The 96,061-nt window shown below is 72.0% G+C and carries 84 protein-coding genes and 1 pseudogene; 63 read left to right on the forward strand and 22 right to left on the reverse strand.

The genetic code is table 11. The features are described 5' to 3' along the window. The first annotated feature begins 253 nt into the window (after positions 1-253). Both VT50_RS28155 and VT50_RS28160 read left to right on the forward strand, forming a co-directional pair. Positions 254-1,036: a methyltransferase gene (locus tag VT50_RS28155; protein ID WP_046086135.1), complete on the forward strand. Its 783-nt coding sequence runs from the start codon at positions 254-256 to the stop codon at positions 1,034-1,036. A gap of 283 nt (positions 1,037-1,319) precedes the next feature. Then, positions 1,320-1,712: a DUF3040 domain-containing protein gene (locus VT50_RS28160; RefSeq protein WP_046086136.1), complete on the forward strand. Its 393-nt coding sequence runs from the start codon at positions 1,320-1,322 to the stop codon at positions 1,710-1,712. 233 nt (positions 1,713-1,945) lie between these two features. On the opposite strand, the gene VT50_RS28165 is transcribed toward VT50_RS28160, so the two are convergent. The 4 genes from VT50_RS28165 to VT50_RS28180 all read right to left on the reverse strand — a co-directional run bounded on the left by VT50_RS28165 (position 1,946) and on the right by VT50_RS28180 (position 7,590). Further along, positions 1,946-4,378, reverse strand: a complete 2,433-nt coding sequence (locus VT50_RS28165; protein WP_046086137.1) for a transglutaminase TgpA family protein — start codon at positions 4,376-4,378, stop codon at positions 1,946-1,948. Further along, on the reverse strand, positions 4,375-5,763 hold the full coding sequence (locus tag VT50_RS28170) for a DUF58 domain-containing protein (protein ID WP_046086138.1): 1,389 nt from the start codon (positions 5,761-5,763) through the stop codon (positions 4,375-4,377). The genes VT50_RS28165 and VT50_RS28170 overlap by 4 nt, the downstream gene beginning before the upstream one ends. Continuing rightward, positions 5,763-6,815 carry an AAA family ATPase gene (locus tag VT50_RS28175; protein ID WP_046086139.1) on the reverse strand — a complete coding sequence of 351 codons (1,053 nt, stop codon included), beginning with the start codon at positions 6,813-6,815 and terminating at the stop codon, positions 5,763-5,765. The genes VT50_RS28170 and VT50_RS28175 overlap by 1 nt, the downstream gene beginning before the upstream one ends. A gap of 220 nt (positions 6,816-7,035) precedes the next feature. Beyond that, positions 7,036-7,590 carry a beta-class carbonic anhydrase gene (locus VT50_RS28180; RefSeq protein ID WP_046086140.1) on the reverse strand — a complete coding sequence of 185 codons (555 nt, stop codon included), beginning with the start codon at positions 7,588-7,590 and terminating at the stop codon, positions 7,036-7,038. Positions 7,591-7,999: 409 nt separating this feature from the next. Here VT50_RS28180 and rsmH point away from each other — a divergent pair, with 409 nt between their 5' ends. The 17 genes from rsmH (at position 8,000) to VT50_RS28260 (ending at position 26,334) form a co-directional block, all read left to right on the forward strand. Next, complete coding sequence (rsmH, locus tag VT50_RS28185; RefSeq protein ID WP_046086141.1) at positions 8,000-8,962, forward strand: 16S rRNA (cytosine(1402)-N(4))-methyltransferase RsmH; 963 nt, start codon at positions 8,000-8,002, stop codon at positions 8,960-8,962. 68 nt (positions 8,963-9,030) lie between these two features. Continuing rightward, entirely contained in the window at positions 9,031-9,573 is a 543-nt protein-coding gene (gene ftsL / locus VT50_RS38695; protein WP_338058344.1) for a cell division protein FtsL, read from the forward strand. 8 nt (positions 9,574-9,581) lie between these two features. After that, the gene (locus VT50_RS39380) at positions 9,582-9,752 is read left to right on the forward strand and encodes a hypothetical protein (protein WP_158083231.1); all 171 of its coding nucleotides are present in this window, start codon (positions 9,582-9,584) and stop codon (positions 9,750-9,752) included. Next, on the forward strand, positions 9,749-11,737 hold the full coding sequence (locus VT50_RS28195) for a peptidoglycan D,D-transpeptidase FtsI family protein (RefSeq protein ID WP_046090585.1): 1,989 nt from the start codon (positions 9,749-9,751) through the stop codon (positions 11,735-11,737). The genes VT50_RS39380 and VT50_RS28195 overlap by 4 nt, the downstream gene beginning before the upstream one ends. 12 nt (positions 11,738-11,749) lie before the next feature. After that, positions 11,750-13,510 (forward strand): UDP-N-acetylmuramoyl-L-alanyl-D-glutamate--2,6-diaminopimelate ligase, encoded by a 1,761-nt coding sequence (locus VT50_RS28200; RefSeq protein ID WP_079343904.1) that lies wholly within the window; start codon positions 11,750-11,752, stop codon positions 13,508-13,510. 62 nt (positions 13,511-13,572) lie between these two features. Further along, on the forward strand, positions 13,573-15,012 hold the full coding sequence (locus tag VT50_RS28205) for a UDP-N-acetylmuramoyl-tripeptide--D-alanyl-D-alanine ligase (protein WP_079343905.1): 1,440 nt from the start codon (positions 13,573-13,575) through the stop codon (positions 15,010-15,012). Continuing rightward, complete coding sequence (mraY, locus tag VT50_RS28210; RefSeq protein ID WP_046088775.1) at positions 15,009-16,076, forward strand: phospho-N-acetylmuramoyl-pentapeptide-transferase; 1,068 nt, start codon at positions 15,009-15,011, stop codon at positions 16,074-16,076. Before VT50_RS28205 ends, mraY begins: the two co-directional genes overlap by 4 nt. Then, entirely contained in the window at positions 16,073-17,524 is a 1,452-nt protein-coding gene (gene murD, locus VT50_RS28215) for a UDP-N-acetylmuramoyl-L-alanine--D-glutamate ligase (protein ID WP_046088776.1), read from the forward strand. The genes mraY and murD overlap by 4 nt, the downstream gene beginning before the upstream one ends. Before the next feature lie 55 nt (positions 17,525-17,579). Further along, positions 17,580-19,031: a putative lipid II flippase FtsW gene (ftsW, locus tag VT50_RS28220; RefSeq protein ID WP_107424910.1), complete on the forward strand. Its 1,452-nt coding sequence runs from the start codon at positions 17,580-17,582 to the stop codon at positions 19,029-19,031. A 6-nt stretch (positions 19,032-19,037) separates the two neighbouring features. Beyond that, positions 19,038-20,126: an undecaprenyldiphospho-muramoylpentapeptide beta-N-acetylglucosaminyltransferase gene (gene murG / locus VT50_RS28225; RefSeq protein ID WP_046088769.1), complete on the forward strand. Its 1,089-nt coding sequence runs from the start codon at positions 19,038-19,040 to the stop codon at positions 20,124-20,126. Positions 20,127-20,145: 19 nt separating this feature from the next. Further along, complete coding sequence (locus VT50_RS28230) at positions 20,146-20,943, forward strand: cell division protein FtsQ/DivIB (protein WP_046088770.1); 798 nt, start codon at positions 20,146-20,148, stop codon at positions 20,941-20,943. Positions 20,944-21,220: 277 nt separating this feature from the next. After that, positions 21,221-22,462, forward strand: coding sequence for a cell division protein FtsZ (gene ftsZ, locus VT50_RS28235; protein ID WP_046088771.1), 1,242 nt, complete (start codon positions 21,221-21,223; stop codon positions 22,460-22,462). A 42-nt stretch (positions 22,463-22,504) separates the two neighbouring features. Continuing rightward, positions 22,505-23,245, forward strand: a complete 741-nt coding sequence (gene pgeF, locus VT50_RS28240; RefSeq protein WP_046088772.1) for a peptidoglycan editing factor PgeF — start codon at positions 22,505-22,507, stop codon at positions 23,243-23,245. Positions 23,246-23,248: 3 nt separating this feature from the next. Continuing rightward, the gene (locus tag VT50_RS28245) at positions 23,249-23,968 is read left to right on the forward strand and encodes a YggS family pyridoxal phosphate-dependent enzyme (protein WP_046088773.1); all 720 of its coding nucleotides are present in this window, start codon (positions 23,249-23,251) and stop codon (positions 23,966-23,968) included. A gap of 123 nt (positions 23,969-24,091) precedes the next feature. Continuing rightward, on the forward strand, positions 24,092-24,712 hold the full coding sequence (locus VT50_RS28250; protein WP_030831675.1) for a cell division protein SepF: 621 nt from the start codon (positions 24,092-24,094) through the stop codon (positions 24,710-24,712). Between the two features lie 82 nt (positions 24,713-24,794). Beyond that, positions 24,795-25,091: a YggT family protein gene (locus VT50_RS28255; protein ID WP_014060001.1), complete on the forward strand. Its 297-nt coding sequence runs from the start codon at positions 24,795-24,797 to the stop codon at positions 25,089-25,091. A 49-nt stretch (positions 25,092-25,140) separates the two neighbouring features. Then, positions 25,141-26,334, forward strand: a complete 1,194-nt coding sequence (locus tag VT50_RS28260; RefSeq protein WP_046088774.1) for a DivIVA domain-containing protein — start codon at positions 25,141-25,143, stop codon at positions 26,332-26,334. Positions 26,335-26,694: 360 nt separating this feature from the next. Here the strand turns inward: VT50_RS28260 and ileS are convergent, their stop codons facing one another. Then, complete coding sequence (ileS, locus tag VT50_RS28265) at positions 26,695-29,832, reverse strand: isoleucine--tRNA ligase (protein ID WP_046089293.1); 3,138 nt, start codon at positions 29,830-29,832, stop codon at positions 26,695-26,697. A 618-nt stretch (positions 29,833-30,450) separates the two neighbouring features. Between ileS and VT50_RS28270 the strand changes: the two genes are divergently transcribed. From VT50_RS28270 to VT50_RS28285, 4 genes are all read left to right on the forward strand, one after another. Further along, the gene (locus VT50_RS28270; protein WP_046089294.1) at positions 30,451-31,203 is read left to right on the forward strand and encodes a TraR/DksA C4-type zinc finger protein; all 753 of its coding nucleotides are present in this window, start codon (positions 30,451-30,453) and stop codon (positions 31,201-31,203) included. 70 nt (positions 31,204-31,273) lie between these two features. Continuing rightward, positions 31,274-31,861, forward strand: a complete 588-nt coding sequence (gene lspA / locus VT50_RS28275) for a signal peptidase II (protein WP_046089295.1) — start codon at positions 31,274-31,276, stop codon at positions 31,859-31,861. Between the two features lie 87 nt (positions 31,862-31,948). Continuing rightward, the gene (locus tag VT50_RS28280; RefSeq protein WP_046089296.1) at positions 31,949-32,890 is read left to right on the forward strand and encodes an RluA family pseudouridine synthase; all 942 of its coding nucleotides are present in this window, start codon (positions 31,949-31,951) and stop codon (positions 32,888-32,890) included. Continuing rightward, positions 32,887-33,351, forward strand: a complete 465-nt coding sequence (locus VT50_RS28285) for a GNAT family N-acetyltransferase (RefSeq protein WP_046089297.1) — start codon at positions 32,887-32,889, stop codon at positions 33,349-33,351. The genes VT50_RS28280 and VT50_RS28285 overlap by 4 nt, the downstream gene beginning before the upstream one ends. A 118-nt stretch (positions 33,352-33,469) precedes the next feature. Here the strand turns inward: VT50_RS28285 and VT50_RS28290 are convergent, their stop codons facing one another. Then, a complete protein-coding gene (locus tag VT50_RS28290; protein WP_046089298.1) occupies positions 33,470-34,609 on the reverse strand; it encodes a mechanosensitive ion channel family protein in 1,140 nt (379 codons plus the stop codon). A 146-nt stretch (positions 34,610-34,755) separates the two neighbouring features. On the opposite strand from VT50_RS28290, the gene VT50_RS28295 reads away from it, so the two are divergent. Next, positions 34,756-35,346, forward strand: coding sequence for a dienelactone hydrolase family protein (locus VT50_RS28295; RefSeq protein WP_046089299.1), 591 nt, complete (start codon positions 34,756-34,758; stop codon positions 35,344-35,346). Positions 35,347-35,350: 4 nt separating this feature from the next. Here the strand turns inward: VT50_RS28295 and VT50_RS28300 are convergent, their stop codons facing one another. The 5 genes from VT50_RS28300 to VT50_RS28320 all read right to left on the reverse strand — a co-directional run bounded on the left by VT50_RS28300 (position 35,351) and on the right by VT50_RS28320 (position 41,213). Continuing rightward, entirely contained in the window at positions 35,351-36,979 is a 1,629-nt protein-coding gene (locus tag VT50_RS28300; RefSeq protein ID WP_046089300.1) for an alkaline phosphatase D family protein, read from the reverse strand. Positions 36,980-37,161: 182 nt separating this feature from the next. Beyond that, positions 37,162-37,992 carry a thioredoxin domain-containing protein gene (locus VT50_RS28305; RefSeq protein WP_046090945.1) on the reverse strand — a complete coding sequence of 277 codons (831 nt, stop codon included), beginning with the start codon at positions 37,990-37,992 and terminating at the stop codon, positions 37,162-37,164. Positions 37,993-38,055: 63 nt separating this feature from the next. Next, positions 38,056-38,754: a hypothetical protein gene (locus VT50_RS28310; RefSeq protein ID WP_078841033.1), complete on the reverse strand. Its 699-nt coding sequence runs from the start codon at positions 38,752-38,754 to the stop codon at positions 38,056-38,058. A gap of 64 nt (positions 38,755-38,818) precedes the next feature. After that, entirely contained in the window at positions 38,819-39,796 is a 978-nt protein-coding gene (locus tag VT50_RS28315; RefSeq protein ID WP_079343906.1) for a thioredoxin domain-containing protein, read from the reverse strand. A 91-nt stretch (positions 39,797-39,887) separates the two neighbouring features. Beyond that, entirely contained in the window at positions 39,888-41,213 is a 1,326-nt protein-coding gene (locus VT50_RS28320; protein WP_046088890.1) for a DUF2252 domain-containing protein, read from the reverse strand. Between the two features lie 214 nt (positions 41,214-41,427). On the opposite strand from VT50_RS28320, the gene dnaE reads away from it, so the two are divergent. Then, positions 41,428-44,973: a DNA polymerase III subunit alpha gene (gene dnaE / locus VT50_RS28325; RefSeq protein WP_046088889.1), complete on the forward strand. Its 3,546-nt coding sequence runs from the start codon at positions 41,428-41,430 to the stop codon at positions 44,971-44,973. Positions 44,974-45,108: 135 nt separating this feature from the next. Here the strand turns inward: dnaE and VT50_RS28330 are convergent, their stop codons facing one another. Continuing rightward, the gene (locus VT50_RS28330) at positions 45,109-45,288 is read right to left on the reverse strand and encodes a hypothetical protein (RefSeq protein WP_046088888.1); all 180 of its coding nucleotides are present in this window, start codon (positions 45,286-45,288) and stop codon (positions 45,109-45,111) included. Between the two features lie 331 nt (positions 45,289-45,619). Between VT50_RS28330 and VT50_RS28335 the strand changes: the two genes are divergently transcribed. The 4 genes from VT50_RS28335 (at position 45,620) to VT50_RS28350 (ending at position 50,058) form a co-directional block, all read left to right on the forward strand. Continuing rightward, positions 45,620-46,957, forward strand: coding sequence for an NYN domain-containing protein (locus VT50_RS28335; RefSeq protein ID WP_079343907.1), 1,338 nt, complete (start codon positions 45,620-45,622; stop codon positions 46,955-46,957). A gap of 243 nt (positions 46,958-47,200) precedes the next feature. Beyond that, positions 47,201-48,241 carry an ABC transporter ATP-binding protein gene (locus VT50_RS28340; RefSeq protein ID WP_079343908.1) on the forward strand — a complete coding sequence of 347 codons (1,041 nt, stop codon included), beginning with the start codon at positions 47,201-47,203 and terminating at the stop codon, positions 48,239-48,241. Between the two features lie 276 nt (positions 48,242-48,517). Beyond that, entirely contained in the window at positions 48,518-49,276 is a 759-nt protein-coding gene (locus VT50_RS28345; protein WP_079343918.1) for an ABC transporter permease, read from the forward strand. Positions 49,277-49,335: 59 nt separating this feature from the next. Beyond that, a complete protein-coding gene (locus VT50_RS28350) occupies positions 49,336-50,058 on the forward strand; it encodes a magnesium transporter (RefSeq protein ID WP_075200580.1) in 723 nt (240 codons plus the stop codon). A gap of 864 nt (positions 50,059-50,922) precedes the next feature. Here VT50_RS28350 and ybaK read toward each other — a convergent pair. The 3 genes from ybaK to VT50_RS28365 form a co-directional block, all read right to left on the reverse strand. Then, positions 50,923-51,426 (reverse strand): Cys-tRNA(Pro) deacylase, encoded by a 504-nt coding sequence (ybaK, locus tag VT50_RS28355; protein WP_079343909.1) that lies wholly within the window; start codon positions 51,424-51,426, stop codon positions 50,923-50,925. An 11-nt stretch (positions 51,427-51,437) separates the two neighbouring features. Further along, the gene (locus tag VT50_RS28360; protein WP_079343910.1) at positions 51,438-52,178 is read right to left on the reverse strand and encodes an LON peptidase substrate-binding domain-containing protein; all 741 of its coding nucleotides are present in this window, start codon (positions 52,176-52,178) and stop codon (positions 51,438-51,440) included. 211 nt (positions 52,179-52,389) lie between these two features. Further along, positions 52,390-53,985, reverse strand: coding sequence for an oxidoreductase (locus VT50_RS28365; RefSeq protein WP_079343911.1), 1,596 nt, complete (start codon positions 53,983-53,985; stop codon positions 52,390-52,392). 156 nt (positions 53,986-54,141) lie between these two features. Here VT50_RS28365 and hisD point away from each other — a divergent pair, with 156 nt between their 5' ends. The 8 genes from hisD (at position 54,142) to hisF (ending at position 60,196) form a co-directional block, all read left to right on the forward strand. After that, positions 54,142-55,467 carry a histidinol dehydrogenase gene (gene hisD, locus VT50_RS28370; RefSeq protein WP_079343912.1) on the forward strand — a complete coding sequence of 442 codons (1,326 nt, stop codon included), beginning with the start codon at positions 54,142-54,144 and terminating at the stop codon, positions 55,465-55,467. Continuing rightward, on the forward strand, positions 55,464-56,582 hold the full coding sequence (locus VT50_RS28375) for a histidinol-phosphate transaminase (RefSeq protein ID WP_079343913.1): 1,119 nt from the start codon (positions 55,464-55,466) through the stop codon (positions 56,580-56,582). The genes hisD and VT50_RS28375 overlap by 4 nt, the downstream gene beginning before the upstream one ends. Continuing rightward, complete coding sequence (gene hisB, locus VT50_RS28380) at positions 56,579-57,172, forward strand: imidazoleglycerol-phosphate dehydratase HisB (RefSeq protein WP_014059975.1); 594 nt, start codon at positions 56,579-56,581, stop codon at positions 57,170-57,172. The genes VT50_RS28375 and hisB overlap by 4 nt, the downstream gene beginning before the upstream one ends. A 265-nt stretch (positions 57,173-57,437) precedes the next feature. After that, the gene (locus tag VT50_RS39755) at positions 57,438-57,602 is read left to right on the forward strand and encodes a hypothetical protein (RefSeq protein WP_046090985.1); all 165 of its coding nucleotides are present in this window, start codon (positions 57,438-57,440) and stop codon (positions 57,600-57,602) included. Beyond that, on the forward strand, positions 57,593-58,237 hold the full coding sequence (gene hisH, locus VT50_RS28385) for an imidazole glycerol phosphate synthase subunit HisH (RefSeq protein WP_079343914.1): 645 nt from the start codon (positions 57,593-57,595) through the stop codon (positions 58,235-58,237). Before VT50_RS39755 ends, hisH begins: the two co-directional genes overlap by 10 nt. Positions 58,238-58,290: 53 nt before the next feature. Further along, on the forward strand, positions 58,291-59,022 hold the full coding sequence (gene priA / locus VT50_RS28390) for a bifunctional 1-(5-phosphoribosyl)-5-((5-phosphoribosylamino)methylideneamino)imidazole-4-carboxamide isomerase/phosphoribosylanthranilate isomerase PriA (protein ID WP_079343915.1): 732 nt from the start codon (positions 58,291-58,293) through the stop codon (positions 59,020-59,022). After that, positions 59,019-59,429: a Rid family hydrolase gene (locus VT50_RS28395; RefSeq protein WP_046091102.1), complete on the forward strand. Its 411-nt coding sequence runs from the start codon at positions 59,019-59,021 to the stop codon at positions 59,427-59,429. Before priA ends, VT50_RS28395 begins: the two co-directional genes overlap by 4 nt. Further along, positions 59,426-60,196: an imidazole glycerol phosphate synthase subunit HisF gene (gene hisF, locus VT50_RS28400; protein WP_079343916.1), complete on the forward strand. Its 771-nt coding sequence runs from the start codon at positions 59,426-59,428 to the stop codon at positions 60,194-60,196. The genes VT50_RS28395 and hisF overlap by 4 nt, the downstream gene beginning before the upstream one ends. Before the next feature lie 279 nt (positions 60,197-60,475). Here hisF and VT50_RS28405 read toward each other — a convergent pair whose 3' ends face one another. Then, positions 60,476-60,841 (reverse strand): MerR family transcriptional regulator, encoded by a 366-nt coding sequence (locus VT50_RS28405; protein WP_046089893.1) that lies wholly within the window; start codon positions 60,839-60,841, stop codon positions 60,476-60,478. 107 nt (positions 60,842-60,948) lie between these two features. On the opposite strand from VT50_RS28405, the gene VT50_RS28410 reads away from it, so the two are divergent. Beyond that, entirely contained in the window at positions 60,949-62,076 is a 1,128-nt protein-coding gene (locus VT50_RS28410) for an alkene reductase (RefSeq protein ID WP_046089898.1), read from the forward strand. A gap of 20 nt (positions 62,077-62,096) precedes the next feature. Here VT50_RS28410 and VT50_RS28415 read toward each other — a convergent pair whose 3' ends face one another. Next, on the reverse strand, positions 62,097-62,567 hold the full coding sequence (locus VT50_RS28415; protein ID WP_046089894.1) for an OsmC family protein: 471 nt from the start codon (positions 62,565-62,567) through the stop codon (positions 62,097-62,099). A gap of 107 nt (positions 62,568-62,674) precedes the next feature. On the opposite strand from VT50_RS28415, the gene VT50_RS28420 reads away from it, so the two are divergent. The 6 genes from VT50_RS28420 (at position 62,675) to VT50_RS28445 (ending at position 69,626) form a co-directional block, all read left to right on the forward strand. After that, positions 62,675-63,562: an ABC transporter ATP-binding protein gene (locus VT50_RS28420; protein ID WP_046089895.1), complete on the forward strand. Its 888-nt coding sequence runs from the start codon at positions 62,675-62,677 to the stop codon at positions 63,560-63,562. After that, on the forward strand, positions 63,559-64,542 hold the full coding sequence (locus tag VT50_RS28425; RefSeq protein WP_046089896.1) for an ABC transporter substrate-binding protein: 984 nt from the start codon (positions 63,559-63,561) through the stop codon (positions 64,540-64,542). The genes VT50_RS28420 and VT50_RS28425 overlap by 4 nt, the downstream gene beginning before the upstream one ends. Positions 64,543-64,596: 54 nt before the next feature. Further along, on the forward strand, positions 64,597-66,663 hold the full coding sequence (locus tag VT50_RS28430) for an iron ABC transporter permease (RefSeq protein WP_079343917.1): 2,067 nt from the start codon (positions 64,597-64,599) through the stop codon (positions 66,661-66,663). A 117-nt stretch (positions 66,664-66,780) separates the two neighbouring features. Next, positions 66,781-67,551, forward strand: a complete 771-nt coding sequence (locus VT50_RS28435; protein WP_046089712.1) for an SDR family oxidoreductase — start codon at positions 66,781-66,783, stop codon at positions 67,549-67,551. Between the two features lie 115 nt (positions 67,552-67,666). Beyond that, positions 67,667-68,512, forward strand: coding sequence for a polysaccharide deacetylase family protein (locus tag VT50_RS28440; RefSeq protein WP_240529343.1), 846 nt, complete (start codon positions 67,667-67,669; stop codon positions 68,510-68,512). 283 nt (positions 68,513-68,795) lie between these two features. Next, the gene (locus VT50_RS28445) at positions 68,796-69,626 is read left to right on the forward strand and encodes an endo alpha-1,4 polygalactosaminidase (protein WP_078840950.1); all 831 of its coding nucleotides are present in this window, start codon (positions 68,796-68,798) and stop codon (positions 69,624-69,626) included. A gap of 91 nt (positions 69,627-69,717) precedes the next feature. Here VT50_RS28445 and VT50_RS28450 read toward each other — a convergent pair whose 3' ends face one another. Then, complete coding sequence (locus tag VT50_RS28450) at positions 69,718-70,350, reverse strand: TIGR03085 family metal-binding protein (protein ID WP_046089714.1); 633 nt, start codon at positions 70,348-70,350, stop codon at positions 69,718-69,720. A 543-nt stretch (positions 70,351-70,893) separates the two neighbouring features. Further along, entirely contained in the window at positions 70,894-71,904 is a 1,011-nt protein-coding gene (locus VT50_RS28455) for a hypothetical protein (RefSeq protein ID WP_240529344.1), read from the reverse strand. Between the two features lie 153 nt (positions 71,905-72,057). Here VT50_RS28455 and hisI point away from each other — a divergent pair, with 153 nt between their 5' ends. From hisI to VT50_RS28540, 18 genes and pseudogenes are all read left to right on the forward strand, one after another. Further along, entirely contained in the window at positions 72,058-72,471 is a 414-nt protein-coding gene (gene hisI, locus VT50_RS28460; RefSeq protein WP_046087890.1) for a phosphoribosyl-AMP cyclohydrolase, read from the forward strand. A gap of 63 nt (positions 72,472-72,534) precedes the next feature. Beyond that, positions 72,535-74,037 (forward strand): annotated as a pseudogene (locus VT50_RS28465) (anthranilate synthase component I); the annotation flags it as partial. Between the two features lie 201 nt (positions 74,038-74,238). Further along, complete coding sequence (locus VT50_RS28470; RefSeq protein WP_046087892.1) at positions 74,239-74,934, forward strand: TIGR02234 family membrane protein; 696 nt, start codon at positions 74,239-74,241, stop codon at positions 74,932-74,934. Positions 74,935-75,109: 175 nt separating this feature from the next. Next, positions 75,110-75,379, forward strand: coding sequence for an HGxxPAAW family protein (locus VT50_RS28475; protein ID WP_046087893.1), 270 nt, complete (start codon positions 75,110-75,112; stop codon positions 75,377-75,379). 122 nt (positions 75,380-75,501) lie between these two features. Further along, positions 75,502-75,924 carry a DUF2752 domain-containing protein gene (locus VT50_RS28480; RefSeq protein WP_046087894.1) on the forward strand — a complete coding sequence of 141 codons (423 nt, stop codon included), beginning with the start codon at positions 75,502-75,504 and terminating at the stop codon, positions 75,922-75,924. A 175-nt stretch (positions 75,925-76,099) separates the two neighbouring features. Further along, positions 76,100-76,909 carry an indole-3-glycerol phosphate synthase TrpC gene (gene trpC / locus VT50_RS28485; protein ID WP_046087895.1) on the forward strand — a complete coding sequence of 270 codons (810 nt, stop codon included), beginning with the start codon at positions 76,100-76,102 and terminating at the stop codon, positions 76,907-76,909. 23 nt (positions 76,910-76,932) lie between these two features. After that, positions 76,933-77,085, forward strand: coding sequence for a tryptophan biosynthesis modulator TrpM (trpM, locus tag VT50_RS41450; protein WP_369075658.1), 153 nt, complete (start codon positions 76,933-76,935; stop codon positions 77,083-77,085). Between the two features lie 115 nt (positions 77,086-77,200). Then, positions 77,201-78,448 carry a tryptophan synthase subunit beta gene (gene trpB / locus VT50_RS28490; protein ID WP_046087896.1) on the forward strand — a complete coding sequence of 416 codons (1,248 nt, stop codon included), beginning with the start codon at positions 77,201-77,203 and terminating at the stop codon, positions 78,446-78,448. Further along, the gene (gene trpA, locus VT50_RS28495) at positions 78,448-79,266 is read left to right on the forward strand and encodes a tryptophan synthase subunit alpha (RefSeq protein ID WP_046087897.1); all 819 of its coding nucleotides are present in this window, start codon (positions 78,448-78,450) and stop codon (positions 79,264-79,266) included. Before trpB ends, trpA begins: the two co-directional genes overlap by 1 nt. Before the next feature lie 147 nt (positions 79,267-79,413). Next, entirely contained in the window at positions 79,414-80,247 is an 834-nt protein-coding gene (locus VT50_RS28500) for a DsbA family protein (protein ID WP_046087898.1), read from the forward strand. An 82-nt stretch (positions 80,248-80,329) separates the two neighbouring features. Further along, positions 80,330-81,316 (forward strand): prolipoprotein diacylglyceryl transferase, encoded by a 987-nt coding sequence (lgt, locus tag VT50_RS28505; protein WP_046087899.1) that lies wholly within the window; start codon positions 80,330-80,332, stop codon positions 81,314-81,316. A gap of 187 nt (positions 81,317-81,503) precedes the next feature. Beyond that, the gene (locus VT50_RS28510) at positions 81,504-82,235 is read left to right on the forward strand and encodes a VIT1/CCC1 transporter family protein (protein ID WP_046087900.1); all 732 of its coding nucleotides are present in this window, start codon (positions 81,504-81,506) and stop codon (positions 82,233-82,235) included. Positions 82,236-82,565: 330 nt separating this feature from the next. Continuing rightward, positions 82,566-87,140, forward strand: coding sequence for a glutamate synthase large subunit (gene gltB / locus VT50_RS28515; RefSeq protein WP_046087901.1), 4,575 nt, complete (start codon positions 82,566-82,568; stop codon positions 87,138-87,140). Beyond that, a complete protein-coding gene (locus tag VT50_RS28520; RefSeq protein WP_046087902.1) occupies positions 87,133-88,593 on the forward strand; it encodes a glutamate synthase subunit beta in 1,461 nt (486 codons plus the stop codon). The genes gltB and VT50_RS28520 overlap by 8 nt, the downstream gene beginning before the upstream one ends. A gap of 262 nt (positions 88,594-88,855) precedes the next feature. Next, a complete protein-coding gene (locus tag VT50_RS28525; RefSeq protein WP_046087903.1) occupies positions 88,856-89,278 on the forward strand; it encodes a GntR family transcriptional regulator in 423 nt (140 codons plus the stop codon). Beyond that, positions 89,275-90,207, forward strand: a complete 933-nt coding sequence (locus tag VT50_RS28530) for an ATP-binding cassette domain-containing protein (RefSeq protein WP_046087904.1) — start codon at positions 89,275-89,277, stop codon at positions 90,205-90,207. Before VT50_RS28525 ends, VT50_RS28530 begins: the two co-directional genes overlap by 4 nt. Beyond that, positions 90,204-91,277, forward strand: coding sequence for a translation initiation factor IF-2 (locus tag VT50_RS28535; RefSeq protein WP_046087905.1), 1,074 nt, complete (start codon positions 90,204-90,206; stop codon positions 91,275-91,277). Before VT50_RS28530 ends, VT50_RS28535 begins: the two co-directional genes overlap by 4 nt. Positions 91,278-91,378: 101 nt before the next feature. Beyond that, positions 91,379-92,878 carry a glycosyltransferase family 39 protein gene (locus tag VT50_RS28540; protein WP_107424912.1) on the forward strand — a complete coding sequence of 500 codons (1,500 nt, stop codon included), beginning with the start codon at positions 91,379-91,381 and terminating at the stop codon, positions 92,876-92,878. Positions 92,879-92,914: 36 nt separating this feature from the next. Here VT50_RS28540 and VT50_RS28545 read toward each other — a convergent pair whose 3' ends face one another. Together VT50_RS28545 and VT50_RS28550 are read right to left on the reverse strand one after the other, a co-directional pair. Then, a complete protein-coding gene (locus VT50_RS28545; protein ID WP_046087906.1) occupies positions 92,915-93,388 on the reverse strand; it encodes a PPOX class F420-dependent oxidoreductase in 474 nt (157 codons plus the stop codon). 91 nt (positions 93,389-93,479) lie between these two features. After that, on the reverse strand, positions 93,480-94,412 hold the full coding sequence (locus VT50_RS28550) for a hypothetical protein (protein ID WP_046087907.1): 933 nt from the start codon (positions 94,410-94,412) through the stop codon (positions 93,480-93,482). A gap of 240 nt (positions 94,413-94,652) precedes the next feature. On the opposite strand from VT50_RS28550, the gene VT50_RS28555 reads away from it, so the two are divergent. Then, positions 94,653-95,450: a S1 family peptidase gene (locus tag VT50_RS28555; RefSeq protein ID WP_046087908.1), complete on the forward strand. Its 798-nt coding sequence runs from the start codon at positions 94,653-94,655 to the stop codon at positions 95,448-95,450. Between the two features lie 77 nt (positions 95,451-95,527). Here the strand turns inward: VT50_RS28555 and VT50_RS28560 are convergent, their stop codons facing one another. Next, a complete protein-coding gene (locus tag VT50_RS28560) occupies positions 95,528-95,914 on the reverse strand; it encodes a VOC family protein (RefSeq protein ID WP_046087909.1) in 387 nt (128 codons plus the stop codon). Between the last annotated feature and the right edge of the window lie 147 nt (positions 95,915-96,061).

The following is a 96,061-nucleotide window of genomic DNA, read 5'->3' on the forward strand; positions in this document are numbered from 1 at the left end:
TCGGTGGGGGCGGCCAGGCATCCGCGCGGGGGCGGCCCGGCACCCGTGCGGGGGCGGGGGGCCCGGTATCCGCAGGGGGCGGCCGGGCATCCGCGTGGCGCCGGTCCTCCGGCCGTGGCCGCCTCGGCGCGGCCCGCCCCACGGAGGTAAGCGGCCCGCCCCGCGGAGGCAATAGGCTGGGAGCGCCGACGTTCAGCAACCCGTCGTCCTCGCCTCCGGGCGGTGACGGCACCGCGCCGAGGAGCCACCCGCCGTGTCAGACCCACAGCGCCCCCGTGCGTCCCTCCGTACCGCCGTGGTCTGGGAGGTCCTGAAGGACGCCCTGGACCGGCGGGCCAAGGTCACGGGCCGGGAGCCCGCCGGGGGCGAGGCCGTGCACGGTGCGCTGGACGTCCTGGACACCGGCGGCGGCAGCGGCAATTTCGCCGTTCCCGTGGCCCGCCTCGGCCACCGCGTCACCGTGGTCGACCCGAGTCCGAACGCGCTGTTCGCGCTGGAGCGGCGGGCCGCCGAGGCCGGGGTCGCCGACCGGGTGCGCGGGGTTCAGGGCGATGCCCACGGGCTGTTCGACGTGGTCGAGCGCGGCGGTTACGACGTGGTGCTCTGCCACGGCGTCCTGGAGTACGTGGACGACCCCGCCGAGGGCCTGCGGAACGCGGCGGCGGCCCTGCGCCCCGCCGGAACCCTCAGCGTGCTCGCCGCGGGCCTGGGCGGCGCCGTGCTGGCCCGCGCCCTGGCCGGTCACTTCACCGAGGCCCGGCAAGCGCTTACCGGCCCGGAGGGCCGCTGGGGCTCCGGGGATCCGATGCCGCGCCGCTTCACCGAGGACCAGCTGTCCGGGCTGGTGCGCGCGGCCGGTCTGGAGATCGCCGCGGTGCACGGGGTGCGGGTTTTCGCCGATCTTGTCCCCGGGGTGCTCGTGGACACCGAGCCCGGGGCGCTGGACGCCCTGTTGCAGCTGGAGGAGGCCGCCGCCGAGCTGCCCGCCTTCCGCTCGGTCGCCACTCAGCTGCACGTTCTCGCCGAGCGGGACTAGAGACCGGACCAGAGCGCTCCACGCGCCCCATCCGACGGCGGGCGGCGCAGGTGGAGTCGGCCACAGGAGACCCGATCGGACGCCCGGCGCCGTATGATCGGGGTACACCGTCCGGCATGGCAAATCGGCGGGAGGGGAATGGACGTCTCAGCGTCAACTTTCGCCGCGCCCGAAGGGGTGGGCGAATTGGCGTTGAGGGGCGGGTTTCACGGGGGCGATTCCCTGCCTATCCTGAAAGGGTCGCACCCGGTCGCCCCCCGCGACCGACGAGTAGGAGGACTCCGTGCCGCTCTCGGAGCACGAGCAGCGCATGCTCGAGCAAATGGAGCGAGCGCTGTACGCCGAAGATCCCAAGTTCGCGACAGCGCTTGAGGGAAGCGGCCTGCGAACGTACACCCGGCGACGGGTCTACCAGGCGGTCGCGGGTTTTCTGGTGGGCATCGCACTCCTCATGGTCGGGGTGATCGTTCCCCAGATCTGGATCAGCGTGGTGGGCTTCCTGATCATGCTGGGATGCGCGGTGCTCGCGGTGACCGGTTGGCGCAAGGCTCCCAAACCCGGTGAGGCGCAGAGTGGCGGCGGGGCGGCTCCCCGTCGTCAGGGCCGTCAGCGCCGTTCGATGATGACACGCATCGAGGAGCGCTGGCAGCGGCGCCGTGATGAGCAGGGCCACTGAGAATTCAGGGATGAGCGGTTGAGGGGCGGTCGCCGACTGGCGACCGCCCCTTCTCATCACCAGGGCTTCCTCGCTGCCAGGGCTTCGCCCCTGGGCCCCGCTCTGAGGGGCGGAGCCCCGCCGGGCGGCGGAGCCGCGTATCGCTGGCCCCGCACCTCCCCGGCCCCATGGGGCCGCAGGCGCCCAGAGTCGCGGGCGCCCGGGGCCGCCGGGGATCAGTTCCGGCCCGGGGATCAGTTCCCCTGCTGGCCGCGCGGGGTCCGCAGCCGGGAGGCCCAGCGGGCCCAGCGGGGCGCTCCCCACCGCTCGACCAGCGCGGACCAGCGCTGTCCCGCCGCCCACACCAGCTGGGCCACGGACCGCGGGGCCAGCAGCGCCCGCGCCCGCTCCCGCCGTCCCGCCGTGGCCCGGAATCCGGCCAGCACCAGCCGGACGTCGTCGGCCACGCCCGTGACCGGGCGCGGATCCGGTGCGTACAGCACCTGCTCGACCGCCTCGGCCACCCGCTGTGCCGCCCGGGCCGAATCGTGGTCGAGCCCGGCGGTCCGCACCATGCGGCTCACCGCTCTGCGCGAGGTCAGCGAGTCGTCCGGCAGCACGCCGAAGTCCCAGGCCGAGTCGGTGAGTTCACGCCATGCGGCGAGCACCCGGTCGACCGCGTCCTGCTGGGTGCGCCCGCCCGAGCCGTTCAGTCTGCGGGTCCGTATCCGCCGCCGCCACAGCATGGGCAGCAGGGGCACCACGGCCAGCAGCACCGCCAGCGAGGTCCAGCTGGTGACCTTGGTGGCCGACCAGCCCCCGCCCGAGGCGCCGTTGTCCGGCTGCTGGGCCGCGGCGCCGTCACAGGTGCCCAGCTTCTTCATGTCCGGGGGGCAGCTGTCGGACGCGGTCGGCGTGGCCGTCGGCTCGGCGGTCTCGGTGGGCTCGGCCGTGGGCTCGTCGGTCGGGGCACCCGATGGCGTCTGCTCCATCGTGTAGTCGGGCTGGGTGCCACGGCTCGGGGTGGGCTCGAAACGGGTCCAGCCCACGCCCTCGAAGTACAGCTCGGGCCAGGCGTGCGCGTCCTTCAGCCCCACCGACACCGAGCCGTCCGCCTGGGCGGTGCCGGGGGTGAACCCGACCGCGACCCGCGCCGGAATGCCCAGCGTCCTGGCCATCGCGGCCATCGAGAAGGAGAAGTGGACGCAGAAGCCCTCCTTCTGCTTCAGGAACCGGACGATGGCGGCCGAGCCGCTGCCCGACTGCACCTCGGTGTCGTAGCGGAATCCTCCGCTCACCGCGAACCAGTCCTGGAGCTTGACCGCCTTCTCGTACGCGTTGCCCGCGCCGGCGGTCACCTCCCGCGCCGTACGGGCCACCACGGACGGCAGCGAGTCCGGCACCTCCGTGTACTCGTTCCGCAGCCGGGAGGGCGGGGCCGGGGCGTCCGCCAGCTGGTCGGCCGTCGGCTCCACCAGCAGGCTGGTGACCCGGTAGCGCGCGCCCCGGGTGGTCTGGCCGCGGTCGCCGACCAGCGTGCGGCCCTCCGGCTCATAGCGCCAGCGCCCGTCGATATCGACCCTTGACGCGGGGTAGGGGAGGGGCAGCCAGTTCTGCGCGTACCAGTCGGCGGCCGAGATCGAGGTGTCGACGGAGGAGACCCGGACCGAGGGGCCGAGCCCGGCGGGCGAGGGAAGCTGACTGGGCACATCGGTGACATGCCGCTCGGACGACTTCCACGAGGTGCCGTCGAACCGGTCCAGCGCCACGATCCGCAGATAGAGGTCCTGGGTGGTCTGCGAGGAGGTGCGATAGCGCAGCACCTCCTTGTTCTCCGGCTGGTTCAGGCTGTCCTGCAGTGACACCAGCGGATTGACCGCCGAGATCGTGCCGCCACCGCTGCCCGCCCCGCCGTTGCCCCCCTGCCGGTCCAGCAGCCCGCCGTCCAGCGACGGCAGCACCGCGGGCACCGCCAGCGCGATGCCGAGCGCCAGCACGCCGATCCTGCGGCCGGTGCGCACCGGGGCGAGCGCCGGGCTGCCCCCGGCCCCGGCCAGGCCCGAGGGCGGCATACCCGCCGGGTGCCGGGCGCCGCCGCTGAACACCCGGCCCCACTGGGACAGCCGGTCCCGGCCCTCGGCCAGGAGCAGCAGCAGATAGCCGGCCGCAGCCAGCAGGAACCACAGCCAGTCGCTCCCGTCGTCGGACAGACCGGCCGCCACCGAATAGAGCGCGAGCAGCGGAAGCCCGGAGGGTGCCGCGCTGCGGTACGTCACCGCGAGCGCGTCGACCACCAGGCCGATCACCAGCACCCCGCCCACCAGCATCAGCCGGATGCCATCGGTGAGCGGCGCGGGGATCGCGTACTGCCCCACGTCGTCGGCGCCGTCGCGCAGCAGCAGAGTGAATTCGTGGAGCGCCTGCGGGCTCGGCAGCAGCCCGCCCAGCGCCTGCTCGTGGGCGAAGACCAGGGTGAGCAGCAGCAGCGTCACCACGGCCTGCGCGACCACCGTCAGCGGGCGGGCCAGCGGCACCCGGCGGGCCGCCACGCCCGTGACGCTCTGGACCGCCAGCAACAGGACGGCCTGCAACAGCCAGCTCGCCGGATCCACCAGCGGCAGCAGCGCACAGGACGCCGCCACCGTGGCCACCGCCGCACATATCGCGAGCCGAACGCTTCCACTCATGTCCAGCTCCCCGTCATGCCGCCGACCGCGCGGCTCCCGGCGTCCGCCCGGGTGGCGCCCTGGGCGTCGGCCTGCCGCCACAGCTGTGCCAGGGAGACTCCCGGGCCGACCGGCAGCGCCGTCCACCCCGCCTCGCGCAGCCGCCGCAGCCGGTCCTCCAGGTCCGGTCCACTCCCGAACTCCGCCCCGCGCGACCAGGCGGCGCCGTCCAGTACGAAGGCCACCGCGGCCGTGGTGCGGTGCCGCATCCGGGCGGCCATCGCCGCCTGTTCCTCGTCCAGATCGCCCAGGAAGGCCACCAGCAGTCCCTCTCCGCCGCCGCGCAGCACCTCATAGGCGGGCGAGAGCCCTCCGCCGTCGGAGTGGTCCACCACGGCGAGGGTGTCCAGCATCAGCCCGGCCGTCTCCGCCGAGTCATGGGTGGAACCGGTGAAGCCGCCTCCGCCGTCCCGGCCCGGCACCGAGCTTCCGGTGTCGGTCAGCAGCCGGACCGCATACCCCCGCTCCAGCAGGTGCACCGCGGCCGACGCCGCCCCGGAGACCGCCCATTCGAAGGCCGAGTCCGGCCCGGAGCCGAAGTGGGCGGTGCGCCGGGTGTCCAGCAGCACCGTGCAGTGGGCCCGCTGCGGCTGCTCCTCCCGGCGGACCATGAGCTCCCCGTAGCGCGCCGTGGAGCGCCAGTGCACCCGGCGCAGATCGTCGCCCACGCGATAGCCGCGCGGGATGACGTCGTCCTCACCGGCCAGGGCCAGTGAGCGGTGCCTTCCGTCCCCGTACCCCGCGGCCTCGCCGGTCAGGCGCACCGGGGGCAGCGGCTCGACCTGGGGCACCACCGTGAGCGTGTCGTAGGTGCTGAAGGCGCGGGTGAGCTCGCACATCCCGAACGGATCGCTCAGCCGCAGCTGCAGCGGGCCCAGCGGATAGCGGCCGCGCAGATCCGAGCGCACCCGGTAGGACACCTCGCGGCGGCCGCCCGGCTCCACCCGGTCCAGTACGAACCTCGGGCGCGGCCCCAGGACGTAGGGCACCCGGTCCTGGAGCATCAGCAGCCCGGTGGGCAGCCGCGAGACATTGTCCATCCGCAGGTGCACCCGGGCCTCGGAGCCCGCGGGGACCCGCGCGGGCGCGAGCCGCCGGCTGCCAGCGACCCGGTACCGGGTGCGGTAGACCACGGCCACACAGACCAGCGGCAGCGCGGCCAGCAGCAGCCCGACCCGCAGCAGATCCGCCTGGCCCAGGACATAGCTGCACACCGCGGCGGCCACCCCGGCGGCCAGGAAGGAACGGCCGCGGGTGGTCAGACCGGCGAGGGCGGTCCGCAGCCCGCCCGACCGCTCACCGGCGCCGGGCCCCTCGGGATCCATGTCCGTCCCCCCTGCGGCCATCACGGCCTCCGCGCGCCCGGCTGCTGCCGCCCGAAGTCGGCCGGGGGCATGGGCGGCATGGGGGGCATCCCGCCCGCGCCGCGCTGGGCGGAGGTGGGCACCGGGGTGTGCTGCAGGATGTCCGCGACGACCTGCTCGGAGGTGCGGCGGTTCAGCTGGGCCTGCGCGGTGGGCAGCAGCCGGTGGGCCAGCACCGCGACGGCCAGGGACTGCACATCGTCCGGCAGCGCGAACTCCCGCCCGGCCAGCGCGGCCGCCGCCTTGGCGGCCCGCAGCAGATGCAGCGTGGCGCGCGGCGAGGCGCCCAGCCGCAGATCGGGGTGGCTGCGGGTGGCGGCCACCAGGTCCACCGCGTAACGCCGGACGGCCTCGGCGACATGCACCGAGCGCACCGCCTCGATCAGCTTGACGATCTCATGGGCGTGCGCCACCGGCTGCAGGTCGTCCAGCGGGGAGACCCCGCCGTGGACGTCCAGCATCTCGAGCTCGGCCTGCGGGCTGGGGTACCCGATGGAGACACGGACCATGAAGCGGTCCCGCTGCGCCTCGGGCAGCGGATAGGTGCCCTCCATCTCGACCGGGTTCTGCGTGGCCACCACCATGAAGGGGTTGGGCAGCTCATGGCCCTCCCCGTCGATGGTGACCTGGCGCTCCTCCATCGACTCCAGCAGCGCGGACTGGGTCTTGGGCGAGGCGCGGTTGATCTCGTCGCCGATCACGATCTGGGCGAAGATGGCGCCCGGCTTGAACTCGAACTCCTTGCGCTGCTGGTCGAAGATGCTCACGCCGGTGATGTCGGACGGCAGCAGGTCCGGGGTGAACTGGATCCGCCGCACGGAGCAGTCGATGGACCGGGCGAGCGCCTTGGCCAGCATCGTCTTGCCCACGCCCGGGACGTCCTCGATCAGCAGATGTCCCTCGGCGAGCAGCACGGTCAGCGAAAGCCGTACGACCTCGGGCTTGCCCTCGATCACACCCTCCACCGACCTGCGGATCCGATCCGCTGTGGTGGTCAGATCGCTGAGGCTCGCTCGTTCGTCATAGGTCGTCACCCGGCCCTCCTCGGCCCGTTCTCAGGGCCGCTGCCCTCGGAACGGACCGGCCCACCGCAAACGCTGGCATCGGTCCCCCGCGTGGTCGCGGGGGACGATGTCACCTATGCATTCTTGCGGTCTCCGCGGCCTCGCGTCACTCGGCTGTGGATAACCCGGGGTTATTTGTCACGCTTGTACGAGTTCGAGTGCTGAATCCCTTCCGCATCTTCAGCCTCTCTCACGTCCGCGGCGTGACCTCCCGCAGCAGACCCGTCGTCACATCGAAGACAAAGCCGCGGATGTCGTCGGTGTGCAGCAGGAACGGCGAGGTGCGCACCCGCTCCATCGACTGGCGGACGTCGGCGTCGAGGTCCCTGAACGCCTCGACCGCCCACGACGGCCGCTGTCCCACCTCCTCCTCCAGCTCGTGCCGGAAGTCCTCGGTGAGGTTCAGCAGACCGCAGCCGGTGTGGTGGATGAGCACGACGCTCTGGGTCCCGAGGGCCCGCTGGCTGATGGTCAGGGACCGGATGATGTCGTCGGTGACCACACCGCCCGCGTTGCGGATGGTGTGGCAGTCGCCCAGCTCCAGGCCGAGTGCCTCGTGCAGGTCCAGACGGGCGTCCATGCACGCGACGATGGCGACGCGCCGCACCGGCCGCGCGTCCATCCCCGGATCGGTGAACTTCTCGGCATATGCGCGGTTGGCCTCCACGAGGCTGTCGGTGACCGTCTCTCCCGTACGGGCGTCGCGGTCGGTGGACGGATTCGGCTGCGGCGCTGATATCGACATGACGAGGACGCTACCTCTCACCAGGGATTTTTGTCTTCTCTTTAGGTAGGGCAAACGAGGGCAACGGGGTGGGCCGAAAGGGTGGTGTGAGGCAATCCACAGCCCCTCCCGCCCCGCGTTCCGGTGCCCAAGGAAGGGGATACCCCTCCTGCGGCGGGACGCGCAGGCCGGTTGGTTGACCGAAGGGACGAGTGGACTAAAGTGGCGCGAAGTGGGAGGCGTGACGCTCCCCTCGGATCCCGGAATTTCGCGTGAGCGCGGTGCGTACGTACCCCTCGGCCTCCTCCCGCTCCGGCTGCCTGACGTCACTTCCCCGGCGCCAGTAGGCCACTTCCCCTTCAGAGCGGGTGGGGACCCGGCGGTGCGTACCATCCTCGCCCGATCCTCAGAAGGGCGCACGAGCAGCGCAATGAGCAGCAACGCTCTCCATGTTCCCGTCATGCTCCAGCGCTGCCTGGACATGCTGGCCCCCGCCCTCACCCAGCCCGGCGCGGTCGTGGTCGACTGCACCCTGGGCCTCGGAGGCCACAGCGAGGCGCTGTTGCGCGACTTCCCCGAGGCCCGGCTCATCGCCCTCGACCGCGACCCGTCCGCACTGCGGCTCGCCGGGGAGCGGCTTGCCCCTTACGGCGATCGGGCGACGCTGGTCCACGCGGTCTACGACGAGCTGCCCGAGGTCCTCGACCGGCTCGGCGTCCCGCGCGTCCAGGGGATCCTCTTCGACCTCGGCGTGTCGTCCATGCAGCTGGACGAGGCCGGGCGCGGCTTCGCCTACGCCCAGGACGCCCCGCTGGACATGCGGATGGACCAGACCACCGGTGTCAGCGCGGCCGAGGTGCTCAACACCTATCCGCCGGGCGATCTGGTGCGCATCCTGCGGACGTACGGCGAGGAGAAGTTCGCCAGGAAGATCGTGGACGCCGTGGTGCGTGAGCGCGCCAAGGAGCCGTTCACCAACAGCGCCCGGCTCGTCGAGCTGATCCGCGACGCGCTGCCGCAGGCCGCCAAGCGCACCGGCGGCAATCCGGCCAAGCGCACCTTCCAAGCGCTGCGGATCGAGGTCAACGGGGAGCTCGCGGTCCTGGAGCGGGCCATCCCGGCAGCCGTAAGGGCGCTCGCGGTCGGCGGCCGGATCGCCGTGCTGTCGTATCACTCGCTGGAGGACCGCCTGGTCAAGCAGGTGCTCGCGGCCGGTGCCAGCCATACGGCGCCCCCGGGGCTGCCGGTCATCCCCGAGCAGTACCAGCCCCGGCTGAAGCTGCTCACCCGTGGCGCGGAGCTGCCCACCGAGGACGAGATCGCCGAGAACCGCCGGGCCACCCCGGCGCGGTTCCGGGGGGCGGAGCGCATCCGGGAAGAGGTCGCCCCATGAGCGCGCGGGGGACGGGCCCGAAAGGACGGCCGGCGCCGGGCGCCACCACGGCCAGGCGCACGCCCTTCGTGCTGCTCGTCGTGGTCCTGCTCGGCTCCGGCCTGATCGCACTGCTGCTGCTGAACTCCTCCCTCAACCAGGGTTCTTTCGAGCTCACCAGACTGGAGAAGCAGACCAAGGAGCTCACCGACGAGCGCCAGGCCCTCCAGCAGGACGTGGACAAGCTCTCCGCGCCCGGCGAGCTGGAGCGGCGCGCCCGGGAGCTGGGGATGGTGCCCGGCGGCACCCCCGTCTTCCTCAACCCGGACGGCTCGGTCAGTGGGGTGCCCGCCCCCGCCACGGGGCAGCCCTCGGCCCTCGGCGGCCCCGGCCAGGTGCTGCCGCCCTCGCTCGGAACCACGCCGTCCGAGGCGTCGCCCGTCGCGTCCGAGGCGTCGCCCACTCCGTCCGCCCTCGTGCCGCCGGCGCTGCCGACGTCGCCGACCGCCACGGCTTCGGTGAGCCCGTGGGTGCTGCCCACAGGGTCCCCCGCGTCCACCCCCGCCTCCACCCCTCCTTCGGCATCCGCCTCCGCCTCCGCCTCCGCGAACTCCACCCCGGCCCCTCAGTAGGTGACACGGTGACGCGACCCCCAGCCTGCGCCCAGCCCACCCCGCCCGCGTGGACGACCCCCCGGGCACGGCGGACGGCCACCGACCCAAGGGCGGCCACCGCCCCGTGGGCAGTCGCCGAGCCGCAGATCGCCACCCACCCGAAGGCGGTCACCGTCCCGAGGGCGGCCGTCGCGTGAGCGCGCCCCAGGACCCCCGGCGCCGCGGGGTGCCCGGCCCGGGCGGCCCCCGCGGCGACCGCCGCCCGCGCCAGGACCCGGCGCGGCGCCCCGATGAGCGCCGCCGCCAGGGCGCACCGCCCGGCCGTCCGGGCCCGCGCCCCCGCCCCGGCGCCCCCCAGCAGCTGCGGCTGGGCAGCCCGCGCCCCCGGCTGCGGCTGATCAGCCTCGGCCTCACCCTCGTCATGCTGGCCTTCGTCGTACGGCTGCTGCAGGTACAGGCCGTCGACGCCAGCGCCTACGCGGCCAAGGCCAACGTCAACCGCTACATCCCGGTGAAGCTGTCCGCCGAGCGCGGCTCCATCACCGACCGCAACGGTGTCGACCTGGCGACCACGGTGGACGCCTACGACATCACCGCCGCCCCCGACCTCCTCACCCCCAAGACGGCCAAGACCCGTGACGCGCCGCACCAGGCCGCGGCCCTGCTCGCGCCGATCCTCGGCAAGGACCAGGCGGACCTGGAGAAGAAGCTCACCGACAACCCCAGGTCGCAGTACGTCGTGCTGGCCCGGCAGCAGTCCCCGCAGGTCTGGAACCAGATCAAGGACCTGAAGAGCGCCCTCGACGACGCGGCGACCAAGGGCAAGGGCACCAATGTCCTGGCCGGGGTCAACCGTGAGGCGCACAGCAAGCGGGTCTATCCGAACGGGGACCTCGCCGCCGGGATACTGGGTTTCGTGGGCGCCGACGGACGCGGCTCCGCCGGGCTGGAGCAGCAGCTCAACAAGAAGCTCGCGGGCAAGGACGGCAAGCGCGTCTACGCCCAGTCCGGCGGCCACCAGGTGCCCACCGGCGACGTCAGGGAGCAGCCCGCGGTCTCCGGCAGCGACTACGAGCTGACCATCGACCGGGACATCCAGTGGGCCGCCCAGAGCGCCATCGCCGACCAGGTGCGCAAGTCCGGGGCCGACCGCGGCTATGTCATCGTCCAGGACACCCGCACCGGACAGCTCCTGGCCATGGCCAACGCCCCCAGCTTCGACCCCAACGACATCACCACCACGGACGCCGACGACCTGGGCAACGCCGCGGTCTCCGACGCCTACGAGCCCGGCAGCGTCAGCAAGCTGATGTCCATGGCCGCCGTCCTCCAGGAGGGCGTGGCGCGCTGGGACACCCATGTGGTGGTCCCCAACCGGCTGCCCCGCGCGGACCGTGCCTTCGCCGACGACATCGACCACGCGACCTGGTACCTCACGCTCAACGGCGTGCTCGCCAAGTCCAGCAACATCGGCACGATCCTCGCCACCGAGCAACTGGCCAAGACCAAGCGGCAGAAGAACCGGATCCTCTACTCCTATCTGCGCAAGTTCGGGATCGGCCAGCCCACCGGGCTCGGCTTCCCCGGCGAAACCCCGGGCATCCTGGCCAAGCCGGAGGACTGGAGCGCCTCGCAGCAGTACACCATCCCCTTCGGCCAGGGGCTGTCGCTCAACGCCGTCCAGGCGGCCTCGGTGTACTCGACCATCGCCAACGGGGGCGAGCGCATCGCGCCCACGCTCGTCCGCGGCGCCAGGGGGCCCGGCGGCGACTTCACCGCGGCGCCCGCCCCCGAGAAGACCCGTGTCGTCAGTAAGGAGACCGCGAAGACGCTCGCCGAGATGCTGGAGTCGGTCGTCGACGATCAGCAGGGCACCGGCGCCAAGGCGAAGATCGCGGGCTATCGTGTCGCGGGCAAGACCGGCACCTCCAACCGGGTGGACCCCAAGACCGGCCGCTACCGCGGCTACACCGCGTCCTTCGCCGGCTTCGCCCCGGCCGACAAACCCCGGCTCACCGTCTACTGCGCCGTTCAGAACCCGACCAAGGGCAGCTACTTCGGCGGCCAGGTCTGCGGACCGGTCTACAAGAAGGTCATGGAATTCGGCCTCAAGGCCCTGCAGGTCCCGCCGTCCGGGAAGCAGCCCAAACGGCTCCCGGTGAGCTACGGCCCGGGCCAGTGAGCGGGTCCCGCAGTGACGACGATCACGCCGGACCCCGGGAACCACGGTCCGGTACGGCCCCGTACCGCCGCCTCATTTCGCGGGGGAGCGGGTCTCCCGGGTACGCTCACCGCCGTGCCCCAAGCTGATCAGTCCCAAACCCCTCAGAAGGACGTTTCTGTGGAATACCCGGGAGCGCCCCGTCCTCTCCAGGTCCGCCCGATCCCGCTGGTGGACCTGGCGGATCAGCTGGGCGTCGAAGCCCCCGAAGCCCCGGAAGGGGCCGCGGTCACCGGGATCACCCATGACTCGCGGGCCGTACGCCCCGGGGATGTGTACGCCGCGCTGGCCGGTGCCCGTCTCCACGGCGCGGACTTCGCCGCCCAGGCCGCCGACCTCGGCGCGGTCGCGGTGCTGACCGACCCGGCGGGTGCCGAGCGTGCCGCCGCCACCGGCCTGCCGGTCCTCGCGGTGGACAACCCGCGCGGCCGGATGGGCGCGCTGGCCGCCACGATCTACGGTGAGCCGGGGAGCGACCTGCTCCAGCTCGGCATCACCGGCACCTCGGGCAAGACCACGACCGCGTATCTCATCGAGGGCGGCCTCAAGGCCGCCGCGAAGCACGATGGCGGCCTTACGGGTCTCATCGGCACCGTCGAGACGCGGATCGGCGACGAGCGCATCAAGTCCGAGCGCACCACCCCCGAGGCCACCGATCTGCAGGCGCTGTTCGCGGTGATGCGGGAGCGCGACGTCCACTCGGTCGTCATGGAGGTCTCCAGCCACGCCCTGGTCCTCGGCCGCGTCGACGGCTGCGTCTTCGACGTGGCGGTCTTCAACAACCTCAGCCCGGAGCACATGGAGTTCCACTCCGGCATGGAGGACTACTTCCAGGCCAAGGCCCAGCTGTTCACCAAGGCCCGCAGCCGCCTCGGAGTGATCAACTACGACGATGAGTACGGCCGCCGTCTGATCGAGCAGTCCGAGGTGCCCGTCACCACCTTCTCCGCCGAGGGCCACCCCGACGCCCACTGGCGCGCCGCGGACGTCGAGGTCGGCCCGCTCGGCTCGACCTTCACCGCCGTCGGCCCGAACGGCGAGTCCGTACGGGCCGCCGCGCCCCTCCCCGGCCCCTTCAACGTGGCCAACGCGCTCGCCGCCGTCGTCGCCCTCGCCGTCGCCGGGATCGACCCGCAGACGGCCGCCGACGGCGTCGCCGCCGTCCCCGGCGTCCCCGGCCGGCTGGAGCGGGTCGACGTGGGCCAGCCCTACCTCGCGGTCGTCGACTACGCCCATAAGACCGACGCCGTGGAGTCGGTGCTGCGTGCCCTCCGCAAGGTGACCGACGGCAGGCTGCACGCCGTCCTCGGCTGCGGCGGTGACCGCGATCGGCTCAAGCGCGGCCCCATGGGTGCCGCGGTGGCCCGGTACTCCGACACGGCCGTCCTCACCTCCGACAACCCCCGCTCCGAGGACCCGCTCGCGATCCTCGCCGCCATGCTCGCGGGCGCCGCCGAGGTGCCCGCTCACGAGCGCGGTGATGTGCTGGTCGAGGAGGACCGGGCCAACGCCATCGCGGCCGCCGTCGCCCGCGCCGAGGCGGGTGACACCGTCATCGTGGCGGGCAAGGGCCACGAGCAGGGACAGGACATCGCGGGCGTGATCCGGGCCTTCGACGACCGCCAGGTACTCCGTGAAGCCATCGAGCTCAGTGAGCGAGCCCGCGGACGCGATGCCACGCGCCCCGAAGCGAGCCCACAGCACCGGGACAAACACCTAGACGACCAGGGATGACAGACCGCCATGCGCGCACCAGCCCTCTCCAGGCAGCTCTCCCGCACGGCCGGAGGTGATCAGTGATCGCACTGTCCCTCACCGAGATCGCCGGCCTAGTCGGTGGACAGCCGCACGACATACCGGACCCGGACCTGAAGGTCACGGGCCCCGTCGTGATCGACTCCCGTGAGGTGCGGCCGGGCAGCCTCTTCGCCGCGCTCCCCGGGGAGCGCGTGGACGGCCACGACTTCGCCGGGGGCGCGGTCGCGGCGGGTGCCGTGGCGGTCCTGGCCGCCCGCCCCGTCGGCACCCCGGACGCCCCCGTACCGGCGATCGTCGTCCCCGACGTCATCGCCGCCATGGGAGCGCTCGCGCGCGCCGTCGTGGAGCGCGTGGGCGCCACCGTGGTCGCCCTCACCGGCTCCGCGGGCAAGACGAGCACCAAGGACCTCATCGCCCAGCTGCTCCAGCGCCGCGGCCCCACCGTATGGACGCCGGGCTCCCTCAACAACGAGATCGGCCTGCCGCTCACCGCGATGAGCGCCGACGAGGCCACCCAGCACCTGGTGCTGGAGATGGGCGCCCGCGGTAAGGGCCACATCCGGTATCTGACGGAACTCACCCCGCCCCGTATCGGACTCGTGCTCAACGTCGGCACCGCCCACATCGGGGAGTTCGGCGGCCGGGAGCAGATCGCCGAGGCCAAGGGCGAGCTCGTGGAGTCCCTGCCGCCCGCCGCGGAGGGCGGGGTGGCGGTGCTCAACGCCGACGACCCCTTCGTACGCGCCATGGCGTCGCGCACCAAGGCCCGTGTCGTCCTGTTCGGCGAGGCCGAGGGCGCCGGTGTGCGTGCCGGGAATGTCCGGCTCGCCGACGGCGGCCGCCCCGCCTTCACGCTTCACACCCCTACCGGGTGCAGCGAAGTGACCATGCGCCTGTACGGTGAGCACCACGTGTCGAACGCGCTCGCCGCGGCCGCCGTCGCCCATGAGTTGGGCATGTCCGTCGACGAGATCGCCGTGGCGCTCTCCGAGGCGGGGCAGCTCTCCCGCTGGCGGATGGAGGTCACCGAGCGCTCGGACGGTGTGACGGTCGTCAACGACGCCTACAACGCGAACCCCGAGTCCATGCGAGCAGCGCTGCGTGCGCTGGTCGCGATGGGCGCTGCCACACCGGGGCGTCGCACATGGGCGGTGCTCGGCCCGATGGCCGAGCTGGGCGAGGAGTCACTGGCCGAGCACGACGCGGTCGGACGGCTGGCCGTCCGGCTCAACGTCAGCAAGCTCGTGGCGGTCGGCGGCCAGGAGGCCGCCTGGCTGGACATGGGCGCCAAGAACGAGGGTTCGTGGGGTGAGGAGTCGGTGCACGTGTCCGACGTGCGGGCAGCGGTCGATCTGCTGCGTAGCGAGCTGCGACCGGGGGACGTCGTGTTGGTGAAGGCATCCAGGTCGGTCGGCCTTGAGCGGCTTGCTCAGGCGTTGCTCGACGGTGAGGGTGAGGTCGCCGGCCGATGGGCATGAGGCAGGTTCTCTTCTCGGGGGCCATCGGGCTCTTTCTGACCCTGATCGGCACCCCGGTGCTGATCAAGCTGCTGGCCCGCAAGGGCTATGGCCAGTTCATCCGGGACGACGGTCCGCGGACGCACGGCAGCAAGAAGGGCACGCCCACGATGGGCGGTATCTCCTTCATCCTGGCCACACTGATCGCCTACGCCCTGACGAAGGTGATCACGGGCAGTCAGCCGACCTTCTCGGGCGTGCTGGTGCTCTTCCTGTTCGCGGGCATGGGCCTGGTCGGCTTCCTCGACGACTACATCAAGATCGTCAAGCAGCGCAGCCTGGGTCTGCGGGCCAAGGCCAAGATGGCGGGGCAGCTGATCGTCGGCATCGCCTTCGCGATCCTCGCACTGAACTTCGCCGACTCGCGCCAGCAGACCCCCGCCTCCGACCGGCTCTCCTTCGTCCAGGACTTCGGCTGGTCCTTCGGCCCGGTGATCTTCGCGATCTGGGCGCTGTTCATGATCCTCGCGATGTCGAACGGCGTGAACCTCACCGACGGTCTCGACGGCCTGGCCACCGGCGCCTCCGTGATGGTCTTCGGCGCCTACACCTTCATCGGCGTCTGGCAGTACCAGGAGTCCTGCGCCAACGCGCAGACCCTCACCAACCCGTCGTCCTGTTTCGAGGTCAGGGACCCGCTCGATCTGGCCGTCGTCGCCTCCGCCCTGATGGGCGCGTGCTTCGGCTTCCTGTGGTGGAACACCTCACCCGCCAAGATCTTCATGGGTGACACCGGCTCGCTCGCGCTCGGCGGCGCGCTCGCCGGCCTCGCCATCTGCTCCCGTACGGAGCTGCTGCTGGCCCTGCTCGGCGGTCTGTTCGTCCTGATCACCATGTCCGTGGTCATCCAGGTCGGCTCCTTCCGTACCACCGGGCGACGGGTCTTCCGGATGGCACCGCTCCAGCACCACTTCGAACTCAAGGGGTGGAGCGAAGTCCTTGTGGTGGTCCGGTTCTGGATCATCCAGGGCATGTGCGTGATCGTCGGCCTCGGCCTCTTCTACGCGGGGTGGCGGGCCTCATGACGTCGGGCGCCGCCTCCCCCGACGTGACCGACCTCGCCGGACGGCAGGTCACCGTCGCCGGACTCGGCGTCTCCGGGGTCCCCGCAGCGCGTGCGCTGCGGGGCCTCGGCGCCTCGGTGACCGTGGTCAACGGCAGCGACGGCGAACCGCAGCGCGCCCAGGCGGCCGAGCTGGAGCCGCTGGGCATCACCGTCCGCCTCGGCGACGGGGAGACGTTGCCCGAGGGCGCCGAGCTGATCGTGACCACCCCCGGCTGGAAGCCCACCAGCCCGCTCTTCCTGGCCGCCGCCGAGGCGAACGTGCCCATCTGGGGCGATGTGGAGCTGGCGTGGCGGCTGCGCCGCGAGGACGCCCCGCCCTGGCTCGCGGTCACCGGCACCAACGGCAAGACGACCACCGTAAGGATGCTGGCGGCCATCCTGGAGGCGGCCGGGCTGCGCACCGCCGCCGTCGGCAACATCGGCGTCTCGCTCCTGGACATCGTGCTGGGCGACCAGCCGTACGATGTGCTGGCCGTCGAGCTCTCCAGTTACCAGCTGCACTGGGCGCCCTCGTTGCGCGCCCACTCCGGGGCGGTGCTCAACCTCGCCCCCGACCACCTCGACTGGCACGGCTCCATGGCTGCCTACGCGGCCGACAAGGGCCGGATCTACGAGGGCAACCAGGTGGCCTGCGTCTACAACGCGGCCGACCCCGCCACCGAGGACCTGGTGCGCGCGGCCGACGTCGAGGAGGGCTGCCGGGCCATCGGCTTCACCCTCGGCACCCCAGGGCCCTCCCAGCTCGGCGTCGTGGAGGACATCCTCGTCGACCGGGCCTTCGTGGCGGACCGCCAGAAGCGGGCGCAGGAGCTCGCCGAGGTCTCCGACGTGAACCCGCCGGCCCCGCACAACATCGCCAACGCCCTGGCGGCGGCCGCCCTGGCCCGCGCCTACGGCGTCCCGCCGACGGCCGTAAGGGACGGCCTGCGCGCCTTCCGGCCCGATCCGCACCGGGTGGAGCATGTGGCGGACGTCGGGGGCGTGGCCTACGTCGACGACTCCAAGGCGACCAACACCCATGCCGCGGAGGCGTCGTTGGGCGCCTATGAGCACATCGTGTGGATCGCGGGCGGCCTCGCCAAGGGGGCCACCTTCGACGAGCTCGTCCTTACGGCGGCCAAGCGGCTGCGCGGCGTGGTGCTGATCGGCGCCGACCGCGCCCTGATCCGGGAAGCGCTCGCGCGACACGCAGCCGATGTCCCGGTCGTGGACCTCGACCGGACCGACACTGGGGCGATGGCCGCGGCCGTGCGCGAAGCGGCGCGGCTCGCCCGGCCGGGCGATACCGTCCTGATGGCCCCGGCCTGTGCCTCGATGGACATGTTCATCAACTACAACAGGCGGGGCGAGGCCTTCGCCGCGGCGGTTCACGACCTGGCCTCCGGCCCGGTCCCGGACGACCAGTAGCCCGCCGGTCCCCCGCGGAGGACCGCCCGCGCGGGGAAACCGGAGGGGATACGACATGACGCCTGACCAGCCCGCCGCCCCGCGCTCCCGGACCTCCCGCCCCGGCACCGGCCGCCCGGCGCCGCGCTCGGGCGGCGCAGGGCGGGTGCGGGAGGCCGTACGCGGCAAGGGCCGGACGGCGTCACCGGCCCGCCCGCGCGGCACGGCGGGCGCCTCCCGGCCTCCGCGCCGCCCGCCGAGGGTGAATGTCGTGGACGCCCTGCGCGGGCTCCAGCAGCGCCTACGGCGGGCCTGGGACCGGCCGCTGACCGCGTACTACCTGCTGCTCGGCGGCTCGCTGCTGATCCTGGTGCTCGGGCTGGTCATGGTCTACTCCGCCTCCCAGATCAAGGCGCTCCAGTCCGGGCTCGCACCGTCGTACTTCTTCCGCAAACAGCTCTTCGCCGCGGCGCTCGGCGGCGCCCTGATGCTGCTCGCCGTGCGGATGCCCATCAAACTGCACCGCGCCTTCGCCTATCCGCTGCTCGCGGTCTCGGTCTTCCTGATGTGTCTGGTGCAGGTCCCGGGCATGGGCATCGCGGTCAACGGCAACCAGAACTGGATCTCCTTCGGCGGTCCCTTCCTGCTCCAGCCCAGTGAGTTCGGCAAGCTGGCGCTCGTCCTGTGGGGCGCCGATCTTCTCGCCCGCAAACAGGACAAGCGGTTGCTGGCCCAGTGGAAGCACCTGCTGGTCCCGCTGGTGCCCGCGACCGGCATGCTGCTCGGCCTGATCATGCTCGGCGGGGACATGGGCACCGCGATCATCCTCACGGCGATCCTTTTCGGCCTGCTGTGGCTGGCCGGCGCCCCCACCCGGCTGTTCGTGGGCGTCCTCGCCTTCGCCGGGGCCATCGGCATGCTGCTCATCAAGACCAGTGCCAACCGGATGTCCCGGCTCGCCTGCATCGGCGCCACCGAGCCCGGTGCGCACGACCAGTGCTGGCAGGCGGTGCACGGGATCTACGCGCTCGCCAACGGCGGATGGTTCGGCTCCGGGCTCGGGGCGAGCATGGAGAAATGGGGTGAACTGCCCGAACCACATACCGACTTCATCTTCGCCATTACCGGGGAGGAACTCGGCCTGGCGGGGACGCTGTCGGTTCTCGTCCTCTTCGCGGCTCTAGGCTATGCGGGTATCCGCGTGGCCGGACGCACGGAGGACCCCTTCGTGAGGTACGCCGCGGGAGGTGTGACCACCTGGATCACGGCTCAGGCCGTGGTCAACATCGGCGCGGTGCTCGGTCTGCTGCCGATCGCGGGTGTGCCGCTCCCGCTGTTCTCCTACGGAGGGTCCGCCCTGCTGCCGACCATGTTCGCCGTGGGCCTGCTGATCGCCTTCGCGCGGGCTGAGCCCGCTGCGCGGGCGGCGCTGGCCATGCGGCAGCCTGCTTTGCGGAAGAAGCTGGCTCGGGTGAGACGGAAGACGATGAGACGGCCCGTCAAGAGGCGGCCGTCCGGAGAGCGGTGAATTTCGGTGCATGTCGTACTCGCCGGTGGGGGGACCGCCGGCCACATCGAGCCCGCGCTCGCCCTCGCGGACGCCCTGCGCAGGCAGGACCCGACCGTGGGGATCACGGCGCTCGGCACGGAGCGCGGGCTCGAGACCCGGCTCGTACCGGAGCGCGGCTATGAGCTCGGGCTCATCCCGGCCGTACCGCTGCCGCGCAAGCCCACCCCCGAACTGATCACCGTCCCCGGGCGGCTGCGCGGCACCATCAAGGCCGCCGAGCAGATCCTGGAGCGCACCAAGGCCGACTGCGTCGTCGGCTTCGGCGGCTATGTGGCCCTGCCCGGCTATCTGGCCGCCAAGCGGCTCGGCGTGCCGATCGTCGTCCACGAGGCCAACGCCCGCCCCGGCCTCGCCAACAAGATCGGCTCCCGCTACGCCCACTGCGTGGCGGTCTCCACCCCGGACAGCAAGCTCCGCAACTCCCGCTACGTGGGCATCCCGCTGCGCCGCTCCATCGCCACCCTCGACCGGGCCGCGGTGCGCCCCGAGGCCCGCGCGGCCTTCGGGCTCGACCAGAACCTGCCGACGCTGCTGGTCTCCGGCGGCTCGCAGGGCGCGCGGCGGCTGAACGAGGTGGTCCAGACGGTGGCGCCGTTCCTCCAGCGCGCCGGGATCCAGGTGCTCCACGCGGTCGGCCCGAAGAACGAACTGCCGCATGTGGACAACATGCCAGGAATGCCGCCCTACATCCCGGTACCGTATGTGGACCGGATGGACCTCGCGTACGCCGCGGCCGACATGATGCTCTGCCGCGCGGGCGCGATGACCGTCGCCGAACTGTCCGCCGTCGGGCTCCCCGCCGCCTATGTCCCGCTGCCGATCGGCAACGGCGAACAGCGGCTCAACGCCCAGCCGGTGGTCAAGGCGGGCGGCGGCCTGCTGGTCGACGACGCCGAGCTGAGCCCCGAGTGGGTGCAGGGCAATGTGCTGCCGGTGCTCGGTGACCCGCACCGGCTGTACGAGATGTCCCGGCGCGCCACCGAATTCGGCCGCAGGGACGCCGACGAGCTGCTGGTCGGCATGGTGTACGAGGCGATCAGCGCACGCCGCTAGGCGTGAGGAGGCAGGGAGCGTGGCCGGACCGTCGACCGCCGAGCGCGGTGCACGAGGGACGACTCCGTCCGGCCCGCCCCCGCGCCTGCTGCGGGTCCGCCGTAGGCTCCGGCCGCCCCGCCGCCGCACCCTGCTGGTGACGGCGGTGGCGGTCACCCTGTTCGGTGCCGGGGCCGTCTGGCTGCTCTACGGCTCGAGCTGGCTGCGGGCCGAGCGGGTGCGGGTGGCCGGCACCACCGTCCTCACCGACCGGGAGGTGCGCGACGCCGCCGACGTGTCCCTGAACACCCCGCTGGTGGCGGTGGACACCGGGGCGATCGAACACCGGGTGCGCGAGCGGCTGAAGCGGATTGCGAAAGTGGACGTATCCCGGTCATGGCCGCACACCGTCAGTCTGGTGGTGACGGAACGCAGGCCCGAAGCCATTGTCGAAGAGGACGGGAAGTTCCACGAAGTGGACGCCACGGGAGTCCGGTTCTCCACCCTGAGCAAGCGTCCGAAGGGCGTTCCGCTGCTGGAAATGGAGCCGGATCGGTCGCCGAGTTCGCGCCATTTCGGCCGGGCCGGACTGCGCCGCGAGGCGGTCCGGGTGGTCACCCAACTCCCGGAGAAGGTCCGTCAGGACACCCGTTCCCTCCGGGTCCGCTCGTACGATTCGATCACCCTGGAGCTGACCGGGGGCCGTACCATCGCCTGGGGGAGCGGAGAGCGCGGCGAGGCGAAGGCGAAGGCGCTCACCGCACTGATGAAAGCGCGGCCGGACGCCGACCACTTCGACGTCCAAGCGCCGAGTGCCCCGGCGGTGTCTCGCAGTTGACGTTGATAGCGGCAGGCCAGCACCCTGGTTGGCTAGCCCACGGGGTGATCACATAGGGTGAAAAGAAAAGCGGGAGGTTCGGCGTGTTCATTGAACGCTCGCCACTTGTCGACTTAGTGTCCTGTTCCGAAGAGTCCGGGAAACAGAGGCACTGGTAACCCTAAACTTCAGCGTTAGGGTTGGGGTCGGCAATCGGAACCGTCCCATTCGGCATCAGTCGGCGCACCGCGGCAACGGCGGGGTGGCGACACGTAACTCGAGGCGAGAGGCCTTCGACGTGGCAGCACCGCAGAACTACCTCGCAGTCATCAAGGTCGTCGGCATCGGCGGCGGTGGCGTGAATGCCATCAACCGGATGATCGAGGTCGGGCTCAAGGGCGTCGAGTTCATCGCGATCAACACCGATGCGCAGGCCCTGCTGATGAGTGACGCGGACGTCAAGCTGGACGTCGGCCGCGAGCTCACCCGTGGCCTGGGAGCCGGCGCCAATCCCGATGTCGGCCGCAAGGCCGCCGAGGACCACCGCGAGGAGATCGAGGAGGTCCTCAAGGGGGCCGACATGGTCTTCGTGACGGCTGGTGAGGGCGGCGGCACGGGCACCGGCGGTGCCCCGGTGGTCGCGAACATCGCCCGCTCGCTGGGCGCACTGACGATCGGTGTGGTCACCCGTCCGTTCACCTTCGAGGGCCGCCGCCGCGCCAATCAGGCCGAGGACGGCATCGCGGGTCTGCGGGACGAGGTCGACACCCTCATCGTGATCCCGAACGACCGGCTGCTGTCCATTTCGGACCGTCAGGTGAGCGTGCTCGACGCGTTCAAGTCGGCCGACCAGGTGCTGCTGTCGGGTGTTCAGGGCATCACCGACCTGATCACCACCCCGGGTCTGATCAACCTCGACTTCGCGGATGTCAAGTCCGTGATGTCCGAGGCCGGATCGGCGCTCATGGGCATCGGCTCGGCCCGCGGGGACGACCGCGCGGTGGCCGCGGCCGAGATGGCGATCTCCTCGCCACTGCTCGAGGCGTCCATCGACGGCGCCCGGGGCGTGCTGCTCTCCATCTCCGGCGGCTCGGACCTCGGCCTGTTCGAGATCAACGAGGCCGCCCAGCTGGTGAGCGAGGCCGCCCACCCCGAGGCCAACATCATCTTCGGCGCGGTGATCGACGACGCGCTCGGCGACGAGGTCAGGGTCACCGTGATCGCGGCCGGTTTCGACGGCGGTCAGCCGCCCTCGAAGAACCGCGACAAGGTGCTCGGCTCCTACGGCGGCGGCAACCGCGAAGAGGGATCCAGCGGCTCCTCGAACCGCCCGGCCGGCCAGGAGAGCGGCAGCCGCCCGTCCTTCGGCGGGCTCGGCAGCGTCACTCCGCGCGAGGATGAGCCCGCCCCGGCGGACCCGGCCCCGGTCGCCGAGGTGTCGCCGCCCCCGGTGCCCACCCCGCACCCTCAGGTCCCGCCGGCCCGCCCCTACCCGGAGAGCCAGGCCGAGGAGCTGGACGTCCCGGACTTCCTGAAGTGAGCCGTCCGGCATGGCTCGACGGCGACCCGAAGTGAACCAGACGTGATAGCGCAACAGCACGACGCGAGCGGCGCGCACTTCGCCTTCACCGACCGGTGGGGCGGGGTGAGCGCCGCTCCGTATGAGGAGCTCAACCTGGGCGGGGCGGTCGGCGACGACCCCCAGGCCGTACGGACCAACCGCGAGCTGGCCGCCAAGGCGATGGGCCTGGACCCGGCGGCGGTCGTCTGGATGAACCAGGTGCACGGCCGGGACGTCGCGGTGGTCGACGGGCCGTGGCCGGACGATGAGATCCCGGCGGTGGACGCGGTGGTGACGCGGCGTCGGGGCCTCGCCCTGGCCGTCCTCACCGCCGACTGCACCCCGGTGCTGCTGGCCGATCCGGTGGCCGGGGTCGTCGGCGCCGCCCACGCCGGGCGGCCGGGACTGGTCGCCGGAGTGGTCCCGGCGGTGGTGAGGGCGATGACGGAGCAGGGCGCCGAGCCCGCCCGGATCGTCGCCCGCACCGGGCCCGCGGTCTGCGGACGCTGCTACGAGGTCCCCGCGGACATGCGCGCCGATGTCGCCGGGACGGTGCCGGAGGCGTGGGCCGAGACCAGCTGGGGTACCCCCGCGGTGGATGTGGCGGCCGGTGTGCTGGCCCAACTGGCGCGCGGGGGTGTGCGGATGGACGGGACGGATGGACAATCTCACATCTGCACCCTGGAGTCGGCGGACCACTTCTCGTACCGGCGCGAGCACACCACGGGGCGGCTCGCGAGCTATGTCTGGTTGGGCGGCTGAGCTGTGACGGATCGCAAGGCGGAACTGTCCGCGAATCTGGCCCGGGTGGAGGAACGTATCTCTGCCGCCTGCGCCGGGGCCGGCCGCAAGCGCGAAGAGGTGACCCTGATCGTGGTCACCAAGACCTATCCGGCGAGCGATGTCCGTCTGCTCGCGGAGCTCGGCGTACGGCATGTCGCGGAGAACCGCGACCAGGAGGCCGCCCCCAAAGCCGCGGAATGCGCGGATCTGCCATTGATCTGGCACTTTGTCGGGCAATTGCAGACCAATAAGGTGCGTTCCGTATCGAGTTACGCCGATGTGGTGCAATCCGTCGATCGCAGGCGATTGGTCGACGCGCTCTCCCGTGCGGCTGTGGGGGCCGGACGGGAGCTGGGCGTCCTGATTCAGGTCGCGCTCGACGTGGACTCCAGTGACCGGGGAGAGCGCGGAGGGGTGGGACCGGGCGGAGTGGAACGGCTCGCCGGGTCCGTGGCCGAGGCCGAAGGGCTACGGCTCGACGGTCTGATGACCGTCGCCCCGCTGACGGGTCCCTACGAGGGGCGGCCGCGGGCGGCGTTCGACCGGCTGATGGAAATCTCATCCCGCCTGCGCGTGGCCCATCCTGCTGCGAACATGGTCTCGGCGGGGATGAGCTCGGATCTCGAGGAAGCGGTGGCGGCGGGGGCGACACATGTGCGCGTCGGCACTGCGGTACTCGGAGTCCGACCCAGGCTCCGGTAACGTCGCGAAGAAGTCGGACCACAGCAGAAAATATGGTCATTCCCGTCAAAAGGCGGGCGGGCCACGTGGATCCATGGCATCCGGTGGCGGAGCCGATCCACCACAGAGCGGAGGACGCAGAAAATGGCCGGCGCGATGCGCAAGATGGCGGTCTACCTCGGCCTCGTGGAGGACGATGGGTACGACGGCCGGGGATTCGACCCCGACGACGAGTTCGAGCCCGAGCCGGAGCCCGAGCGGGAGCGGGACCGCCGGCGGCATCAGGTAGTGGAGACCGAACCGCGGCCGGAAAGGGGCGAATCCGTGCGAGTCGTCCACCCTCCCGCACAACGTGAACCGGCTCCGCTTGCGGTGGAAACCGGGCGACCCGCGCGAATTGCCCCCGTGGCGTCCATCACACCTGAACGTCAGAACTTGGAGAAGAACGCGCCAGTGATCATGCCCAAGGTCGTGTCCGAGCGGGAGCCGTACCGCATCACCACACTGCACCCCCGGACCTACAACGAGGCCCGTACTATCGGGGAACACTTCCGTGAGGGCACTCCCGTGATCATGAATCTGACGGAGATGGACGACACCGACGCGAAGCGACTTGTCGACTTTGCGGCCGGTCTGGTGTTCGGCCTCCATGGGAGCATTGAGCGGGTGACGCAGAAGGTGTTCCTGTTGTCTCCTGCTAACGTCGATGTCACGGCGGAGGACAAGGCCCGTATCGCAGAGGGCGGGTTCTTCAACCAGAGCTGAGACGCAAAAACGGCAAACCGGCAACACCGAGTCATCCGAGGCCGAAAGGCCGAGTACGAACCAGGGGAGAGGGACGCGCGGGATGGGCATCGCACTACAGGTGATCTACATCGCGCTCTACTGCTACCTGATCGTGCTGATCTTCAGGCTCGTGATGGACTACGTATTCCAGTTCGCGCGCTCGTGGCAACCCGGCAGGGCGATGGTGGTCATCCTCGAGGCCACCTACACTGTGACCGATCCGCCACTCAAGCTGCTCCGGCGGTTCATTCCGCCGTTGCGTCTCGGGGGTGTGGCGCTCGACCTGTCCTTCTTCGTGCTGATGATCATCGTCTGGATCCTGATCACCGTCGTGAGCAATTTTGCGAGCAGGGTGTGAACGATACGGTCTTGCCGATTGCCGACGACTACGTTGAGGTGAAGTAGAGATGCCGTTGACCCCCGAGGACGTGCGGAACAAGCAGTTCACGACCGTCCGCCTCCGAGAAGGCTATGACGAGGACGAGGTCGATGCCTTCCTCGACGAGGTCGAAGCCGAACTGACCCGGCTGTTGCGGGAGAACGAGGACCTGCGTGCCAAGCTGGCCGCCGCGACCCGTGCCGCGGCCCAGAGCCAGCAACAAGGCATGCGCAAGCCACCCGAACAGCAGGAGCGACCGGGCGCACCCGTGCCCGCCGCCATATCTGGACCGCCGCAGCCGGTGCCGCCCGGCCAGCAGCAGATGGGCGGCCCGCCCCAACTCCCGGGCGGAGCCCCGCAGCTGCCGGCCGGCCCGATGGGCCAGAACGGCCCCGGAGGACCGATGCAGCAGGGCGGCCCCGGCGGCCCCATGCAGCAGGGTGGCCCCGGACCGATGCAGCAGGGCGGACCCGGCCCGATGGGCCAGAACGGTCCCATGGGTCCCGGCGGCCCCATGGGCGGCCCGATGGGCGGTCCCGGTGGCCCCGGCGGTCCCGGTGGTCCCGGTGGCCCGCAGCTGCCGCAGCCGGGGCAGGGCCCGGGCGGCGACAGCGCCGCGCGCGTGCTCTCGCTCGCGCAGCAGACCGCCGACCAGGCGATCGCGGAGGCCCGTTCCGAGGCCAACAAGATCGTCGGCGAGGCCCGTAGCCGCGCCGAGGGCCTGGAGCGGGACGCCCGCGCCAAGGCCGACGCGCTGGAGCGGGACGCGCAGGAGAAGCACCGTGTCGCGATGGGCTCCCTGGAGTCCGCTCGCGCCACGCTTGAGCGCAAGGTCGAGGATCTGCGCGGCTTCGAGCGCGAGTACCGCACGCGGCTGAAGTCGTACCTGGAGAGCCAGCTGCGCCAGCTGGAGAACCAGGCCGACGACTCGCTCGCGCCGCCGCGCACCCCGGCGACCGCCTCGCTGCCGCCGTCCCCCTCGATGAGCGGTTCCATGGCCTCGGCCGGGGCGGGCACGATGGGTGGCCACACGATGGGTGGCAACCCCCAGTCGATGGGCGGCCACAACCAGAACGGCGGCGCGCCGTCGTACGGTGGTCAGCAGCAGATGTCTCCCGCGATGACGCAGCCGATGGCACCGGTGCGGCCGCAGAGTCCGCAGCCGATGCAGCAGGCGCCGAGTCCTATGCGGGGCTTCCTCATCGACGAGGACGACAACTGACGCGGGGCGCGTCGTAGTACGCGCGGAGCGTTCGGCAATCGCAGGGGCCGGGCCCCAGGAGCTTCCTCCTGGGCCCGGCCCTTTGCCGTGCCTGCGGCTTGGGGGGCTTTTCCCCTACCCGCCCCTTCCCGTAACCGGGGCTCCGCCCCGGACCCTGGTCCTCAATCGCCGGACGGGCTGGTTTGTCGTAACTCGGGCGCTGGACTCTGGTCCTCAATCGCCGGACGGGCTGGTTTGTCGTAACTCGGGGGCCGGACCCTGGTCCTCAATCGCCGGACCGGCTGAGATCAGCCCGTCCGGCGATTGAGGACACGCTCGAAGGGCGTCCGGGGCGGGTGGGGGACAAACCCCCGGACGGGGTTACGCCTTGCGGAGGCGGAAGGTGAGGCCCAGGGGGGCGTCCTCGAAGGGGGCGCCGTACGCCGCATCTGCCTCGCCCGCCGCGAAATCGGTCGCCAGGACCTCGTCCGCGATCAGCTCCGCGTGGTCGGCGAGGGCCCGACGGAGCTCCTCGTCGGCCGACTGCCACCGCAGCGCGATCCGGTCGGCCACATCCAGCCCGCTGTTCTTACGGGCCTCCTGGATCAGCCGGATCACATCACGCGCGAGGCCCGCGCGCCGCAGCTCCGGGGTGATCTCCAGGTCGAGGGCAACCGTGGCGCCCGCGTCGGAGGCGACGGACCAGCCCTCGCGCGGGGTCTCGGTGATGATGACCTCGTCGGGAGAGAGTGCGACCGTCTCGCCGTCCACCACGACCGACGCGTTCCCCTCGCGCAGCGCGACCGACAGCGCCGCCGCGTCGGCCTCCGCGACCGCCTTGGCGACCGGCTGGGTGCCCTTGCCGAAGCGCTTGCCCAGGGCGCGGAAGTTGGCCTTCGCGGTCGTGTCGACCAGCGAGCCGCCGACCTCGCTCAGGGACGCGAGCGAGGAGACGTTCAGCTCCTCCTCGATCTGGGCGCGCAGTTCGGCGCCGAGGGCTTCGAAGCCGGAGGCGGCGACCAGCGCGCGCGACAGCGGCTGGCGCGTCTTCACACCGGACTCCGCGCGGGTCGCGCGCCCCAGCTCCACCAGGCGCCGCACCAGCGCCATCCGCTCCGAGAGGGACGGGTCGATCATCGAACGGTCCGGCTCCGGCCAGCTGGTCAGGTGCACCGAGGCGGGGGCCTCCGGGGTCACCGGGACGACCAGGTCCTGCCAGACCCGCTCGGTGATGAAGGGCACCAGGGGCGCCATCAGCCGGGTGACCGTCTCGACGACATCGTGCAGGGTCCGCAGCGCGGCGGCGTCGCCCTGCCAGAAGCGGCGGCGCGAGCGGCGCACGTACCAGTTGGACAGGTCGTCGACGAAGGCCGACAGCAGCTTTCCGGCGCGCTGGGTGTCGTACGCCTCCAGGGACTCGGTGACCTGCTCGGTGAGCGTGCCCAGCTCGCCCAGCAGCCAGCGGTCGAGCAGCGGCCGCCCGGCCGGGGCCGGGTCGGCCGCGGACGGCGCCCAGCCCGAGGTGCGGGCGTACAGCGCCTGGAAGGCGACCGTGTTCCAGTAGGTGAGCAGCGTCTTGCGCACGACCTCCTGGATGGTGCCGTGGCCCACTCGGCGGGCGGCCCACGGTGAGCCGCCCGCGGCCATGAACCAGCGCACCGCGTCCGCGCCGTGCTGATCCATCAGCGGGATCGGCTGAAGGATGTTGCCCAGGTGCTTGGACATCTTCCGGCCGTCCTCGGCCAGGATGTGACCGAGACAGACCACGTTTTCATATGAGGACTTATCGAAGACGAGCGTGCCGACCGCCATCAGCGTGTAGAACCAGCCGCGGGTCTGGTCGATGGCCTCGGAGATGAACTGCGCCGGGTAGCGCCGCTCGAAGAGCTCCTTGTTGCGGTACGGGTAGCCGTACTGGGCGAAGGGCATCGAGCCCGAGTCGTACCAGGCGTCGATGACCTCGGGCACCCGCTCGGCCGTCAGCGAGCAGCCGTCGGCGGGGCAGGTGAAGGTGACCGCGTCGATGTACGGCCGGTGCGGGTCCAGACCGCTCTGGTCGGTGCCGGTCAGCTCGGAGAGCTCGGCGAGGGAGCCGACGCAGGTGAGATGGGACTCGGCGCAGCGCCAGATGGGCAGCGGGGTGCCCCAGTAGCGATTCCGGGACAGCGCCCAGTCGATGTTGTTATTGAGCCAGTCGCCATAGCGACCGGTCTTGACCGACTCGGGATACCAGTTGGTCTTCTCGTTCTCCCGCAGCAGCGCGTCCTTGATGGCGGTGGTGCGGATGTACCAGGACGGCTGGGCGTAGTAGAGCAGCGCGGTGTGGCAGCGCCAGCAGTGCGGGTAGCTGTGCTCGTACGGCACGTGCCGGAACAGCAGCCCGCGCTCCTTGAGGTCCGCCGTCAGCGCCTCGTCGGCCTTCTTGAAGAACTGGCCGCCGATCAGGTCCAGGCCCTCCTCGAAGGTGCCGTCCGGCCGGACCGGGTTGACCACCGGCAGCCCGTAGGCCCGGCAGGTCAGCAGGTCGTCCTCGCCGAAGGCGGGGGACTGGTGGACCAGACCGGTGCCGTCCTCGGTCGTCACATACTCGGCGTTGACCACGAAGTGGGCGTCGGGGATCTCCACCAGCCCGAACGGGCGCCGATAGCTCCAGCGCTCCATCTCGGCCCCGGTGAAGGACTCCCCGGTGAGGGTCCAGCCCTCGCCGAGCGCCTTCTCGACCAGCGGCTCGGCGACGACCAGCTTCTCCCTGCCGTCGCTGGCGACCACGTAGCGCACCTCCGGGTGCGCGGCCACGGCGGTGTTGGAGACCAGGGTCCACGGTGTGGTCGTCCACACCAGCAGCGCCGCCTCGCCCGCCAGCGGGCCCGAGGTCAGCGGGAAGCGGACGAAGACCGACGGGTCGACGACCGTCTCATAGCCCTGGGCCAGCTCGTGGTCGGACAGCCCGGTGCCGCAGCGCGGGCACCAGGGGGCCACGCGGTGGTCCTGGACCAGCAGACCCTTGGCGAAGATCTCCTTGAGGGACCACCACACGGACTCGATGTATCCCGGGTTCATGGTCCAGTACGCGCCGTCGAGATCGGTCCAGTACCCCATCCGGGTGGTGAGCTCGGCGAAGGCGTCGGTGTGCCGGGTCACCGACTCCCGGCACCTGGCGTTGAACTCGGCGATGCCGTACGCCTCGATGTCCTTCTTGCCGTTGAACCCCAGCTCCTTCTCGACCGCCAGCTCGACCGGCAGGCCGTGGCAGTCCCAGCCCGCCTTACGGTCGACGTGATAGCCCCGCATGGTGCGGAAGCGCGGGAAGACGTCCTTGAAGACGCGGGCCTCGATGTGGTGGGCGCCCGGCATGCCGTTCGCGGTCGGGGGGCCCTCGTAGAAGACCCACTCCGGCCGCCCCTCGGACTGCTCGAGGCTACGGGCGAAGATCTTGTTCTCCCGCCAGAAGTCGAGCACGGCGTGCTCAAGGGCGGGCAGGTCGACCTGGGCGGGCACCTGGCGGTACTGCGGCGTCATCGGGGCTCTTCTTCCTCCGGCGGACACGTGCTCTTCCGTTTCCGTCGGAGGGACGAGAGCCGTGCGCTCCCGCGGTACCACCCTCCTTGACCGGCAGCGGCTGGCTCCCGGCCCCCTCATTGGGATCGCGATGCCGGTTCTACTGACCCAGGGCGGGCGTTCTTCCGGCGGCTCCGGGGTGATCCTTCACATCGCGCTCGCCCCCGGGCTCACACCGTCCCCGGGTCGCTCTGGGCCGCCTACGACGCTACTCGTCCCCATCCACGCCTTTCGCTGGGCCCCAGTGTACGGGGCCGGGAAGCCCCGGGCCGACCGAATAAGGCACTGCCCGGTCACCGCCGGGGCACTGCTCCGAACGGGGGACCCCGGGTCCGGGAACTGACCCGAATGGCCAGGCGCCGGGCGCCGCGGGCGGGGTCGTCACGCTGGGTCACCCCCGGGTACCGGATCCCGGACGGATTACCGGACGCGGAGTGGGGCACAACGGTGGAGACCGGCTTGTCGTACGGGCAAGCCGGGCGAATCGGGCGGCGTGCCCCGTTGCCGCCCGCCCGGAGTCGATTTATCGTTCCGGAACGATTCGCGCGCAAGATCACAATATGTGAAGGGGCCGCGGCCATGGTGGCGAGAAAGACCACCGTGCGGAAGAGCACGGCAAAGGCGACGGAGGCCGCGCCCGGCAAGAAGAGCGCCTCGGGCAAGAAGGCCGTCAACGAGACCGCGGCACCCGGCAGGGCCGCCGCGCAGGGCGCCGCCAAGGCGGCGAAGAAGAGCGCGAAGAAGAGCGCACCGAAGAAGAAGTCGGAGACGCCCACCAGGAAGGCCGCGCCCGCCGACGAGGCGGTGCCCGCGAAGAAGACGGGAGCCAGGAAAGTGGTTGCGAAGAAGACCTCAGGCGGTGCGCCGACCGGCAAGAAGGCCACGGCGACGGCGCCGCCCCTGCCCAAGGCCCGCGCGGCGGGCGCCCCGGTCGACCCCAGCGAGCTCGCGGTCCGCCCGGGCGAGGACCCCTGGTCGGCCGAGGAGGTGGAGGAGGCGCGCGCCGGGCTGCTCACCGAGGCCGGCCGGCTGCGCACCGAGATCCTCACCTCCGAGGAGGCGATCACCGGGCTGATGCGCGACTCCGGTGACGGCGCCGGCGACGACCAGGCCGACACCGGTACCAAGAACATCACCCGCGAGCATGAGATGGCCCTGGCCGGAAACGCCCGCGAGATGCTGCTCCAGACCGAGCGCGCCCTGGAGCGGCTGGACACCGGGACGTACGGGCTGTGCGAGAGCTGTGGCAACCCGATCGGCAAGGCGCGGATGCAGGCGTTCCCCCGGGCCACGCTGTGTGTCGAGTGCAAGCAGCGCCAGGAGCGGCGCTGACGCCCGTACGCGTGTGCCGTACGCTCGTCCCTCACAGGGGGAGACAGGCTCACGAGGTTGAGGGACTCACGTGACAGAGGCGGAGCAGGCCATCGGTACGCCGGACGCGGGGAAGGCGGAGGAGGGCGCCGGGACCAGCGCCGCCGGATCCGGTGAGGCCGCGGAGGGCAAGGGGAAGCGGCGGGTCGGCGTGCTCCTCGCGGTCGCGGCGCTGGCCTATCTGATCGATCTGACCAGCAAGCTGGCCGTGGTCGCGAAGCTGGAGCACCACGCTCCGGTCGAGGTGATCGGCAGCTGGCTGCAGTTCGAGGTGATCCGCAACCGGGGGGCGGCGTTCGGCTTCGGCGAGGCCATGACCATCGTCTTCACGGTGATCGCGGTCGGCGTGATCGTGGTGATCGCGCGGCTGGCCCGCAAGCTCCACAGCCTGCCCTGGGCCATCGCGCTGGGGCTGCTGCTCGGCGGGGCCTTCGGCAATCTCACCGACCGGATCTTCCGTGCGCCCGGGGACTTCCAGGGGGCGGTCGTCGACTTCATCGCGCCCTCCCACTTCGCGGTCTTCAACCTCGCCGATTCGGCCATCGTGTGCGGCGGCTTCCTGATCGTGATCCTGTCCTTCCACGGTCTGGACCCGGACGGCACGGTCCACAAGGACTGACGGCACGGTCCACAACGGCCCACGAGGACCACGGCCGGTATCCGACGGGCGTACGAACCGGTGCTCCCGGTCCGGCATACTCGTCGGGTGAGTACGATTCCCGAGATCCGCACCCTGCCCGTACCGGACGGTCTGGAGGGCGAGCGGGTCGATGCCGCGATCGCCCGCATGTTCGGCTTCTCCCGGACCAAGGCGGCCGAGCTGGCCGCCGCCGGAAAGGTGCAGCTCGACGGCAGCGTCGCCGGGAAGTCCGACCGGGTCTCCGGGGGTGCCTGGCTCGAGGTCGAGATGCCGCAGGCCGCGCCGCCGGTGCGGATCGTCGCCGAGCCCGTCGAGGGCATGGACATCGTGCACGACGACGAGGACATCGTGGTCGTCTCCAAGCCGGTCGGCGTCGCCGCCCACCCCAGCCCCGGCTGGACCGGCCCCACCGTGATCGGCGGGCTCGCCGCCGCCGGGTTCCGCGTCTCCACCTCGGGCGCGGCCGAGCGTCAGGGGATCGTGCACCGGCTGGACGTCGGCACCTCCGGGCTGATGGTCGTCGCCAAGTCCGAACTCGCGTACTCCGTGCTCAAGCAGCAGTTCCGCGAGCGCACCGTGGACAAGCGCTACCACGCGCTGGTCCAGGGCCACCCGGACCCGCTGAGCGGCACCATCGACGCCCCGATCGGCCGCCACCCCCAGCACGACTACAAGTGGGCGGTGACCGCGGACGGCAAGCCGAGCGTCACCCACTACGACCTCATCGAGGCGTTCCGGGCCGCGAGCCTGCTGGACATCAAGCTGGAGACCGGCCGCACCCACCAGATCCGGGTGCATATGGCCGCCCACCGCCACCCCTGCGTCGGCGACCTCACCTACGGCGCGGACCCGACGCTCGCCAAGCGGCTGAAGCTGACCCGGCAGTGGCTGCACGCCGTGCGGCTCGGCTTCGAGCACCCCGCGCACGGCGGCTGGGTCGAGTTCGAAAGCGCCTACCCGGACGATCTGCGCGGGGCGCTGGACATCGTGAAGGCCGAGAGCGCGTGATCGGGGTCGTCGCCGACGGGGACCTGTCCGGCTGCTTCGTGGTCCGCCGGGAGGTCTTCGTGGTGGAGCAGCGGATCCCCGAGGAGGAGGAGATGGACGCGTACGACGCGCACGCCGTCCACCTCCTGGCCACCGACGGCGAGGGCCGCCCGGTGGGCACCGTCCGCTTTCTGCACGGCGCGGCCGCGGACAAGAAGTACGGCCACGCCGGTGTCGACGGCGCCACCACCGCCGTGCTCGGCCGCCTGGCGGTGGCCCCAGCCGCGCGGGGCACCGGGCTGGGGGCCGACCTGGTGCGGGCCGTCGAGGCGGAGGCGCACCGGCGCGGCCTGGCCGAGGTCTATCTGGAGGCCCAGACCCATGCGCTCGGCTTCTACGAGCGGCTGGGCTACGAGGCGTTCGGCCCCGAGTTCGACGAGGGCAGCGGCATTCCGCACCGGGCGATGCGACGGCCGTTGTAGCGGCGGGCCGCGCGACGGCCCGCGGCGGGCCGCGCGGGGCGGCGCGGACGGTTGGCGTGGCCGCGGGCCGCCGGGCTCACCGTGGGTGCCTCACCGTGGGTGCCTCACCGTGGGTGCCTCACCGCGAGGGCCGGGCGTCCTTGCGCCGCCCGTCCTCGAAGCGGGCGAAGTGGTCGTGGTGCTCCCGGCGGTGCTCGCCCTCCAGCAGCGCCTGCGGGGCCTGGGCGGCCGGGGCGGTGGCGATGCGCGGCAGCGCGTACGGATGGGTGTCCCGCAGCCAGGTGATCATCTTCTCCCGCACCTCACAGCGCACGGTCCACGCGTCGTCCGAATCACGCGCCGTGATGAGCGCCCGTACCAGGATGGTGCTCGGGGTGGTGTCCGTCACCACCAGGTTCCAGTCCCGGCCGTCCCAGGCCGGGGACTTCTGCACGATCTCGCGCAGCTGCTCCCGCATCTCCTCGATCGGCGCGGTGTGGTCCAGGTGGAAGAGGACCGTGGCCGTCTTCTGGGCGCCGCCGCGCGACCAGTTCTCGAACGGCTTGTTGGTGAAGTACGACACCGGCATGGTGATCCGGCGCTCGTCCCAGGTCCGTACGGACAGGAAGGTCAGCGTGATCTCCTCGACCGTGCCCCACTCGCCGTCCACGACCACCGTGTCGCCGATCCGCACCATGTCGCCGAAGGCGATCTGCAGCCCCGCGAAGAGGTTCCCCAGCGTGGACTGGGCGGCCACACCGGCGACCACCCCGAGGATCCCGGCGGAGGCCAGCATGGAGGTGCCGACCGTGCGCATCGTCGGGAAGGTCAGCAGCATGGCGGCGGCGGCCACCACGCCGACGATCGCGGCCACCACCCGCTGGATTAGCGTCACCTGGGTGCGCACCCGGCGCACCCGCGCGGGGTCGTGGGCGCTGGAGGAGGCGTAGCGGAAGTAGGAGGACTCCACCACCGCCGAGGAGACCCGCACCATGAGCCACGCGGTGGCCGCGATGAGCACCAGCGCCAGCAGCTGGCCGATCGCGGGACCGTGCTCCCGGACCACCCTCGCCCGCGTCTCGTCGTACGAGCCGCTCAGCAACGCCGTGCACACGGTCACCTGGAGCGGAAGCCGGCAGCGGCGCAGATGGCCCCACAGGGGGGTCTCGGGATGCCGGGCGTCGACCCTCCGCAGCAGCCAGTCGGCGGCCCAGCCGATGAACAGCGTGATGGCCAGTGAGCCGCCGATGACGATGAGCGGACGCAGCACGTCCTCCATGGACACCTACCTCATCCTTCCCTAGGGGGAGACTCCAGGGTGTCCTGTCCCGCCTTCCCCGGATCCGCTGTCCTCAGACTGTGACTGGCACGATAGGAGAGGCGATCCACGGAAAGCGAAAAGCGAAAAGTGAGACGGGAAGGAAAGTGACGGCGGTGGCCGATACCTCGACGATTGTGCTGTTCCACTCCGCGTACGGTCTGCGGCCCGCCGTGCACGAGGCGGCCGACCGGCTGCGCGCGGCCGGGCACGAGGTGGTCGTGCCGGACCTGTACGAGGGGGAGACCGCCGAGACCGTCGAGGACGGCATGGTGATCAAGGAGCGGATCGGCCGCGACGAGCTGCTGAAACGAGCCGTCACCGCCGCCGCGCCGTACTCGGACCGCGGACTGGTCTACGCCGGGTTCTCGCTCGGCGGCTCCCTGGCGCAGAACCTGGCGCTGGCCGACGACAAGGCGCGCGGGCTGCTCCTGCTGCACGGCACCTCGGACATCGCCGACGACGCCGCGGCCGACGATCTGCCGGTGCAGCTGCATGTGGCCGACCCCGACCCGTTCGAGCCGCACGACTGGCTCAACGCCTGGTACCTGCGGATGCGGCGGGCCGGTGCCGATGTGGAGGTCTTCCGCTACGGCGGGGCCGGGCACATCTTCACCGACCCCGGGCTGCCGGACTACGACAAGGAGGCCGCCAAGGCCACCTGGCGGGTGGCGCTCGGCTTCCTGGCCGGTCTTTGAGCCTTCAGCGCACGGGAGCGTCGGCGCGCTCGATCTTCTGGCTGCCCGCCTGGGTGCGGTACGACCGCGTCCAGGAGCTCGTGGCGCGCGGATCGGTCCGGTCGGAGACGGTGTAGTAGTCCATCTGGGCCCGCCGCGGGGTGATGTCGAGCACGCCGTAGCCGTGCGAGTCCATGTCCACCCACTTCACATGGCGGTTGGCGGCCCTGATCGCGGCGGCCGCCGCCAGGGACACCGTCTGCGGCGCCACATGCAGCAGATCGTCGAGGTTGTCGGAGGTCACCGAGGTGACCACGAACTCGGTCGCGGCCGACCGGGAGAGCGGATAGGTGGCGGCCTTCACCGGTACGTCGTTGGCCCACGCCATATGGATGTCACCGGTGAGGAAGACCGTGTTGCCGATCCCGTGGTCGGTGAGGTGGGCGAGCAGTTCGCGCCGGTCGTCCGTATAGCCGTCCCACTGGTCGGTGTTGATGGCCAGCCCGCCCTTGGGCAGCCCCAGCAGCTCGGCGAGCGGGCCCAGCAGTTCGGCGGGGAGGGCCCCGAAGGCGACGGGTGAGATCATCACCGAGTTGCCCACCAGCCGCCAGGTGGTGTCCGAGGCGGTCAGACCCGACTTCAGCCAGTCGAGCTGGGCGCGCCCGGTCAGGGTTCGCTCCGGGTCGTCCACGCCGCCGCTGCCGGTGGCCGCCTGCTGGGAGCGGAACGAGCGCAGGTCGAGCAGATGGAGATCGGCGAGGTCGCCGTAGCGCAGCCGCCGGTAGGTGGTGCCCTGGGTGGAGGGGCGCACCGGCATCCACTCGAAGTACGCCTGCTTGGCGGCGGCCACCCGCTGGGCCCACGCCCCCTCGGTGCCCGGCGTGTGGTTCTCCGCCCCGCCGGACCAGGCGTCGTTGGCGAACTCGTGGTCGTCCCAGATCGCGATCAGGGGGAGCGCGGCGTGCAGCGCCTGGGCATCGGGGTCGGTCTTGTAGTTCCCGTGCCGGACGCGGTAGTCGGCGAGCGTGACGATCTCGTGGGCGGGGGCGTGCGGCCGGACGACGTACCTGGCCTCCGGGTACTCACCGCTCTTGTACTCGTAGATGTAGTCGCCCAGATGCAACACCGCGTCCAGGTCGGTGCGGGCCGCCAGATGGCGGTACGGGGAGAACCAGCCCGCCTCCCAGTTGGCGCAGGAGACCACGCCGAAGCGCACCCCGTCGGTCGCCGCGTCGTGGGCGGGGGCGGTGCGGGTGCGCCCCACGGGGGAGCGGACGCCCCCGTCCACGCCGAAGCGGTAGAAGTAGCCGGTGGCGGGCCGCAGCCCGCGCACATCGGCCTTGACGGTGTGGTCCGTGCCGGCGGCGGCCTTGACGGTGCCGCGGGCGACGACCGAGCGGAAGTCCGAGTCCTCGGCGACCTCCCAGGTCACCTCGATGGCGGGGCCGAGCCCCGAGCCGGGCACGGCGTCGGGGGAGGGCGTGATACGGGTCCACAGCAGGATCCCGTCGGGCAGCGGGTCGCCCGAGGCGACGCCGTGGCGGAAGGCGGGCCCGGAGGCGGCGTGGGCGGCGGGGCCCGGGACGAGGGGCAGCAGGGCGGCGGCCGCCGCGGCCGTGACGGCGCTTCGGCGCGAAATGTGGAGGTCGGTCACGGCCGAGGAGATTACTGACAAGTAGCCCGCGGGGACAGGGGGCTTGGGGGATGTTCGCCCACCCGTCGCCGCCAGGTCACCGTCGCCGTCGCCGCTTGGTCACCGGTGGCGTCGGGCCGTGACGCCGTCGGCGGGCGCGCCCTGGGGCGCGCCCGCCGACCCGGCCGGGAAGGGGCCGGAGGTTACTTCTTGAGGTTCTGCTTGACGAGCGGGGTGAACTGGTCCGGGGTCATCGGCGGGTTCTTGCCCACCTGCAGCTTCTTCCCGTTCAGCTTGAAGGACGGGGTGCCGGTGATGTCCTTGGTGTCGTCGAACGTCTTGGACATGGCCAGCGCCCACCGGTCGTAGGTGCCCTTCTTCACGGCCTTCTCGAAGGCCGCGTTGCCCTTCAGCGCCTTGACCTGCTGGGCGACGTCGATCAGCTTCTGGTCCTTCGCGAAGGCGTCATCGGTCTCCTCCGGGTGGTTCTCCGGCGCGTACAGCGCCTCCTTGTAGTCCAGGAACGCCTGCGGGCTGACGTTGAGGGCCGCGCCGAGCGCGCTCAGCGCGTTCTTCGAACCGGCGCCGGGCAGCTGCTTGTTGTCGTCGAGGAAGGTGCCCATGGTGAACTGCACCTTGTAGGTGCCGTCCTTGAGGTTCTTGAGCACGGTCGGGCCGGTGTACTTCTCGAACTGGGCGCAGACCGGGCAGCGCATGTCCTCGTAGACGTGCAGGGTGTTCTTGGCCTTCTTGTCGCCGATGACGACCGTCGTGCCCTGGGGCCCGGTGGCGTTGGCGGGCTTGGCGAACGTCTTCTTCTGGGCCGCCGCCCGCCACTTCTTGTTGGCGTTGTCGTCCGAGTTCATATTGGTGACCGCGTAGCCGATGCCACCGGCTATCGCGAGGACCGCGACGACCGCTCCGCCGACGAACAGCTGACGCCGCATCCGGTCCCTCTTGGCCTGACGCTCGCGCTCGGCACGCAGCCGTTCGCGCGCGGCCTGCTTGTTCTGCTGGCTGTTGCGATTGCTCATGATGGTTCGATCTCCGTGGGTGTGCGTCGTCAGTGATGCGTACGGGGGCGTGGAGCGCTGTGCTCAGGCAGCGGCCGAGCGGGGCGGTCCACGACGCACCACGGAGTGCACGAGGAGAGGGAGGGCCGGTGCCCGGCGCACCGGCCGTACGGGCCGCGGGGTCCGGCGGCGGGGCGGCAGGGCCGCCGCGTGGACCGCGACGGCCAGCCGCAGCGGCCGGAAGGCGAAGGCGGCCAGGGAGGCCAGCAGCCGGCTCAGGGCGGCCTCGCCGCGCCGCAGCCAGGCGGAGGCGATCAGGCCCACCGCGATGTGCCCGGCGAGCAGCAGCCAGGGGGTGGCGGAGCTCACGGCGGCCGCCAGCGGGGTGGCGACGCCGTTCTGGGAGACCCCGGACAGCGGACCGCCGAGGTCGCCGCCGCCGCACAGCACGGTGACCCCCATGGAGCGCAGGGAGCCCGCCACCGGGCCGCCGGACTGTCCGTAACACGCCTGCTGGCCGGTGGTGAAGATCGTGTCGGCGGCCAGCTCCAGGGGGATCATCAGGGCCGCTATGGACCAGAAGCCCCGCTCACGGCCCGCGAGGGCGTAGGCGGCGGCGAAGACGGCGACCGCGAGCGCGGCCACGGTGCCCAGCGGCAGCGGGGTCCGCGACAGCAGGACATGCGAAGCCGAGGACAGCGTGACGCACAGCGCCGTGAAGAGCGCCGCGCGCACTGCCCTCAGCTGCGGTCCGGTGCCGTCCATGACTTCGAATTCTGCCATGAACGGCTGTAGGGACCATGTGAGAAACAGGACCGGCGGCCGACTGACCGCCTGACCTGCTGGTTCATCCCTTGAGCTCCTGGTTCACCGCGTCCGTGAACTCCGCCGCGGTCGCGGGGGCGGAGCCGCTGATGCCGGTCAGCTCGGAGCCGTCGAGCTTGACGGTGGGGGTGTTGCTCACCCCGGAGGCGTCGAAGGCGGCGATCATCTTCTTGGCCCAGGGGTCGTAGGTGCCCTCGCGCAGGGCCTCCCGGAAGGAGGCGTTCGTCTTGAGCGCGTACACCTCCTGGGAGACGGTGAGCAGCTGGTCGTCGTCGGCGTAGGAGTCCTTGCTGTCCCCGGGGTGGTTCTTCGAGGACATCAGGGCGTCCTTGTAGTCGAGGAAGGCGTCCGGGCTCACGTCCAGGGCCGCCCCGAGGGCGCTCAGGGCGTTCGTGGAGCCGCTGCCGCCCCTGTTCTCGTCGACGATGGCGGCGAAGTGGAATGAGGCCTTGTACTTACCGGCCTTGATGTCCTTGGCGATGGTCGGCCCGACCGCCTGGTCGAAGGAGGCGCACGGCGGGCAGCGCAGATCTTGGTAGACGTCGAGGGTGTGTCCGGCACTGGCCTCGCCGATCACCACGGTGGTGCCGCCCGGCCCGGAGCTGTGGCCGGGCCTGACGAGGTCTCCCGAGCCCTCCGAGCCGCCGGAGTCGTCCGAGTCCCCCGACCCCGGCGCTCCCGGCGGGCCCTCGGCGACTCCGTCCGGCGAGCCGCCCCCGGACCCCTTGTCGTCATCCGTGACCACGAGAACGCCCGCGAACACCGCCGCGGCTGCCGCCACCGCGATGACGACCGTAAGGCCGCCGTTGCGCTGCCGGTCCGCCGGTCCTGGCGCGCCGCCCCAGGGTCCGCCGCCCGGCCCGGGCGGCGGACCCTGGGGCGGCGGGGGAGCGGGTGGGAAGCCCGGTGGATGATCCGGGGGCGGCGGATTGCCCGGCTGCTGGTACGGATTCTGCTGCGGGTTTTGTTCGCCCCCGGGCGGCTGCTGTCCAGGCCACATGTCCGACAACGATAGGGGGGCGGGCCCACCCCGGCCATGGCCGGGGTGGCGATCGGCGATCCCTGGGAGACGGGCGGCCCCCCAGGGGCGATCAGAGGCCGGGGATACGGCCGTTGCGGAAGAGGTCCACGAAGATCTGGTGGTCGGCGCGGGCACGGGCACCGTAAGAGTGCGCGAAGTCCACCAGGAGCTCGGCGAAGCCGTCCTCGTCGGCGGCGATCACCGCGTCGATGGCGCGCTCGGTGGAGAACGGCACCAGCGAGTGGCCGCTCTGGTCGTCCGCGGCCGCGTGCATGGTGGCCGTGGCCCGGCCCAGGTCGGCCACGACCGCCGTGATCTCGGCCGGGTCGTCGAGGTCTGACCAGTCCAGGTCCACCGCGTACGGCGACACCTCGGCCACCAGCTGCCCCGCCCCGTCCAGCTCGGTCCAGCCCAGCCACGGGTCGGCGTGGGCCTGCAGCGCGCGCTGGGAGATCACCGTACGGTGGCCCTCGTGGTGGAAGTACGACCGCACCTGCTCATCGGTGATGTGGCGGGAGACCGCCGGGGTCTGCCCCTGCTTCATGTAGATCACCACATCGTTCTCCAGGGCGTCGCTGTTGCCCTCCAGGAGGATGTTGTACGAGGGGAGCCCGGCGCTGCCGATGCCGATGCCCCGGCGGCCCACCACGTCCTTGACGCGGTAGGAGTCCGGGCGCGAGAGACTGGACTCGGGAAGCGTCTCCAGATAGCCGTCGAAGGCGGCCAGCACCTTGTACCGGGTGGCCGCGTCCAGCTCGATGGACCCGCCGCCGGCCGTGAAGCGGCGCTCGAAGTCGCGGATCTCGGTCATCGAGTCCAGCAGCCCGAAGCGGGTCAGCGAGCGGGCGTCACGCAGCGCGTCCAGCAGAGGGCCCTCCGCGGTCTCCAGGGTGAAGGGCGGCACCTCGTCGTTCTTGGCGCCGGTGGCCAGGGCGTGGATGCGCTCGCGGTAGGCGCCGGCGTACGTCCGCACCAGCTCGGTGATCTTCTCGTCGCTGAGCGCCTTGGCGTAGCCGATGAGCGCCACGGAGGCGGCGAAGCGCTTGAGGTCCCAGGTGAAGGGGCCGACGTACGCCTCGTCGAAGTCGTTCACATTGAAGATCAGCCGGCCGTTGGCGTCCATGTAGGTGCCGAAGTTCTCGGCGTGGAGGTCGCCGTGGATCCACACCCGGCTGGTGCGGTCGTCCAGGTACGGCCCGCCGGAGCGCTCCCGCTCCACATCGGAATAGAACAGGCAGGCGGTGCCGCGGTAGAACGCGAACGCCGAGGCGGCCATCTTCCGGAACTTGACGCGGAAGGCGGCCGGGTCGGCGGCGAGCAGCTCGCCGAAGGCGGTGCCGAAGACGGCGAGGATGTGCTCGCCGCGCTGTTCCGCCTGGGTCTGCTGAGTCGACATCGCGGAACGCCTCCTGGGGCATGAGAGAAGTGATCGATGGGACAGATACGACAGGGTATGTTCCGCCCCGCCGGGTGCGCGGGAGGACCGGATGACCCGTCGGGATCAACGCCTGAGGCTACTCGCGAGTGCCCGGCCGCTGTCAGTGCGGAGGGGTAACCTTCGGAGCTGTCTCGCCCTGTCGTCATCGAGCGTTCGCCGGAGGTCTTCCACCGTGACCAAGCCGCCCTTCACGCACCTGCACGTCCATACCCAGTACTCGCTGCTGGACGGTGCGGCGCGGCTCAAGGACATGTTCAACGCGTGCAATGAGATGGGCATGACCCACATCGCCATGACCGACCATGGCAACCTCCACGGCGCGTACGACTTCTACCAGCAGGCGACGGCCGCCGGGATCACCCCGATCATCGGCATCGAGGCGTATGTGGCCCCCGAGTCGCGGCGCTACAAGCGGCGGGTGCAGTGGGGCCAGCCGCACCAGAAGCGCGATGACGTCTCCGGTTCCGGTGGTTACACCCACAAGACCATCTGGGCGTCGAACAAGACCGGTCTGCACAACCTCTTCCGGCTCTCCTCGGACGCCTATATGGAGGGCTACTTCGTCAAGTGGCCGCGGATGGACAAGGAGACCATCGCCCAGTGGTCCGAGGGCCTGATCGCCTCCACCGGCTGCCCCTCGGGCGAGCTCCAGACCCGGCTGCGGCTCGGCCAGTTCGACGAGGCCCTGAAGGCCGCCTCCGAGTACCAGGACATCTTCGGCAAGGACCGGTACTTCCTGGAGCTGATGGACCACGGCATCGAGATCGAGCGCCGGGTGAGGGACGGGCTGCTGGAGATCGGCAAGAAGCTGGACATCCCGCCGTTGGTCACCAATGACTCGCACTACACCTACTCCCGCGAGTCCGTGGCGCACGACGCGCTGCTGTGCGTCCAGACCGGCAAGAACCTCTCCGACCCGGACCGCTTCCGCTTCGACGGCACCGGCTACTACCTCAAGTCCACCGACGAGATGTACGCCATCGACTCCTCTGACGCCTGGCAGGAGGGGTGCCGCAACACCCTGCTGGTGGCCGAGCAGATCGACAACACCGGCTGGTTCGACAAGCGCGACCTGATGCCGCGGTTCGACGTGCCCGAGGGGTACACGGAGGTCACCTGGTTCCAGGAGGAGGTCCGCAAGGGGATGGCCCAGCGCTTCCCCGGGGGCGTCCCCGAGGACCGCCAGAAGCTCGCCGAGTACGAGATGGACGTCATCATCCAGATGGGGTTCCCCGGCTACTTCCTCGTGGTCGCCGACTTCATCATGTGGGCCAAGAACAACGGCATCGCGGTGGGCCCCGGCCGGGGCTCCGCGGCCGGTTCGATCGTCTCGTACGCCCTGGGCATCACCGACCTCGACCCGGTCGAGCACGGGCTGATCTTCGAGCGGTTCCTCAACCCCGAGCGCGTCTCCATGCCGGATGTCGACATCGACTTCGACGAGCGCAGGCGCGGTGAGGTCATCCGGTACGTGACCGAGAAGTACGGCGCCGACAAGGTCGCCCAGATCGGCACCTACGGCACCATCAAGGCCAAGAACGCCATCAAGGACTCCGCCCGGGTGCTCGGCTATCCGTACGCGATGGGCGACCGCATCACCAAGGCCATGCCCGCCGACGTCCTCGGCAAGGGCATCCCGCTCTCCGGCATCATCGACGAGAAGCACCCCCGCTACAGCGAGGCGGGCGAGGTGCGCGGGATGTATGAGAACGAGCCGGATGTGAAGAAGGTCATCGACACCGCGCGCGGAATCGAGGGCCTGGTCCGGCAGATGGGCGTCCACGCGGCCGGCGTGATCATGTCCAGCGAGACGGTCACCGACCATGTGCCGGTCTTCTCGCCGAAGAACGACGGCCAGGTCGTGACCCAGTGGGACTACCCCACCTGTGAGTCGCTCGGCCTGCTGAAGATGGACTTCCTCGGCCTGCGCAACCTCACCATCATGGACGACGCCGTCAAGATGGTGCGCGCCAACAAGGGCATCGACCTCAAGCTGCTCGACCTGACGCTGGACGACCCCAAGACCTTCGAGCTGCTCTGCCGCGGTGACACCCTCGGCGTCTTCCAGTTCGACGGCGGCCCGATGCGCTCCCTGCTGCGCATGATGAAGCCCGACCACTTCGAGGACATCTCCGCCGTCTCGGCCCTCTACCGGCCGGGCCCGATGGGCATGAACTCGCACATCAACTACGCGCTGCGGAAGAACGGCCAGCAGGAGATCACCCCGATCCACCCCGAGCTTGAGGAGCCGCTCAAGGAGGTCCTGGGCATCACCTACGGCCTCATCGTGTACCAGGAGCAGGTGCAGAAGGCCGCCCAGGTGCTCGCGGGCTACTCGCTCGGACAGGCCGACCTGCTGCGCCGCGCGATGGGCAAGAAGAAGCAGGAGGTCCTGGACAAGGAGTTCGTGCCCTTCCAGAAGGGCTGCCGCGAGCGCGGCTACTCCGACGAGGCCATCCAGGCGGTGTGGGACGTCCTGGTCCCGTTCGCCGGATACGCGTTCAACAAGGCGCACTCCTCCGCGTACGGCCTGGTCACCTACTGGACGGCGTACCTCAAGGCCAACTACCCGGCCGAGTACATGGCGGCGCTGCTCACCTCGGTGCGCGACGACAAGGACAAGTCGGCGGTCTATCTGAACGAATGCCGCCGCATGGGCATCAAGGTGCTGCCGCCGAACGTCAATGAGTCCGAGTCCAACTTCACCGCCCAGGGTGATGATGTGATCCTCTTCGGTCTCACGGCGGTCCGTAACGTCGGGCAGAACGTGGTGGAGGCGATCATCCGCGGCCGCAAGGCCAAGGGGAAGTACACCTCGTTCCCGGACTACCTGGACAAGGTCGAGGCGGTCGTCTGCAACAAGCGCACCACCGAATCGCTGATCAAGGCGGGCGCCTTCGATGAGATGGGCCACACCCGTAAGGGGCTCACGGCGCACTACGAAGCCCTGATCGACAATGTGGTCGCGGTGAAGCGCAAGGAGGCCGAGGGGCAGTTCGACCTCTTCGGCGGCATGGGCGGCGACAGCGGGGAGGGCGACGGGCCGGGCTTCGGACTCGACGTCGAGTTCGCGGACGTCGAATGGGACAAGTCCTATCTGCTGGCCCAGGAGCGGGAGATGCTGGGCCTGTACGTCTCCGACCATCCGCTCTTCGGCATCGAGCACGTGCTGAACGAGAAGGCGGACGCCGCGATCTCCGCGCTCACCGGCGGTGAGCACGCGGACGGCGCGATCGTCACCATCGGCGGCATCATCTCCGGCCTCCAGCGCAAGATGACCAAACAGGGCAACGCCTGGGCCATCGCCACCGTGGAGGACCTGGCGGGCTCCATCGAGTGCATGTTCTTCCCGGCCACCTACCAACTGGTCTCCACCCAGCTCGTCGAGGACGTGGTCGTCTTCGTCAAGGGGCGGCTGGACAAGCGCGAGGACGTGCCCCGGCTGGTCGCCATGGAGCTGATGGTCCCCGATCTGTCCGAGGCGGGCGCCAACGCGCCCGTGACGATCACCATTCCCACGGTCAAGGTCACCCCGCCGCTGGTCGAGAAGTTGAGCGAGGTGCTGACCCACCACCGCGGCTCCACCGAGGTGCGGATCAAGCTCCAGGGGGCGCGGAAGACCACCGTGCTGCGGCTGGACCGGCACCGCGTCACCGCCGACCCGGCGCTCTTCGGCGATCTCAAGGTGCTGCTGGGGGCGTCCTGCCTGGCCGGGTGACCGCCGTGCGCTGAGAGCGCGGTGACCGCCCGGCCCTGACGCATGACAAGGGGCGCGCCCGTGTCGGGCGCGCCCCTTGTGGCCATGTCCCGCGCGGCCTGCCGCCGCGGTGGCCCAGCGCCGGTGCGCGGTGGGTCAGTTGTGGCCGAAGCTCTTCTGCCGGTCCTTGCGCGGCGTCGAGGGGGTGCCCTCCGACCGCATCGCCTGCGACTGCCCGTCCACCGAGGACTGCTGGTCGGCGGGGCGGTCGGCCATGCCGCGCTCCTGACGCCGTTCCTGCTGCTGCTTGCGATCGCGGTTCTTGTTCTTGCCCATGGTGGTGTTCCTCCAATTGGGATCAGCCCCCCGGTGAAGAACCCTCCGGGGAAAGCCCGTCGGGGATGGCCCTTCGGAGATGCCCGTTCGGAGAGGCCCTTCGGGAAGAACAGTGACATGCCGCGGTGGCCCGTGCATTTCGGGCAATTACGGTGAGTGAGTAAGGAGGGGCTTGGCGGGTAAGCCGTATCCGCCACGCCGGTGATCCAGTTCGGACTGATAACCCTTGCACGGTCGGGCAGACTCGAAGGAAAGCCGAAAGACCACATCCGGGGACGGCTGTGCGCGGGGGGCGACCGAGGACTGGATTCGTCAGGGAAGAGGGTGGAACGTGGACCGCTGCGTCGTCCTGGTGGACGCCGGGTACCTGCTGGGCGCCGCTGCGAGCCTGCTGGCCGGGGAGCCCGCCCGATCACGCATCTCCGTCGACCACGCGACCCTCATCCAGGGCCTGCGGGAGCGGGCCGAGGCCGAGACCGAGCGCCCGCTGCTGCGGATCTACTGGTTCGACGGCGCCCCCGACCGCGTGCCCCAGCCCGAGCACCGGCGGCTGCGCGTGATGCCCCGGGTGACCGTGCGGCTCGGCGCGCTCACCCGCAGCGACGGCCGCTGGGCCCAGAAGGGCGTGGACGCCGCCATGCACGCCGAGCTGACCGAGCTCGCCCGCAACCGGGCCTGCTCCGACATCGTCCTCGTCACCGGTGACGGGGATCTGCTGCCCGGGCTGATGTCGGCCAAGGAGCACGGCGTCGCCGTCCACCTCTGGGCGGTGCAGGCCGCCGACGGCGACTACAACCAGTCCGAGGACCTGGTGGCCGAGGCCGATGAGCGCCGGGTCCTGGACCGCACCTGGATCACCCGGGCGGTGCGCGCCAAGGAGCTTCCCGGGCCCTGTGCGCCCGTCTCCGAGCCGCGCCCGGAGATCGCGGCCATTCTCTCCGCCCCGCTGCCGGAGACCGCCACGGCCGCCGCTGCCGCTGCCGCCGCCGCGGCGGCAGCGGCGTCGCCCGGCGCGGCGGATGCGGCCCCCGGCCGTAACGGCGCCGCCCGGCCCGGCGCCGACGCGCCCGGCCAGGCCGCCGCCCCCGGCCATCCCGCCGCCGCGGACGCCGGGGCGGGCGCGGACGCCGCGGCAGGGGCCGCGGCCAAGGGGGTGCCGACCCCCAAGGACCTCGCCGACCTGGGTCGCGGCCCCGCGGGGCCGGGCGGGCCCGGCGGGCCTGCGGACCGGCAGCCTGCCGGTGCCACGCTGCGCTGGTCCTCCGACAAGGGCTGGATCGACCGGGGCACCGGCTCCGGGGTGGGGGAGCCGCCGGAGACCGCCAACCTCCCCATGCTGGCCCAGCTCACCAGCGCCGAGCAGCGCTGGGCCGACCGCGAGGAGGACATCACCGCGGTCAGCGGCGACCCGTTCGAGGTCGGCCAGGTCTTCGCCCGCCGCTGGACCGACCGGCTCGCCGACCCGGTCCACCTCCAGCAGCTCTCCACGGAGTACCCCCGCATCCCACACCGCATCGACGGTGAACTGCTGCGGTACGCGGCGCGCTTCGGGCTGCTGGCGCACAAGGACGACCAGATCGACGAGCACGACCGCTATGCGATCCGGGCGGGCTTCTGGCGCGAGATCGATCTCCGCTCGGCGGCGGAGCATGCGCAGGCGGGTGGCTAGGGGGTGTCCGCCTGACCGTGGTGCCTGCGGCGGGCTGTTCCCCTCCCCGCCCCTCCCCGAACCTGGGGCTCCGCCCCAGCCCCCGCACCGGGGCTCCGCCCCGGGCCCCGTATATGGGAGGGGCGGGGAGGGGGGAAGAGCCAGCGGGCACCCCGTAGGGCGCAGTCCGGCACTGCCCGGTGAACCGGGCCCTGAGGGACCCGCGGGTGGGAGGGGGTGATTGGGCGCGTACCCTCATAGCTCGTGAGGACGGGCGCGAAACAGGCGACGAGCGGCGATGTGGTGTGCACCGTGCGCGGCCTGGTCAAGACCTATCCCGCGGCGCGCGGCAGACGCGGCGCGCCCGCCACGCCCGCCGTCCGGGCCAGCGACGGCATCGATCTCGACGTGGTGCGCGGCGAGGTCTTCGGGCTGCTCGGGCCCAACGGCGCGGGCAAGTCCACCCTCGTACGGCAGCTCACCGGACTGCTGCGGCCCGACGAAGGCCATGTGCGGGTGCTCGGCCACGATCTCGTACGCCACCCCGAGCGCGCCGCCCGGCTGCTGGGCTATCTCGGCCAGGACTCGACCGCGCTGGACGAGCTGACCGTCGCCCTCGCCGCCGAGACCACCGCGCGGCTGCGCGGCCTGGAGACCCGCGCGGCCCGCGCCGAGCGGGACGCGGTGATCGAGGAGCTGGGGCTCGGGGAGGTCGCCGGGCGTCCGCTGAAGAAGCTCTCCGGGGGCCAGCGGCGGCTCGCCTGCGTCGCCGCCGCGCTGGTGGGGGAACGCCCGCTGCTGGTGCTTGACGAGCCCACCAGCGGGATGGACCCCGTCGCCCGGCGCGCCGTATGGGCGGCCGTGGACCGGCGGCGGGCCGAGCGGGGGGTGACGGTGGTGCTGGTCACCCACAATGTGATCGAGGCGGAGACGGTGCTGGACCGGGTCGCCGTGCTGGACCGCGGCCGGGTCATCGCCTGCGATACGCCCGCCGGACTCAAGGCGCTGGTGGCCGACGAGGTGCGGCTGGAACTGGTGTGGCGCACCGAGCCGCCGCTGGACGTGCCCGAGGTCGCCGCCCTGTGGAAGACCGTCGAGACGGCCCGGGCCGGGGGCGGCGCCGCCGGGCGGCGCTGGACGCTCCGGCTGCCGCCGGACGACGCGCGCGCCGCCATCGCCACCGTGACCGGCGGCCCCGCCTTCGCCGCGCTGGACGATTTCACCCTGGCCACGCCGAGCCTGGAGGATGTGTACATCGCCCTGGGGGGCCGTGCGGAGGGCGCGGAGGGGCTGGTGAAGGCGTGACCGCCGGGGCGAGCCGGTGAACGCGTCGGTGACCGTGGCCGTATACGAGCCGTAAGAGGCGAAGAGGAGCAGCACAACGTGAGTGTCATGCCCGCCGTATCCGGTGTGTCCGGTGTGTCCGGCGCCAGGGGTGGTGTGCCTGGTGTGTCCGGTGCGTCTCCTGGGCTGTCCGGCGCGTCCACCGTCTCCGGTGTATCCGGTGTATCCGGTGTCTCCGGCGTCTCGGGTGTCTCCGGCGCCTCGGAGGCGTCTGACGAGGTCGGTGAGGTGGGTGACATGCCCGCGCCGCTGGCGGCCCGGGCTCGGCTCTTCCCCGCGCTCGTCGCGGTCTACCGCGCCCAGCTCTCACGGGCCCGGGTGGCCCGGATCCCGCTGCTCTTCGTGGCCACCTTCCAGTCCATCGGGATCATGATCCTGATGCGCGGGGTGGTGGACGGCGGCAGCGAGGCGCGGGCGGTGGTGGCCGGGTCGAGCGTGCTGGTCGTCGCCTTCGTGGCGCTCAACCTGCTCGCGCAGTACTTCGGTCAGCTGCGGGCCAGCGGCGGACTTGACCACTACGCGACCCTGCCGGTGCCGCCCTCCGCCGTGGTGCTCGGGGCGGCCGCCGCGTACGCCTCCTTCACCGTGCCCGGGACCGCCGTCACCGCGGTGATGGGCAGTGCGCTCTTCCAGCTGCCCATGACGAACCTGTGGATCCTCATCGCCGTGATCCCCCTGTCCGGCGCCGCCCTCGCCGGACTCGGCGCCGCACTGGGGCTGCTCGCCCCGCGCCAGGAACTCGCCACGCTGTGCGGGCAGTTGGGGATGTCCGCCGCGCTGCTGCTCGGCGTGCTGCCCGCGGCCCGGATGCCACAGGTGGTGTCGTACGCGCGCGATCTGCTGCCGTCGACGTACGGTGTGGAGGCCCTTGCCCGGTCCTTCGACGGGCAGCCCGACTGGTGGGTGGTCTGCGCCGACCTCGGTGTGTGCGCCGGGGTGGCCGTGGTGTCCCTCGCCGCCGCGACCTGGGCCTATCGGCGGGCGGCGGTGCGGTGACGCGCCGCAGCGAACGTCCCGCCGACCGAAGTACGCCATCCGCCTGGCACGATGACGGGGTGACCGCACCGTTGACGCCGCATGATCAGCACTCGCCGCATGACGAGCCCGCCGAGGGCGGGCCGCCGTCCCATGAGCAGCAGCCTGCCGGGGACTCCGCCGTGCCGTACCCCACCGGGTATCCCGCGCACCCGGGGCAGGCTTCGGGGGAGCCGGGGCAGGGTGAGCACTCCGAGCACTCCGAGCCGGGGCCCGAGTTGCGTGCCGAACTGGTGCAGGCGTCGCTGGTCGCCATCGCGGTGGCGGTCTCCGGGGTGCTTCTCGGGCTGCTGTGGCTGTGGTTGGCGCCGAAGGTTCCCCTGGTCTCGGACGGGTCCGCCGTCTATCTGAAGAACTCGGAAGGGGAGGACGCGGTCGGCGCCGACGGGATGTTCACGCTGCTCGGGCTCGCCTTCGGCGCCGTCTCGGCCATCATCGTCTTTCTGCTCTTCCGACACGGCGGTATCGCGCTGGTCATCGGGCTGGCGGTCGGCGGGGTGCTCGCCTCGGTGATCGCCTGGCGGCTCGGCGTATGGCTGGGGCCCACCTCGGACGTCGTGGCGCATGCGAAGGCGGTGGGTAAGGGGGTCACCTTCGACGGGCCGCTCAAGCTGGGCGCGAAGGGTGCGCTGCTGGCGTGGTCGGTGGCGGCGATGGTGATCCACTTGGCGCTGACCGGGCTCTTCGGGCCACGGGACCCGGAACCGGGCCTGTCGATCGCGTCGAGTCCGACAGCGCGCTAGGCGAGGCCGCTCGGGGTGTCCAACGGGCTGTGGCGCCTGCGGCGGGCTGTTCCCCTCCCCGCCCCTTCCCGAAACTGGGGCTCCGCCCCAGCCCCCGATCCGGGGCTCCGCCCCAGCCCCCGGTTTGGGCCTTGGCCCCAGATCCGGATGGGGGCTCTGCCTTGGACCGTGGATCGGGGTTTCGCTCTGGATTTCGGTTTGGGGTAGTGCTTCGGGTTCCGAGCTGGGGCTCCGCATTGGCTCTCCGGTTTGGGGCTTCGTCCCAGCCCCCGATTCGGGGGTCTGCCCCAGGCCCCGGTTTGGGGCGTTGCCCCTGGCTCCGGTCCGGGGCGCTGCCCCAGGTCCGGGTTGGGGCTCTGCCTTGGACCGTGGATCGGGGTTTCGCTCTGGATTTCGGTTTGGGGTAGTGCTTCGGGTTCCGAGCTGGGGCTCCGCATTGGCTCCCCGGTTTTGGTCTTCGCTCCGGGCCCCGGTTTGGGGCTTCGTCCCAGCCCCCGATCCGGGGGTCCGCCCCAGGCCCCGGTTTGGGCCTTGGCTCCGGCCTCCGGTTTGGGGCGCTGCTCCAGGCCCCGGTTTGGGGCCGGATTGGGGCTCCGCCTCAGACCCTGGACCGGGGCTCCGCCCCGGGCCCGGTTTGGGGCGTTGCCCCAGGCCCCCGACCGGGCCTTCGCTTCAGACTCTGGGGTCCAGGGGCGGAGCCCCTGGTTACGGGAAGGGGCGGGGAGGGGAGGGGAAAAGCCGCCTCGACCCCCGTGTAGGCCGTCACCTGGGTGCCGAGCGGGCCCCGAGGGCGCACACCCGGCGGGCACCGGAGAGCGCCCAAGGGTCGGGTGCCGGGGGCGCCGTAATGGGCGCTGTGGGCGCCTACGCGCGGGCGATCGGGGACACTACCGCGTCCGTCAGTGAGGCCAGGTCCCTGGGGGACAGCTCGACCTCCAGGCCGCGGCGCCCCGCCGACACGCAGATCGTCTCGTGGGCGTCGGCCGACGCGTCCAGGGCCGTCGGGAGGCGCTTGCGCTGGCCGAGGGGCGAGATGCCGCCCCGTACGTAGCCCGTGGTGCGCTCGGCCACCGCCGGGTCCGCCATCGTGGCGCGCTTGCCGCCGACCGCCGAGGCGAGCGCCTTGAGGTCGAGGGTGGCCGAGACGGGCACGATGGCGACCGTAAGGCGGTCATCGACGCTCGCGACGAGGGTCTTGAAGACCCGCTCCGGTGCCACGCCGAGCGTCTGGGCGGCCTCCTCGCCGTAGGACGGGGCCGCCGGGTCGTGCTCGTAGGAGTGCACGGTGAAGTCCGTGCCCGCGGCGGTGAGGGCCGTGGTGGCGGGGGTGCCCGCCGCGTTCTTCCTGGTCTTCTTCGGCTTCGGCATCTTCGTTCGCGTCAGTTGGGGCTGGTGGGACCGCGGGTCAGATCGACGGCCGGGAGCGACGGGAGCTTACCGATGACCGCGCTCTCGGCGCGAAGGAGTTTCAGCTCGTCGGCCAGCCGGCTCGCGGTGTCCGGCGCCTGGAGCAGCCGCTGCTTCGCGGGCGTGTCGAGCACGGCCGCGGCGGCCACCAGGTAGGACAGGACGGACGGCTCGCCCGGGAGGTCCTGCTCGGCCGCCAGGGTCCGCTCCCGGGCGCCCGCGAGCCGCTTCTGGTACATCCGGAAGGCCCGTACCACCCCCGAGGCCAGTGCCCCGGCGCCCTCGCCCTGCTCCTCCTCCAGCTCCTTGACCTCGGCCGTCAGATAGGGGCCCGAGGAGTCCACGGAGACCAGCTCGAAGCGGGTGGTGCCGGTGGCCAGCACCTCGAAGGTGCCGTCCTCCTGCTCCCGGATGGTGGCCGCGTCCGCCACGCACCCCACGGAGTAGAAGGACTTGGCGGGGTCGGGGCCGAACCCGGCCGTGGGGCCGGGGTCCGGCAGCGCGTGGGAGTCCGGGAGGCCGATCGCGCTCGGCGCGACCTCATGGCCGTCCCTGATCGCGATCACCCCGAACCGGCGCGGCGCGTCCTCGGCGAGCGCCGACAGATCGCGCATCAGGGAGCGATACCGCTGCTCGAAGACGTTCAGGGGCATGACGAGCCCCGGGAACAGCACCGTGTTCAGCGGGAAGAGCGGAAGGCGCGCGGAGGTCACGGGGCGTAAGCCTAATGGCCCCGCGCGTCCCCTTTCACTGGCGCGGGAGCAGCCGTCACTCCCTGGCGCCGTAGCGGCCGGCGCCGGCGCCGCAGAAGTCGGCATCCACCGGCCGCGGAACGGCCGTCCCCCGCACCGCAGAAGCCATCACCCGCACCCCGCCGCAGAAGCCGTCCCCCGCCGCAGAAGCCGTCCGCACCGCCAGAAGCCGTCACTGCCGCCGCAGCAGCCGGGACGCGCCCGCGGCGACCGCGGTGGCGAGCACCCAGCCCAGCAGGATCATGACGATGGTCGCCCACTGGACCGGGCCCTGGGGCTTCCAGTAGCCGTCCATGCCCAGGTCGATGACCGGGATCAGCAGGTCGAGCGTGTACAGCGAGGCGTTCCAGTGCGGCGATTCATCCGGCTTCAGCGCCTCCGGCCGGTTGTGGGCGAAGAACACCGAGCCGACCGCCCACAGCACCGCCATCCACACCGCCGCCCGGCCCGGGCGGTAGCCGTAGGCCACCGTCCAGTCCTGGAGATAGCCCCACACCTTCCCCGCGAGCGGCAGCGTCTCCCTGCGGCGCCGCTGCTTGGCGAGCTGCACCTCGCGCGCGTCGGCGTCCTCGCCGCTGGCCCGCATCGTGTTGGCCAGCATCTCGTACGGCTCGGGCGCGTACTCGGGCGTGGCGGCGGCCACCCACTCCAGCCGCCGGGCCAGCGGGAAGTGGCCGCGCGGGATCAGGCACTCATAGGTGAACCCGGCCATGGTCAGTCCGCCGGGCCCCGGCCAGCTCACCGACTTGTCGACGAGGTTGACCACCCGGGCGCCGGAGAGGATCACCCGCCCCCGCTGCGGCCGCTCCCCGAGGAAGCGCAGCTCGGGCGTCTGGACCCGGCGCAGCGACAGCTCCTGGTCGTTCTCCATGATGAAGCGGGCCTGGTCGAAGTCGATCGCGTCGCCGATCCGCCCGTCGTCCAGCCGGATCCCGCCCTCGCATTCGAAGCGCTGGATCCGGGTGCCCCGGGTGGGGGTGGAGGCGGTGCCGTACGGCGGGGTGGAGCCGCTGGAGTAGGTGCTCACCCCGCCCGCGGTGAGGTAGAGGCTGCGCTCCACGGTCAGCTGCGGCGCGTTGAGCGCGCGGCGGCCGTAAGGGTTGCGCAGCCGGCTGCCGCGCAGGCTGAGCGACACCCCGATCTGCGCCCCGCGCAGGCTCAGCTCGCCGTACGACTCGATCATGTCGGCCTGGAAGTCCTGGGCGACGCTCAGCCCGTCGGCGCTGATCGACATGCCCCGGCGGTCGCGGCGCACAATGAGCTGGTTGAGCAGTAAATCGGTGCCGATATGGGCGTCGGTGAGCCGGATGCCGTGCTCGACCACACAGCGCGGCAGATGCAGATCGCCCTCGGTGCGCAGCCGGGCCGCCTCCAGCCGGGGGAGGGCGCAGCCGACCAGGCGCAGGGTGGTGAACTGCGCCTCGGGGAGCAGCACCTCCCGCTCGAAGCGGCAGTTCTTGAGCTCCACATAGGGCTCGATGTTTCCGCCGGCCAGATCGAGCGTGCCGGTGATGTGCACCCCGTTGAGCTTGAGCGCTGAGACCCGGCCCGGCTGCGCGGGCGGCCCGTCCAGCAGCAGGAGGGCCACGACCCGTGCGCGGACACTGCGCTCCGGGCCCCAGGCGTACGGTCCTGAGGGGTCGTTCCGCTGGGGGTGGGAGGTGCGCAGATCATGGGTGCTGCCATTGCGGAACGCCTGCCACATGCCCCATTCGGCGGTGGTCAGATCGAGGCCCGGGGGTGGGTCGCCATCGTGCGGCTCGGTCACAGCCGTGTCCCCTCCTGATTCTCCGTGTCCCCGTACGGAGCACATTCCCGCTGAGTAACCGGTTGAACGCCAACGGTCAGGGTCAACTTAGGGGGTCCGTATCACTGGCTGATACGGGGGGAGGGGCCCCGTGGCGGGTCTGAGACAATTGATCGCGTGATCTCCCGTATCGATCTGCGCGGTGCCGCCTTCCCGGAGGGCGGGATCGACCGCGACCTGCTGCCCCGTGCCGAGCTCGACGTCGAGGCCGCCCTGGAGAAGGTGCGGTCCATCTGCGACGACGTGCGCCATCGCGGTACCGCTGCGCTGATCGACTACGCCCATCGGTTCGACGGCGTCACCATAGAGCGGGTGCGGGTCCCCGCGGAGGCGCTGGAGAGCGCCCTCGCCGAGCTGGACCCGGCCGTGCGCGCGGCCCTGGAGGAGTCCATCCGGCGGGCCCGGCTGGTCCACCGCGACCAGCGGCGCACCGACCACACCACCCGGGTGGTGCCGGGCGGCACCGTCACCGAGCGCTGGGTGCCGGTCGAGCGCGTCGGGCTGTACGTACCGGGCGGGCGCTCGGTCTACCCCTCGTCCGTGGTGATGAACGTGGTGCCCGCGCAGGAGGCCGGGGTCGCCTCGATGGCCGTGGCCTCCCCGCCGCAGGCGGAGTTCGACGGGCTGCCGCACCCCACCATCCTCGCGGCGTGCGCGCTGCTGGGCGTGGACGAGGTGTACGCGGCGGGCGGCGCCCAGGCCGTGGCCATGTTCGCCCACGGCACCGAGGACTGCCGTCCGGTCGCGATGGTGACCGGGCCCGGCAACATCTGGGTTGCGGCGGCCAAGCGGCTGCTCAAGGGCCGGATCGGCATCGACGCCGAGGCCGGGCCGACCGAGATCGCCATCCTCGCCGACGCCACCGCCGACCCGGTGCATGTCGCCGCCGACCTGATCAGCCAGGCCGAGCACGATCCGCTGGCCGCGTCCGTGCTGGTCACCGACTCCGAGGAGCTGGCCACCGCGGTCGAGAAGGAGCTCGAGGTCCAGGTGGCGACCACCAGGCATGTCGCGGACCGGATCGGTCCCGCGCTGGCCGGGCGGCAGTCCGGGATCGTGCTGGTCGACGGCCTGGAGCAGGGCCTGGCCGTCGTCGACGCGTACGCGGCCGAGCACCTGGAGATCCAGACCGAGGACGCGGCGGCCGTCGCGGCCCGGGTGCGCAACGCCGGGGCGATCTTCGTCGGGGCGTACGCGCCGGTGTCGCTCGGTGACTACGCGGCGGGCTCCAACCACGTGCTGCCCACCGGCGGCTGCGCCTGTCACTCCTCCGGGCTGTCCGTGCAGTCGTTCCTGCGCGGCATCCATGTGGTGGACTACACCCGGGACGCGCTGGCCGAGATCGCCGGCCATGTGGTGACGCTGGCCGAGGCGGAGGACCTGCCCGCCCACGGCGCCGCGGTGAAGGCAAGGTTCGACTGGAAGGTGCCACTGAGCAAGTGACCGGCATTGACGATCTCCCGATCCGGGACGAGCTCCGTGGCAAGTCCCCGTACGGCGCTCCGCAGCTGGACGTGCCCGTACGGCTGAACACCAACGAGAACCCCTACCCACTGCCCGAGCCGCTGGTCGCCCGGATCGCCGAGCGGGTCGCCGAGGCGGCCCGCAACCTCAACCGCTATCCGGACCGGGACGCGGTCGAGCTGCGCACCGGGCTGGCCCGCTACCTCAGTCGTACGGCCGGTCTCGAGGTCGGCGCCGACCAGGTCTGGGCGGCCAACGGGTCCAACGAGGTGCTCCAGCAGCTGCTGCAGACCTTTGGCGGCCCGGGGCGCACCGCGATCGGCTTCGAGCCCTCGTACTCGATGCACGCGCTGATCTCCCGTGGCACCGGCACCGGCTGGATTTCCGGTCCGCGGAACGCCGATTTCACCATCGATGTCGATGAGGCCCGTAAGGCCATCGCCGAGCACCGCCCCGATGTCGTCTTCATCACCTCGCCGAACAATCCGACGGGGACGGCGGTCGCCGCCGAGACGGTGCTGGCGCTGCACGACGCGGCCCAGGACGCCAGGGCGGACACCGCCGGGGCGCTCGTCGTCGTGGACGAGGCGTACGGGGAGTTCAGCCACCGTCCGTCGCTGCTGCCGCTGATCGAGGGGCGGCCGCGTCTTGTGCTGTCGCGGACCATGTCCAAGGCGTTCGGCGCGGCCGGGCTGCGGCTCGGCTACCTCGCCGCCGACCCGGCGGTCGTCGACGCCGTCCAGCTGGTCCGGCTGCCGTACCACCTGTCCGCCGTCACCCAGGTCACCGCGCTGGCCGCCCTGGAGCACACCGATACGCTGCTGGGGTACGTCGAGGCGCTCAAGGCCGAGCGCGACCGGCTGGTGAGCGAGCTGCGCACCATCGGCTGCGAGGTGACGGACTCCGACGCCAACTTCGTCCAGTTCGGCCGCTTCGAGGACGCCCACGCGGCGTGGCGGGGCCTGCTGGACCGGGGCGTCCTGGTCCGGGACAACGGCGTACCGGGATGGCTGCGGGTCACCGCGGGAACCCCGGCCGAGAACGACGCGTTCCTCGACGCGGTACGCGAGCTGATGAAGGAGACGAGCGCATGACCCGCGTGGGACGCGTGGAGCGCACCACCAAGGAGACCTCCGTCGTCGTCGAGATCGACCTCGACGGCACCGGCCAGGTCGATGTGTCGACAGGGGTCGGCTTCTACGACCACATGCTCGACCAGCTCGGCCGCCACGGCCTCTTCGACCTCACCGTCAAGACCGAGGGCGACCTGCACATCGACACCCACCACACCATCGAGGACACCGCCCTCGCGCTGGGCGCCGCCTTCAAGCAGGCGCTCGGCGACAAGGTGGGCATCTACCGCTTCGGCAACTGCACGGTGCCGCTGGACGAGTCGCTGGCCCAGGTGACCGTCGACCTCTCCGGCCGCCCGTACCTGGTGCACACCGAGCCGGAGAACATCGCCCCGATGATCGGCACCTACGACACCACGATGACCCGGCACATCCTGGAGTCCTTCGTGGCCCAGGCGCAGATCGCCCTGCATGTCCACGTGCCCTACGGGCGCAACGCCCACCACATCGTGGAGTGCCAGTTCAAGGCCCTGGCGCGGGCCCTGCGCTACGCCAGCGAGCGCGACCCCCGCGCCGCCGGGATCCTCCCCTCCACGAAGGGCGCACTCTGACTGTGAGCGTCGCACGCGCGGCTGCCGGGCCGCGGACGGCAGTGGACCCGCGTTTTCGCCGCGTGGGCGGAGAAGCGAACGGGGCGGTGGTGAGCGTCGCACGCGCGGCTGCCGGGCCGCGGACGGCAGTGGACCCGCGTTTTCGCCGCGTGGGCGGAGAAGCGAACGGGGCGGTGGTGAGCGTCGCACGCGCGGCTGCCGGGCCGCAGACGGCAGTGGACCCGCGTTTTCGCCGCGCGGGCGGAGAAGCGAACGAGGTAGCTGCGTGAACGGCCTGTCGACCGTGTTCATCCTGCTGGGACTGTTCCTGCTCGGGGGGGTCATCTCCTTCGTCAAGCAGGGCATGTCCAAGAGCGTCATCACGCTGCTCGGGGTCGGCGCCACGATGGCGCTGCTCGCCGGGGTCCTGCGGCTTGAGGTATGGAATTGAGCAACAAGAGCGTTGTTGTCCTGGACTATGGATTCGGCAACGTCCGGTCCGCCGAGCGGGCCCTCGCCCACGCCGGCGCCCAGGTCGAGATCACCCGTGACTACGACAGGGCCATGGCCGCCGACGGCCTCCTCGTCCCCGGGGTCGGCGCCTTCGCCGCCTGCATGAAGGGGCTGCGCGCGGCGCGCGGCGACTGGATCGTGGGGCGCCGGCTGTCCGGCGGCCGTCCGGTCATGGGCATCTGCGTCGGCATGCAGATCCTCTTCGGGCGCGGCATCGAGCACGGCGTCGAGGCCGAGGGCCTGGACGAGTGGCCCGGCACGGTCGAGCCGCTGCGCGCCCCCGTCGTCCCCCACATGGGCTGGAACACGGTCGAGGCGCCCGGCGACTCCCGGCTCTTCGCGGGCCTGGACGCGGGCGAGCGGTACTACTTCGTCCACTCCTACGCGGTCCGCACCTGGGAGCTGGAGGCCACCAACCCGCATATCCCCGCCCCCAAGGTCACCTGGTCCACCCACGGCGAGCCGTTCGTCGCCGCCGTCGAGAACGGCCCGCTGTGGGCCACCCAGTTCCACCCCGAGAAGTCCGGCGACGCCGGGGCGCGGCTGCTCCGCAACTGGCTCGACACGCTCTGACCGGCCCCGCGTCAGCTCCCACCGCCCGTACGCTCCCACCGAAGGTTGTCCGCATGCGCACGCACCGCCTCGAACTCCTCCCGGCCGTCGATGTACGCGACGGCCAGGCCGTCCGCCTCGTCCACGGCGAGTCCGGCTCCGAGACGTCGTACGGCGACCCGATGGAGGCCGCCCTGGCCTGGCAGCGGGCGGGCGCCGAATGGCTCCACCTGGTGGACCTCGACGCCGCCTTCGGCACCGGGGACAACCGCGCGCGGATCGCCGAGGTGGCCCGCGCGATGGACCTCAAGGTCGAGCTGTCCGGCGGGATCCGCGACGACGCCTCGCTGGCCGCCGCCCTGGCCACCGGCTGCGCCCGGGTGAACCTCGGCACGGCCGCGCTGGAGACCCCCGAGTGGGTCGCCAAGGTCATCGCCGAGCACGGCGACCTGATCGCGGTGGGCCTCGATGTGCGCGGCACCACGCTGCGCGGCCGGGGCTGGACCCGGGACGGCGGCGATCTGTACGAGACGCTGGCCCGCCTGGACTCCGAGGGCTGTGCCCGCTACGTCGTCACCGACATCGCCAAGGACGGCACCCTCCAGGGCCCCAACCTGCAGCTGCTGCGCGATGTCTGCGCCGCGACCGACCGGCCCGTCGTCGCCTCCGGCGGCGTTTCCTCGCTTGACGACCTGCGTGCCCTTGCGACCCTGGTACCGGAAGGTGTCGAGGGCGCCATCGTGGGCAAGGCGCTCTACGCCAAGGCGTTCACCTTGGAAGAGGCGTTGGAGGCGGTGGCCGTATGACCTCACCCGAGATCGGGCGACGGGTCCAGACCGAGAGTCCCTGGGAGCAGACCATCGGGTTCGCCCGGGCCGTTGAGGCCGGTGACCTGGTGCTGGTCGCCGGGACGATGCCGCTCGCTGAGCGCGGTGTCCTGGAGGGCGAGGGGGATCCGTACGAGCAGACGCTCGCGGCCTTCCGCCATGCGCTGGACGCGCTGGAGAAGTTCGACCTCGGCGTCGAGGCGGTGGTGCGCACCCGTATGTACATCACCCACGCCCGCGACGTGGACGAGGTGGGCCGCGCCCACAAGGAGCTCTTCGACGCCGTGCGCCCCGCCGCGACGCTGGTCGTGGTGTCCGGCTTCGTCGATTCGCGGGTCCTGGTGGAAGTCGAGCTGGAAGCATTCCGAGGAGTGCGGCGGTCATGACCCTGGCGGTCCGAGTCATCCCCTGCCTGGACGTGGACAACGGCCGGGTCGTCAAGGGCGTCAACTTCCAGAATCTGCGCGACGCGGGCGACCCGGTCGAGATGGCCAAGATCTACGGCGAGGAGGGCGCGGACGAGCTGACCTTCCTCGACATCACCGCCTCCTCGGGCGACCGCGAGACCACCTATGACGTGGTCCGCCGCACCGCCGAGCAGGTCTTCATCCCGCTGACGGTCGGCGGCGGCGTCCGCACCCCGGAGGACGTCGACAGGCTGCTGCGCGCCGGGGCGGACAAGGTCGGCGTCAACACCGCCGCCATCGCCCGCCCCGAGCTCATCCGCGAGATCGCCGAGCGCTTCGGCAGCCAGGTGCTCGTCCTCTCGGTCGACGCCCGCCGCTGCGGGGAGGGCACGGTCACCCCGTCCGGCTACGAGGTGACCACCCACGGCGGCCGCCGCGGCACCGGCATCGACGCCGTCGAATGGGCCCACCGGGCGGCGGAGCTGGGCGCCGGGGAGATCCTGCTGAACTCCATGGACGCGGACGGCACCAAGGACGGCTACGACACGGCCATGATCGAGGCCGTCCGCAAGCACGTCACCATCCCGGTGATCGCCAGCGGCGGCGCCGGCAAGGCGGCCGACTTCGCCCCGGCGATCGCCGCCGGGGCCGACGCGGTCCTCGCGGCCTCCGTCTTCCACTTCGGCGACCTGAGGATCGGCGAGGTGAAGGCCGCCCTACGGGGCGCGGGCCACCCGGTCCGCTAAGCCGCTGCCGCGCGGCGTGGGGGTGGGGTGCCTGCAGCGTGCTGTCCCCCACCCCGCCCCTTCCCGTAACTGGGGCTCCGCCCCCGACCCCGTCCCGGGGCTCCGCCCCGGCCCCCGGTGTGGGGCTTCGCCCCCGTCCCGGAACCTTGGGTGCCGCCCCGGTCCTCGGGTGGGGGTTGTGCCCCCGGGCTCCCGGGCGCGGAGGCGCCCCAGGTGTGGGTGGGGAGGGGAGCAGCCCGCCGCAGGCGGCGCGGTCCGCCGGGCGCTCCTGGGGCCCGGTCACTCGGACGGGGCCGACGCCGCCTCGATCACCTCGTCCAGGACCTCACGGGAGCGGAGCAGGTCCGCGATCATGTGGTCGATGCGCTCCCGCTCCACCGTCAGGTCGGAGACCAGTTGTCCGTTGGCCGTTCGCGACGGGCCGCCGTCCGAGTCCCGCATGCAGGGGAGCAGCTGGGCGATCTTCTCGCTGCAGAGGCCCGCGGCGAAGAGCTCCTGGATGCGGATGACGCGGTCCACCGCGCCCTCCCCGTACTCGCGGTGGCCGCCCGGGGTGCGCTCGGCCGTCATCAGGCCCTGCTTCTCGTAGTAGCGCAGCGAGCGCCCGCTGACGCCGGTGCGCCGCGCCAGTTCACCGATCCGCATTCCCCACCTCACCTCACCTCACCTCGTCTGCCGGTCCGGACCGAAGAGGACATCCTCGGAGGTGACATCTTGAATCTGACATGGATGGCAAGTTTTACCGTACCCGCATGACGCACACACCGCACCCACCCCAGATACCCGGCCTCTTCGAGCCCGTCCGGCTCGGCCCCCTCGACCTCCCCAACCGCCTGGTCATGGCGCCCATGACCCGTAACCGCGCCGCCGCCGACGGCGTGCCCCTGCCGATCATGGCCACCTACTACGCCCAGCGCGCCACGGCCGGGCTGATCGTCGCCGAGGCCGCCACGCCCAACGCGGTGGGGCAGACCTACCCGGACATCGCCGCGATCCACAACGCGGCGCAGGTGGCCGGATGGCGGCGGGTGACCGACGCGGTGCGCGCGGCGGGCGGCCGGATGTTCCTGCAGCTGCAGCACGGCGGGCGGGTCGGCCACCCGTACAACAGCGGGCTGACGCCGGTGGCGCCCTCGCCGGTCCCGCTCCTGGAGACGATCTTCACACCGAACGGCCACCAGCAGGCCGTCGTGCCGCGCGAGATGACGCTCGAGGAGATCCGTTCCACCGTCGCCGACTTCGCCGCCGCCGCGCGCAACGCGATCGACGCGGGCTTCGCCGGAGTCGAGGTGCACGCCGCCAACGGCTACCTCCTCCACCAGTTCCTGGCCCAGGGCACCAACCGCCGCACCGACCCCTACGGCGGCTCGGTGGCCGGGCGCATCCGGTTCGTGGCCGAGGTGGTCCACGCCGTCGCCGACGCGATCGGCCCCGAGCGGGTGGGTCTGCGCATCTCGCCCGGATCCACCGTCAACGGCATCGAGGAGGGTGACACCGACGCCCTCTACCCCGCGCTCATCAAGGAGCTCGCGGACACCGGCCTCACCTATCTGCACATCGTCCGCGCCCGGCCGGACCAGCCCCTCTTCCGGGAGCTCCGCGCCTCCTGGCCGGCCACGCTGATCGCCAACCCGTCGCTGCCGGGCGACGGTGTCCCCGCCGACGGCGGCATGCGCCAGGCCGGGGCGCTGCTGGCCGGGGGCGCCGACCTGATCGCACTCGGCCGCACCTTCCTGGCCAACCCCGATCTGGTGGCCCGCCTGCGCGCCGGTGCCCCGCTCAACCCCATCCGGGACGCGTATCTGATGTACGTGGGCGGCGAGACCGGTTACACGGACTACCCCACGCTGGCGACGGCCTGCGCTGAGGCGACGGTCTGAGCCCAGCCGACGGCCTGAGCTCAGCCGACCCGGACGGCGGGCTCGTGGCGGACGGGGAAGTTCACCGAGTTGGCGATGAAGCACATCTCATGCGCGTCCCGGTGCGCCGAACGCGCCCGCTCCAGCATCGACTCGTCCACGACGGTGACCACCGGGTTGAGCACCACCTCGGTGAAGCGCCCGCCGTGCCCGGCCGTCTCCTCCATGACCCCGGCGGCGACGTCCTCGTACGCCGTGACCCGCACCCCGTCCCGGGCGCATACGGAGAGGTAGGTCAGCATGTGGCACTGCGAGAGCGAGGCCAGCAGGAACTCCTCCGGGTTCCAGCGCTCCGGATCCCCCAGGAACGCGGGATCGGCGCTGCCCCGCAGGGTCGGCTTCCCCTCGCCGAGGATGTCGTGCGACCGCCCGTAGTCCCGGTAACCGCTCGTCCCCGAACCGGAGTTGCCGGTCCACCGGACCGTGGTGCGGTAGGTGTGCTGTCGGCCCATCGTCCGCGCGCTCCCCTCATCACAGGGTCGGAAGGTGGAAGCGACTATAGGGCCGCCGTGGGGAGGCCCCTGCCGAGCACTATTTAGGTTAGGCTAACCTTCGCCGTGTGAGATCTGGTGAGGAAGCGGCCGTAAGCCCACGCCTGCGCGGTCATGAGCTGTCGGCCACGGGGGTGACCGTGGCGTACGACGGCGTGGACGTCGTGCACGACGCCGCGATCGCGCTACGGCCCGGTGAGGTGACCGCTCTGGTCGGCCCCAACGGCAGCGGGAAGTCCACGCTCCTGCGGGCGATCGCCCGGCTGCAGCGGGCCCGCCGCGCGGGCTTGAGGATCGACGCCGACACCGACGGTCTCGCCCTGACCACCCGTGAGTTCGCGCGGCACGTGGCCCTGCTGACCCAGGGCCGCCCCACCCCCGGCGGACTGACCGTACGGGACGTCGTGGAGTTCGGCCGCTACCCGTACCGGGGCCGCTTCGGGCGCCCGGATCCGGACGCGGCGGACGCGGTCGACCGGGCGCTCGCCCTGACCGGCGTCACGGACCTCGCCGAGCGCCCCGTCGACCACCTGTCCGGCGGCCAGACCCAGCGGGTATGGCTCGCCGGGTGCCTCGCCCAGGAGACCGGTGTACTGCTGCTGGACGAGCCGACGACCTACCTCGACCTGCGCTACCAGGTCGAACTCCTCGACCTCGTCCGCGACCTGGCGGACGACCACGGCATCGCCGTCGGCGTCGTCCTGCACGACCTGGACCAGGCGGCGGCCGTCGCCGACCGGATCACCCTCCTCCAGGCGGGCCGGATCGTCGCCGACGGCCGGTCCGAGGAGGTCCTGACGCCGGAACGGCTGACCGCGGTCTACGGCATCCGGATCGAGGTCGACACCGACCCCCTGACCGGCCGCCCGCGCACCCGCGCGATCGGCCGCCACCACGCGCGCGGCCCCCGCAGCACGCGCGGAACCATCGGCGAAAGGCTCGGCACCACCTCATGAGACGTCTCCCGCTCACCACCGCGGCCGCCCTCGCCGCCGCGGCGCTCACCCTGGCCGCGTGCGGCACCACCGAACCCGCCGCCGACGGCTCCGCGAAGTCCTCGGGCGCCATCAGCCTCACCGACGCCAGCGGCGCGAAGGTCAAGCTCGACGGCCCGGCCACCAAGGTCGTCACCACCGAGTGGAACGTCACCGAAACCCTCCTCACGCTCGGCGTCGACCCCATCGGCGTCGCCGACGTCAAGGGCTACAAGACCTGGGACACCGCCGTCCCGCTGAAGGGCGAGCCGAAGGACATCGGCACCCGCGGTGAGCCGAGCATGGACACCATCGCCTCGCTCTCGCCCGACCTCATCCTCGCGACCACCGACCTGGCGCCCGCCGCCGTGAAGCAGCTGCGCAAGGTCGCCCCGGTGCTGGAGGTGAAGTCCGCCGACGCCTCCGACCAGATCGGGCGGATGCTGAAGAACCTCGACCTCATCGCCGAGGCCACCGGCACCACCGACCGGGCGAAGACCGCCCGCGAGGATTTCGGGGACAAGGTCGCCGAGGGCAAGAAGGCCCTCGCCGACGCGGGCCTCGACGGTACGCGGATCGCCTTCGCCGACGGCTATGTCACCTCCAACCAGGTCTCCCTGCGCCCGTACACCAGCGGCTCGCTCATCGGTGCCGTCAATGAGCGGATCGGCCTGAAGAACGCCTGGAAGGTCAAGGGCGACGCGAGCTACGGCCTCGGCTCCACCGACGTCGAAGGGCTCACCGGGCTGCCGAAGGGCGTCCAGTTCGGCTACATAGGCAGCGACGGCGACAAGAGCAGCAACCCCTTCACCGGCGCCCTGGCGAAGAACGCCGTGTGGAAGTCCCTGCCTTTCGTGACGGCGGGCGATGTGCACCGGCTGCCCGACGGCATCTGGATGTTCGGCGGCCCCGGCTCGATGGAGGCGTACATCGACGCCGTCGTCGACGCGCTGACCCCATGAGGAAGCGCTGACGAAGTGAGGAACCGCTGACCGAGTGAGGAAGTAGCGCACGCCATGGCCGTCACCGCGACCACCCCCGACACCCGTCCGCCGGCGGCCGCGTCCCGGTCGGGCGCGGCCGTGGTGGCGGCCGTGCTCGTCCTCCTGGTCGTGGCGCTCGCCGTCGCCGACATCACCCAGGGCACCGCCGCCGCCGGACCGGCCGAGGTGCTCAAGGCCCTGACCGGGCGGGCCGATCCGGATGACGCGTCCGTCGTGATCGCCTCCCGGCTGCCGCGGATGGCCGCGGGCGTGCTGGTCGGCGTCGTCCTCGGCGTTGCCGGAGCCGTGCTCCAGGCCGTCAGCCGCAACGCGCTCGCCTCGCCCGACACCCTCGCGGTGAACGCCGGTTCGTACCTGGCGCTCGGCATCGCGGGGACCACCGGCGTCTCGCTGCCGATGCTCGCCTCCTCCGGCGTGGCCTTCGCGGGCGGGCTGCTGGCGGCGTCCGTCGTGCTCGCCCTGTCCGGCCTCGGCATGGGCACCGTACGGCTGGTCCTCACCGGCACCGCGCTGGCGCTGGGCCTGAACTCGGTGACGCAGGGCCTGCTGCTGCTGTTCCCCGAGCAGACGGAGGGCCTGTACCAGTGGAACCAGGGCAGCATCAGCCAGAACGGCTTCGACGGCGTCCTCCAGATGCTGCCCGTCGCGCTGGCCGGACTCTTCGGCCTGCTGCTCACCGCCCGCCGGGTCGACGCGCTCGCCCTGGGCGACGACGCCGCGCGCGGGCTGGGCGTCCCGGTCCGCACCACCCGGGTCACGGCGGTGGTGCTGGCGGCGCTGCTGTCCGCGGTGGCCGTCACGCTCGCCGGGCCCATCGGCTTCGCCGGGCTGTGCGCACCGGCCCTGGTGCGCCCGCTGGCCCGCCGGTTCCGGGGCCTCGTCCGCGCCCGTACGGCCCTGCCCGTGGCCGGTCTGGCCGGTGCCGGGCTGGTGCTCGGTTCGGATGTGCTGCTGCGGGCACTCGTCCCCGCCGATACGGCGGTCGCGGTGCCCACCGGGGTCGTCACCAGCCTGGTCGGCGCCGTGTTCCTGGTGGTGATGGCCCTGCGGCTGCGGGATACGGCCGCGGCCGACGCGCCCGACCGGACGCGCATCCCCAGCCGGACGGCGTTCCTGGTCACGGTGGCCGTCATCCTTACGGTGGCCATCGGCGTCACGGTGGCCGGTGTCCTGCTGGGTGACAGCAAGCTGCTGCTCGGCGATGTCGCGAACTGGGCGCAGGGCCGGGCCGGTCGGGCCGTCTCGTTCGTCCTGGACACCCGGGTGCCCCGGGTGCTCGCCGCCCTGTGCGCGGGCGCGGCGCTCGCCCTCGCGGGCACGCTGGTGCAGGCCGTGACCCGCAATCCGCTCGCGGAGCCGGGCACCCTGGGCGTCTCCGGCGGAGCCGCGCTGGGCGCCGTACTGCTCGTCACCACGGTTCCCGCCGCCGGTTCCTGGAGCGTCGCGGGTGCCGCGTTCGCGGGCGCCGCCGTGGCCGCCGTGGTCGTCTTCGGGCTCACGGCCCGGGGCGGTTACCAGCAGAACCGGCTGGTCCTCGTCGGCGTCGGAGTGGCCGCCGGGACGACCGCGCTGACCAGCCTGCTCATCGTGCTCACCGACCCGTTCAACGCCACGAAGGCGCTGACCTGGCTGTCCGGTTCGACGTACGGGCGGACCATGCCGGACGTGCTGCCCGTCGCGCTCACGCTGGCGCTGGGCCTCGCCGTCGCCGCCACCGCGCGCACCGAACTGGACCTCGTATCCCTCGACGGGGACACCCCGCGCCTGCTCGGGCTGCGGCTGTCCCGGGCCAGACTCGGCTTCCTGGTGATGAGCGTCCTGCTCAGCGCGACCGCCGTCGGCTCGGCGGGCACCATCGGCTTCGTGGGCCTGGTGGCGCCGCACGCGGCGCGCGCACTGGCGGGCCGACGGCACGTACGGGTGGTGCCGGTCGCCGTACTCCTCGGCGCCGCGCTGGTGTGCACGGCCGATCTGCTCGGCCGCACGGTGATCGCGCCCGCCCAGCTGGGCGCGGGGCTGATGACGGCGGTGATCGGCACGCCGTACTTCCTGCGCCTTCTGGTGCGGGCACGGCGGTAGCCGCGTTGCGGAGGAGCGCCACACCCAGGAGTGGCGCGTCCTGGTACGGGGGCTCTGACCTGCGCAGACTCAATGGGGTCAGGACAGAGCTGCACCAGGAAGGAAAGGGATACCGCCATGAACCCCACGAACGCCACGACCGGAACCGGAACCGGGACCGGGACCGGCAAGGTCGTACTCATCACCGGGGCCAGCAGCGGGATCGGGGCGGCCACCGCGCGTCGGCTCGCCGCCGAGGGGCACCGGGTCTGGCTGGGGGCGCGGCGGACCGAGCGGCTGGGGGAGCTCGCCGCGGAGATCACCGCCGAGGGCGGCAGCGCGGCGTACCAGCGGCTGGACGTCACCGCGGCCGATGACGCGCGGGCCTTCGTGGCGGCCGCCCGGGAGCGGTTCGGGCGGGTGGACGTGCTGGTCAACAACGCCGGGGTGATGCCCCTTTCGCCGCTCGGGGCGCTGAAGGTCGACGAGTGGGACCGGATGCTCGATGTGAATGTGCGCGGTGTGCTGTACGGCATCGCCGCGGCCCTGCCGGTGATGCGGGAGCAGGGCGGCGGCCATGTCGTGAACATCGCCTCGGTGGGCGCGTACGAGGTGTCGCCCACTGCCGCGGTGTACTGCGCCACCAAGTTCGCCGTGCGCGCCATCTCGGAGGGGCTGCGCCAGGAGTCGGCGGGGGACATCCGGGTCAGCCTGGTCTCGCCGGGCGTGACCGAGTCCGAGCTGGCCGAGTCCATCTCCGACCCGGGCGCCCGTGAGGCCATGAAGACCTACCGCTCGGTGGCCGTCCCCGCCTCCGCGATCGCCGACGCCATCGCGTACGCCATCGGTCAGCCGCCCGAGGTCGATGTGAACGAGATCGTGGTGCGCCCGGCCGCGAGCGCCCAGTAAGTGCCGTGCGGGGGCGGGCCGTTGAAGGGGCGCGGGCGGTCCAGGAGGGGAGGCGGGCGGAAAACCCGTAGGGCGATCGCTGACGGCGGCTCACACTGAGCACATGGATGGAGCCATGTCGAGTCAGCTGCTCGGATTCCCGCCCGATGCGCGGGTGCTCATCGTCAACTGCGATGACCTCGGGATGCACGAGTCGGTCAACGCCGCCGTCATCGACGCGATCGAGGAGGGGATCGCGAGCTCCTGCAGTCTGATGGTGCCGTGCCCGGGGGCGCCGCAGGCCCTGCGGACGCTGCGGGCGCGGCCGGGCATCCCGTTCGGCATCCACCTCACGCTCGTCCGCGACGCGGACCACCTCCGGTGGGGGCCCCTGAGCGCGAAGGGGACGGTGGCGTCGCTGCTGGACGAGCGGGGCGAGCTCCTCACCGCCGCCCGGCGGGAGGAACTGCTCGCGCGGGCGCGCCCGGAGGAGGTCGAGCGGGAGTTCCGGGCCCAGATCGAGGCCGTGGCCGACGCGGGGCTGACGCCGACTCACCTGGACTGGCACTGTCTGGCCGACGGCGGCCGTAAGGACGTCTTCGAGCTGACCTTGGCGCTGGCGGGGGAGTACGGGCTGGCGGCGCGGGTCTGGCTCGACGGCGGGCGCCGGACGGCGCGCGGGCGCGGGCTGCCGGTCACCGACCATGACTTCCTGGACAGCTTCGCCCTCGACACCGACGGCAAGGCGGCCCGCTACGCCGAGCTGCTGCGCGCCCTGCCGCCCGGGCTCAGCGAGTGGGCGGTCCACCCCGGGCTGGACGACGCACGGTCGCGGGCCGCCGAGCCCGGCGGCGGATGGCGGGTGCGCCACGGCGACCACGCGTTCCTGACCTCGGCCCGGGCCCGTGAACTGCTGGCGGAGGAGGGCATCGTGGTGATCGACTACCGGCCGCTCCAGCGGATCTGGTCCGGGGGCGGCTGATGTGACGCCGCGTGGTCCAGCGCGGTACGGCCGACGTGATGCCGCGTGGTCCAGGGAGGGCGGCCGATGTGACGCCGTCTGGTCCAGCGCCGTACGGACGACTTGACGCCGTTGCCGGGGCCCGCTTTGATCGCAGCAGCCGCACGGTGTACCTGCCCCGTGCCGCGCGAGAGGTGCGCCCAGCCGGTAGGGGACCCGGTGCCGGTCCCGAGCCCGGACACAGTCGCCAGGACGGCGGACGCCATCCGAGGCGGGGACGCTACCCGCGAGTGTTGGAGCTTTCATGCCAGCCAGCCATGCCGCACGTCTTCGCCGCCGCTGGGCCCTCGCGTCGGTGGTCACGGCCGCCGCGGCGGCGGCCGCCGCCGTGACCGTGTCCATGTCCTCGGGAGCCAGCGCGTCCGAAGTGGCGCTGCCGCCCGTCCACGGTGGCTTCGACTACCAGATCGGCGGGGCGTACACCCCGCCGGAGGGAGTCGACATCGTCAGCCGCGACCGCGGGGACTCCCCGGCGGACGGGCTGTACAACATCTGCTACGTCAACGCCTTCCAGGTCCAGCCGGGCGAGCGCGACCAGTGGCCGGACGACCTGCTGCTGCGCGACGGCAACGGCGACCTCGTCATCGACACCAAGTGGAAGGAACCGCTGCTCGACCTCCGTACGGGCGAGAAGCGCGAGCGGGTGGCGGACAAGGTCGACGGGTGGATCGACGGCTGCGCCGCCAAGGGCTTCGACGCCGTCGAGCCCGACAACTACGACAGCTACGAACGTTCCAAGAAGCTGCTGACCACCGCCCACGCCAAGGCGTTCATGGCCCTGCTGTCGGAGCACGCCCACGCCCAGGGGCTGGCCATCGCGCAGAAGAACACCGCGGAGCTCCTGCCCGACCGGGAGGCGGCCGGGCTGGACTTCGCGGTGGCCGAGGAGTGCGGCGAGTACGACGAGTGCGGTGAGTTCGCCGAGGCGTACGACGACCGTGTGGTGGTGGTCGAGTACGGCGACGAGGGCTTCGCCAAGGCGTGCGAGGGGTGGGGCGACCGGCTGAGCGTCGTCCGGCGGGACGAGGGCGTCTCGCCCGCGGGCGCCGAGGGCTACGCACGCGAGACCTGCTAGGAGCTCCCCTCAAGCCGTCCCCGTCCCCGTCCACGTTGGGGGGCGGGGACGTGCTTACACTGAGCGGACGCTCAGCGGGGGCTGCCGGGGTTCAGATGCCCAGGTTGGCCTCGTGCGCCGCGGCCACGGCCTCCTTGTCGCCCTCCAGCTCGACCCGGGCGGACTCCTGGCGGCCGGTGAGGAAGAGCGCCAGCTCGCCCGGTTCGCCGGTGACCGTGACGACCGGGGTGCCGCGGTGGGCCACCGCCGTACGGCCGTCCGGACGCCGCAGCACCAGGCCGACGGGGGAGCGGCGGCCGAAGATCCGGGCGCCGCGCTCGATGCGGGACCACAGCGCGTCGGCGAAGACCGGGTCCAGCTCGCGCGGCGTCCAGTCCGGCCGGGCGCGGCGCACATCCTCGGCGTGGACGTAGAACTCGAAGCCGTTGGCCGCCTCGTCCACCTGCTTCAGCGCGAACGGGGACATCCGCGGCGGACCGGTGCGGAACAGCTGGAGCAGCTCCTCGTACGGCCGCGCCGCGAACTCCTCCTGTACCCGGGCCAGCCGCGCGGCCAGCGGCTTGACCAGCACCCCGGCCGCCGCGTCTGGGCGGCGCTCACGGACCACCAGATGGGCCGCCAGATCGCGGGTGCTCCAGCCCTCGCACAGCGTCGGGGCCCCAGGGCCCGCACCGTCCAAGAGGTCGGCGAGAAGCAGCCGTTCGCGCTTCGCGTGAGTGGACATACGCCCACCCTACGACCGGCATCCGCACCCTGCCACGAGAACCACCCCTCCGCGCCCCACGCATCGACTCCCCCCGCGCCCCACGAGGCCCACGCCTCGACCACGTGCCAGGGGCTCCGCCCCTGGCCCCCCGGAGCCCCGGCCTGGAGTTTGAGGTGAACCTCCGGGTCCGGGGCCCGGGGCGCGGCCCCTGATCTGGGGCTTGGGGCGCGGCCCCGCGCGAGGGCTGGGGCGGGGTCCACGGCCCGGAGCCTGGGGCTGCGTCCCAGTCCGGGGGTACGGGGCAGAGCCCCCTGGTCCGGGGTACGGGACGGGGACCCCTGCCCGGGGTTGGGGGCAGAGCCCCCGCTGGGGGTCTGGGGCGGAGCCCCGGCCCGGGGCCCGGGGGCGCAGCCGTTGGTCTGGGGTCTGGGGGCAGCCCCGGCCGGGGGTCTGGGGCGGAGCCCCGGTCCCCTGGCTGAGGCGCAGCCCCTGGCCCCGGGGTCCGGGGCGGAGTGCCGGTTTTGGGGAGGGGCGGGGTGGGGGACAGGGGCGGCGGCGCGGCTACCCCGGCAGCGGCTTGCCCAGCTTCTTGCCGTCCTGCCCAGCGCTCAGTGTGAGCGCGCAGGAGACCTGGTCCTCCCCCTGGACGGAGTACGTGGCCAGCGCCGGGTACAGCGCGTAGTAGTAATACATCCGGCCGTCGTTGGGGATGCTCTTGAGCCGCTTCTTGGCATCCGTCTCACACAGTGCGAGCGCCTTCGTCTGAATCGCCTTCTCGGTGGAGAAGTCGCCGCTCAGCGTCTCGTTGGCGATCACCTCGCCATCGTGCGGGCCGTCGCAGGACCGCTTCTCGACCTTGGTGACGCTGCTGTCCATCGCCGGGTGGTCGAAGCACTTGCCGGGGTCGAGCACCACATACGGCACCTTGTCACCGGGCGCGCCGGACTCCGACGCGTCCGGGGCCGCCGAATCCGAGGCGCCCGGATCCCCGTCGTCGGGGGCATCGCTCCCGCCGCCCAGCGGCGCACCCTCGCCGGGGTCCTCCGAGCCCGCCGGGGCGGCGGACGACTCGGCGTCCGAGGGCGAGGAGAGGGGGCGGTCCGAGGCCGAGGCGGACGGATCCCCACCGGCCGACGTCTTCTTGCCGCCGTCGTCCTTCGTCCCGATGACGATCGCGCCGATGACCACCGCCACGGCGACCACCGCCGCGATGACGACCGCCGTGGTCCGGGAGCCGCCGGTGCCGGGCGGCGGCGGAGGGGGCGGCAGCGCCCCCGGGGGTATGGGCCCCGGCGGCAGCGCGCCCGGGGGCGGTCCGCCGGGCAGCAGGGCCGGTGGGGCGGGCGGACCGAAACCGCCGCCCTGCTGCCCGGGCGCGTCCGCCGAGGGCGGCGGCCCGAAGCCCTGCTGCGGGGCCTGCGGGGGCTGCCCGGGTTGCTGCGCCTGCGGGGGCTGCTGCGGCTGTGCGGGCTGCGGCTGCGGTGGTGGTTGTTGCTGCGGCTGCGGCGGTGGACCGAACCCCCCGCCGTTTCCAGGCCGGTTGGGGTCATTCGACGGCGGCGGAAACGTCATGCCCGAAGCATGCCCCATTCCACTGACAATCCGTCCATCGGGCCCGGCCTACCGGCCGGTTTTCCGGCCCGGTCTCCCCGCCCGGCCCGCGTCCGCCCCGTCCCGGCGGAGACTATTCGCGGGGACCCCCCTCCGGACGTGCAGAATGGTCGCATGACCGGCTCCGACCGCCCCTCCGCCCTCGACCCGGCCCTCGCCGCCCGCCTCAGGCGCGGGGCCGACGGCCTGCTCCCCGCCATCGCCCAGCAGTACGACACCGGTGAGGTGCTGATGCTCGGCTGGATGGACGACGAGGCGCTGCACCGCACCCTCACCACCGGCCGCTGCACCTACTGGAGCCGCAGCCGCCAGGAGTACTGGGTCAAGGGCGACACTTCCGGCCATGTCCAGCTGGTCAAGTCCGTCGCGCTCGACTGCGACGCCGACACCGTCCTGGTCAAGGTCGACCAGGTCGGCGCCGCCTGCCACACCGGCGACCGCACCTGCTTCGACGCCGACGAGCTCCCGCTCGGCCCGCAGACCGGCACACAGACCGGCCCGCAGCACGCCCCGCGGACCGTCCCGTAGATCGCCCGTAGACCGGCCACCACCCCGACCACGCCCCGCCGGGTTACCCGGCCCCAGACCCAGGACGCTGTCACGATGGATCTCGAGACCTTCCGCAAGCTGGCGGCCGACCGCCGCGTCATCCCCGTCAGCCGCAAGCTGCTCGCGGACGGCGACACCCCCGTGGGCCTCTACCGCAAGCTGGCCGCCGAGCGACCCGGCACCTTCCTCCTCGAATCCGCCGAGAACGGCCGTTCCTGGTCCCGCTACTCCTTCATCGGCGTCCGCAGCGCCGCCACCCTCACCGAACGCGACGGCCGCACCCACTGGCTGGGCACCCCGCCGGTCGGCGTCCCCACCGACGGCGATCCCCTCCAGGCGCTGCGCGCCACCGTCGAGGCCCTGCACACCCCCCGCGACCTCGGCGGACTGGTCCAGCTGCCGCCGTTCACCGGTGGCATGGTCGGCTACCTCGGCTACGACATCGTCCGCCGCCTGGAGAAGGTCGGCGAGCACGGCCGGGACGATCTGCGCCTGCCCGAGCTGACCATGCTGCTCACCTCGGACCTCGCGGTGCTTGACCACTGGGACGGCACCGTGCTGCTGATCGCCAACGCGATCAACCACAACGACCTCGACACGGGGGTGGACGAGGCGTACGCGGACGCCGTGGCCCGGCTCGACGCGATGGCCGCCGACCTGGTCCGCCCCGTCGCGACCGACCCGGCCGCGCTGCCCGACTCCGAGCTGCCCGAGTACACCGCTCCGTGGGGCGGCGAGGACTTCATGGAAGCGGTGGACGACATCAAGGAGCGCATCCGCGCGGGCGAGGCGTTCCAGGTCGTGCCCTCGCAGCGGTTCGAGACGTCGTGCCCGGCCAGCGCCCTCGATGTCTACCGGGTGCTGCGCGCCACCAATCCGAGCCCCTATATGTACCTCTTCCGGTTCGAGGGCTTCGATGTGGTGGGCTCCAGCCCGGAGGCGCTGGTCAAGGTCGAGGACGGCCGGGCGATGCTGCACCCCATCGCCGGCACCCGCCCCCGCGGGGCGACCCCGCAGGAGGACGCGGCGCTCGCCGAGGAACTGCTCGCCGACCCCAAGGAGCGGGCCGAGCACCTGATGCTCGTCGACCTCGGGCGCAATGACCTCGGGCGGGTCTGCGAGCCGGGCAGTGTGGAAGTCGTCGACTTCATGTCGATCGAGCGCTACAGCCATGTCATGCACATCGTCTCGACCGTCACCGGCAGCCTCGCCGAAGGCCGTACGGCCTTCGACGTGCTCACGGCCTGCTTCCCCGCGGGCACCCTCTCCGGCGCCCCCAAGCCGCGGGCGCTCCAGATCATCGAGGAGCTGGAGCCGAGCCGCCGCGGGCTGTACGGCGGCTGTGTCGGCTATCTCGACTTCGCGGGCGACTCCGACACCGCGATCGCCATCCGCACCGCGCTGCTGCGCGAGGGCACGGCGTACGTCCAGGCGGGCGCCGGGATCGTCGCCGACTCCGATCCGGTGGCCGAGGACGCGGAGTGCCGCAACAAGGCGGCCGCGGTGCTGCGGGCGGTGCATGCGGCGGGGCGCCTGGGGCGGTAGGGGGTACGACGGCTGCTCGGGGCTACGCCCCGAACCCCGGAGCCCAGGGGCGGAGCCGCTGCCGGGAGCCACTGCCATGAGGCGGAGCCGCGGATCTCGCGCCCGGACACCCCATGGTTTCCGGTAGCCGGTACTTCCCGGTAGGTCCCATATCCCCCACCCGGGAACGACTCCGTACCCGGGTGGGGGATAGTGGTAGGCGTGACTGCAGCAGCCGTACCCCCGCCCAGGGCCGAGCACGAGCCCTCCGCCCGCGCCGCGCGCGGCCGCCGAAGCAGCCTTGTCGTCGCCCTGCTCGCCGGTGCGCTCGGCGCCGCCCTCGTCCTGCTGGCCGCCAGCCGCAAATGGGCCGAGGGCACCGCCTCCGTCGCCCAGGGATCCCTCCCGCAGAGCGCCAACGGCGATGACATCACCGGACTGCCCGGTGCCCTCGCGGTCGTCGGCCTCGCCGCGCTGGTCGCGGTCTTCGCCGTGCGCCGCGTCGGCCGCGCCGTCGTCGCGGCGCTGCTGGCGCTCAGCGGCGCGGGCGTCGTGATCAGCTCCGCCCTCGGGGCGTCCGACAAGGCGGCGCTGGAGGAGAAGGCGTCCAAGGTGAGCGGGCTGACCCACAGCCCGATCCACGACGTGGCGTACACCCCCTGGCCGTGGGTCGCCGCGGCGGGCGGGGTCCTGCTGCTGCTCGCGGGCGTGCTCGCCCTGGGCTACGGCCGTCACTGGCCCGCGATGTCCGGCCGGTACGAGCGCGCGGCCACCGCCGGTGCCCCGGCCCGGAGCCGCACCCGGCGCGCCGCCACGACCTCCGACCCGGACCGCCCCGAGGAACTGTGGAAGGCCCTGGACCGCGGCGAAGACCCAACGGAGACCCACCCGCGCCAGGACGCCGACCGCAGCGCCTAGCCCCCAACGGCGCCCTATCCCCCGCCCCGGGTTTGGGGATCTCCTGGCTGGTGCCGCGTCCCGTGGCGTAACGTCCCACCCCCGCTCAAGGGCGTTTCGCGCGTCGGGGACAATGGCGGGGGAGCGTTCGCTCCCGAGCGCCCGGACCAGGCGCGTACAGCTACGAGGAGAATTCATGGCGGGTCACAACCACGGACACACCCCGGCCGCCTGGACCGGTGTCACCATCGCCTTCATCGGCTTCTGCGTCGCCGGCGCGTTCACCGTGGCGGCCGAACCGCTCGGCTTCTGGGCGGGCATGGGGATCATCGTCCTCGGCGGTGTCGTCGGCGCGGCGATGCGCGCGGCCGGGCTGGGCATGCCCAAGGCGCAGCACCCGCGGCAGCGGCAGTCCGAAGCGCAGCCGCAGCCCGCAGGGCAGGCGCAGGCGCAGACCCAGAGCTGAGCCCCGGCGCGGCCCGGGGCCGTGCCCGCCTCCGCCGGGCGCACTGCTGCGCTGAGCCGTACGGAGGTTGGCGTATCGGCCCTGAGCTGCGCCTTCGTGGATACCCGGGCAGACTCGGCGGTGTGACAGAACCACCGCCGACCGCCCCCGCCCCCCTGGTGCGGCACCTGGCGCGGCGGCTGGCCGCCCCGCTGGGCGTGCTCGCGGGCGTTCTCGCCGCCTTCGGGTACGTCGGCGCCGTCGACCCCCGGGAGCCCGGCCACTACCCCGTCTGCCCGCTGCTGCGGCTCACCGGGCTGTACTGCCCGGGCTGCGGCGGGCTCCGCGGCGCCCATGCCCTGGCCCACGGCGATCTGGCGGCCGCGCTGCGTGACAACGCCCTCGCCGTCGGCTGTTACGCGGCCTTCGCCGTCTGCTGGGCGGTGTGGTGCGTACGCGGCCGCTTCCCGGCGCCGCGGCTGTGGCACGCGGGGGCGCTCGGCGTGCTGGCCCTGGTCTTCAGCATCGTCCGGAATTTCCCGTTCGGGGGACTACTCGTGCCGTGACCGTTGTTGTGAATTGTTGTTGCATGCGTGGTGAATGCGCATGTGGCGGGCGTACGCGTCAACCGGATGCGAAGCTTCGGCCTACCGGCGGCTACCATCGCAGTTCCAGGCGACGCGGTGGATCGCCGCGCCCGGTATCAGAAGCTTCATCCCCGTCACGGAAGGGGGCCGCTCGGTGAGTGTGCTCGACGAGATCATCGACGGAGTCCGTGCCGACCTCGCGGAGCGGCAGGCGAGCGTCGCCCTCGACGAGCTCAAGGAGCGGGCGGCCAAGGCCCAGCCGTCGAAGGACGGTGTCGCGGCGCTCAAGGGCGAGGGCGTCAAGGTGATCTGCGAGGTCAAGCGGTCCAGCCCCTCCAAGGGCGCGCTCGCCGCGATCGCCGACCCCGCCGGGCTCGCCGCGGACTACGAGGCGGGCGGCGCGGCCGTGATCAGCGTGCTGACCGAGCAGCGGCGCTTCGGCGGATCGCTGGCCGACCTGGAAGCCGTAAGGGCGAAGGTCGACATCCCCGTGCTCCGTAAGGACTTCGTCGTCACCTCGTACCAGCTGTGGGAGGCCCGGGCGCACGGCGCCGACGTCATCCTGCTGATCGTCGCCGCGCTGGAGCAGCAGGCGCTGGTCTCGCTCATCGAGCGGGCCGAGTCGATCGGGCTGACGCCCCTGGTCGAGGTGCATGACGAGGAGGAGACCGCCCGGGCGGTCGACGCCGGAGCCCGGGTGATCGGCGTCAATGCGCGCGACCTCAAGACCCTCGAGGTGGACCGCTCGAACTTCGCCCGGATCGCACCGGAGATCCCGGACCATATCGTCAAGATCGCGGAGTCCGGGGTGCGCGGCCCCCACGACCTGATCGCCTACGCCAACGACGGTGCCGACGCGGTGCTGGTCGGCGAGTCCCTGGTGACCGGGCGCGACCCCAAGGCCGCGGTGGCCGATCTGGTGGCGGCGGGCGCCCATCCGGCGCTGCGCCACGGCCGGGACTGACAGCGGGACGGGATCGGCGGACCATGGAGACGTACGCGCGCCTGGCACGGGGCTGTCGGCCCCGGGGCTGCCGCGCGCCCGCGAGGCGGGTGCGGGGGCGGCGCGTGCGCTACCACATCGGATGCGAGCCGGGACAGATCAACGGGCGGCGATGGCGTCGGGCGGCGGCGCGCTGAGCGCACGCCGCACGCGTTCCCGTCCATCCCACCCGTAGCGGGGCGGTGCCCCAGCTGTCCCGGGGCGATGTCCCCGGCTGTCGCGGGGCGCTGCCCCGATCGAGGAGTACGTCGCATGTCCTCTGATTTCTTCATCCCTGACCCCGAGGGTCAGGTGCCCAGCGCCGAGGGCTATTTCGGTGCCTTCGGCGGCAAGTTCATCCCCGAGGCACTGGTCGCCGCGGTGGACGAGGTCGCCGCCGAGTACGAGAAAGCCAAGGCGGACCCCGCCTTCGCGGCCGAGCTCGAGGATCTGCTGGTCAACTACACCGGCCGGCCCAGCGCGCTGACCGAGGTACCGCGGTTCGCCGAGCACGCCGGGGGTGCACGGGTCTTCCTCAAGCGGGAGGACCTCAACCACACCGGCTCCCACAAGATCAACAACGTGCTGGGGCAGGCCCTGCTGACCAGGCGGATGGGCAAGTCCCGCGTCATCGCCGAGACCGGTGCCGGTCAGCACGGGGTGGCCACGGCCACCGCATGCGCGCTGTTCGGGCTCGAGTGCACCATCTATATGGGCGAGATCGACACCCAGCGGCAGGCGCTCAACGTGGCGCGGATGCGGATGCTGGGCGCCGAGGTCATCGCGGTGAAGTCCGGCAGCCGCACCCTTAAGGACGCCATCAACGAGGCGTTCCGTGACTGGGTCGCCAATGTGGACCGCACCCACTACCTCTTCGGCACCGTGGCGGGCCCCCACCCCTTCCCGGCGCTGGTGCGCGACTTCCACCGGGTGATCGGCGTGGAGGCGCGGCGGCAGATCCTGGAGCGGACCGGGCGGCTGCCGGACGCGGTCGCGGCCTGCGTGGGCGGCGGATCCAACGCGATCGGGCTGTTCCACGCCTTCCTGCCGGACGAGAGCGTACGGATCGTCGGCTTCGAGCCCGCCGGGCACGGCGTGGCCACCGGGGAGCACGCGGCCACGCTGAGCCAGGGCGAGCCCGGGATCCTGCACGGCTCCCGGTCCTATGTGCTGCAGGACGAGGACGGCCAGATCACCGAGCCGTACTCGATCTCGGCCGGTCTCGACTACCCCGGCGTCGGCCCCGAGCACGCGTATCTGAAGGACGTCGGCCGCGCCGAGTACCGGGCGGTCACCGATGACGAGGCCATGCGGGCGCTGCGGCTGCTCTCGGAGACCGAGGGCATCATCCCGGCGATCGAGAGCGCCCACGCGCTCGCTGGCGCCCTGGACCTCGGCCGGGAGCTGGGGAGCGACGGCCTGGTGCTGGTCAACCTCTCCGGGCGCGGTGACAAGGACATGGACACGGCGGCCACGTACTTCGGGCTCTACGACCAGCGAAGCGACGAGGGAGCGAAGTGATGGCCGGGAACCTGGAGCTGCTGGGGTCCGTCCTGGCGGGCGCCAAGGATGAGGGGCGCGCCGCGCTCGTCGGCTATCTGCCCGCCGGTTTCCCCACCATCGACGGCGCGGTGGACGCGATGACCGCCATGATCGAGGGCGGTTGCGACATCGTCGAGGTCGGGCTGCCGCACAGCGATCCGGTGCTCGACGGGCCGGTGATCCAGACCGCCGACGACATCGCGCTGCGCAACGGGGTCCGGATCCGCGATGTGATCCGCACCGTGGGGGAGGCGCACGCCCGCACCGGCGCCCCGATCCTGTGCATGACGTACTGGAACCCGGTGGACCGGTACGGCGTCGAGCGGTTCGCCGCCGATCTCGCCGAGGCGGGCGGCGCGGGCTGCATCCTGCCCGACCTCCCGGTCGAGGAGTCGGAGATCTGGCGGAAGGCCGCCGAGCAGCACGGTCTGGCGACGGTGTTCGTGGTCGCGCCCAGCAGCCGTGATGAGCGGCTGGCGAAGATCACGGCGGCGGGCAGCGGTTTCGTCTACGCGGCGTCGCTGATGGGCGTCACCGGAACGAGGGAATCGGTGGGCCAGGAGGCGCGCGCGCTGGTGGAGCGCACCCGCTCCACCACCACGCTCCCGGTCTGCGTGGGCCTCGGCGTCTCCAATGCCAGTCAGGCGGCGGAGGTCGCGGCGTTCGCCGACGGGGTCATCGTCGGCTCGGCCTTCGTCAAGCGGCTGCTGGACGCCGAGGGCGACACCGAGGCCGGTCTGGCGGGGCTGCGCGAGCTCGCGGGCGAGCTGGCGGAGGGTGTCCGCACCGCCCGTTAGGAGGGTGTCCCGCACCGGCCGTCAGGGAAGTGTCCCGCACCGGCCGTCAGGGAAGCGTCCCGCATCGGCCGTCAGAAGGTCGCTCGTTCGAGGGAACAACGGGGCGGAGGAGCTCAGCGGTGCTCCTCCGCCTCGTTAGGCGAGGGCGTGAGCCAGAGAAACCGTGAGGGAAAGCGCGGCGCCCGAGAGCGCCTGCGGGAACAACGCGAGCGGGAGCGGGCGCGCGCGAAGCGTAAGCGGACGCTGGGCGTCCTGGGGGCGGTGGTGGCCGTCCTCGGCGCGGCCGTGGGCGTGGGCGTGGTCGCGTCCAGGACCGATGACGACCCGGGGAAGGGTGCGTCGGGCAGTGCCCTGGTGCCACCGCGCGGAGCCGTCGGCAAGGGACGTCTTGTGATCCCCTCGGGGAAGTCGGAGAAGTCCGCACAGGAGGGCAAGGCGGGGCGGCCGGGGAAGGCGGGCCCGGTAACCCTGACGGTCTACGAGGACTTCCGCTGCCCGGGCTGCAAGCAGTTCGAGGACGTCTTCCGCAAGACCGTCCACGAGCTCCAGGACGCCGGGCGGATGAGGGTCGAGTACCACCTGGTGACGATCATCGACGGAAACCTCGGCGGCACCGGTTCGGTCCGGGCCGCGAACGCGGCGGCCTGCGCCCAGGACGAGGACCCGGCCAAGTTCCGCGCGTACCACGATGTGCTCTACCGCCACCAGCCCCAGGAGACCCGGGACAGCTACGCCGACAACGGTCGGCTGATCAAGCTCGCGGACCAGGTCCCCGGGCTGGTCACGCCCGCCTTCCGGCGGTGCGTCGAGGGCGGTCGGCACGACACCTGGGTGCGCAAGTCCAACGATGTCTTCGCCCACTCCGGCTACGCCTCCACGCCGACCGTGCTGCTGGGCGGGAAGTCGATCTACGGCGACCCCAAGAAGCCGCTGAGCCCCAACAAGCTCAAGCGCATGGTCCTCGCGGCGGACCGCGACTGATCCCCGTACCGATCCTTGTTACGCAGCCGTTGCCGGGTGGGTTGCCGCATCTCCCGCCCGGCACGGTAGCGTCGGTCCCGTCATGGACCTCCTCGCTTACATCCCCAGCCCGTCGTCCGGCGTGATCTACCTCGGTCCGGTCCCGCTGCGCGGCTATGCGTTCTGCATCATCATCGGCGTCTTCATCGCGGTCTGGTACGGCGGGCGGCGCTGGGTCGCCCGTGGCGGCCGGGTCGGCACCGTCGCCGACATCGCCGTCTGGGCGGTGCCCTTCGGCCTGGTCGGCGGGCGCCTCTACCACGTCATCACCGATTACGAGCTGTACTTCACCGACGGCCGTGACTGGGTGGACGCCTTCAAGATCTGGCAGGGCGGCCTGGGGATCTGGGGAGCCATCGCGCTGGGCGCGCTCGGTGCCTGGATCGGCTGCCGCCGCCGGGGGATCCCGCTCCCGGCGTACGCGGACGCCATCGCCCCCGGGATCGCCTTCGCCCAGGCCATGGGGCGCTGGGGTAACTGGTTCAACCAGGAGCTCTACGGCAAGGCCACCACGCTGCCCTGGGCGCTGAAGATCGACGGCGACGCCGACGCGGGCCGGGTGGCGGGGACGTACCACCCGACCTTCCTGTACGAGTCGGTGTGGTGCGTCGGCGTGGCGCTGCTGGTGATCTGGGCGGACCGCCGCTTCAAGCTGGGGCATGGCCGGGCGTTTGCCCTCTACGTCGCGGCGTACACCGTGGGCCGCTTCTGGATCGAGTACCTCCGGGTGGACGACGCCCACCATGTGCTGGGGCTGCGGCTCAACAACTGGACGTCCGTCGTGGTCTTCCTGGCCGCGGTGGCCTATCTGGTGGTCTCCGCGAAGCGGTCTCCCGGCCGCGAGGAGATCGTGGAACCGGCGGCGGTCGAGGACGGCGCCGACGGCGCCGGACCGGCCCCGGCTTCGGGGACCAGCGGCGACACCCCGGCCGGGAGCGCGGCCGGGAGCGGTGACACCGAGGCCAAGAGCGACGGCGCGGACGAGGCCGGTGCGGTGGCCGCCGAGGCGGAGCCCTCCCAGAAACCCTGACCCGCCCCAGCGTGTGCCCATCGGGCCGCCGAACCCCTCGGGGTTCGGCGGCCTTTCTGCGTTTGCGCAGGTCAGCGAGGTAAGTTCGGCCTTCCTTGCTGGCGGAGCGGGGGAATTCGTGCGTACCTTCGAACCGTTGGGGTGGGGCCGCATCGCTTCACCCTTCTCGAAGGGAGCACATCTTCATATGTCCGTCATTGACAGCGCGGAGTCACCGCACATCGCCCACCGCGACAACCACACCCACCGTGATGTGAACGGCGGCTGGCTGCGCCCCGCGGTCTTCGGGGCCATGGACGGACTGGTCTCCAACCTCGCGCTGATGACCGGTGTGGCCGGTGGCGCCGTGGACCGGCAGACCATCGTGATCACCGGTCTGGCGGGCCTCGCGGCCGGTGCCTTCTCCATGGCCGCCGGCGAGTACACCTCGGTGGCCTCCCAGCGCGATCTGGTCCAGGCCGAGCTGGAGGTGGAACGGCGCGAGCTGCGCAGGCACCCGGTGGACGAGCTGGAGGAGCTGGCCGCGCTGTACGAATCGCGCGGGGTGGAGCCCGCCCTGGCCCGTGAGGTGGCCGAGCAGCTGTCCCGCGACCCCGAGCAGGCGCTGGAGATACACGCCCGCGAGGAGCTGGGCGTGGACCCGGACGATCTGCCGTCGCCGCTGGTCGCGGCGGTGTCCTCGTTCGGCTCCTTCGCGCTGGGCGCGCTGCTGCCGGTACTGCCGTATCTGCTGGGTGCCACGGCGCTGTGGCCGGCGCTGGTGCTGGCGCTGATCGGGCTGTTCGGCTGCGGTGCGGCGGTGGCGCGGGTGACCACCCGTAGCTGGTGGTACAGCGGGCTGCGGCAGCTGGCGCTGGGCGGCGCGGCGGCGGGTGTGACCTATGCCCTGGGCGTTCTCTTCGGAACGGCCGTAGGATGACGGTCATATCGGCGAGCCGCGATCATCACGCCGTTACCCCTCGGTTTCGATCCTTTTACGGGCGGGCATAAGCCCGAAGCGCTTGGGCAGTGTCGCCCGATCCGCGCCATGGCGATGCCGGTCGTCGCCCCATCCCCCAATGCCCGTACTGCCTCAGCCCACCCCACCCCTGTGGGGTGCGCCCACCCCACCCCCGGGGTGTCCGCATGATGGAACGGAATTTCCGCTTCCCGAGATTCGCCCCATCATGTAACCTGCACGAAATTCTCGCGGAGGGCCAACGTCGTCCCTCGGCACACGCACCATGCCATGACGACGACGGGAGAGCCGATGCGTTCCGCATCCCACCCCGCCCGACAGGGGATGTACGACCCACGCAATGAGCACGACGCCTGTGGCGTCGGCTTCGTGGCGACCCTCACCGGCGAGGCCAGCCATGAGCTCGTGGAGAAGGCTCTCACCGTGCTGCGGAACCTCGAGCACCGCGGCGCCACCGGTTCAGAGCCCGACTCCGGCGACGGCGCGGGCATCCTCGTCCAGGTTCCGGACGCCTTCCTGCGGGCCAGTGTCACCGGCTTCGAGCTGCCCGAAGCCGGTGCCTACGCGGTGGGCATCGCGTTCCTCCCGGAGGGTGAGGCAGAGGGCGGGACCGGGGGCGGGACCGGGAGCGCGGCCGCCGCGGAGCACATCGAGCGGCTTGCCGCCGAGGAGGACCTGACCGTCCTCGGCTGGCGCGAGGTGCCCGTCGCCCCCGAGCTGCTGGGCAACGGGGCCCGGGGCACCATGCCCGCCTTCCGCCAGCTCTTCGTCGCCGACGGCAGCAGCACCGGCGTGGCCCTGGACCGCAAGGCGTTCATGCTGCGCAAGCGCGCCGAGCGCGAGGCGGGGGTCTACTTCCCCTCGCTGTCCGCGCGCACCCTGGTCTACAAGGGCATGCTGACCACCGGTCAGCTGGAGCCGTTCTTCCCTGACCTCTCCGACCGCCGCTTCGCCACCGCCGTCGCGCTGGTCCACTCCCGGTTCTCCACCAACACCTTCCCGAGCTGGCCGCTGGCCCACCCGTACCGCTTCGTCGCCCACAACGGTGAGATCAACACCGTCCAGGGCAACCGCAACTGGATGCGCGCCCGGGAGTCCCAGCTGGTCAGCGACCTGTTCGGGGAGCAGGGCCTGGAGCGGATCTTCCCCGTCTGCACCCCGGACGCCTCCGACTCGGCCACCTTCGACGAGGTCCTGGAGCTGCTTCACCTCGGCGGCCGATCGCTGCCCCACTCGGTGCTGATGATGGTTCCCGAGGCGTGGGAGAACCACCCCTCCATGGACCCGGCCCGGCGCGCCTTCTACCAGTACCACTCCACGATGATGGAGCCCTGGGACGGGCCCGCGTGTGTCACCTTCACCGACGGCGTCCAGGTCGGCGCCGTGCTGGACCGCAACGGACTGCGGCCCGGGCGCTACTGGGTCACCGACGACGGCCTGGTCGTGCTCTCTTCCGAGGTCGGCGTCCTGGACATCGACCCGGCCAAGGTGGTCCGCAAGGGCCGGCTCCAGCCGGGCCGGATGTTCCTGGTGGACACCGCCGAGCACCGCATCATCGAGGACCACGAGATCAAGGCCGAGCTGGCCGCCGAGCAGCCGTACGGCGAATGGCTCGAGGCCGGACTGATCGACCTGGCCGACCTCCCCGAGCGCGAGCACATCGTGCACACCCACGCCTCGGTCACCCGCCGTCAGCAGACCTTCGGCTACACCGAGGAGGAGCTGCGCGTCCTGCTCGCGCCGATGGCCAAGGCGGGCGCCGAGCCGATCGGCTCGATGGGCACCGACTCGCCGATCGCCGCGCTCTCCGAGCGGCCGCGGCTGCTGTTCGACTACTTCACCCAGCTGTTCGCGCAGGTCACCAACCCGCCGCTGGACGCGATCCGCGAGGAGCTGGTCACCTCGCTGATCTCCGCGCTGGGCCCGCAGGGCAATCTGCTGGACCCGACCGCGGCCTCCTGCCGCAGCGTCACCCTGCCCTTCCCGGTGATCGACAACGATGAGCTGGCCAAGCTCATCCACATCAACGCCGACGGGGACATGCCGGGCCTCAAGGCGGCGAACCTCTCGGGCCTGTACCGGGTCGGCGGCGGCGGTCAGGCGCTCGCCGCCCGGCTGGACGAGATCTGCGCCGAGGCCGACCGCGCCATCGAGGACGGCGCCCGGCTGATCGTGCTCTCCGACCGCCACTCCGACGCCGAGCACGCCCCGATCCCCTCGCTGCTGCTCACCTCCGCGGTCCACCACCACCTCATCGGCACCAAGCAGCGCACCCAGGTGGGGCTGCTGGTCGAGGCGGGCGACGTCCGCGAGGTGCACCATGTCGCGCTGCTGATCGGTTTCGGCGCCGCGGCCGTCAACCCCTACCTGGCCATGGAGTCGGTCGAGGACCTGGTCCGGGCCGGGACGTTCCTGCCCGGTGTCGAGGCCGAGACCGCGATCAAGAACCTCATCAAGGCGCTGGGCAAGGGCGTCCTGAAGGTCATGTCCAAGATGGGCATCTCGACCGTGGCCTCCTACCGGGGCGCTCAGGTCTTCGAGGCCGTCGGCCTGGACGAGTCCTTCGTGGACACCTACTTCCGCGGCACCGCCACCAAGATCGGCGGCGCGGGCCTGGACGTCATCGCCAAGGAGGTGGCCGCCCGCCACGCCAAGGCGTACCCCGCCTCCGGCGTCCCCTCCGCCCACCGCACCCTGGAGATCGGCGGCGAGTACCAGTGGCGCCGCGAGGGGGAGCCGCACCTCTTCGACCCCGAGACGGTCTTCCGGCTCCAGCACTCCACCCGGTCGCGCCGCTACGACGTCTTCAAGAAGTACACGGAGCGGGTGAACGAGCAGTCCGAGCGGCTGATGACGCTGCGCGGCCTGTTCTCCTTCAAGGGCGAGCGCCCCTCGATCCCGATCGACGAGGTCGAGCCGGTCAGCGAGATCGTCAAGCGGTTCTCCACCGGCGCCATGAGCTACGGCTCCATCTCCCAGGAGGCGCACGAGACCCTGGCCATCGCCATGAACCAGCTGGGCGGCAAGTCCAACACCGGTGAGGGCGGCGAGGACTCCGACCGGCTGCACGACCCCGCCCGGCGCTCCTCGATCAAGCAGGTGGCCTCCGGCCGCTTCGGCGTGACCAGCGAATACCTGGTCAACTCCGATGACATCCAGATCAAGATGGCCCAGGGCGCCAAGCCCGGCGAGGGCGGCCAGCTGCCCGGCCACAAGGTCTACCCGTGGGTGGCCAGGACCCGGCACTCCACCCCGGGCGTCGGCCTGATCTCCCCGCCCCCGCACCACGACATCTACTCGATCGAGGATCTGGCGCAGCTGATCCACGACCTGAAGAACGCCAACCCCCAGGCCCGGATCCACGTCAAGCTGGTCTCCGAGGTCGGCGTCGGCACGGTCGCCGCGGGCGTCTCCAAGGCCCACGCCGATGTGGTGCTGATCTCCGGCCACGACGGCGGCACCGGCGCCTCGCCGCTCACCTCGCTCAAGCACGCGGGCGGCCCCTGGGAGCTCGGCCTCGCAGAGACCCAGCAGACGCTGCTGCTCAACGGGTTGCGCGACCGCATCGTGGTGCAGACCGACGGCCAGCTGAAGACCGGCCGTGATGTGGTGATCGCCGCGTTGCTCGGCGCCGAGGAGTACGGCTTCGCCACCGCGCCGCTGGTGGTCTCCGGCTGCGTCATGATGCGCGTCTGCCACCTCGACACCTGCCCGGTCGGCATCGCCACCCAGAACCCGGTGCTGCGCGAGCGCTACAGCGGCAAGGCCGAGTTCGTGGTGAACTTCTTCCAGTTCATCGCCGAGGAGGTCCGCGAGCTCCTGGCCGAGTTGGGCTTCCGCTCCCTGGACGAGGCCATCGGCCACGCCGAGCTGCTGGACACCACCCGCGCCGTCCAGCACTGGAAGGCGCAAGGCCTGGACCTCGCCCCGCTGCTGTACGTGCCCGAGCTGCCCGAGGGCGCCGTCCGCCACCAGGCCATCGAGCAGGACCATGGCCTGGCCAAGGCGCTCGACAACCAGCTGATCAAGCTGGCGGCCGACGCGCTGAACGCCGAGAGCGCCGAGGCCGCCCAGCCGGTCCGGGCCCAGGTCGCGATCCGCAACATCAACCGGACCGTCGGCACCATGCTCGGCCACGAGGTGACCCGTACGTTCGGCGGCGCTGGCCTGCCCGAGGACACCATCGACATCACCTTCACCGGCTCGGCCGGTCAGTCCTTCGGTGCGTTCCTGCCCCGCGGCGTCACGCTGCGGCTGGAGGGCGACGCCAACGACTACGTGGGCAAGGGCCTGTCCGGCGGCCGGGTGATCGTCCGCCCGGACCGGGGCGCGGACCACCTCGCCGAGTACTCGACGATCGCGGGCAACACCCTCGCGTACGGTGCGACCGGCGGTGAGATGTTCCTGCGCGGCCGGGTCGGCGAGCGGTTCTGCGTCCGCAACTCCGGCGCCACGGTCGTCTCCGAGGGCGTGGGCGACCACGGCTGTGAGTACATGACCGGCGGCCAGGCGGTCGTCCTCGGCCCCACCGGGCGCAACTTCGCGGCCGGGATGTCCGGCGGCACCGCCTATGTGATCGACCTCGACCCGGACAACGTCAACGTCGATCTGCGGGACGCCGTCGGCGCGCTGGACGACACCGACCAGCGGTGGCTGCACGACGCGGTGCGCCGTCACCGCGAGGAGACCGGCTCCACCGTCGCGGGCGCGCTGCTGGAGGACTGGGAGACCGCCCGCACCCGCTTCAGCAAGATCATCCCCGCCACGTACCAGGCCGTGCTCGCCGCCAAGGACGCCGCCGAGCGGGCCGGGCTCTCCGAGTCCGAGACCCACGAGAAGATGATGGAGGCAGCGATCAATGGCTGACCCCAAGGGCTTCCTGAGCACCGACCGCGAGGTCGCCGAGACCCGCCCGGTGGACGAGCGCGTCAAGGACTGGAACGAGGTCTACGTCCCCGGCTCGCTGCTGCCGATCATCAGCAAGCAGGCCGGCCGGTGCATGGACTGCGGCATCCCGTTCTGCCACAACGGCTGTCCGCTGGGAAACCTCATCCCCGAGTGGAACGACTACGCCTACCGGGAGGACTGGCGCGAGGCCAGCGAGCGGCTGCACGCGACCAACAACTTCCCGGAGTTCACCGGGCGGCTGTGCCCCGCCCCGTGCGAGTCCGCGTGCGTCCTCGGCATCAACCAGCCGGCGGTGACCATCAAGAACGTCGAGGTCACCATCATCGACAAGGCGTGGGACGCGGGCGATGTCACCCCGCAGCCGCCCGAGCGGCTCAGCGGCAAGACCGTCGCCGTCATCGGCTCCGGACCGGCGGGCCTGGCCGCCGCCCAGCAGCTCACCCGGGCCGGTCACACGGTCGCCGTCTATGAGCGGGCCGACCGCATCGGCGGGCTGCTGCGCTACGGCATCCCCGAGTTCAAGATGGAGAAGCGGCACATCAACCGCCGTATCGAGCAGATGCGCGCGGAGGGCACCAAGTTCCGCACCGAGACCGAGATCGGCCGCGACATCGACGCCGCCAAGCTGCGCAAGCGGTACGACGCCGTGGTCATCGCCGCCGGCGCCACCACCTCGCGCGACCTCCCGGTCCCCGGCCGGGAGCTGAACGGCGTCCACTACGCGATGGAGTACCTGCCGCTCTCCAACAAGGTGCAGGAGGGCGACCTCACCACGTCCCCCATCACCGCCGAGGGCAAGCACGTCGTGGTCATCGGCGGCGGCGACACCGGCGCCGACTGCGTCGGCACCGCCCACCGCCAGGGCGCCGCCTCCGTCACCCAGCTGGAGATCATGCCGAAGCCGGGCGAGGAGCGGCACCCGGGCCAGCCCTGGCCGACCTTCCCGATGCTCTACAAGGTCACCTCGGCGCACGAGGAGGGCGGCGAGCGGATCTACTCCGTCTCCACCACCCACTTCGAGGGCGACGAGGACGGGAACGTGCAGTGGCTGCACCTGATCGAGGTGGAGTTCAAGGACGGCAAGCTGGAGCAGAAGCCGGGCACCGAGCGGAAGATCCCGGCCCAGCTGGTCACCCTCGCCATGGGCTTCACCGGCACCGACCAGCAGAACGGCCTGGTCGAGCAGTTCGGCCTGGAGCTGGACGAGCGCGGCAACGTCGCGCGCGACGCCTCCTTCGCCACCAATGTGCCGGGTGTCTTCGTGGCCGGTGACGCGGGCCGCGGCCAGTCGCTGATCGTCTGGGCCATCGCCGAGGGCCGCTCCGCGGCGCGCGGGGTGGACCGCTATCTGGCCGGGGCCAGCGAGCTGCCCGCCCCGATCCGCCCCACCGACCGGGCCCTCATGGTCTGACCCGGTCGTCCGGTTTTCCGGTCGTCCGGTCTTCCCGGATCTCCGCCCGTACAACGGCGTACGGACCGGCCGCGCGGCGCCTTCCCCCTCCCGACCGGGGGAAGGCGCCGCGTGGCGTTCCGGCACGTTCTCCCGGGTCGGCAGGCCGGACCGGCCGATCAGGCTGGCCGACGTCAGCCGCTGACCAGGCCGGTTGACATTCCCCCGGGCGCGCTACACCATCATTCCACTAACTCATTAGTGAAAGGGTGGTGGAAGCCGGATGGTCGAGTACCGCATCGACCGGCGCAGCGGCATCGCCACCTATCTGCAGATCGTCCAGCAGACCAAACAGGCGCTCCGCCTCGGACTGCTGGAGCCCGGGGACCGGCTGCCCACGGCCAAGGAGGTCGTCGCGGCCACCGCCATCAACCCCAACACCGTCCTGAAGGCGTACCGCGAGCTGGAGCGCGAAGGGCTGGTGGAGCCCCGGCCGGGGCTCGGCACCTTCGTCCGCCGGTCGCTGGCCCGGCCCGGCGCCGCCGCGGACTCACCGCTGCGCGCGGAGCTCGCCGACTGGACCGACCGGGCCCGCGCCGCCGGGCTCGACCGCGAGGACCTGACGGCGCTGGTGGCCTCGGTCCTCGAGGAGCGCTTCGGCGAGACCGCCGCCCCCGGCGAGCGTGGACACGAGGAGAACGGGTGACCGACGAGATCGACGCGTCCGGTGCGCTGGAAGCGGCCGGACTGGGCAAGAAGTACCGACGCGGCTGGGCCCTCACAGACGCCGCCTTCCGGCTGCCCGCCGGGCGGATCTGCGCGCTGGTGGGCCCCAACGGCTCCGGCAAGAGCACCCTGCTGTCCCTCGCCGCCGGGCTGCTGGCCCCGACCACCGGCACCCTGCGGGTCTTCGGCCGGTCCGCCGCCGACCCCGGCATCCGCGAGCGCATCGCCTTCGTCGCCCAGGACAAGCCGCTCTACCCGCGCTTCTCCGTGGCCGACACCCTGCGCCTGGGCCGGGAGCTCAACCCCAGCTGGGACCAGCGGGCCGCGGAACGGGTGGTGGCGGAGGCCGATGTGCCGCTGTCCGCCCGCGTCGGCTCGCTCTCCGGCGGCCAGCGCACCTGTGTGGCCCTCGCCCTCGCCCTCGGCAAGCGCGCCGATCTGCTGCTCCTGGACGAGCCGATGGCCGATCAGGACCCGCTGCGCCGCCACCGGATGATGGGCGTCCTGATGGCCGAGGCCGCCGAGCGCGGCACCGGGGTGGTCATCTCCACCCATGTGGTCGCCGAACTCGACGGCGTCTGCGACTACCTGCTGCTGATGGGCGGCGGCCGGATCCGGCTGGCGGGCGAGGCCGACGCCCTCCAGTCCGCCCACCGCCTGGTCACCGGCCCGAGCGCGACCGGCGGTGGAACACCGGACGCGCTCGCCCGTCACACCGTGGTCGAGACCCGTACGACGGGCCGTCAGCTCACCGCGCTGATCCGCCCGGACGGCACCCCGGACGGGGACGGCTGGATCGTCACCGAACCCTCCCTCGAGGACGTCCTGCTCGGCTATCTGCGCGCCCCCGACGCTCCGCCCCTGTTCACGGCCGAAGCGCGCACGACGTTCACGGAGGTGGAGGCATGAGCTCGATCGGCATACGGCTCCGGGGACCCGTCACCCGGCTCCGCGCCCGAGGGCTGCTGTGGCTGGTGGCGCGCCAGCACCGGACCGCCCTGTGGGCGGGCCTGGCCGTGGTCGTGGCGATCGCCGCGTACATCGTCTGGCAGCGCGCCGAGATGGTCGGCTACATGCGGGCGCACGACATCCAGGGCTGCTCGGACTGGAACTGGAAGGCGGTCTGCCACGGCAAGGAGATCGATCCCGAGAAGGGGACCAACTCGACGGCCGAGGCGTTCCGCCACCTCACCGCCACCTACCGCGCACCACTGCTCGACACCGGGCGGCTGCTCATCGCGCTGCCCGTGCTGATCGGCGTCTTCATCGGCGCGCCGCTGTTCGCCCGGGAGCTGGAGACCGGCACCTACCAGCTGGTGTGGACCCAGTCCGTCGGCAGGACCCGCTGGCTGATCGCCAAGCTCACGCTCCCGCTCGTCGCCGTCACGGCCGGTACCGCGGTCCTCGCGGCCCTCTACACCTGGTGGTGGCGGGCGGCCCAGGGCCAGTTCCAGGACATCGCCTGGGGCACCCCCGTACCGTTCGACGCGACCGGCCCGGCGGCGGTCGCCCTCGCCCCGCTGTCCTTCCTCCTCGGCGCGGCGGCCGGGCTGCTGCTGCGGCGCACCCTGCCCGCCATGGTGGTCACCCTGGGGACCACCGCCGGGGTCCAGTACGGGCTGAACGCCCTGCGCCCCCATCTGCTGACACCGCGGACGGTCGTCGCAGAAGCCGACGCCTCCGGCGAGTTCACCACCACCCCCGTCCAGGTCTACGTCAACGCGTGGCGCGGCATGGGCAACGGCTATATGACCAGGACCGGGGAGAAGATCCCCCTGGAGCGCTGTTCGTCCGCCGTCGGTGAGCACGGCTGGGACCGCTGCTTCGCCCGGCTCGGCGCCACCAAGAGGTGGTACGAAGAGCTGCACCCGGCGAGCCACTACTGGCCCATGCAGTGGATCCAGTCCGGGATCTGCCTGGGCGCGGCCGTCGCGCTCGCCGCCCTCTGCCTGTGGTGGAGCGGGCGCAGACGGGCCTGACCCCGACCGGCGCCACTCACCCTCCACCCTTCCGCGGTCCCCCACCCCTCCCGCCGTGCCGCGGCCCCTCACCTTTCGCTCCGATCGGAGTTCCGCTGCCCATGTCCGTCACGCCTGCCCTCGACAGCGCCGGGGCCACCGCGCGCGCCCGTCCGGCGTCCCCGGAGCCCCTAGCGCCCCGCCGCACCGGGCGCACCGGGCGCGCCGCCGCCGGGCTCGTCCCGGCCGGGCTGGCACTGGCGGTCGGGCTGTGGGGGGTCCGCCGAGGGAACAGCATGTGGCGGGACGAGTCGACGACGTATCAGGTCGCCCACCGCAGCCTCGCCGACATCTGGCGCCTGCTCGGCCAGGCCGATGTCGTCCACGGCCTGTACTACCTGTTCATGCACGGCGTGTTCGCCCTCTGGGACGGCGGGCTGCTCGCGCTGCGGCTCCCCTCGGTGCTGGCCACGGCCGCCGCGGCCGCCGGGGTCGGACTGCTCGGGCAGCGGCTCGCGGGGCCCCGCGCCGGACTGGCCGCCGGGCTGGTCTTCCCGCTGTTCCCGGTGGTGCAGCGGTACGCACAGGAGGGGCGCTCCTACGCCCTGGTCTGTGCCGTGGTCGTCTGGGCCACGCATCTGCTGCTGAGCGCCGTGGCCCGGCCCCGCAAGCGGACCTGGACCTGCTATGCGGCCGTGGCGGCACTGGCCTGTCTGCTGCACGAGTTCGCGGTCCTGGCCGTGCTCGCCCACGGCGTGGCGCTCTACCGGGCCCGGGTACCGGCGGCGCTGGGCTGGGCCTGGGGCCAGGCCGCCGCGGCGGCGGCCCTCGTGGTGACCCCGCTGGTGATCGTCAGTCAGCAGCAGGTGGCGCTGGTCGGCTGGATCTCACCACCGGGCATCAGCCAGCTGCTCGGCTTCGCCGTGCCCGCGCTGGCGGGCGTCCTGTGCGCCAAGGTGCCCGCCCCGGCGCTCTGGCCGGTCTCGCTCGGCGATCTCGCGCTGCCGCTGCTGATCCTGCCCCCGGCGGTGCTGATCGCGGTGTCGTATGTGCACCCGCTGTATGTCGACCGCTATGTGATCTACGTGTACGTCGGTCTCGCGCTGCTGGTGGGCGCCCGGCTGGAGCGGCTGCTGCGCGCCGCCGCGGCCCCGAGGACGGCGGCCGCGCTGCTGGCGGTGGTGGCGGTGGCCGCCGTACTGCCGTACTCCGCCCAGCTGCGGACCCCGCAGGGCCGCATCGACGACACCATCGCCGCCGCACGCGCCGTACGGGAGCTGAGCCGGCCCGGCGACGGCGTGCTCTTCATGCCCGCCCGCCGCCGGGAGCCGATCATGTCGAGCCCGGGGGACTTCCGCGGGCTCGAGGACCTGGCCCTGGCCGAGGCCCCGGTGGACTCGGCCACCCTGCACGGCGTCGAGCTGCCCGCGTCGCGCGTCCGCGCCCGGATGCTGACGGCCGACCGGATCGTCACGGTCAATGACTCGCCCGGCCAGCCACTGGATGACAACGCCCGGGAGAACACCAAGCGGGGGGTGTTGAAGAAGTACCTCCACCGGTGTGCCGTCAGGGATGTCACGGGGATGCGGATCGTCCTGTACGGGCGCCCCGGCGGCTGCTGATCCGCTCCCTGGCGGCAGCTGCTGACCGGCGCCCCGTCAGCCCTCGTCCTCCACCAGCCGGGCCGGGAAGCCGCCCGTGGCGACCGGGCCCCAGCGCTCGGGGGTGACCCGGATCAGCGACTTGCCCTGCTTGCGCATGGCCGCGCGGTACTCGTCCCAGTCCGGGTGCTCGCCCGCGATGTTGCGGTAGTACTCGACCAGCGGCTCGATGGAATCCGGGGTGTCGATCACCTCGGCGGTGCCGTCGATCTGCACCCACGGGCCGTTCCACTCGTCGGACAGCACGACGAGGCTCACGGCGGGGTCGCGCCTGGCGTTGCGCACCTTGGCGCGCTCGGGATAGGTGGACATGACGATCCGGCCGGAGTCATCGACGCCGCAGGTCAGCGGGGACGCCTGGGGCGAGCCATCGGTCCGGCGGGTCATCAGCAGCGCACGGTGGCGCGGGCGTACGAACTCCAGCAGCTCATCGAGGGCGACACGGGTGTTGGTGGCGATGGAGGGGCTCATGCAGGCGAGCGTACGACGTCGAGCGCACTCGAAGTCCGTGTGGTCGGGCGTCGGGCCAGGTGTCGCGCCGGGCGCCGGGCCAGGTGTCGGGTCAGGTGTCGCACTCCAGCACCGTGCGGCACAGCCCGCAGCGGGCCCGCAGCCGCCCGCGGACCGGGACCCGGATGCGCTGACGGCAGGTCGGGCAGGGGAAGGAGACGCTGAGCGGAGGGCCCGCGTCGAAGGCGTAGTCCCCTGCGGCTGTGCCCCCTGCGGCGGAGCCCCCTCCGCTGGAGTCCCCTCCGGTGGGGGAGGGGTGGCCGGACTGGGCCGCCCTGCGTTCCTTGGCGTAGCGGCGGCGGCCGGTCCACCCGGCGGCGGTGAGCGGCGGCCTGGCCCGCTCGCGGCGGGCCAGCTCCAGCCCCTTGGTGTACGCCTCGTACGCCTGCGGAGAGGTGAACCAGGGGGAGGGGTCCTCGTCGAAGAGCAGCGCCCGCATGGCCAGCACGTAGCCGAACTCCTCCGGTGTCAGATAGCCCAGTTTCTGGCTGGAAACCGAGTCCTGGCGGTAGGCGTCGAGCAGCAACCAGCCCGTGCCGAGATAGGCGGCGGTGGTGTCGGTGAGGATCTCGTTGTCCCGTGTGCCGGGGAACGAGAGGTCCAGGCGGTGCAGATACACATGGGTGACCTCATGGGCCAGGGCGGCGCCGATGTCCCGACGGTGGGTCTTGAAGCGGGAGTTGAGCTCGATGAAGTACTCCGGGCCCGCGGCCAGCTCCACGTTCCCCGCGTGCCGCATCTCCCGGAAGCTCACGATCATCCGGGCGTCGGGCAGCCGCAGATGCTGCACCATGACCCGGGCGACCCGCTGAACGCCCAGATAGAGGTCGTCCTGGTCGGCGAAGGCCACATCGCCGGGGACCACGCTGAGCCCGAAGGTGTCCACTGTGTCCCGGGACAGCCGGTGGTAGAGCGCGGTGATCGCCGCCCGGACGGTGTCCAGGTGGGGATAGCCGTGCTCGATATCGCTGCCCGGTGCCGCCACGCCGTCACCCCGTGCCCGTCGCCAGCCGTGCGCCCTGTCTCACGTCAACCTTACGGTCGTTCGGCGGGGCAGCGGGTAGGCCGCGCTGGCTGAAAACCGACCCTTGTCACTCCGTTCACCCGCTCCACATAATCACAGGGCGTTTTACCGGCTCATCCACGGGATTTCGGAGAGTTTTCCGGATTTTCAATTGGCATGAGCCTGACATGCGCATCGAACCCCCCACGAAAGGACAGTCCGTTGCGGAACACGCTGAAGCACCTCAAGAGAGCCTCGGCCCTCGGCGCGGTCGCCCTCGCCGCCTTCAGCCTCACCCCCGGCAGCGCCAACGCCCAGCCCACCGGCCCCGAGCCGAGCCCGTCCGTGGTCGGCGGCACCCGCGCCGCCCAGGGCGAATTCCCCTTCATGGTCCGGCTGTCCATGGGCTGTGGTGGTGCCCTCTACTCCCAGGACATCGTGCTCACCGCCGCCCACTGTGTGGACGGCAGCGGCCCCGACACCTCCATCACCGCCACCGCGGGCGTCGTGGACCTCCAGAGCTCCAGCGCCATCAAGGTCAAGTCCACCGAGGTGCTCCAGGCCCCCGGCTACAACGGCACCGGCAAGGACTGGGCGCTCATCAAGCTCGCCGAGCCGATCGACCAGCCCACCCTGAAGATCGCCGACACCACGGCGTACAACAAGGGCGACTTCACCGTGGCCGGATGGGGCGCCGCCGTCGAGGGCGGCGGCCAGCAGCGCTATCTGCTCAAGGCCAGCGTGCCGTTCGTCGATGACGCCACCTGCAAGGCCGCCTACGACGAGCTCGTCACCGGCGAGGAGATCTGCGCCGGGAAGATCGCCGAGGGCGGCGTGGACACCTGCCAGGGCGACTCCGGCGGCCCGATGTTCCGCAAGGACGACGGCGGCCAGTGGATCCAGGTCGGCATCGTCAGCTGGGGCGAGGGCTGCGCACGGCCCGGCAAGCCCGGCGTCTACACCGAGGTGAGCACCTTCGCCAAGGACATCAAGGCGGGCGCGACCCAGCTGGGCGGCTGACCCCTCCTCAGCGACCGCGCGGAGCGGACCGGGGCCCGGCCACGGTGGCCGGGCCCCGATCAGCGCGTCAGCAGCCGTCAATCCTCCTGCATCTGCCCGTAGCAGATGCAGAACGGATGCCCGGCCGGATCGCTGAAGACCCGGAACCCCGAACGCTCCCCACCGCTGTCGTGCAGGAACGTCGCCCCGAGCGCGATCAGCTCCCGCTGCGCCCGCTCAGCGTCCGTGCGCGTCTCCACGTCGAAGTCCAGATGGATCTGCTGCGGACGGTCCGGATCCGGCCAGCGCGGCGGCCGATGGTCCGGCGCCAGCTGAAAGGCCAGCCGCCGCCCGTCCCCGGCCGTCAGGGTCGCCCACTCGGGGTCGCTGTCATCCACCCGCCAGCCCAGGATCTCGCCGTAGAAGGCGGCCAGCGCGGCGGGGTCGGGACAGTCGATGACGGTGCACTGAAGCGTCGCGATCATGCGGAGACCCTACGGTGCATCCGGCGACCGAGACTTTCCCCGTCCCGGATCGACGGGCGTCCGCACCACGCGGAAGGGCTGCGCCCCCTCGGGGCCCGGAGTCTGGGGCCGAGCCCGGGTCACGTCCGCTGGAGTGGTGTATCGACG

It is taken from the genome of Streptomyces antioxidans, from assembly GCF_000968685.2.
In the GTDB taxonomy this organism is placed as follows: Bacteria; Actinomycetota; Actinomycetes; order Streptomycetales; family Streptomycetaceae; genus Streptomyces; species Streptomyces antioxidans.

What these genes read in the sequence shown, in the direction of transcription:
- VT50_RS28165 (WP_046086137.1), bottom strand. Translation starts at nt 4,378, where the DNA reads ATGAGTGGAAGCGTTCGGCTCGCGATATGTGCGGCGGTGGCCACGGTG.
- VT50_RS28170 (WP_046086138.1), bottom strand. Translation starts at nt 5,763, where the DNA reads ATGGCCGCAGGGGGGACGGACATGGATCCCGAGGGGCCCGGCGCCGGT.
- VT50_RS28180 (WP_046086140.1), bottom strand. Translation starts at nt 7,590, where the DNA reads ATGTCGATATCAGCGCCGCAGCCGAATCCGTCCACCGACCGCGACGCC.
- rsmH (WP_046086141.1), top strand. Translation starts at nt 8,000, where the DNA reads ATGAGCAGCAACGCTCTCCATGTTCCCGTCATGCTCCAGCGCTGCCTG.
- mraY (WP_046088775.1), top strand. Translation starts at nt 15,009, where the DNA reads ATGAGGCAGGTTCTCTTCTCGGGGGCCATCGGGCTCTTTCTGACCCTG.
- murD (WP_046088776.1), top strand. Translation starts at nt 16,073, where the DNA reads ATGACGTCGGGCGCCGCCTCCCCCGACGTGACCGACCTCGCCGGACGG.
- ftsW (WP_107424910.1), top strand. Translation starts at nt 17,580, where the DNA reads ATGACGCCTGACCAGCCCGCCGCCCCGCGCTCCCGGACCTCCCGCCCC.
- VT50_RS28250 (WP_030831675.1), top strand. Translation starts at nt 24,092, where the DNA reads ATGGCCGGCGCGATGCGCAAGATGGCGGTCTACCTCGGCCTCGTGGAG.
- VT50_RS28255 (WP_014060001.1), top strand. Translation starts at nt 24,795, where the DNA reads ATGGGCATCGCACTACAGGTGATCTACATCGCGCTCTACTGCTACCTG.
- VT50_RS28260 (WP_046088774.1), top strand. Translation starts at nt 25,141, where the DNA reads ATGCCGTTGACCCCCGAGGACGTGCGGAACAAGCAGTTCACGACCGTC.
- ileS (WP_046089293.1), bottom strand. Translation starts at nt 29,832, where the DNA reads ATGACGCCGCAGTACCGCCAGGTGCCCGCCCAGGTCGACCTGCCCGCC.
- VT50_RS28270 (WP_046089294.1), top strand. Translation starts at nt 30,451, where the DNA reads ATGGTGGCGAGAAAGACCACCGTGCGGAAGAGCACGGCAAAGGCGACG.
- VT50_RS28290 (WP_046089298.1), bottom strand. Translation starts at nt 34,609, where the DNA reads ATGGAGGACGTGCTGCGTCCGCTCATCGTCATCGGCGGCTCACTGGCC.
- VT50_RS28305 (WP_046090945.1), bottom strand. Translation starts at nt 37,992, where the DNA reads ATGAGCAATCGCAACAGCCAGCAGAACAAGCAGGCCGCGCGCGAACGG.
- VT50_RS28310 (WP_078841033.1), bottom strand. Translation starts at nt 38,754, where the DNA reads ATGGCAGAATTCGAAGTCATGGACGGCACCGGACCGCAGCTGAGGGCA.
- VT50_RS28315 (WP_079343906.1), bottom strand. Translation starts at nt 39,796, where the DNA reads ATGTGGCCTGGACAGCAGCCGCCCGGGGGCGAACAAAACCCGCAGCAG.
- VT50_RS28320 (WP_046088890.1), bottom strand. Translation starts at nt 41,213, where the DNA reads ATGTCGACTCAGCAGACCCAGGCGGAACAGCGCGGCGAGCACATCCTC.
- VT50_RS28330 (WP_046088888.1), bottom strand. Translation starts at nt 45,288, where the DNA reads ATGGGCAAGAACAAGAACCGCGATCGCAAGCAGCAGCAGGAACGGCGT.
- VT50_RS28345 (WP_079343918.1), top strand. Translation starts at nt 48,518, where the DNA reads ATGCCCGCGCCGCTGGCGGCCCGGGCTCGGCTCTTCCCCGCGCTCGTC.
- ybaK (WP_079343909.1), bottom strand. Translation starts at nt 51,426, where the DNA reads ATGCCGAAGCCGAAGAAGACCAGGAAGAACGCGGCGGGCACCCCCGCC.
- hisB (WP_014059975.1), top strand. Translation starts at nt 56,579, where the DNA reads ATGACCCGCGTGGGACGCGTGGAGCGCACCACCAAGGAGACCTCCGTC.
- hisH (WP_079343914.1), top strand. Translation starts at nt 57,593, where the DNA reads ATGGAATTGAGCAACAAGAGCGTTGTTGTCCTGGACTATGGATTCGGC.
- priA (WP_079343915.1), top strand. Translation starts at nt 58,291, where the DNA reads ATGCGCACGCACCGCCTCGAACTCCTCCCGGCCGTCGATGTACGCGAC.
- VT50_RS28395 (WP_046091102.1), top strand. Translation starts at nt 59,019, where the DNA reads ATGACCTCACCCGAGATCGGGCGACGGGTCCAGACCGAGAGTCCCTGG.
- hisF (WP_079343916.1), top strand. Translation starts at nt 59,426, where the DNA reads ATGACCCTGGCGGTCCGAGTCATCCCCTGCCTGGACGTGGACAACGGC.
- VT50_RS28405 (WP_046089893.1), bottom strand. Translation starts at nt 60,841, where the DNA reads ATGCGGATCGGTGAACTGGCGCGGCGCACCGGCGTCAGCGGGCGCTCG.
- VT50_RS28410 (WP_046089898.1), top strand. Translation starts at nt 60,949, where the DNA reads ATGACGCACACACCGCACCCACCCCAGATACCCGGCCTCTTCGAGCCC.
- VT50_RS28415 (WP_046089894.1), bottom strand. Translation starts at nt 62,567, where the DNA reads ATGGGCCGACAGCACACCTACCGCACCACGGTCCGGTGGACCGGCAAC.
- VT50_RS28425 (WP_046089896.1), top strand. Translation starts at nt 63,559, where the DNA reads ATGAGACGTCTCCCGCTCACCACCGCGGCCGCCCTCGCCGCCGCGGCG.
- VT50_RS28430 (WP_079343917.1), top strand. Translation starts at nt 64,597, where the DNA reads ATGGCCGTCACCGCGACCACCCCCGACACCCGTCCGCCGGCGGCCGCG.
- VT50_RS28435 (WP_046089712.1), top strand. Translation starts at nt 66,781, where the DNA reads ATGAACCCCACGAACGCCACGACCGGAACCGGAACCGGGACCGGGACC.
- VT50_RS28440 (WP_240529343.1), top strand. Translation starts at nt 67,667, where the DNA reads ATGTCGAGTCAGCTGCTCGGATTCCCGCCCGATGCGCGGGTGCTCATC.
- VT50_RS28445 (WP_078840950.1), top strand. Translation starts at nt 68,796, where the DNA reads ATGCCAGCCAGCCATGCCGCACGTCTTCGCCGCCGCTGGGCCCTCGCG.
- VT50_RS28450 (WP_046089714.1), bottom strand. Translation starts at nt 70,350, where the DNA reads ATGTCCACTCACGCGAAGCGCGAACGGCTGCTTCTCGCCGACCTCTTG.
- VT50_RS28455 (WP_240529344.1), bottom strand. Translation starts at nt 71,904, where the DNA reads ATGACGTTTCCGCCGCCGTCGAATGACCCCAACCGGCCTGGAAACGGC.
- hisI (WP_046087890.1), top strand. Translation starts at nt 72,058, where the DNA reads ATGACCGGCTCCGACCGCCCCTCCGCCCTCGACCCGGCCCTCGCCGCC.
- VT50_RS28475 (WP_046087893.1), top strand. Translation starts at nt 75,110, where the DNA reads ATGGCGGGTCACAACCACGGACACACCCCGGCCGCCTGGACCGGTGTC.
- trpM (WP_369075658.1), top strand. Translation starts at nt 76,933, where the DNA reads ATGGAGACGTACGCGCGCCTGGCACGGGGCTGTCGGCCCCGGGGCTGC.
- trpB (WP_046087896.1), top strand. Translation starts at nt 77,201, where the DNA reads ATGTCCTCTGATTTCTTCATCCCTGACCCCGAGGGTCAGGTGCCCAGC.
- trpA (WP_046087897.1), top strand. Translation starts at nt 78,448, where the DNA reads ATGGCCGGGAACCTGGAGCTGCTGGGGTCCGTCCTGGCGGGCGCCAAG.
- lgt (WP_046087899.1), top strand. Translation starts at nt 80,330, where the DNA reads ATGGACCTCCTCGCTTACATCCCCAGCCCGTCGTCCGGCGTGATCTAC.
- VT50_RS28510 (WP_046087900.1), top strand. Translation starts at nt 81,504, where the DNA reads ATGTCCGTCATTGACAGCGCGGAGTCACCGCACATCGCCCACCGCGAC.
- gltB (WP_046087901.1), top strand. Translation starts at nt 82,566, where the DNA reads ATGCGTTCCGCATCCCACCCCGCCCGACAGGGGATGTACGACCCACGC.
- VT50_RS28520 (WP_046087902.1), top strand. Translation starts at nt 87,133, where the DNA reads ATGGCTGACCCCAAGGGCTTCCTGAGCACCGACCGCGAGGTCGCCGAG.
- VT50_RS28525 (WP_046087903.1), top strand. Translation starts at nt 88,856, where the DNA reads ATGGTCGAGTACCGCATCGACCGGCGCAGCGGCATCGCCACCTATCTG.
- VT50_RS28535 (WP_046087905.1), top strand. Translation starts at nt 90,204, where the DNA reads ATGAGCTCGATCGGCATACGGCTCCGGGGACCCGTCACCCGGCTCCGC.
- VT50_RS28540 (WP_107424912.1), top strand. Translation starts at nt 91,379, where the DNA reads ATGTCCGTCACGCCTGCCCTCGACAGCGCCGGGGCCACCGCGCGCGCC.
- VT50_RS28545 (WP_046087906.1), bottom strand. Translation starts at nt 93,388, where the DNA reads ATGAGCCCCTCCATCGCCACCAACACCCGTGTCGCCCTCGATGAGCTG.
- VT50_RS28560 (WP_046087909.1), bottom strand. Translation starts at nt 95,914, where the DNA reads ATGATCGCGACGCTTCAGTGCACCGTCATCGACTGTCCCGACCCCGCC.